Source organism: Campylobacter sp. BCW_4338 (assembly GCF_001763255.1).
Classification (GTDB): domain Bacteria; phylum Campylobacterota; class Campylobacteria; order Campylobacterales; family Campylobacteraceae; genus Campylobacter_D; species Campylobacter_D jejuni.
On sequence record NZ_MJYJ01000061.1, the window covers coordinates 222,794 to 338,136 of the forward strand.

At 30.6% G+C, this 115,343-nt stretch carries 112 protein-coding genes, 2 tRNA genes and 3 pseudogenes; 47 read left to right on the forward strand and 70 right to left on the reverse strand.

The genetic code is table 11. The annotated features are described in order from the left end of the window. From AJN69_RS07405 to cetC, 14 genes and pseudogenes are all read right to left on the reverse strand, one after another. A pseudogene (locus tag AJN69_RS07405) lies at positions 1–913 on the reverse strand (highly acidic protein); the annotation flags it as partial. Positions 914–969: 56 nt separating this feature from the next. Beyond that, entirely contained in the window at positions 970–1,737 is a 768-nt protein-coding gene (fliR, locus tag AJN69_RS07410; protein ID WP_002855878.1) for a flagellar biosynthetic protein FliR, read from the reverse strand. Then, positions 1,724–2,359, reverse strand: coding sequence for an ABC transporter ATP-binding protein (locus AJN69_RS07415; protein WP_070210296.1), 636 nt, complete (start codon positions 2,357–2,359; stop codon positions 1,724–1,726). Before AJN69_RS07415 ends, fliR begins: the two co-directional genes overlap by 14 nt. Before the next feature lie 12 nt (positions 2,360–2,371). Then, entirely contained in the window at positions 2,372–3,445 is a 1,074-nt protein-coding gene (gene tsf / locus AJN69_RS07420; RefSeq protein ID WP_070210297.1) for a translation elongation factor Ts, read from the reverse strand. Continuing rightward, positions 3,445–4,236: a 30S ribosomal protein S2 gene (rpsB, locus tag AJN69_RS07425; protein WP_070210298.1), complete on the reverse strand. Its 792-nt coding sequence runs from the start codon at positions 4,234–4,236 to the stop codon at positions 3,445–3,447. Before rpsB ends, tsf begins: the two co-directional genes overlap by 1 nt. 115 nt (positions 4,237–4,351) lie before the next feature. After that, the gene (locus AJN69_RS07430; protein WP_002933865.1) at positions 4,352–5,515 is read right to left on the reverse strand and encodes a cyclopropane-fatty-acyl-phospholipid synthase family protein; all 1,164 of its coding nucleotides are present in this window, start codon (positions 5,513–5,515) and stop codon (positions 4,352–4,354) included. A gap of 125 nt (positions 5,516–5,640) precedes the next feature. Continuing rightward, the gene (locus tag AJN69_RS07435; protein WP_070210299.1) at positions 5,641–6,765 is read right to left on the reverse strand and encodes a cytochrome c1; all 1,125 of its coding nucleotides are present in this window, start codon (positions 6,763–6,765) and stop codon (positions 5,641–5,643) included. Beyond that, a complete protein-coding gene (locus AJN69_RS07440) occupies positions 6,762–8,012 on the reverse strand; it encodes a cytochrome bc complex cytochrome b subunit (protein ID WP_002852758.1) in 1,251 nt (416 codons plus the stop codon). The genes AJN69_RS07435 and AJN69_RS07440 overlap by 4 nt, the downstream gene beginning before the upstream one ends. A gap of 1 nt (position 8,013) precedes the next feature. Next, complete coding sequence (gene petA / locus AJN69_RS07445; protein ID WP_002852880.1) at positions 8,014–8,517, reverse strand: ubiquinol-cytochrome c reductase iron-sulfur subunit; 504 nt, start codon at positions 8,515–8,517, stop codon at positions 8,014–8,016. A gap of 89 nt (positions 8,518–8,606) precedes the next feature. Further along, the gene (locus tag AJN69_RS07450; protein ID WP_070210300.1) at positions 8,607–9,893 is read right to left on the reverse strand and encodes an arsenic transporter; all 1,287 of its coding nucleotides are present in this window, start codon (positions 9,891–9,893) and stop codon (positions 8,607–8,609) included. After that, positions 9,894–11,753, reverse strand: coding sequence for a tRNA uridine-5-carboxymethylaminomethyl(34) synthesis enzyme MnmG (gene mnmG, locus AJN69_RS07455; RefSeq protein ID WP_070210301.1), 1,860 nt, complete (start codon positions 11,751–11,753; stop codon positions 9,894–9,896). It abuts the gene before it with no gap. Between the two features lie 87 nt (positions 11,754–11,840). After that, positions 11,841–12,338 (reverse strand): bipartate energy taxis response protein CetB, encoded by a 498-nt coding sequence (gene cetB / locus AJN69_RS07460; RefSeq protein WP_002866200.1) that lies wholly within the window; start codon positions 12,336–12,338, stop codon positions 11,841–11,843. 17 nt (positions 12,339–12,355) lie between these two features. Next, on the reverse strand, positions 12,356–13,735 hold the full coding sequence (cetA, locus tag AJN69_RS07465) for a bipartate energy taxis response protein CetA (protein ID WP_070288308.1): 1,380 nt from the start codon (positions 13,733–13,735) through the stop codon (positions 12,356–12,358). Positions 13,736–13,854: 119 nt separating this feature from the next. Beyond that, positions 13,855–14,349, reverse strand: a complete 495-nt coding sequence (gene cetC / locus AJN69_RS07470; protein WP_052794861.1) for an energy taxis response protein CetC — start codon at positions 14,347–14,349, stop codon at positions 13,855–13,857. A gap of 261 nt (positions 14,350–14,610) precedes the next feature. Here cetC and AJN69_RS07475 point away from each other — a divergent pair, with 261 nt between their 5' ends. Beyond that, positions 14,611–15,987: a cation:dicarboxylate symporter family transporter gene (locus AJN69_RS07475; protein ID WP_044779083.1), complete on the forward strand. Its 1,377-nt coding sequence runs from the start codon at positions 14,611–14,613 to the stop codon at positions 15,985–15,987. Here AJN69_RS07475 and AJN69_RS07480 read toward each other — a convergent pair. Continuing rightward, positions 15,984–16,790, reverse strand: coding sequence for an inverse autotransporter beta domain-containing protein (locus AJN69_RS07480; RefSeq protein ID WP_052794862.1), 807 nt, complete (start codon positions 16,788–16,790; stop codon positions 15,984–15,986). The two genes, AJN69_RS07475 and AJN69_RS07480, sit on opposite strands and share 4 nt — an antisense overlap. A 141-nt stretch (positions 16,791–16,931) precedes the next feature. On the opposite strand from AJN69_RS07480, the gene AJN69_RS07485 reads away from it, so the two are divergent. Beyond that, positions 16,932–18,458: an inorganic phosphate transporter gene (locus AJN69_RS07485; protein WP_052794863.1), complete on the forward strand. Its 1,527-nt coding sequence runs from the start codon at positions 16,932–16,934 to the stop codon at positions 18,456–18,458. A gap of 7 nt (positions 18,459–18,465) precedes the next feature. Here the strand turns inward: AJN69_RS07485 and AJN69_RS07490 are convergent, their stop codons facing one another. From AJN69_RS07490 to gatB, 3 genes are read right to left on the reverse strand one after another with little or no spacing between them, the layout of a single operon-like run. After that, positions 18,466–19,644 carry a metal-dependent hydrolase gene (locus tag AJN69_RS07490; protein WP_002880573.1) on the reverse strand — a complete coding sequence of 393 codons (1,179 nt, stop codon included), beginning with the start codon at positions 19,642–19,644 and terminating at the stop codon, positions 18,466–18,468. A 9-nt stretch (positions 19,645–19,653) separates the two neighbouring features. Further along, the gene (locus AJN69_RS07495; RefSeq protein ID WP_079264396.1) at positions 19,654–20,550 is read right to left on the reverse strand and encodes an NAD(P)H-dependent glycerol-3-phosphate dehydrogenase; all 897 of its coding nucleotides are present in this window, start codon (positions 20,548–20,550) and stop codon (positions 19,654–19,656) included. Continuing rightward, a complete protein-coding gene (gatB, locus tag AJN69_RS07500) occupies positions 20,547–21,965 on the reverse strand; it encodes an Asp-tRNA(Asn)/Glu-tRNA(Gln) amidotransferase subunit GatB (protein WP_070288310.1) in 1,419 nt (472 codons plus the stop codon). Before gatB ends, AJN69_RS07495 begins: the two co-directional genes overlap by 4 nt. Before the next feature lie 114 nt (positions 21,966–22,079). Between gatB and luxS the strand changes: the two genes are divergently transcribed. The 5 genes from luxS (at position 22,080) to metF (ending at position 27,792) form a co-directional block, all read left to right on the forward strand. After that, on the forward strand, positions 22,080–22,574 hold the full coding sequence (gene luxS, locus AJN69_RS07505; RefSeq protein ID WP_002860433.1) for an S-ribosylhomocysteine lyase: 495 nt from the start codon (positions 22,080–22,082) through the stop codon (positions 22,572–22,574). A gap of 310 nt (positions 22,575–22,884) precedes the next feature. Continuing rightward, entirely contained in the window at positions 22,885–23,877 is a 993-nt protein-coding gene (locus AJN69_RS07510) for an isopenicillin N synthase family oxygenase (RefSeq protein WP_002867376.1), read from the forward strand. Between the two features lie 10 nt (positions 23,878–23,887). Then, on the forward strand, positions 23,888–24,658 hold the full coding sequence (locus AJN69_RS07515) for a MetQ/NlpA family ABC transporter substrate-binding protein (RefSeq protein ID WP_070288311.1): 771 nt from the start codon (positions 23,888–23,890) through the stop codon (positions 24,656–24,658). A gap of 11 nt (positions 24,659–24,669) precedes the next feature. Next, positions 24,670–26,934, forward strand: a complete 2,265-nt coding sequence (metE, locus tag AJN69_RS07520; protein WP_044277889.1) for a 5-methyltetrahydropteroyltriglutamate--homocysteine S-methyltransferase — start codon at positions 24,670–24,672, stop codon at positions 26,932–26,934. Positions 26,935–26,943: 9 nt separating this feature from the next. After that, positions 26,944–27,792: a methylenetetrahydrofolate reductase [NAD(P)H] gene (gene metF, locus AJN69_RS07525; RefSeq protein WP_002914251.1), complete on the forward strand. Its 849-nt coding sequence runs from the start codon at positions 26,944–26,946 to the stop codon at positions 27,790–27,792. Between the two features lie 21 nt (positions 27,793–27,813). On the opposite strand, the gene AJN69_RS07530 is transcribed toward metF, so the two are convergent. The 5 genes from AJN69_RS07530 to AJN69_RS07550 all read right to left on the reverse strand — a co-directional run bounded on the left by AJN69_RS07530 (position 27,814) and on the right by AJN69_RS07550 (position 31,514). Beyond that, entirely contained in the window at positions 27,814–28,005 is a 192-nt protein-coding gene (locus AJN69_RS07530; RefSeq protein WP_002914249.1) for a membrane protein, read from the reverse strand. Then, positions 28,002–28,682 (reverse strand): F0F1 ATP synthase subunit A, encoded by a 681-nt coding sequence (locus AJN69_RS07535; protein ID WP_002852750.1) that lies wholly within the window; start codon positions 28,680–28,682, stop codon positions 28,002–28,004. Before AJN69_RS07535 ends, AJN69_RS07530 begins: the two co-directional genes overlap by 4 nt. 68 nt (positions 28,683–28,750) lie before the next feature. Next, positions 28,751–30,091: a DNA repair protein RadA gene (radA, locus tag AJN69_RS07540; protein ID WP_070288313.1), complete on the reverse strand. Its 1,341-nt coding sequence runs from the start codon at positions 30,089–30,091 to the stop codon at positions 28,751–28,753. Beyond that, a complete protein-coding gene (gene ftsY, locus AJN69_RS07545) occupies positions 30,091–30,957 on the reverse strand; it encodes a signal recognition particle-docking protein FtsY (RefSeq protein ID WP_070288315.1) in 867 nt (288 codons plus the stop codon). The genes radA and ftsY overlap by 1 nt, the downstream gene beginning before the upstream one ends. After that, the gene (locus AJN69_RS07550) at positions 30,957–31,514 is read right to left on the reverse strand and encodes a TlpA disulfide reductase family protein (RefSeq protein ID WP_002852864.1); all 558 of its coding nucleotides are present in this window, start codon (positions 31,512–31,514) and stop codon (positions 30,957–30,959) included. Before AJN69_RS07550 ends, ftsY begins: the two co-directional genes overlap by 1 nt. Before the next feature lie 82 nt (positions 31,515–31,596). On the opposite strand from AJN69_RS07550, the gene AJN69_RS07555 reads away from it, so the two are divergent. The 4 genes from AJN69_RS07555 to AJN69_RS07570 are packed head-to-tail and all read left to right on the forward strand — an operon-like array spanning position 31,597 to position 35,522. Then, positions 31,597–32,223, forward strand: a complete 627-nt coding sequence (locus AJN69_RS07555; protein WP_002860439.1) for a 5-formyltetrahydrofolate cyclo-ligase — start codon at positions 31,597–31,599, stop codon at positions 32,221–32,223. After that, positions 32,144–33,697 (forward strand): ribonuclease Y, encoded by a 1,554-nt coding sequence (gene rny, locus AJN69_RS07560; protein ID WP_002852704.1) that lies wholly within the window; start codon positions 32,144–32,146, stop codon positions 33,695–33,697. Before AJN69_RS07555 ends, rny begins: the two co-directional genes overlap by 80 nt. An 8-nt stretch (positions 33,698–33,705) precedes the next feature. Continuing rightward, a complete protein-coding gene (locus AJN69_RS07565) occupies positions 33,706–34,263 on the forward strand; it encodes a DedA family protein (protein WP_002852823.1) in 558 nt (185 codons plus the stop codon). Continuing rightward, a complete protein-coding gene (locus AJN69_RS07570; RefSeq protein WP_002873165.1) occupies positions 34,263–35,522 on the forward strand; it encodes a ComEC/Rec2 family competence protein in 1,260 nt (419 codons plus the stop codon). Before AJN69_RS07565 ends, AJN69_RS07570 begins: the two co-directional genes overlap by 1 nt. Here the strand turns inward: AJN69_RS07570 and AJN69_RS07575 are convergent. Genes AJN69_RS07575 through AJN69_RS07585 form a run of 3 tightly spaced genes read right to left on the reverse strand, consistent with a single transcriptional unit; the run spans position 35,466 to position 38,386 of the window. Continuing rightward, positions 35,466–36,272 carry a YihY/virulence factor BrkB family protein gene (locus AJN69_RS07575; RefSeq protein ID WP_002852725.1) on the reverse strand — a complete coding sequence of 269 codons (807 nt, stop codon included), beginning with the start codon at positions 36,270–36,272 and terminating at the stop codon, positions 35,466–35,468. The genes AJN69_RS07570 and AJN69_RS07575 overlap by 57 nt on opposite strands. A gap of 3 nt (positions 36,273–36,275) precedes the next feature. Beyond that, a complete protein-coding gene (locus AJN69_RS07580) occupies positions 36,276–37,658 on the reverse strand; it encodes an FAD-linked oxidase C-terminal domain-containing protein (RefSeq protein WP_070288317.1) in 1,383 nt (460 codons plus the stop codon). 2 nt (positions 37,659–37,660) lie between these two features. After that, positions 37,661–38,386: a plasminogen-binding N-terminal domain-containing protein gene (locus AJN69_RS07585; protein ID WP_002880584.1), complete on the reverse strand. Its 726-nt coding sequence runs from the start codon at positions 38,384–38,386 to the stop codon at positions 37,661–37,663. Positions 38,387–38,507: 121 nt separating this feature from the next. Between AJN69_RS07585 and AJN69_RS07590 the strand changes: the two genes are divergently transcribed. Beyond that, on the forward strand, positions 38,508–39,668 hold the full coding sequence (locus AJN69_RS07590) for a M23 family metallopeptidase (RefSeq protein WP_002852845.1): 1,161 nt from the start codon (positions 38,508–38,510) through the stop codon (positions 39,666–39,668). Here the strand turns inward: AJN69_RS07590 and AJN69_RS07595 are convergent. The 4 genes from AJN69_RS07595 to AJN69_RS07610 are packed head-to-tail and all read right to left on the reverse strand — an operon-like array spanning position 39,665 to position 43,674. Further along, complete coding sequence (locus tag AJN69_RS07595) at positions 39,665–39,868, reverse strand: hypothetical protein (RefSeq protein ID WP_002853612.1); 204 nt, start codon at positions 39,866–39,868, stop codon at positions 39,665–39,667. The genes AJN69_RS07590 and AJN69_RS07595 overlap by 4 nt on opposite strands. A gap of 1 nt (position 39,869) precedes the next feature. After that, complete coding sequence (locus tag AJN69_RS07600; protein ID WP_002880585.1) at positions 39,870–40,550, reverse strand: polyphenol oxidase family protein; 681 nt, start codon at positions 40,548–40,550, stop codon at positions 39,870–39,872. After that, positions 40,514–41,125, reverse strand: coding sequence for a riboflavin synthase (locus AJN69_RS07605; RefSeq protein ID WP_002880586.1), 612 nt, complete (start codon positions 41,123–41,125; stop codon positions 40,514–40,516). The genes AJN69_RS07600 and AJN69_RS07605 overlap by 37 nt, the downstream gene beginning before the upstream one ends. Before the next feature lie 8 nt (positions 41,126–41,133). After that, entirely contained in the window at positions 41,134–43,674 is a 2,541-nt protein-coding gene (locus AJN69_RS07610; protein WP_070288319.1) for a hypothetical protein, read from the reverse strand. Between the two features lie 161 nt (positions 43,675–43,835). Here AJN69_RS07610 and groES point away from each other — a divergent pair, with 161 nt between their 5' ends. Both groES and groL read left to right on the forward strand, forming a co-directional pair. Continuing rightward, positions 43,836–44,096: a co-chaperone GroES gene (groES, locus tag AJN69_RS07615; RefSeq protein WP_002825273.1), complete on the forward strand. Its 261-nt coding sequence runs from the start codon at positions 43,836–43,838 to the stop codon at positions 44,094–44,096. A gap of 19 nt (positions 44,097–44,115) precedes the next feature. Beyond that, positions 44,116–45,753, forward strand: coding sequence for a chaperonin GroEL (gene groL / locus AJN69_RS07620; protein ID WP_002853460.1), 1,638 nt, complete (start codon positions 44,116–44,118; stop codon positions 45,751–45,753). A gap of 42 nt (positions 45,754–45,795) precedes the next feature. Here groL and dccS read toward each other — a convergent pair whose 3' ends face one another. Both dccS and dccR read right to left on the reverse strand, forming a co-directional pair. Next, positions 45,796–46,986, reverse strand: coding sequence for a two-component system sensor histidine kinase DccS (gene dccS / locus AJN69_RS07625; protein WP_002880589.1), 1,191 nt, complete (start codon positions 46,984–46,986; stop codon positions 45,796–45,798). After that, positions 46,979–47,644 carry a two-component system response regulator DccR gene (gene dccR / locus AJN69_RS07630; protein ID WP_002880590.1) on the reverse strand — a complete coding sequence of 222 codons (666 nt, stop codon included), beginning with the start codon at positions 47,642–47,644 and terminating at the stop codon, positions 46,979–46,981. The genes dccS and dccR overlap by 8 nt, the downstream gene beginning before the upstream one ends. 148 nt (positions 47,645–47,792) lie before the next feature. Between dccR and AJN69_RS07635 the strand changes: the two genes are divergently transcribed. After that, the gene (locus tag AJN69_RS07635) at positions 47,793–48,392 is read left to right on the forward strand and encodes a bacteriohemerythrin (protein WP_002861919.1); all 600 of its coding nucleotides are present in this window, start codon (positions 47,793–47,795) and stop codon (positions 48,390–48,392) included. Positions 48,393–48,402: 10 nt separating this feature from the next. Continuing rightward, positions 48,403–48,642 (forward strand): annotated as a pseudogene (locus AJN69_RS10410) (ribbon-helix-helix domain-containing protein); the annotation flags it as partial. A 219-nt stretch (positions 48,643–48,861) separates the two neighbouring features. Here the strand turns inward: AJN69_RS10410 and AJN69_RS07645 are convergent. The 4 genes from AJN69_RS07645 to htrA form a co-directional block, all read right to left on the reverse strand. Continuing rightward, a tRNA-Asn gene (locus tag AJN69_RS07645) sits at positions 48,862–48,936 on the reverse strand. Between the two features lie 91 nt (positions 48,937–49,027). Beyond that, on the reverse strand, positions 49,028–50,275 hold the full coding sequence (locus AJN69_RS07650; RefSeq protein WP_044779058.1) for an ArsS family sensor histidine kinase: 1,248 nt from the start codon (positions 50,273–50,275) through the stop codon (positions 49,028–49,030). Continuing rightward, positions 50,272–50,946: a response regulator transcription factor gene (locus AJN69_RS07655; RefSeq protein WP_002777451.1), complete on the reverse strand. Its 675-nt coding sequence runs from the start codon at positions 50,944–50,946 to the stop codon at positions 50,272–50,274. The genes AJN69_RS07650 and AJN69_RS07655 overlap by 4 nt, the downstream gene beginning before the upstream one ends. Before the next feature lie 75 nt (positions 50,947–51,021). Further along, positions 51,022–52,440: a serine protease HtrA gene (htrA, locus tag AJN69_RS07660; RefSeq protein ID WP_070275082.1), complete on the reverse strand. Its 1,419-nt coding sequence runs from the start codon at positions 52,438–52,440 to the stop codon at positions 51,022–51,024. A gap of 199 nt (positions 52,441–52,639) precedes the next feature. On the opposite strand from htrA, the gene AJN69_RS07665 reads away from it, so the two are divergent. The 8 genes from AJN69_RS07665 to AJN69_RS07700 are packed head-to-tail and all read left to right on the forward strand — an operon-like array spanning position 52,640 to position 60,329. Then, positions 52,640–53,533 (forward strand): DnaJ family protein, encoded by an 894-nt coding sequence (locus tag AJN69_RS07665; protein ID WP_002859296.1) that lies wholly within the window; start codon positions 52,640–52,642, stop codon positions 53,531–53,533. A 15-nt stretch (positions 53,534–53,548) separates the two neighbouring features. Beyond that, on the forward strand, positions 53,549–53,923 hold the full coding sequence (gene hspR / locus AJN69_RS07670) for a heat shock transcriptional regulator HspR (RefSeq protein WP_002861924.1): 375 nt from the start codon (positions 53,549–53,551) through the stop codon (positions 53,921–53,923). A 6-nt stretch (positions 53,924–53,929) separates the two neighbouring features. Beyond that, positions 53,930–55,555: a cation:proton antiporter gene (locus AJN69_RS07675; RefSeq protein WP_044780098.1), complete on the forward strand. Its 1,626-nt coding sequence runs from the start codon at positions 53,930–53,932 to the stop codon at positions 55,553–55,555. 9 nt (positions 55,556–55,564) lie between these two features. Next, a complete protein-coding gene (locus AJN69_RS07680; RefSeq protein WP_002853180.1) occupies positions 55,565–55,897 on the forward strand; it encodes a hypothetical protein in 333 nt (110 codons plus the stop codon). Beyond that, positions 55,894–56,514, forward strand: a complete 621-nt coding sequence (locus AJN69_RS07685; RefSeq protein ID WP_070288321.1) for an HAD family hydrolase — start codon at positions 55,894–55,896, stop codon at positions 56,512–56,514. The genes AJN69_RS07680 and AJN69_RS07685 overlap by 4 nt, the downstream gene beginning before the upstream one ends. Positions 56,515–56,569: 55 nt before the next feature. Then, positions 56,570–58,564 (forward strand): glycine--tRNA ligase subunit beta, encoded by a 1,995-nt coding sequence (gene glyS / locus AJN69_RS07690; protein WP_070288323.1) that lies wholly within the window; start codon positions 56,570–56,572, stop codon positions 58,562–58,564. After that, positions 58,561–59,382, forward strand: a complete 822-nt coding sequence (locus AJN69_RS07695; protein ID WP_070288324.1) for a M23 family metallopeptidase — start codon at positions 58,561–58,563, stop codon at positions 59,380–59,382. The genes glyS and AJN69_RS07695 overlap by 4 nt, the downstream gene beginning before the upstream one ends. Then, on the forward strand, positions 59,379–60,329 hold the full coding sequence (locus AJN69_RS07700) for an SAM-dependent methyltransferase (RefSeq protein ID WP_002870996.1): 951 nt from the start codon (positions 59,379–59,381) through the stop codon (positions 60,327–60,329). Before AJN69_RS07695 ends, AJN69_RS07700 begins: the two co-directional genes overlap by 4 nt. On the opposite strand, the gene AJN69_RS07705 is transcribed toward AJN69_RS07700, so the two are convergent. Continuing rightward, on the reverse strand, positions 60,326–61,300 hold the full coding sequence (locus AJN69_RS07705; RefSeq protein WP_002870997.1) for an exopolyphosphatase: 975 nt from the start codon (positions 61,298–61,300) through the stop codon (positions 60,326–60,328). The two genes, AJN69_RS07700 and AJN69_RS07705, sit on opposite strands and share 4 nt — an antisense overlap. A 55-nt stretch (positions 61,301–61,355) precedes the next feature. Between AJN69_RS07705 and AJN69_RS07710 the strand changes: the two genes are divergently transcribed. Further along, positions 61,356–62,129, forward strand: coding sequence for a pyridoxine 5'-phosphate synthase (locus tag AJN69_RS07710; protein ID WP_070288326.1), 774 nt, complete (start codon positions 61,356–61,358; stop codon positions 62,127–62,129). Then, positions 62,126–63,220, forward strand: coding sequence for a 4-hydroxythreonine-4-phosphate dehydrogenase (gene pdxA, locus AJN69_RS07715; protein ID WP_070288328.1), 1,095 nt, complete (start codon positions 62,126–62,128; stop codon positions 63,218–63,220). Before AJN69_RS07710 ends, pdxA begins: the two co-directional genes overlap by 4 nt. Here pdxA and AJN69_RS07720 read toward each other — a convergent pair. After that, a pseudogene (locus tag AJN69_RS07720) lies at positions 63,203–63,808 on the reverse strand (hypothetical protein). The gene pdxA and the pseudogene AJN69_RS07720 sit on opposite strands and share 18 nt — an antisense overlap. Before the next feature lie 63 nt (positions 63,809–63,871). Between AJN69_RS07720 and AJN69_RS07725 the strand changes: the two are divergent. From AJN69_RS07725 to AJN69_RS07745, 6 genes are all read left to right on the forward strand, one after another. Next, positions 63,872–65,071, forward strand: coding sequence for an MFS transporter (locus AJN69_RS07725; RefSeq protein WP_070288330.1), 1,200 nt, complete (start codon positions 63,872–63,874; stop codon positions 65,069–65,071). 56 nt (positions 65,072–65,127) lie between these two features. After that, positions 65,128–65,448 (forward strand): invasion antigen CiaC, encoded by a 321-nt coding sequence (gene ciaC, locus AJN69_RS07730; RefSeq protein ID WP_002871002.1) that lies wholly within the window; start codon positions 65,128–65,130, stop codon positions 65,446–65,448. Position 65,449: 1 nt separating this feature from the next. Beyond that, positions 65,450–65,662, forward strand: coding sequence for a hypothetical protein (locus tag AJN69_RS10115; RefSeq protein WP_186820376.1), 213 nt, complete (start codon positions 65,450–65,452; stop codon positions 65,660–65,662). Beyond that, positions 65,659–65,982, forward strand: coding sequence for a hypothetical protein (locus AJN69_RS10120; protein WP_186820377.1), 324 nt, complete (start codon positions 65,659–65,661; stop codon positions 65,980–65,982). The genes AJN69_RS10115 and AJN69_RS10120 overlap by 4 nt, the downstream gene beginning before the upstream one ends. A gap of 72 nt (positions 65,983–66,054) precedes the next feature. After that, on the forward strand, positions 66,055–67,077 hold the full coding sequence (gene hemE, locus AJN69_RS07740; protein WP_070288331.1) for a uroporphyrinogen decarboxylase: 1,023 nt from the start codon (positions 66,055–66,057) through the stop codon (positions 67,075–67,077). Next, positions 67,074–67,976: a radical SAM protein gene (locus tag AJN69_RS07745; protein WP_070288333.1), complete on the forward strand. Its 903-nt coding sequence runs from the start codon at positions 67,074–67,076 to the stop codon at positions 67,974–67,976. Before hemE ends, AJN69_RS07745 begins: the two co-directional genes overlap by 4 nt. Here the strand turns inward: AJN69_RS07745 and AJN69_RS07750 are convergent. From AJN69_RS07750 to AJN69_RS07760, 3 genes are read right to left on the reverse strand one after another with little or no spacing between them, the layout of a single operon-like run. Further along, on the reverse strand, positions 67,973–69,169 hold the full coding sequence (locus AJN69_RS07750) for a hypothetical protein (RefSeq protein ID WP_070288335.1): 1,197 nt from the start codon (positions 69,167–69,169) through the stop codon (positions 67,973–67,975). The two genes, AJN69_RS07745 and AJN69_RS07750, sit on opposite strands and share 4 nt — an antisense overlap. Position 69,170: 1 nt before the next feature. Further along, positions 69,171–70,973, reverse strand: a complete 1,803-nt coding sequence (uvrC, locus tag AJN69_RS07755; RefSeq protein WP_070288337.1) for an excinuclease ABC subunit UvrC — start codon at positions 70,971–70,973, stop codon at positions 69,171–69,173. After that, a complete protein-coding gene (locus AJN69_RS07760; protein ID WP_070210320.1) occupies positions 70,966–71,460 on the reverse strand; it encodes a hypothetical protein in 495 nt (164 codons plus the stop codon). Before AJN69_RS07760 ends, uvrC begins: the two co-directional genes overlap by 8 nt. 138 nt (positions 71,461–71,598) lie before the next feature. Between AJN69_RS07760 and guaA the strand changes: the two genes are divergently transcribed. The 7 genes from guaA to AJN69_RS07795 all read left to right on the forward strand — a co-directional run bounded on the left by guaA (position 71,599) and on the right by AJN69_RS07795 (position 81,365). Further along, on the forward strand, positions 71,599–73,134 hold the full coding sequence (guaA, locus tag AJN69_RS07765; RefSeq protein WP_070286643.1) for a glutamine-hydrolyzing GMP synthase: 1,536 nt from the start codon (positions 71,599–71,601) through the stop codon (positions 73,132–73,134). Positions 73,135–73,219: 85 nt separating this feature from the next. Further along, the gene (locus AJN69_RS07770; protein WP_044779040.1) at positions 73,220–74,680 is read left to right on the forward strand and encodes a hypothetical protein; all 1,461 of its coding nucleotides are present in this window, start codon (positions 73,220–73,222) and stop codon (positions 74,678–74,680) included. Between the two features lie 239 nt (positions 74,681–74,919). Beyond that, positions 74,920–76,170 carry a phosphoribosylamine--glycine ligase gene (purD, locus tag AJN69_RS07775; RefSeq protein WP_052857438.1) on the forward strand — a complete coding sequence of 417 codons (1,251 nt, stop codon included), beginning with the start codon at positions 74,920–74,922 and terminating at the stop codon, positions 76,168–76,170. Further along, positions 76,167–76,619 carry an RDD family protein gene (locus AJN69_RS07780; RefSeq protein WP_002871012.1) on the forward strand — a complete coding sequence of 151 codons (453 nt, stop codon included), beginning with the start codon at positions 76,167–76,169 and terminating at the stop codon, positions 76,617–76,619. The genes purD and AJN69_RS07780 overlap by 4 nt, the downstream gene beginning before the upstream one ends. Then, positions 76,609–78,657, forward strand: a complete 2,049-nt coding sequence (locus AJN69_RS07785) for an LPS-assembly protein LptD (protein WP_044780114.1) — start codon at positions 76,609–76,611, stop codon at positions 78,655–78,657. The genes AJN69_RS07780 and AJN69_RS07785 overlap by 11 nt, the downstream gene beginning before the upstream one ends. A 69-nt stretch (positions 78,658–78,726) precedes the next feature. Further along, complete coding sequence (locus AJN69_RS07790) at positions 78,727–80,886, forward strand: polyribonucleotide nucleotidyltransferase (RefSeq protein WP_070288350.1); 2,160 nt, start codon at positions 78,727–78,729, stop codon at positions 80,884–80,886. Continuing rightward, positions 80,883–81,365 (forward strand): DNA-deoxyinosine glycosylase, encoded by a 483-nt coding sequence (locus AJN69_RS07795; protein ID WP_053872627.1) that lies wholly within the window; start codon positions 80,883–80,885, stop codon positions 81,363–81,365. Before AJN69_RS07790 ends, AJN69_RS07795 begins: the two co-directional genes overlap by 4 nt. A gap of 37 nt (positions 81,366–81,402) precedes the next feature. Here AJN69_RS07795 and AJN69_RS07800 read toward each other — a convergent pair whose 3' ends face one another. Further along, positions 81,403–82,065: a DUF4230 domain-containing protein gene (locus AJN69_RS07800; protein ID WP_002853958.1), complete on the reverse strand. Its 663-nt coding sequence runs from the start codon at positions 82,063–82,065 to the stop codon at positions 81,403–81,405. A gap of 17 nt (positions 82,066–82,082) precedes the next feature. Further along, complete coding sequence (locus tag AJN69_RS07805) at positions 82,083–83,267, reverse strand: MFS transporter (protein WP_044779037.1); 1,185 nt, start codon at positions 83,265–83,267, stop codon at positions 82,083–82,085. A gap of 53 nt (positions 83,268–83,320) precedes the next feature. On the opposite strand from AJN69_RS07805, the gene AJN69_RS07810 reads away from it, so the two are divergent. Further along, entirely contained in the window at positions 83,321–83,776 is a 456-nt protein-coding gene (locus AJN69_RS07810; RefSeq protein WP_002861952.1) for a low molecular weight protein-tyrosine-phosphatase, read from the forward strand. Positions 83,777–84,027: 251 nt separating this feature from the next. Next, entirely contained in the window at positions 84,028–85,329 is a 1,302-nt protein-coding gene (locus AJN69_RS07815; RefSeq protein ID WP_070233573.1) for a major outer membrane protein, read from the forward strand. Positions 85,330–85,447: 118 nt separating this feature from the next. Here the strand turns inward: AJN69_RS07815 and dnaJ are convergent, their stop codons facing one another. Next, positions 85,448–86,572, reverse strand: a complete 1,125-nt coding sequence (gene dnaJ / locus AJN69_RS07820; protein WP_070233574.1) for a molecular chaperone DnaJ — start codon at positions 86,570–86,572, stop codon at positions 85,448–85,450. 154 nt (positions 86,573–86,726) lie between these two features. Between dnaJ and AJN69_RS07825 the strand changes: the two genes are divergently transcribed. The 3 genes from AJN69_RS07825 to recR are packed head-to-tail and all read left to right on the forward strand — an operon-like array spanning position 86,727 to position 89,202. After that, positions 86,727–87,398: a response regulator transcription factor gene (locus AJN69_RS07825; protein WP_002861955.1), complete on the forward strand. Its 672-nt coding sequence runs from the start codon at positions 86,727–86,729 to the stop codon at positions 87,396–87,398. Further along, positions 87,395–88,630 (forward strand): ArsS family sensor histidine kinase, encoded by a 1,236-nt coding sequence (locus tag AJN69_RS07830; RefSeq protein ID WP_002861956.1) that lies wholly within the window; start codon positions 87,395–87,397, stop codon positions 88,628–88,630. Before AJN69_RS07825 ends, AJN69_RS07830 begins: the two co-directional genes overlap by 4 nt. Beyond that, positions 88,630–89,202 (forward strand): recombination mediator RecR, encoded by a 573-nt coding sequence (recR, locus tag AJN69_RS07835; RefSeq protein WP_070233575.1) that lies wholly within the window; start codon positions 88,630–88,632, stop codon positions 89,200–89,202. The genes AJN69_RS07830 and recR overlap by 1 nt, the downstream gene beginning before the upstream one ends. Here recR and AJN69_RS07840 read toward each other — a convergent pair. The 17 genes from AJN69_RS07840 to AJN69_RS07920 all read right to left on the reverse strand — a co-directional run bounded on the left by AJN69_RS07840 (position 89,199) and on the right by AJN69_RS07920 (position 108,763). Further along, positions 89,199–89,735, reverse strand: a complete 537-nt coding sequence (locus AJN69_RS07840; protein ID WP_070233576.1) for a HyaD/HybD family hydrogenase maturation endopeptidase — start codon at positions 89,733–89,735, stop codon at positions 89,199–89,201. The genes recR and AJN69_RS07840 overlap by 4 nt on opposite strands. Then, positions 89,732–90,424, reverse strand: a complete 693-nt coding sequence (gene cybH, locus AJN69_RS07845) for a Ni/Fe-hydrogenase, b-type cytochrome subunit (RefSeq protein ID WP_002855770.1) — start codon at positions 90,422–90,424, stop codon at positions 89,732–89,734. Before cybH ends, AJN69_RS07840 begins: the two co-directional genes overlap by 4 nt. Positions 90,425–90,434: 10 nt before the next feature. Then, positions 90,435–92,150 (reverse strand): nickel-dependent hydrogenase large subunit, encoded by a 1,716-nt coding sequence (locus AJN69_RS07850; RefSeq protein WP_070233577.1) that lies wholly within the window; start codon positions 92,148–92,150, stop codon positions 90,435–90,437. A gap of 2 nt (positions 92,151–92,152) precedes the next feature. Then, positions 92,153–93,292 (reverse strand): hydrogenase small subunit, encoded by a 1,140-nt coding sequence (locus AJN69_RS07855; protein WP_052794884.1) that lies wholly within the window; start codon positions 93,290–93,292, stop codon positions 92,153–92,155. A 119-nt stretch (positions 93,293–93,411) separates the two neighbouring features. Next, the gene (gene mnmC, locus AJN69_RS07860; RefSeq protein ID WP_002861962.1) at positions 93,412–95,253 is read right to left on the reverse strand and encodes a bifunctional tRNA (5-methylaminomethyl-2-thiouridine)(34)-methyltransferase MnmD/FAD-dependent 5-carboxymethylaminomethyl-2-thiouridine(34) oxidoreductase MnmC; all 1,842 of its coding nucleotides are present in this window, start codon (positions 95,251–95,253) and stop codon (positions 93,412–93,414) included. After that, positions 95,250–97,229, reverse strand: a complete 1,980-nt coding sequence (locus AJN69_RS07865) for an N-acetylmuramoyl-L-alanine amidase (protein ID WP_070281167.1) — start codon at positions 97,227–97,229, stop codon at positions 95,250–95,252. Before AJN69_RS07865 ends, mnmC begins: the two co-directional genes overlap by 4 nt. Continuing rightward, positions 97,229–98,320, reverse strand: coding sequence for a nitronate monooxygenase (locus AJN69_RS07870; protein WP_070210332.1), 1,092 nt, complete (start codon positions 98,318–98,320; stop codon positions 97,229–97,231). Before AJN69_RS07870 ends, AJN69_RS07865 begins: the two co-directional genes overlap by 1 nt. Beyond that, on the reverse strand, positions 98,317–99,522 hold the full coding sequence (gene tyrS / locus AJN69_RS07875; RefSeq protein ID WP_053872701.1) for a tyrosine--tRNA ligase: 1,206 nt from the start codon (positions 99,520–99,522) through the stop codon (positions 98,317–98,319). The genes AJN69_RS07870 and tyrS overlap by 4 nt, the downstream gene beginning before the upstream one ends. 11 nt (positions 99,523–99,533) lie before the next feature. Further along, the gene (locus AJN69_RS07880) at positions 99,534–101,729 is read right to left on the reverse strand and encodes a bifunctional (p)ppGpp synthetase/guanosine-3',5'-bis(diphosphate) 3'-pyrophosphohydrolase (protein WP_070210333.1); all 2,196 of its coding nucleotides are present in this window, start codon (positions 101,727–101,729) and stop codon (positions 99,534–99,536) included. Then, on the reverse strand, positions 101,713–101,937 hold the full coding sequence (locus AJN69_RS07885) for a DNA-directed RNA polymerase subunit omega (RefSeq protein WP_002853464.1): 225 nt from the start codon (positions 101,935–101,937) through the stop codon (positions 101,713–101,715). The genes AJN69_RS07880 and AJN69_RS07885 overlap by 17 nt, the downstream gene beginning before the upstream one ends. 10 nt (positions 101,938–101,947) lie before the next feature. Next, positions 101,948–102,667 (reverse strand): UMP kinase, encoded by a 720-nt coding sequence (gene pyrH, locus AJN69_RS07890; protein ID WP_002871033.1) that lies wholly within the window; start codon positions 102,665–102,667, stop codon positions 101,948–101,950. A gap of 51 nt (positions 102,668–102,718) precedes the next feature. Beyond that, positions 102,719–103,912, reverse strand: a complete 1,194-nt coding sequence (locus AJN69_RS07895; RefSeq protein WP_070210334.1) for a murein hydrolase activator EnvC — start codon at positions 103,910–103,912, stop codon at positions 102,719–102,721. Then, entirely contained in the window at positions 103,909–104,715 is an 807-nt protein-coding gene (locus tag AJN69_RS07900; RefSeq protein ID WP_070210335.1) for an FtsX-like permease family protein, read from the reverse strand. Before AJN69_RS07900 ends, AJN69_RS07895 begins: the two co-directional genes overlap by 4 nt. Further along, positions 104,702–105,367 (reverse strand): cell division ATP-binding protein FtsE, encoded by a 666-nt coding sequence (locus AJN69_RS07905; protein WP_002856386.1) that lies wholly within the window; start codon positions 105,365–105,367, stop codon positions 104,702–104,704. Before AJN69_RS07905 ends, AJN69_RS07900 begins: the two co-directional genes overlap by 14 nt. Before the next feature lie 69 nt (positions 105,368–105,436). Then, the gene (trmB, locus tag AJN69_RS07910) at positions 105,437–106,615 is read right to left on the reverse strand and encodes a tRNA (guanosine(46)-N7)-methyltransferase TrmB (protein ID WP_070210336.1); all 1,179 of its coding nucleotides are present in this window, start codon (positions 106,613–106,615) and stop codon (positions 105,437–105,439) included. Then, positions 106,615–107,850: a fibronectin type III domain-containing protein gene (locus AJN69_RS07915; RefSeq protein ID WP_079860350.1), complete on the reverse strand. Its 1,236-nt coding sequence runs from the start codon at positions 107,848–107,850 to the stop codon at positions 106,615–106,617. Before AJN69_RS07915 ends, trmB begins: the two co-directional genes overlap by 1 nt. Further along, positions 107,795–108,763, reverse strand: a complete 969-nt coding sequence (locus AJN69_RS07920) for an RluA family pseudouridine synthase (RefSeq protein WP_070210338.1) — start codon at positions 108,761–108,763, stop codon at positions 107,795–107,797. Before AJN69_RS07920 ends, AJN69_RS07915 begins: the two co-directional genes overlap by 56 nt. A gap of 77 nt (positions 108,764–108,840) precedes the next feature. Between AJN69_RS07920 and AJN69_RS07925 the strand changes: the two genes are divergently transcribed. The 3 genes from AJN69_RS07925 to AJN69_RS07935 all read left to right on the forward strand — a co-directional run bounded on the left by AJN69_RS07925 (position 108,841) and on the right by AJN69_RS07935 (position 111,454). Beyond that, positions 108,841–109,941 carry an FtsW/RodA/SpoVE family cell cycle protein gene (locus AJN69_RS07925; RefSeq protein ID WP_044780131.1) on the forward strand — a complete coding sequence of 367 codons (1,101 nt, stop codon included), beginning with the start codon at positions 108,841–108,843 and terminating at the stop codon, positions 109,939–109,941. A 53-nt stretch (positions 109,942–109,994) separates the two neighbouring features. Beyond that, positions 109,995–110,071, forward strand: a tRNA-Ile gene (locus tag AJN69_RS07930). A gap of 207 nt (positions 110,072–110,278) precedes the next feature. Then, complete coding sequence (locus tag AJN69_RS07935) at positions 110,279–111,454, forward strand: site-specific integrase (protein ID WP_070210779.1); 1,176 nt, start codon at positions 110,279–110,281, stop codon at positions 111,452–111,454. Here the strand turns inward: AJN69_RS07935 and AJN69_RS07940 are convergent. The 9 genes from AJN69_RS07940 to AJN69_RS07980 form a co-directional block, all read right to left on the reverse strand. Then, positions 111,451–111,657 (reverse strand): AlpA family transcriptional regulator, encoded by a 207-nt coding sequence (locus AJN69_RS07940; RefSeq protein WP_002787309.1) that lies wholly within the window; start codon positions 111,655–111,657, stop codon positions 111,451–111,453. The two genes, AJN69_RS07935 and AJN69_RS07940, sit on opposite strands and share 4 nt — an antisense overlap. Position 111,658: 1 nt before the next feature. Beyond that, positions 111,659–112,012, reverse strand: coding sequence for a hypothetical protein (locus AJN69_RS07945; protein ID WP_002787307.1), 354 nt, complete (start codon positions 112,010–112,012; stop codon positions 111,659–111,661). Then, positions 111,981–112,367, reverse strand: coding sequence for a hypothetical protein (locus AJN69_RS07950; RefSeq protein WP_070288341.1), 387 nt, complete (start codon positions 112,365–112,367; stop codon positions 111,981–111,983). The genes AJN69_RS07945 and AJN69_RS07950 overlap by 32 nt, the downstream gene beginning before the upstream one ends. Beyond that, positions 112,368–112,592 (reverse strand): hypothetical protein, encoded by a 225-nt coding sequence (locus tag AJN69_RS07955; RefSeq protein WP_002787300.1) that lies wholly within the window; start codon positions 112,590–112,592, stop codon positions 112,368–112,370. It lies immediately after the preceding gene. 8 nt (positions 112,593–112,600) lie between these two features. Beyond that, positions 112,601–113,362: a hypothetical protein gene (locus AJN69_RS07960; RefSeq protein WP_044261579.1), complete on the reverse strand. Its 762-nt coding sequence runs from the start codon at positions 113,360–113,362 to the stop codon at positions 112,601–112,603. Beyond that, positions 113,299–113,613, reverse strand: coding sequence for a hypothetical protein (locus tag AJN69_RS07965; protein ID WP_052949219.1), 315 nt, complete (start codon positions 113,611–113,613; stop codon positions 113,299–113,301). The genes AJN69_RS07960 and AJN69_RS07965 overlap by 64 nt, the downstream gene beginning before the upstream one ends. An 82-nt stretch (positions 113,614–113,695) precedes the next feature. After that, positions 113,696–113,998: a hypothetical protein gene (locus tag AJN69_RS07970; RefSeq protein ID WP_070288343.1), complete on the reverse strand. Its 303-nt coding sequence runs from the start codon at positions 113,996–113,998 to the stop codon at positions 113,696–113,698. Between the two features lie 147 nt (positions 113,999–114,145). Further along, positions 114,146–114,385 (reverse strand): helix-turn-helix transcriptional regulator, encoded by a 240-nt coding sequence (locus AJN69_RS07975; protein WP_052776566.1) that lies wholly within the window; start codon positions 114,383–114,385, stop codon positions 114,146–114,148. A gap of 462 nt (positions 114,386–114,847) precedes the next feature. Continuing rightward, complete coding sequence (locus tag AJN69_RS07980) at positions 114,848–115,072, reverse strand: hypothetical protein (RefSeq protein WP_044261582.1); 225 nt, start codon at positions 115,070–115,072, stop codon at positions 114,848–114,850. Positions 115,073–115,343: the final 271 nt, after the last annotated feature.

Consider the following 115,343-nt stretch of genomic DNA (forward strand, 5'->3'; position numbering starts at 1 on the left):
TGCCATCTTCTAAAGTTAAATCTAAATCAGTTTGAGTGTCTTCTTGAATCTGTTCTTTAGTTGTTTCTTGTTCTAAATTTTCATCTTCTAAATTTTGAACTTCTAAAGCTTTGTTTGCATTATCATCTTGAGATTCACTAAGCTCTTCTTGCATTTCTAATGCATTTGTTTTAGAATCGTCTAATAATTCTTGCTTTTCTATTTCTTCATTTTTATCATCTTCTTTGATTTCTAAATCTTCATCATTTTTATCATCTAGCTCATCTAAACTAGGCTCAGTATCCAAAGCTGTATGTTCTTGGCTTAAGTCTTCTTTTTCGTTTTTGCCATCTTCTAAAGTTAAATCTAAATCAGTTTGAGTGTCTTCTTGAATCTGTTCTTTAGTTGCTTCTTGTTCTAAATTTTCATCTTCTAAATTTTGAGTTTCTAAAGTTTCGTTTGCATTATCATCTTGCGCATTATCATCAAAACTCAAATCTTCCATTCCATCTGAATTTATATCTAAAGAATTTTCATCAGGCAAATCATCTAAATTTAAATTATCTAAATCCAAGCTTATATCGGCATAAGGATTTTCATCATTACTTAATATTGGCAAATCAATAGATGTATGTTTGTTTGTATCTTTATTATTAAGTAAATTTAAAAAATCTGTAGGTAAAAAAGGTTTTTGTAAAATTTGTGCATCTATATCTACATTTTGATTTCGCGGGGCTAAAAAAATCAATCTATCGCATTTTTCTTTAAGAATTTTTAAAGGTGCTGGAGTATCACTATCTACAACAATCACATCATAATTACCCAAATTTTCACTATAAGCATTAAGTTCTTCAAAATCATAAGACATTTTTTTAGCACTAAGGCTTACAAGTCTTGAAACTACAGGGTTTTCATTTAAAAGTAAAATTTTCATCACTTTAATCCTTGAAAAATAATCACTATTTTACGATAATTTCATTTATCCTTTCCTTAGGAGAAAAAAAGAGTTTGCATATGAGTAAAAAGTTCTAAAATTAAATTTTTAAAATATTGCATCATAACTAGTAAAATAGCAATCAAAACTACAAAGCCTAAAGCTATCTTTATAGGATATCCAATAACTAAAAGATTAAATTGTGGCATTGTTTTCATCAAAAGTCCAAAAATAACATCGGCTAAAAGTGAAATTCCAAGTATGGGAAAGCTCATAGTAAAACCTATGATGAAAATATTAAACATACCCATATTTAGATAATGCATTAAATTCTCATGCGGATAAAATCCACCTAAACTAATATAACCCAAAGAATGACTTAAAAACAAAAGCATTAAATGATGGCCATCAAAAGCAAGAAAAAACATCAAAGCAAGCAAATTTAAAATTTGAGATGTGATAGGCATACTCGTTCCAGAACTTGGATCTAATATACTTGCCATAGTAAATCCCATAGTAAAAGCAATCTGCTCGCCTGCCATCATAATAATAGCAAAAATAATTTGAAGCATTAATCCTGCTATCATTCCAAAAATCACTTCACTAATAAGCTGTAAAACAAAAAAACTATCTAAATGCAAAGATTCTAATCTAGCCAAAGGATATAAATACATAGTCAAAAATAAAACTATAGTACTTTTTATCACCATAGGAATAGAATTATGTGAAAAAAAAGGAAAAAAAACTATAAGACCACTCATTCTAGCAAGAAGCAACATAAAAGTTACAACATTTTTATCACCTAAATAATTAACAAATTCCATTGGCGTTTATAGTATAAGTTTTATCACAAAAACTTGCAAGCTTGCTATCGTGAGTTACAAAAAATAAAGCTGCATCATTTTCTTTAACATAGGATATTAAAAGCTCGATAACATTTTTAGCATTATCAAAATCCAAATTTCCAGTTGCTTCATCAGCAAAAATAATCTTTGGTTTTTTACAAAGCACACGTGCGATACTCACACGCTGTTGTTGTCCGCCGCTAAGCTTTCCTATTTTTTGATACAAAAGCGTATCAATACCTAACCTTTTTAAAATTTTCTCATCTAAATCTTGACCTGATAAAACACTAGCAAGTTCGATATTTTCTAAAGCTGAAAAACCTTTAAAAAGATAATGTGTCTGAAAAATAATACCAAAATCATAACGGCGAATGTTTAATCTTTCGTTTTCATCTATCTGATAAAGACTAGAACTTTTAAAAAAAACTTCACCTTTTTTTGGAATCAATAAAGAAGAAAGTATATGCAAAAGAGTAGATTTACCACAACCACTGCTCCCTTGAATAGCAATGCAATCTTTAGTATTTAAAGTAAGATTTAAACCCTCAAAAAGCGGATAATCAAAACTATGGCTTAAATTTTCCGCTCTTAAGAGTTCCATTTTTAACCGTTTTTAAAGTTGTGCAGCAACTTCAGCCGCAAAATCTTCAGTTTTCTTTTCTAAACCTTCGCCAACTTCAAAGCAAATAAATTCAACAATTTTAATTTTTCCGCCAAATTCTTTTTCTTTTTCAGCGATCACTTGTTCTACAGTTTTTTTATCATCCATTACATAAAACTGACCCATTAAAGTAAGTTTGCTATCGAGTTGAGAATTATCAGCTATAAAGCTATTCATTTTACCTGGGATAATATTGTCCCAAATTTTTTCAGGTTTACCTTGAGCTTTAAGCTCTTCTTTGATTTTTTCTTCAGCTTCTTTTAAAATTGCATCACTTAATTGTTTGCGACTTGCAAATTGAGGAATTTTATGTTCAGGTTTATTTGGATCTTTAAGTCTGCGTCTTTCTTCATTTTCTTTTTCAAGTTCAGCAACCAAAGCTTTGTATTCATTTTCAACAAAAGTCATATCCAAATCTTCATAACTTAAATAACTTGGTCTCATTGCTGCAATATGCATACAAATTTGTCTTAACAAATCTCTTGATTTTGAAGCCACTTCAGCGCTATTACAAGCTGCAGCGATCACAACACCAACACGGCCATTTGTATGGATATAACCATTTACAACGCCGTTAGCACCTGCTTTTAAAGTTGCAAATCTTCTTACAACTAAGTTTTCTCCTATAGTTGCAATTTGACTTTTTAAATATTCTTCAAATTTTATGCCATTGATTGTGCTTGAATGAAGTTCTTCCACACTTTGTAAGCTATTACTTTGAATATGAGCTGTAGTATCTTTTGTTAAGGCGATAAACTGATCATTTTTTGCCACAAAATCTGTTTCGGAATTAATCTCACTTACAGTTGCGCTTGTAAAATCATCGCTTACTTTTACACTTACTAAACCTTCTGCAGCAAGTCTATCTGCTTTTTTAGCAGCCTTGCCTAAACCTTTTTCTCTTAAAAGTTGCACTGCTTTATCAAAATCTCCATTAGTTTCACTCAAAGCATTTTTACAATCCATCATCCCCGCACCTGTACTTTCGCGGAGTTCTTTTACCATTGCAGCAGTGATTTCAGCCATTATTCTTGCTCCTCACCGAAGTCTTCTTCGCTCATCGCTTCATCTAAAACTTCTTTTTTCTCTTCATCAGTGATTTCTTTTTCTTTATTTGGTAAAGCTTCACCATCTTGTTCTCTTAAAGCTTTTCCCTCATTAATCGCTTCAGCCATTTCTTGACAGAAAAGTTGCACTGAACGAATTGCATCATCATTTCCTGGAATAGGATAAGTTACCAAATCAGGATCGCAGTTTGTATCTAGTGGAGCTACAACAGGAATTCTTAATCTATTTGCTTCTTGAACAGCAATTTTTTCTTTTACTGTGTCAACAACAAAAATCATATCAGGTTGAGTTTTCATATAACGAATTCCACCTAAATAAGCTAATAATTTTTCTTTTTTTCTTGTAAGCATTAAAGCTTCTTTTTTAGTTAAAAGCTTAATACTTCCATCTTCTTCCATTTTTTCAATTACTTCTAATTTTCTAATTGATTGGCGAATAGTACCAAAATTTGTCATCATACCGCCAAGCCATCTATGATTTACATAAGGCATACCGCATTTTTCAGCGTATTCTTTAATCGCTCCACCTGCTTGTTTTTTTGTTCCAACAAAAAGTATAGTTTTTCCTTCAGCGGCAGCATCACGAACGATATTATAGGTATATCTAAAATATCTTAAAGTTTTTTGTAAATCAATTACATAAATACCTTTTCTCTCGCCAAAAATGAATTTTTTCATCTTTGGATTCCAGCGTCTTGTTTGATGTCCAAAATGCACACCACATTCTAATAAATCTCTCATACTAACCATGAGTTTCTCCTTATAAATTTAGCTTTATTCCTCCACATCCCTTAATTTACACAAGCTAAAAAGGATTGATGTGTGTGAAATGAAGCTAGGATTCTATCAAATTTAAGTTTAGTTTTTACTTATATATGTATTCTTTAGTGAGACTTAAATTATTATTAATTTCCTTTGTGATTAAAAATTGGAACAAATCCACGCTTCCAACACGAAAAGCAGAGGCGCAAGAACGAAGGTATAAATCCCACATTCTTATAAATTCTTCATCATATTTTTCCCTTACCTTGTCCAATACTTTATTAAAATTTTCATCCCATAAATCTAAAGTTTTTGCATAGTGCATTCTTAAACTTTCTGCTAGAAGAAGATGAAAATCCCATTCACTCATAGCACTTACAACCTCTCTTAAAGAAGGCAAATATCCTCCTGGAAAAATATATTTATCTATCCAAGCATTTGTTTTTCCTTCAAACATGGCTAAAATAGAATGTAAAAGCATAGAACCTCCAGGTTTTAAAACTTGTTTTACTTTCATAAAATAAAGTCCTAAATTCTCTTTGCCTACATGTTCAAACATACCCACAGAAACAACTTTATCAAAATAATTTTCAAATTCTAAATCTTGATAATTTTGAAGTCTTATTTCTATTTTATCTTCAAGATCAAGTTCTTTTACTCTTTCCTTGGCTTTTTTACACTGCTCCTCTGAAATAGTAATTCCAACAACTCTAACTCCATACTTTTGAGCCGCCATAATAGAAAGCCAACCCCAGCCACAACCTATATCTAAAAGCTTTTCTCCTTCTTTTAAATCAAGTTTTTTAAGAGTATGTTCTATTTTGTTAATTTGAGCTTCATAAAGAGTATTATTAGGCTCTTTAAAATAAGCGCAAGAATAGCTCATAGTATCATCAAGCCAAAGCTTATAAAAATCATTACCTATATCATAATGACTTTTAATATTTTTACTTTCCTGTTTTTGGGCTATTTTACTCAAGATATCCTCTGTATTTTTTAAAAAACGCTTATTTGAAAAATAATACAAAACTTTAGCTATTTCATCATAATCACCTTCTATTTCTAGTTTAGACTCCATATAATGTTTTGCAAAAACTAAACTCGTATCACTAAATAATTTTAAAAAAGGTATTTTTTCTTTGAAAATTAAAGAAAATTTAGCAGACTGATTACCCACATGAAATTCTTCTTGATCCCAAAATACAATTCTAAAATTTCCATAATTCCATTTTGAAAGAATAAATTTAATCATTTGTTTTTCAAGCATGACATACTCCAATTAATAAGAATTATTATTTGATAGTATCTCTTAATTAGGTTTAAAAATTAATAAAAATGAAGAAAAAATAAGATTTTTGCCATTATCATTAAATAATGGCAAAAAATGTAATATTAATGTAATTTAGACCAAACAGAGCGCTTCCAACCTATAGCAAAAATACTTAAAATTACAAAGAATATCATTACATAAATTCCTGTAGTTTTTCTTTCTTCTTTCTTGCTATCACCTACTTGATCAATATAAGATACAACCTTAGCCTGTGCAGCTTCTGTTAAACCTACTCTTGGCATAGCGGTTCCTGGAAGAAGTTTTTGAGTGTTATTAATAAAATCATGTAAATATTGCTCACCACGAGATCTTATCATCATAGAAAGATCAGGCGGAACAGAACCTAAATAAGTTTTTAAATCATTTTGATTTGATGGAGTAAAAAAGCTATCGTATTTCATATCATGACAACGTCCGCAAGCCTCAATAAAAGTTGCTTTATCTTTAGCAAATTTTATATCTTTTTCCATTAAAGCCACTTTTTGAGCACTATTTTCCATTTTAGCATATTTTGCCTCAACATCTTTCTTAATAGTAGCATCTTCATTGGCTTCAAATTTAACACTCACATCTTTAAGATAAGCAATTACATTGGCTATATTTGCATTTGTAGCTTCTTCACTTTCTCCTGAATTATCTTTATTGTAAGCTGTCATAATAAAAGCATCACCAAATTTATGATCTACTTTTAAAGCAAGCGCAGGATGCATAATCAAAGCTGCTAAAAATTTTTCATCAAAAATAGCACCAGCTGCACTAAGATCAGGTGGTATTACTCCCATAGAAGAATCAGTAATATTAGCTGTTATTCCATCTTCTTTTAGACCATGACATGCAAAACAGTTATTTTCAAAAAATTCTTTACCTTTTTTTGCATCACCCTTAGCAAAATCGATCTTTGCAACATCTGCCCAAAGTGTTTCAACTTTACTTAATTCTTCTTTTGCTTTTTCAAGTTCTTTGTTTGCACTCTCTATTCTTTTAGCATCTCCTGAAGCTTGTGCATCTTTTAGAGCTAATTCTTTAGCTTCAACTATACCTTTTGCAAAAGTAGTATCTTCAACAGCAAAATCAAAATTTGCAGGAGCAACATGAGGTTTCATCACTGAATGAGCATAAGGCTCTACCCCCCAATATACAAGCGCAGTAAAAACTACTACAACTAAAAATATTTTTATTTCTCTCATTGTTTAGCTCCTTTTCTCTCCATAATAGTAATAACCGGTAAAACTACAATAAGTAAAAGTAAAAATACTATAGAAGCGTAAAATCCTACCCAAGCATTTACACCTGTTGGAGGTAATTTTCCATAAACTGTTAAAACAATTAAATCAATAAGCAATATCCAAAACCAAATGAAAAATAAAGGTCTTTCATGAGCTGGTTTTACAACATCACTTCTATCAAGCCAAGGAAGCAAGAAGAAAATCACTTGAGCAATACCAAATGCAGCCAAACCTATATCAAAAGCTTTAATACCTGCAATATCAAAGAAAAATCCTCTTAAAACTTCATAACTCCATAAGAAATACCACTCAGGATAAATATGAGCTGGTGTTTTAAGCGCATTAGCTGGATCAAAATTAATTGGATCCATTGCAAATTCAAATTTAAAACAGACCAAATAAAAGAAGAAAATCATAAAAAAGCTTATATACATAAAATCTTTTGATAAAAATCCTGGCCAAAAAGGAATCACTTTAGAACCCTTTGTGTCACCTGCCATGTATTTTTCAGCCTCTAAATCAAAGTCAAGTTCTTCAGAAATTTCATTATTAACATGAGGAATTCTTAAAGAATAGAAATGAAATGCTATAATAGCAATGATAACTATAGGAAGCAAGCACACATGAAGCATAAAAAATCTTGTTAAAGTTGGATCAGAAACCGCATAATCTCCACGAATCCAAATCACAAGCTCAGGGCCAATAAATGGTATCCCTCCAAAAAGATTAGTGATTACTTGAGCTGCCCAATAACTCATTTGTCCCCAAGGAAGCATATAGCCACTAAAAGCTTCAGCAGAAAATACAACAAACAAAAGCATACCGCTAACCCAAATCATCTCACGACCTTTTTTATAAGAACCGTAATAAATTCCTGTTAGCATATGTATGTATATAATCAAAAATACAACAGAAGCGGCAACACCATGCATGTGACGCCAAAGCCATCCATAATCCACCTCTTGCATAATAGTCTTATTCACACTATCAAAAGCAAGTGCAGTATCTGGTTTATAATACATCACAAGTAAAAGTCCTGTAACAAAAAGCACTGCAAAAAGAGTGGTTAAAATAACCCCCATTGCCCAAAGAAAGTTAATTTGCTTTGGTATCCAATACTTTACCATTAAAACATCAAGCAGTTTATGTACTGCAAGTCTTTGATCAAGCCAATCTACAAGGCCATTAGCTTTTCTAATTTGTGCCATCTTAAGCCTCCGCTATCATTTTTTTATATTCAGGACCCTCTTCACCTAAAACAAGTTTGGTTCCATCAATCTTAAAAGGAGGAATTTCAAGAGGCTTTGGAGGAGGTCCAAAGACATTTTTTCCACTTGTGTCAAATTCTCCACCATGACAGGCACATTTAAACAATTGCTCACTTGGTTGGTAAGCAGGTATACAACCCAAATGCGTACAAAGTCCTATAACCACAGTATAAGCTGCGTTATCTACCACAACATCACGTTTTTCATCTTTTGGCATACTCGCATCTTTTTTTAATATAAAAATAGGCTTTTTACGCCATTCTATAGTTCTAAGCTCTCCATCTTGCATTCCTGATAAATCTACTGTAGTAAAACCTGCAGCTTTGACACTTGGAAGCGGATCCCAAGTTTTTTTCATCGCAACAAGCGAGAAAACACCGCCTACAGCAGCTACGCTTCCAAATGCAAAGCCCATAAAGCTTCGTCTACTCTCAGATGTAGCCATAACTTGTCCTTTCGATTTTATTTTTTAACCAAGTTAAAAGTTTATCGAAATTAAAATAAATTTTTTCTTTGTTTAACAAGTTTTGATATTTAGACAATAAGAGCAAAAAGAGAAAAAACAAGCACAGGTAAAGTTATCAAAAAGCCAAATTTACAATATTGCCAAAAAGAAATATTAATGCCTTTTCTAGCCAAAACTCCAAGCCAAAGCAAAGTTGCCAAAGAACCTATTGGTGTAAGTTTTGGGCCTATATTTACTCCTAAAAGATGCGCATAAATCATCAAAGAATCAAAAGAAAAATTCTCAAAATATTCTTTTAATGCCAAATCTCCGATTAAAACCATAGGCAAATTATTAAATACAGAAGATCCAAAAGCTGAAATCAAAGCCACACCAAAAATTCCACTCTTATCTTGCATCAAAAAAGTATAACTTTTAACCAAAATTTCACTCACACCTATTTTATGTAAAGCAAAAACTACCATATAAAGCCCAAAACTAAAAAGCAAAACTCCATAAGGTGCTTCAAAAAGAATTTGAATACTTTTTTTACCTTGAATTTTTAAAACAATAAGCCAAAAAATTCCCGCCCAAAGCAAAGCAAAAAAACTTATTTTAATATCAAAAATTTCACCTATAAAAAAACTGATCACAAAAAGAAATAAAAATACTATGCAAAGAAAAAACAACTTCGATGAAATTTGCTCTTTTTTGACTAATTTAAATTCAAGCCTTTTAGGCAAAACTCTCACATAAAGCACAAAAACCATAACTATAGTAGAAAGCAAAACAAAAAAATTTGGCAAAAACATATTTTTAGCAAATTCTAAAAATTCTATCTTAAAATAATTTGCTGTGATGATATTGGTTAAATTTGAAATAACCAAAGCGTTTGAACTTGCATCACATAAAAAAGAAAGACTAAGCAAAAAAGAACTTAAAATAAAAGCATGATTTTTACAATCTTTAAGAGTTGAAAATAAAGCTATAATAATAGGTGTAATGATTAAAATCGCTCCATCGTTAGCAAAAAATGCAGAAAGAAAAAAGACAAAAATCAACAAAAATAACATCAATTTTTTTGTGCTGATATAAATTTTTTCTTGATTTTTCTCTCTAGAAAAATGCAAAATTTTACTCGCAATAAAATCAAAAAATCCCAAAGCTTCCAAGCTAAAAGAAAGGATAATCAACCCAACCAAAGTTAAAGAACTATCCCAAACCAAAGAAAAAACAAAATAAGCATCTTTAAAATCTACCAATTGAAAAATAAAAACAAAAAAAGCTCCCAAGCTAGAAAATACCCAAATAGGTAAATTCCATGGACGCCAAAAAAGTAAAACTAAAGTAGATAAAAAAATAAAAAAAGCAAGCATTTAAGCTTTTTTCTTTTGCATTTTGATATAAATTTGTAAAATATCTAACGCTGCAGGAGTAATTCCACTGATTTGACTTGCAGCAAAAATGGTTGGAGGTTTATGATGATTAAGTTTTTCTACAACCTCATTACTCAAACCACTTACACTTTTAAAATCAAAATTTTCAGGAATTTTAAGCTCGCTAAGATTTTTCATTTTTTCTACTTGAGCTTTTTGCATGCTGATATAATGATAATACTTTGCCCCATTTAAAATTTCTCTTAAAGAGTAATGATCCATAGTTTCAAATATAGGGTCAAGTTTTTTTAATTTTTCTATATCAAAACTTGCTCTTGCAACAATTTTTTGAAGATTGACTATAGAAGAAATTTTATCTTCTCCTAAACTCTCTAAAAAAGCATTATTTTGGTTATTAGGCGTAAATTCTTTAGAAAGTAAAAATTCAAGTCCTTTTTGAAGATTGTTTGCAATATTTTGTATATAAGTAAAATCTTGCTCACTTAAAAGCCCCAAATCATAGCCATATTTTCCGAGTCTAAGTATAGCATTTTCTTCCCTTAAAAGCAGTCTAAATTCCGCTCTTGAAGTAAACATTCTATAAGGTTCTTTTGTACCTTTTACTACCAAATCATCGATTAAAACTCCTATATAAGCTTGATCACGCCTTAAAATCAAAGGCTCTTTCATATCTATGCTTAAACTTGCATTGATTCCTGCCATAAAGCCTTGTGCTGCAGCCTCTTCATAACCTGTAGTTCCATTAATCTGTCCTGCACAATAAAGATTTTTAATCTTTTTAAGTTCTAAAGTATGCTTAAGTTCAGTTGGCTCTATATAGTCATATTCTATAGCATAACCAAAACGGGTTATTTTAGCATTTTCAAAACCCTTTACAGAACGCAGCATTTGAGTTTGTACTTCATAAGGTAAAGAAGTAGAAAAACCATTGATATAATACTCCGTCGCATCGATAGTTTGAGGCTCTATAAAAAGATGATGGCTTTCTTTGTCGCTAAAACGATTGATCTTATCTTCTATAGAAGGACAATACCTTGGCCCCACACCTTCAATCTGTCCTGTAAAAAGTGGAGCACGATAAAAATTATTCTTAATAATCTCATGTGTAGTTGTATTAGTGCGTGCAATATAACAAGGAAGTTGAGTAGGATTGAAATTTCTTGAACGAAAACTAAAAGCTTTAGGATTTTTATCCCCATCTTGAATTTCAAGCACGCTAAAATCAATGCTTTTTGCATCCACTCTTGGGCAAGTTCCTGTTTTTAAACGCCCCATTTTCAAACCCAAAGTCTGCAAATAGTTTCCTAAATTTACTGAAGCAAGCTCCCCTACCCTCCCTGCTTGAAGTTTATTTTCGCCTATATGAATAAGTCCATTTAAAAAAGTCCCTGTTGTAAGTATCACTTTTTTGGCAAAATATGTGTTTTCTAAATTTGTTTTTACGCCTTTAACTTCATCATTTTCTACGATTAAAGCATTCGCTTGTTCTTGAGAAATTTCTAAATTTGGAAGTTTTAAAAGTTTATTACGTGCAATGATACGGTATTTATCCATATCAATTTGTGCCCTACTTCCTTGAACGGCTACACCCTTACTTTCATTTAAAATGCGAAATTGTATTCCCGCTTCATCAGTGATTTCACCCATAAGACCACCCATGGCATCAAGTTCTTTTACCAAATGCCCTTTAGCAAGCCCACCTATAGCTGGATTACAGCTTGCTGCTCCTATTTGCTCAATCAATGTAGTTAAAAGTAAGGTTTTTTTACCCATTCTAGCAGCAGCAGCACTTGCTTCAACACCCGCATGTCCACCACCTATAACAATGACATCAAACATATTTTGCCTTGAAAAATGTGAATTTTTAAAAGAAAGATTATATAATATTTAGACTTAAAACAAACTCGTTTTAAGTCTAACAAAAATTTATTTAGCTTCTTGGAGAGAGAAAATTAACTCATTGTAAGTTTTATCTGCATCTTTGCAGAAATTTTTAAGCATCTCAACACCCTTATTTAAACCTTGTTGCTGTTCCACTCTTAAAAGATCACTATAAAGGCTTTCTATTGTAGAAATAGCGCTTTTATTTGGCATACGACGAACGGAATAATAGCCTATGATATTATTATTAATGTCTATTGATGGAGTTACATTTGCAAAAACCCAGTAGTAATTGTTATCTTTAGTTTTGTTTTTTACGTAAGCAAAAATTTCTTTGCCTTCTTTCATATAATCCCATAAATATTTAAAAACAGTTTTTGGCATCTCTTCATGTCTTACTATGTTATGAGGTTTATTTAAAACTTCACCCATGGTATAACCTGCATACTTTAAAAAATCATCATTTGCATAAACTATTTTACCTTTTAAATCTGTTTTAGAAGTAATTAAACTATCTTCTTGTAAAAAAATTTCTCTTGACATTTTCCCACCCTCTTAATTTATATTTTTAATTTTGCTAAGATTTCAGCACTTCTTTGCTCTAGTGATTTAATATCATTTACAATCGCATCATAAGCTTTTTGATCGATATAATCTTGACTTGATTCTTCTATTGCTTTTTTAGCATTATCTTTTATAAATTCTTTAGCTAAATTTAACTCAGTTTCAGAACTAAGTTCATTAATAACACCTTGAGCTCTCTCATCTTGGCAAAGATTAGAAATTGGATCTACACTTTCAAGATTGAAATTTTGAGCCCCATTTAAATTTAAATATATATTTGATTTATAAAGAATATGATCGATTTTAACCACAGACAAAATCAATCTCTTTGCAAAGGATCCAAAATTAACGCCAAGAGCACTACTATTTTCTTCTAGACGTTTAAAAACTTGAGAAAATTTATTAATTCTTTCTTCAGATTCGCTAACAATGTTAAAAACTTGATCGCTGCCACTTTGGATATTTACAAAATCCTGTTGCATAGTCTGAATTGCAATGGAAATTTCACTTGTAGATCTTTGAGTTCTTTCTGCTAACTTTCTAACTTCATCAGCTACAACCGCAAAGCCCCTACCATGCTCTCCTGCACGTGCAGCTTCAATAGCAGCATTTAAAGCTAGAAGATTGGTTTGATCAGCTATATCGCGTATTACTTCAACCACTGAAGTAATATTTTGGGAATTAGCCACAAAAGTTTGTACTGTTTCCTTGCTCGAATTTACAACATCCATTAAAGAACCCATGGCACTTTGCAAAGAATCCACCTCTGAGCCATTTTCTGTAGCTGTATGAGTAATGGCATCAACTGTATCATATACATTTTTCATCATGCTAATATCTTGATTTAATGAGCTAGAAATTTGAGACATATCTTTATTTTGATTTCCAAGGCTTAAATCCATTAAAGTTCTTGATAAAGCATTTTTAAAAGTGGATCTTGCTGTCACTTCTATGTTTGCTAAAGCTTTATTTATAAATTCAATATTATGAGCAAAAATTCCTTTTAAACCTTCAGGCAAAGCTTTGCGATAAAATTCACCTTTTTGAGAACAAGAAATAGAAGTATTAATTTCCCTTAAGTAAGCTTCTAGTCCATCAATAGTATTGTTAAGATTATCTGCTATTTCGGCTAATTTTTTGCTTTTTGTTTTTACATATATCATTCTATTATCAAAATTTCCTTCTTTTAACTCTCTACAAAGAACCAAAAGTTTATCTATCATCATTTGCTCATCTTTGTGTTGTCTAAGCAAATAAATCATTAAAACAGCGATTAAAATAAAAATTATCGCTCCAATATAAATATGAATAAAAATGGCACCCAAAACACCGATAACACTTAGAAAAATAGTTAATAATAATCCATTTTTCACCATAAATTTACCCCTTTTACTAAAAATTTTTTGAAGTCATAAATTAAAGTAATACTTTAATAATATATTACTTTAATTTTTAGGGAAAGATTATATAATAAAAAAGATTAAATATATCTTATTTAGTTATCTTCTTGTAAGTTAAAAACAAGTTCATTATAAGTCATTTTATAAGAACTTACAATATCCATTAAAGCTGAAACTCCAGCATTAATGCCTGATTTTTGCTCTTTTTCAAGTAAAATTTTATAAACTTCTTCAATTATAGGAAGAGATTTTCTATTAGGCGCACGACGAACAGAATAGTAGTTGATGATATTTCCATTGGCATCAAATGAAGCACTTACATTTGCAAACACCCAGTAAAAACTACCATCCTTGGCTTTATTTTTTACAAATGCAAAAATTTCTTCTCCTTTTTGAATATAATCCCAAAGACATTTAAATACAGTACGTGGCATATCTTCATGTCTTACTATATTATGAGGTTTATACAAAAGCTCATCGACTTTATAACCTGCGTATTTTAAAAAGTCATTATTGGCATAAATGATATTCCCCTTAAGATCTGTTTTAGAAGTAATTAAAGCATTTTCAGACAAAACTATTTCTTTCATAATTAAAACATCCCAATAAAACAAATAAATCAAAAATAGAATTATTACTAACAATAAACAATAAAAAGTATACTAAATTATAAAATTTTCAAAAAATATTTTAAATTTTATAATGCAAATAATGAGAAATTTTGTAACATTTATATAAAAAATTATCATATCATATAAAAGAAAGTATTTCTAGATTTGTTTTTTTGTTAAAATTTATAATACGCATTGTTAAAATTATATTTCACAAAAGATCAAAAGGAGTGAATAAACTTGGAAACTTTAAGTCAAACTTTAGCTGAAAGAAAACCGCCTTTATATAAACGTATTATAAAAAGTCTTGGATTTTGGGTGATTATAGGCATTATTACAGGTATTATACTTGGTTATACAGATAAAGAATTAGCCATTGCTAGCAAACCAGGAGTTGATTATTTTATAGGTGCTTTAAAGGTTCTTATAGGTCCTATTATTTTTGTTACTTTGGTTTTGGGCATCATTAGTCTTGAAAGTTTAAAAAAAGTAGGTAGTATTGGCGCTAAAGCGGTTATCTACTTTGAAGTTGTAAGTACTTTAGCACTTGCTATAGGTATTTTTATGGCAAATGTTATGCAACCAGGCCATGGAATGAATCTTGATCCAAGTCAACTTGATACAAAAAGCGTTCAAAAATATATTTCTCAAACCACAGAAGTAAGCGCGAGCTCTGAGATTATGCATATTTTAAAAGATGCTATGCCTACTGATATTATCACGCCTTTTACAGAAGGAAAAACCATACAAGTTTTAGTTATTGCTATAATTACTGCTTTGATTATTTCTTTAATGAGAATAGAAGATAAACAGGCAATTCAAAGAGTTTTTGAAGTGGTACAAAATTTTGTTTTTAAAATTCTACAAATCATTATGTATTTTAGTCCTATTGCCGCCTTTTCAGCAATGGCTGTACTCATAGCTCAATACGGAATTGGCTCTTTGATCAACTTAGCATATTTACTTTTAGTAATGCTGATTTCATGTCTTGTTTTTATATTTGGAATCTTAGGTCTGATTTGTTATTTTGCAAAAGTAAATATCTTCAAATTTATGAGATTTATCTCAAGAGAAGTATTGATCGTTTTTGCAACCAGTTCAAGCGAGTCTGCACTTGCTCCTTTAATGAGAAAACTAGAAAAAGCAGGACTTTCTAAAGCAACAGTCGGACTTGTTTTACCAACGGGATATAGTTTTAATCTTGATTGTACAAATATTTATCTAGCTATGAGCTTAATCTTTCTAGCACAAGCTTTCAATGTAAATTTAAGTTTAGCACACGAAATCAGTATTTTAATAGTATTAATGATAGCCTCAAAAGGTGCAGTAGGTGTAACTGGATCAGGTTTTATAGTGCTTGGAAGTACGCTTGCGGCTCTAGGAAATATGGAAATTTCAGAAGCAAATGCAACCTTAGCGCAAGTTCTACCAGTAGCTGCCATAGGTGTTCTTTTAGGTGTTGATAAATTTATGTCTGAAATGAGGGCTGTTGGAAATCTTTGTGGAAATTCAGTAGCAGCCTTAATCGTTGCGATCTGGGATAAACAAATTGATCGGGAAAAATTCAACTATGCTATGGATAATCCAGAAAAATTCCATAATGCTGGAATGAACTAATGGGTTCTTTGGAGGAAATCATATCGATTAACCTCCTCTAAAGTATTATCTTTTTTCCTAAATTGTTTTAAAAAACTTTCATTGAAATTAAAACTAAATCCAACTTGAACAACGGTATCATCAACAGTCTCTCTTGCGCTATAATCACGACGCAATAAATTTAAACTAAATACACTATAAGGAGAGTAAGATACTTGATAATTAGTTTTATCATTATCCTTGCTTATATCAAAAGCAAAAGCGGTGTAAGTTGGAATTACAAAACTCATTCCAAGCTGTAATTTTTTTTCTGCTTCATTGGGTATGTAATAATTACTATAAGCCTTTATAAATTTACTATAACCAAACTCTGCACCAAAGCTTTTAGTATCTTTTTGTTCCTTTTGTTTGTCAATAAAACCATTAACTCCAAATAAAAAATCATCTTTTTCATAACGATTGATTAAGCCCCCTGAGTAATTATAATTATCTTGAGCCACGAAAAGTTCTTTTTGAAAAAGCAAAGAATTATTCTCTCCCTCATAAAGAGAACTTAAATTTTTAACCTGCGCGTTTTCGTTTTGAAAATCTAAATTCCCATCTGTTTTATCTATACCATTATTATTTTCTAAAGTTTTTGAAAGCAAGCTATCAAAAGTGCTTTTAAAATCCACATTCTCTTCTTGAATTTTTGGAGCTTCTTTGGTGTTTTTATAATCAAAGTGCTCCCAAGAATTTTGATTATTATTCTTTACCAAAGCCTCAGTAAGTTCATCAGCATTAAGTAAAGAAAACAATGCTATTATATAAAAAATACCCCTCATTATTCTTATATTCCTTATTATTTCTTGTTTGAGTATTTATTATAAAAAAATAATATAAATAAAAATTCCACAAAGACTAAAAACTAAAATTAGCAAATTTAAAGTAAATAAGTGTATAATTAAAATAAAAAAGGGTTATTAATGCAAAAAGACAACCTCATAGCTTTTGTTATTTTTATTATCAGCACTATCGCATTTGTTATTTGGGGATTTGGTTATATTTCGCAACATCAACTCATTCTTTTTATTCTTGCTTCTATATTTGGCATTTTTATGGCATTTAATATAGGTGGAAATGATGTAGCCAATTCTTTTGGAACAAGCGTTGGTGCAAAAACAGTAACCATTAAACAAGCTTTAATTATAGCAGCTGTTTTTGAGCTAAGCGGAGCAATCTTCGCAGGCGCAGAAGTTACTAAGACTATACGCAGCGGTATTGTTATTTTTCCAAATTCTTTAGATCCTATGCTTTTTGTTATCATTATGCTTGCTGCACTTTTAAGCTCTGGGGTTTGGATTTTTATTGCAACCAAGAAAGGCTTACCTGTATCAACCACACACAGTATAGTTGGTGGGATTGTAGGTGCTAGCATTATGATGGGGCTTTTAAAATTTGATGGGATCCAAACACTCTCTATGGTTAAATGGAGTGAAATTTTAAGAATAGCTATTTCTTGGGTAGCTTCGCCTCTTTTAGGGGGTATTGTAGCTTATATTATTTATTCATATATTGATAAAAAAATTTTAAAACCATCAGAAAAACTAAATGATGATTTGAAAAATATCAAAAAAGAAAGAAAAAAATTCAAAGAAGAATATTTTTTAAATTTAAAAACAAAATCCCAAGAAGAACAAATCAAAGAACTTTCCGCTATAGCTTTAGATGAGGAAGAACAGGCAAATAATTTCTATAGAAATAAAATGAAGGAATTTAAGGATCAAGAAAAAGATATAGATATTTACTCTATTTTAAAAACTCATATGCCAATCATTGCTTGTATTGCTGCTGCTATCATTTCGGCAATGTTTTTATTTAAAGGTTTAAATAATGTTAGCACTTTGGATATTTTACAAAACTTTTGGATTATCGGAATTATAGGAACTATAAGTTATGTTGTAACATTTGCTATAGTCAAAATCGTTAAAAAAACAGAACTTAATAAAACTACTGATAGAATTTTCTCATGGTTTCAAATATTTACAGCCTCTAGTTTTGCATTTTCACACGGAGCCAATGATATAGCCAATGCTATAGGTCCTTTTGCAGCGATTTTAGATGTCTTAAAAAACGGCACAATTAACGCGACTTCTCCTGTACCTTTTGCCGCTTTAGCTATGTTTGGAGTTGCTCTAGTTGTAGGGCTTTGGTTTTTAGGTAAAGAAGTGATTACTACAGTGGGTTCAAAACTTGCAACCATACGCTCTACTACTGGATTTTCTGCAGAACTTGGTGCAAGTATAGTTATACTCTTAGCTACACAATTTGGAATTCCTGTTAGCTCCACCCATATACTCATAGGTGCTATATTGGGTATAGGAGTGTATAATAAAAACGCAAATTGGATTATGATGAAGCCTATAGGATTGGCTTGGATTATCACTTTACCAGCCGCTGGTATTATGGCAGCACTTGTATTTTTAGGATTTAAACTATCTTTAGGAATTTAAGTAAAGCTTATTTTTCTAAAATATTTTTTCCTTTAATTATATGCATTTTAATCTTTCCAAAAAGTTTATCCTCAGAATAAAGAGAACTTTTTGGAGCAAAAATTTCTTCATTCTCATCGAAAAGAACTAGATTAGCTTCTTTGCCAACTTCTATAACTCCACTATTTAAACCTAAAAATTCACTAGGGTTTTTACTTGTAAATTGACAAAGCTCTTGCCAATTTAAAAATCCTTCTTTGATTAAAAAAGTATAGCAAAGACTTATAAATTCGCATACGCTATGGATTCCAAAGGCCGCTTCATCAAAAGCTAAATCTTTTAAAGAAATTGATTTTGCACTATGCAAGGAAGTCAAAAAGCTAATCTTTCCTTCTTTTAAAGCCTCTCCTAAAGCCAAAACATCTTCTTTGCTTCTTAAAGGTGGCATAAGTTTCGCAGCCGTATTAAAATCTTCACAAGCACTATCATCTTTGATAAGATGATGAATGCTTACAAGTTTTAAATCCTTTTCATCTAATAATACTAAAGAATCTCTCAAACTTAAAAGATCAAAAACAACCTTATTTTTATAAAATTTAGCCAATTCTTTCATTTTAGCTATCTGGCTAGTTTCAGCAATTTTACTCATGCCTATAAGCCCTAGCTCAAAACTCATTTCACAATCATTCATCACTCCATTATCATCAAAATCCTTATCATAACAACGCACAAAAATTGGAGAGTCTTTCATAAAAGCATATTGCGAGCTTACTTTTAAAGTATTTGCATCCAAAGAACTATCAAGCTCTAAAGCACAAGCACCTTTATTTAAGAGAGTGGCTAAATTTTTAAGCTTTCCGTTTGCATCCTTAACCCGCACACTTGAAAAAATTTGCATCTTTCTTTGAGCTAAATTTTGTAAAAATAAAGCAAAACTTTCTTCATCAAAATCCATGCAATCACGCAAAACTATACTAGAAATTCCTCCTTTTAGACACTCATTTTCTAAAAGCTCTAAATTAGCTAAAGAAAATTTATCGTTTTTTAAACTCACACACAAATCCACAAAAGATGGAAGTAAAGTCATACCTTTAGCATCTAAAATTTCTTCACCTTGTAAATTAGAACCAATATTGGTAATTTTTCCTTCTTTAATCTCTATATCTTGTAAAGAATTTCCATAAATTTTTGCATTTTTAATTATCATGATTTTTCCTTAATCATTTTGCTTTAGTAAATTCTGCGTTGCTTCTTGCACACTTTTACCCTTAAAAATTGCCACTACTTCATTTACAATAGGTGTATAAATTCCTTTCATTTTTGCTAATCTTTCTATAGCATAAGCAGTTTTTACACCTTCTGCTACTTCATTAAGTTCAGCTAAAATACTATCTAATTTTTGATTTTGCGCCAGTTTTAAACCCACTCTATAATTTCTTGATAAAACACTAGTTGCAGTTAAAAACAAATCCCCTGCTCCACTTAACCCTAAAAAAGTTTCTTCTTTAGCGCCAAAAAATTTACCAAAACGATGCATTTCTATAAGCCCTCTTGAAATCAGTGCTGCTCTTGCATTATTACCAAGTTTTAACCCATCACTAATCCCACTTGCAATCGCTAAAACATTCTTATAAGCACCACAAATTTCAGCACCACGAACATCATTATCAATATAAGTTTTAATAAAATCAGGGAAAAAACTTGCAAATTTTTTACAAAGCTCTTGATTTATCCCACTAATCATCAAAGCAGTAGGAAGTTTTTGCATCACTTCAGCAGCAAAAGAAGGACCGCTTAAAACACAAAAATTTTCTTTTGGTACAAAATCTAAAAAAATTTCATCTAAAAATTGACAACTTTGATCTTCTATGCCTTTTGAAGCAATTAAAATTTTTTGCTCCTTGTTGATGAAATTTTCTTTAAGCCAAGCACGCATCCCTTGAGAACTTAAAGCAAAAACAAGATATTCACATTCTAAAGCTTCTTTTATGCTAACAAAATCTTCTAAATCACGCTGATGCAAAGAACTGATAAAACAATTGTGATTTTCTTTTAAGGCTAAATGTAAAGCACTGCCCCATTTTCCCGCACCAATAACCGCTATACGCATCAACCAAGCTTTGTTTTTAAAATTTCATTTACTTTTGCAGGATTAAAAGCTCCTTTGCCTTCTTTCATTGTTTGACCCACAAAAAATCCAAAAAGCTTGTCTTTACCACTTTTATACTCTGCAACCTTATCGGCATTTGCATTTAAGATTTGTTCAATCACTGCTTCTATGGCTGAATCATCACTTACTTGTTTAAGTCCTAGCTTTTCTATAGCTTCATCAATTTCCACGCTAGTATTTTCAAATACAAAAGCTAAGACATCTTTAGCCGCTTTTGCACTGATAGTGCCATCTTCTATGCGTTTAATTAAAACTCCAAGCTTTTGAGCATCTACAGGAGAATTTTCTATAGTCAATTCTCCTTTTAAAAGTCCCATAAGTTCAGTATTTAACCAATTTACACAAAGCTTAGGATTTAAATTTTGAGAAATAAGACTTTCAAAAAAACGACTCATTTCTAAAGAACTGATTAAAACCTCAGCATCACTTTCTTTTATACCAAGCTCGTCTATAAAGCGTGCTTTCTTCTCATCAGGAAGTTCAGGAATTTTAATATCCAAAAACTCATCTTTTAATAAAACAGGCAATAAATCAGGATCTGGAAAATAGCGATATTCTGCCGCTTCTTCTTTACCACGCATACTTCTTGTAATTAAATTCGTTGTATCAAAAAGTCTGGTTTCTTGAACTACTTCTTGTTCGTAAGTTCCATCTTCCCAAGCCTCACTTTGTCTTTTTACCTCATATTCTATAGCTTTTTGGATAAAACGAAAAGAATTAAGATTTTTAATCTCTACCCTAGTATAAAGTTTTGTATCGCCCTTAGGCCTTATACTAACATTTGCATCGCATCTAAAACTTCCTTCTTGCATATTTGCATCTGAAATATCTAAAAAGCGTATAATAGAATGAAGTTTTTTAAGATAAGCCACCGCCTCATCGCTACTTCTAAGCTCAGGCTCACTGACAATCTCAAGCAAAGGAGTTCCTGCACGATTTAAATCCACTTTAGAAAAATTATTTTCATGGATATTTTTACCTGCATCTTCTTCTAAGTGTGCTCTTGTAATACCTATGCGTTTATTTTCACCCTTTACATTGATAAAAAGCTCACCCTTTTCTACTATAGGGATATCAAATTGTGAAATTTGATAGGCTTTAGGTAAATCTGGATAAAAATAATTCTTACGATTAAAAACACTTTTTTTATTAATTGTTGCATTGACAGCTTTTCCAAAAGCTATAGCTTTTTTTACAGCCTCTTCATTTAAAACAGGCAAAGCTCCTGGTAAGGCCAAACAAGTGGGACAAACATTGGTATTTGGAGCTTCTCCAAAAGAAGTTGCACATGAGCAAAAGATTTTTGTTTTAGTATTTAACTGAGTATGAACTTCAAGACCTATAACTACTTCAAACATAAAATTTCCTTGAATTTTTAAATGTTTTATTTTATCTTTTTTTCTTTTAGAAAGGCTTTAAATATTAACTTTAAATGCTATAATTCTTAGACAATTTATATTTAAGGAGTTAAAATGCCATTATTAGACAGCTTTAAAGTTGACCATACTAAAATGCCAGCTCCTGCTGTGCGTTTAGCTAAAGTTATGAAAACACCTAAGGGTGATGATATTAGCGTGTTTGATTTGCGTTTTTGCATACCAAATAAAGACATTATGAGCGAAAAAGGTACTCATACCTTAGAACATTTATTTGCAGGATTTATGAGAGATCATCTTAATTCAAATTCAGTTGAAATTATTGATATTTCACCTATGGGTTGTCGCACGGGTTTTTATATGAGTTTAATTGGAACACCAGATGAAAAAAGTGTTGCAAAAGCTTGGGAAGAAGCTATGAAAGATGTTTTAAGCGTAAGCGATCAAAGCAAAATTCCTGAACTTAATATCTATCAATGCGGAACTTGCGCAATGCATTCTTTAGATGAAGCCAAACAAATTGCCCAAAAGGTTTTAAATCTAGGTATTAGCATAATGAATAACAAAGAATTAAAACTCGAGAATGCTTAAAAAGAATCTTTATTTTTTAAACGATTAAGCTTTAATTAATATATTTTTATATATGATTTTGAAATTTTATTATTTTAAAAGGAGAAAAAATGAAACTGATGTGCGAGATGTGTAGTATCTAGTGCGTCCTTTGGCTTAACATTATGTTTCCAAAGGTCCAAAAAGTGGATAAGGAGATATAATGTGTAAGAAAGTCAAAAAAGTTTATTTTTTCAAAATACTCATTTAAAATCTTAACTTACAAAAATTTCTCTAATAAAATTTAATTCAAAATATCTTCTTATCCTTAATTTTAATTTAAGGAGCAAAAATGAATTTACCTATACTTGATTTACAAGCTTATGAAAAAGATAAAAGCACTTTTCTTAAAAATTTAAGAGAAATTGCTTCTAAAATAGGTTTTTTTTATCTTATCAATACCAGTATAGATAAAAATTTAAACGAGAAATTATTCAAACTTGGCAAAGAATTTTTTAATCTTTCTAGAAGTTCGAAAGAGCTTATTTCTATGGTACATTCTCCTCAATTTAGAGGTTATACTAGCGAAGGTTTTGAATACACAGCAGGAACTAAGGATTATAGAGAACAACTGGATATAGGCACAGAAAGAGATGCTTTAAACTGGAATTTAAACTCACCCTTATGGCAAAGACTAGAAGGTCCTAATCTTTGGCCTAGTGAAATTCCAGAACTTAAAAAAACTTTCTTAACTTGGCACAAACAAACCAAAAAAGCTTGTTTAAAGCTTTTAAAAACCTTTGCTCAAGCTCTTGATCTACCTAGCAATGCTTTTGATAAACTTTATGGAGAAAATTCTTACGAACATTGTAAAATCATACATTATCCAAAAAGCTCAAAAAATATCACTCAAGGCGTAGGTTCACATAAAGATGGTGGGCTTATCACTTTTGTTTTTCAAGAAAAACAAAGTGGACTTGAAGCTTTTATAGATGGTAAATGGCTTAGTATACCCCCACTTGAAAATAGCGTTGTAGTTAATATAGGAGAATTTTTAGAACTAGCTACCAATGGCTATTTAAAAGCTACTATTCACCGCGTGAATTTAAGCCCAAAAGAACGCTTTAGCATAGCTTATTTTCTTGGAGTGCAACTTGATAAGGATATACCTATTTTTAAGTTAAATCCAGAGCTTGCCAAAGAAAGCAAAGGTGTGGATACTGATCCTAAAAATCCACTTTTAAGAAATGTTGCAAGTAATTATTTTAAAAGAATGATACGCTCTCATCCTGATGTAGCAAGTATTTATCATAGTGATTTGATAGAAAAATTTAGTTTTGCATAAAGGAGAAAAAATGACTTTATTTACTAAAGCTTTTTGCGTCGCTACTCTTTTTACCGGTTTTGCATGGGCAAATGAAGAACTTAAAGTTGGCTCTTCTATAACACCTCATGCAGATATTTTAAGATTTATAAAATCAGCACTTCAAAAACAAGGTTATGATTTAAAAATTTATGAATTTAATGATGGGGTAATCCCTAATGTAATGGTTGAAAATGGTGAGTTAGATGCTAATTATTTTCAGCATGAACCTTATTTAAAAGAATTCAATCAAAGGCAAGGCACCCATCTTGTAAAAGTTGCCAGTATCCATATAGAACCTATGGCAGTGTATTCAAAAAAATATAAAGAATTTAACCCAGAGGAAGGACAAAGCATTTCTATACCCAATAATCCTACAAATGAAAACCGTGCTTTACGCATTGTAGCAAGCAAAGGACTTATAGAAGTTAAGGATAATGAGCTCATCACTCCTTTAGATATCACTAAAAATCCTAAGAAGCTTAAATTTGTAGAGTTAAAAGACGCTCAACTTACAAGGAGTTTAAATGATGTAGATTATTCTCTTATTAATAGCAATTTTGCTATTTTAGCAGGTTTAAACCCTGTAAAAGATGGGCTTTATACAGAAAGTAAATATAGTGAATATGGCAATATCATCGCCGTTAAAGAAGGTAATGAAAACCTTCCTAAAATCAAAGCCCTAGTAAAGGCCTTGCAAAGCGATGAAGTTAAAAAATTTATAGAAGAAAAATATCAGGGTGCTTTAATCCCTACATTTTAAGGAGAACAAATATGAAAAATTCAATCATTTCTTACCCAAGAATAGGTGCAAATAGAGAATTAAAATTTGCTATTGAAAAATACTTTAAAAACCAAAGTTCAAAAGAGGAGCTTTTAAAAAGTGCTAAGGATTTAAGGATTAGACACTGGCAAGAAATTCAAAAAGCTGGCATTGATTTTATCCCTAGTAATGATTTTTCACTTTATGATAATGTCTTAGATGCAGCTGTGCTTTTTAATATTGTTCATACAAAGTATAAAAATTTAAATTTAGATGCTTTAGATGAATACTTTGCTCAAAGTCGAGGTTATCAAGGAGAAAATGGAGATGTTACAGCCTTAGCAATGAAAAAATGGTTCAATACAAATTATCATTATTTGGTGCCTGAGTGCGATAATGCTGATATTATAGCTTTAACAGGGGATAAAATTTTTAAAGAATATCTCGAAGCTAAAGAGCTTGGCATAGAAAGCAAGCCTGTTTTAATAGGCATTTTCACACTTTTTAAACTCATTGCCTTTAAAGATGAAAAAACTCAAAAACTCGCTAAAGAAAAGCTTTTAAACGCTTACATAGAGCTTTTTGATAAACTAAATGAACTTAAAGTGACATGGCTTGAACTTGATGAGCCTTATTTGGTTTATGATTTAAGCAAGGAAGATATCGCTTTGTTTGAAGAATTTTACCAAGAACTTTTAAATCACAAAAAAGATCTTAAAATTTTACTTCAAAGCTATTTTGGAGACTTAAGAGATATTTATCCTAAACTTTTAGAAAGCAAATTTGATGCTTTGGGTCTTGATTTTATCGAAGGTAAACAAAGCTTAGCCTTGGTTCAAAAATACGGCTTTGCTAAAGATAAAATCCTTTTTGCAGGTCTTATTAACGGCAAAAATATCTATGCTAATGATTATGCTAAAAGTCTAAAGCTTGTTAAAGAGCTTCAAAAATATACACAAAATATCGTCTTAAACACCTCTTGTTCGCTTTTGCATGTGCCTTATAGCACTGAATTTGAAAGCAAATTAGATTCAAACTATCTTAAACTTTTTGCCTTTGCTAAAGAAAAACTTCAAGAACTTAAAGATTTAAAAGAAATCTTAAATTCTAGCGAAGAAAATCCGCTCTTTAGAGCCAATCAAGAGCTTTTTAAAAATATCCCGGAGCGTTTAGATGAAAAAGTCAAAGCAAGGCTTAAGGCTTTAAAAAAAGAAGATTTTACCAGAACGCCTAGTTTTAAAGAACGCGCCTTAATCCAAAAAGAATTTTTAAAACTCCCTCTTTTACCAACCACAACCATAGGTTCCTTTCCTCAAAGTGCCGATGTAAGATCTAATCGCCTTGCCTTTAAGCAAGAAAAAATTTCAGCTCAAAACTACACTGAATTTAACCAACAAAAAATCAAAGAATGCATACAAATTCAAGAAGAAATAGGACTTGATGTTTTAGTGCATGGAGAATTTGAAAGAAATGATATGGTGGAGTATTTTGGAGAGAATCTAAAGGGCTTTTTATTTACTCAAAATGGTTGGGTGCAAAGCTATGGCACAAGGTGCGTTAAACCTCCTGTGATTTGGGGTGATGTATCACGCACAAAGCCTATCACCTTAGCTTGGTCTAAATTTGCACAAAGTTTAAGTCAAAAAATCGTAAAAGGTATGCTAACTGGACCTGTAACCATACTTAATTGGTCCTTTCCAAGAGAAGACATTAGTCTAAAAGAAAGCACTGAGCAAATTGCCTTAGCTATAAGAGATGAAGTATTAGATCTTGAAAATGCAGGTATAAAAATCATACAAATTGATGAAGCGGCTTTGCGTGAAAAACTGCCTTTAAGAAAAAGTGATTGGCATAGTGAGTATTTAAATTGGGCTATTCCTGCTTTTAATCTTGTGCATAGCGGGGTAAAAGCTAAAACTCAAATTCACACTCATATGTGTTATAGTGAATTTAGTGATATCTTAAAAGAAATTGACGCTATGGATGCTGATGTGATTTCTTTTGAAGCTTCAAGATCAAACTTAAGTCTTTTAGATACTCTAAAAGCTGTTCATTTTAAAACTGAAGTAGGGCCAGGAGTTTATGATATACATAGCCCTAGAGTTCCAAGCGTAGAAGAACTAAGTTTAACTATAGAAAAAATTTTAAACAAATTACCTAAAGAACAAATTTGGATCAATCCAGACTGTGGGCTTAAAACAAGAGCCTATGAAGAAGTCATAGGCTCTCTTAAAAATTTAGTTACGGCTACGCAAAAAATACGAAAACAATTATAAGGAGTTTTTATGTGCAATTTTTCTTTTGAAGTTTTTCCACCAAGAAAGGATGAAAATATCAAAAATCTTCATGCTATCTTAGATGATTTAGGGCAATTAAGCCCTAATTTTATCAGCGTAACCTTTGGCGCAGCAGGCTCTATTAACTCACAAAATACTTTAGAAGTTGCAAGCTTAATCCAGGAAGAATATCAAATTCCTAGCATAGTACATTTACCTTGCATCCATTCTAGTAAAGAAAAAATCACTCAGATACTTCAAAAATGCAAAGAAAAAAATCTTAATCAAATTCTTGCCCTAAGAGGCGATATATGTGAAAATTTAGAAAAAAGCAAAGATTTTTCTTATGCTAGTGATTTAATTTCTTTTATAAAAAAACAAGAATACTTTGAAATTTATGCCGCATGCTATCCTGAAAAACATAATGAATCTAAAAATTTCATCGAGGATATACACCATCTTAAAACTAAGGTAAATGCAGGAACAGATAAGCTCATTACTCAACTTTTTTACGATAATGAAGATTTTTATACTTTTAAACAAAATTGTGCTTTAGCAGGTATTGACATACCTATTTACGCAGGTATTATGCCTATTACTAACAAAAGACAGGTTTTAAAAATTTCTCAACTTTGCGGAGCTAAAATCCCTCCTAAATTTGTTAAAATTTTAGAAAAATATGAAAATAATGCTTTGGCTTTAGAAGATGCAGGTATCGCGTATGCTTGCGATCAAATTGTCGATTTAATCACAAGTGGTGTAGATGGAATTCATCTTTATACTATGAATAAATCCAAAGCGGCTATTAAAATTTATGAAGCTGTAAAGCATTTGCTTAAAGAAGAGCTTCATGCTTAGAAAATAAACTATTTTTTGCTTTTATCTTAACTTATCTTCATTTTTTAGCTTATGGTTTTCTATAAGTAAAACAAAAATTAAAGATAAAAGCAAACCTGGTATAATACCCAAGCAAAGATAGAAAAAAGAATTATATTTAAAAAAGAAGAAAAGTGCACCAAAAAGCATTAAAGCTAAAGATGCACCTTTAAAAAATTCTAAAATATAGATCAATGACCTTCCTCAACAACAGTTGCACCCGCTAAATATACATAAGTTAAAATCATAAAAATAAAAGCTTGTAAAAATGCCATAAAAGTTAAAAGCACATAAGCAGGAAGCGGAGCTATATAAGGAACTAAAGCTAAAATTACCATCAAAAATAAATCGTCACCTTTAATATTTCCAAACAAACGGAAGGACAAAGAAACCACACGAGAAAGATGAGAGACTATCTCTATAGGAAACATCAAAGGAGCTAAAAGTTTAATAGGTCCCATGAAATGAGCAAAATACTTTACAAAACCTTGTGCCCTAATACCCTCAAAATGATAATATACAAAAACTATAATAGCCAAGGACAAAGTCAAATTTAAACTTGCAGTTGGAGAGTGAAAACCAGGTATTATGCCTATAATATTACTAAAAAACACTATAATCCCCAAAGTTGCAACCAAAGGAAGATATTTTCTTGCACCTTTTTCACTTCCCATGGTATCTCTACCCATAGATAAAACTCCCTCTAAAAAAGCCTCACCTAAATTTTGCATACCGCGGGGAACAAGTTGCATAGAACGAGTAGCCATCATAGCCACTATAACAGCAATTAAAGCTACCAAACCTATGTGAAAAAAATAAGAAAAAGTATGACTTGCATCAAGCAAAGAGCTAAATAAAAATAAATCTTTCATGGTTTCCTCAAAAATTTTATTCTAAACTCGGAATTTTAGCAAAATCTTACTTATATTTTAATGAAAATTTACATCCATTCTAAAACTTGTGAAAGTTCTTTAGCAACAAAACACTTAAGCCCTATATCTTCCAAAGGCTTAGAAGGAACAATAGCATTTTTAAATTTTTGCATTTTAGCTTCTTTTAAACGCGTATCAAGGCTAAAAACCTCTCTAATTTCTCCATTTAAACTAAGTTCTCCTATAAAAATACTATCTTTACTCAAAGGGCGATTTTTAAAACTTGAAATAATAGCTGCAACCACAGCTAAATCCGCAGCAGTTTCACTTACTTTTACTCCGCCGCTAATATTTACAAATACATCATAATGCCCTAAAGGAATTTCAAGTTTTCTTTCAAGCAAAGCCAAAAGCATATCTAAGCGATTTTTTTCATACCCTGTAGCGCTGCGTTTTGGATAAGAACTTTCACACACTAAAGCTTGAACTTCTAAAACCAAAGCACGAGATCCTTCCATCACAACACCTAAAGCACTTCCTGAAATAGCCTTTCCACGAGTAAAAAAACGATTTGCCAAATCTTTTGCACTGATCAAACCCTTAGTAGTCATCTCAAAAATACCTACTTCATTCGTTCCACCAAAACGATTTTTAAAGCCTCTTAAAAGTCTAATTTCTTTAGTGGCATCTCCTTCAAAATAAAGCACCACATCCACCATATGTTCAAGAACCCTAGGTCCTGCTATAGCACCTTCTTTAGTAATGTGCCCTATGATAAAAGTACTGATATTATAAGCCTTGCTAACACGCATAAGTTCAAAAGTAATCTCACGCACCTGAGTGATGCTTCCTGCTGCTGAAGTGACTTTATTTGAATATAGAGTTTGTATAGAATCAATGATAAGAATACTATAATCCTTTTTGTGTAATTCTTCTAAAATATTTTCAAGGCAAAGTTCAGTAAGTAAAAATAAATTCGGAGTATTAGCCTCAAGGCGATCAGCTCTTAATTTAATCTGAGCTTTACTTTCTTCGCCACTGACATAAAGCACTTTTTTACCCTGTTTGGCTAAATTTGAAGCAATTTTTAACAAAAGCGTAGATTTTCCCACACCTGGACTTCCGCCTATAAGCACTAAAGAACCTTCAACAAGCCCTCCGCCTAAAACCAAATCAAGCTCATTATCATCTGTGCTGTATCTTGTAAAATGTTCTAATTCCACATCTTCAATACAAACAGCTTCACTTGTTTTCATACTAACTTGCGCAAGCTCTTTTAAAACTTTAATTTGCTCAGCTTTTAATTCTACAAAACTATCCCAAGCTCCACAATCAGGACATTTTCCAAGCCATTTGCTTTGTTGATTTCCACAAGCTTGGCATTCAAAAAGTACTTTATTTTTTGCCATTATTCAAAAATAGGATCTAATAAAGTATCTAAGTAAGCATTTGCATTAAATTCTTGTAAATCCGTCATTTGCTCACCCACGCCTACATAAAAAATAGGAAGCTCAAGCTCTCTTGCTATACTAAAAAGTGCACCCCCTTTAGCTGTCCCATCAAGCTTTGTGATAATCACACCATCAAGTTTTACAAGCTCATTAAAAGCTTTAGCTTGTAAAATTCCAGCATTTCCCTGTGTTCCATCTAAAACTAAAATTTTTCTATGGGGTGCACCTTCTAAAGCTTTGTTTGAAATTCTCACAATTTTTTCAAGCTCATGGGCTAAATTTTTTTGATTTTGCAAACGCCCTGCTGTATCGATAATAACTCTATCAAAATCTTTTGCTTTTGCTTTAGAAATGGTATCAAAAGCAACCGCTGAAGGATCATGCCCTTGTGCAGTTAAAACTATATCTACATCCACTTTTTGCGCCCAAAGTTTTAATTGTTCAATCGCACCTGCTCTAAAAGTATCACACGCTCCTAAAATCACTTTTTGATTTTGGTTTTTATATAAATAAGCAAGTTTGGCAATACTTGTTGTTTTTCCTGCTCCATTTACTCCTAAAATAAGCTCTACAAAAGGTTTTTCTTGATTGGTTTCTTTTTTTTCATAAAGAAAATAAGAACCCATAACACGCTTTAAATCTTCTTTTTTTACTTCATTTTGAGGTGGTAAATAATAAATTATCTCTTCAACTATTTCATAACTTACATCTGCTTCAAGCAAAATTTCTTCAAGCAAATCTTTGGTTATCTTTTTATTCTCTCCTTTAATCCCAACAATATTTTCAAGAGTTTTTGCAAGTCCTTTTTTAAAAAAATTAAACATTAAAGTATAGCCTTTTGTATATCAATTTCTAGCATTTCTTCAGGAATAAGCCCTAAATACTGATTAATCAATTTAGAATGCTTGTTGTAAAGAAACATGGTAGGAATTCCATTTACCCCACCTAAAGCTTTAGCTAAAAGATAGTTATTTTCACCATTAGCGACTTTATAAGATATTTTATGCTGTTCTATAAATTTTTGAATCTCATCGTTAGATTTATCTTCTAATAAAACCCCAACTATATTAAAATCATTATTATACTTTTCTTGTAATTTATTAAGATGAGGGATTTCAGCAATGCAAGGGGTACACCAAGTGGTAAAAAATACAAACAAAGTTGCCTTATCTTCATCGTTGAAATTTAAAACGGCATTTTCTTTTTTAATTGAAATTGATCCTCCATCAATCAAATTAAGTTTAAAATTCATATCATCACTTTGATTTATACTTGCCTCGGTGCTTAAATTTACATCATTTTGCTGCTTTTCTTTATCATTGCTACAAGCAACAAACAAACAAGATATTGCCACTAGTAAAAGTATTTTTTTAATTTTCATTATTTATCAATCCTTTATTCTTCTTTATAAAAATGCTAAAATTATAACATACATAAGATAATATTTTTTTAAAGGCATATTAATGGAAAAAACAGATTTTAGGGCATTGCAAAAAATACGCCTTTTCAAACATTCAAAACTAAATTTCAAACAAGATTATAAAATATTTAAAGAATGTCTTAAAATAATAAAACTATTTAAAGCTAAAAATATTTTAATTTTTATTCCTTTGCATTATGAACCAAACTTAATAAAATTTCGCCATATTCTTAATAAAAATTACAAACTTTTTGTTCCATTTATGCAAGATAAAAGTTTAAAAATTGTAAAATTAAGATTGCCTTTTATTAAAAAAAGGTTTGGGGTTTTAGAGCCTATAGATTCTTTTTTTAAAGCAAAAATTGATTTAGCTATTGTGCCTGTAATTGGCGTCGATAAAAATTTAAAAAGAATAGGACATGGGCAAGGTTTTTATGATAGATTTTTTGAAAATTTAAATTACAAACCTCATATAATATTTGTCCAAAGTATAGATGCTTTAAGTCAAAATAATCTAACACAAAAGCATGATATTTCAGGAAAATTATACATAAACCCTTATAAAAAATATTACAAGAAAGAAAGAAAAAATGATAGAATCACTTATCGCACTTATAGCCGCTATAGTCGGACTCGGTATAGGATATTTAGTTGCAAAAAAAATCAATGATGCCAAATATGAAATTTTCGTAGAACAAGCCAAAGCTAAAGCCAAAGCTATAGAATACGAAGCGGAGCTTATTTTAAAAGATGCAAAAAATTCAATTCTTAATGCAGAATTAGAAGTTAAAAAAAAATACGAAGAAAAAACTCACAAAATTCAAAAAGATTTTAATCAAAAATTTGATGATCTTTCTAAAAAAGAACAAAAACTTCAGCAAGAAGAAGAAAAACTAAAAGAAGATAAAGAATACCTTTGCAAGTCACAAAGACACATTCAAAACTTACAATCTGATGTTGATAAATTAAAAAATAAATATCAAGAAAAACTTGACGATGTTTTAAAAATTTTAGAACATTCGACAGGACTTACACAAAATGAAGCCAAAGAAATCATTCTTAAAAAAGTAGAAGAAAATTCTCGCGAGCAAATTGCACATATAGTAAGAAAATATGAAGAAGAAGCAAAAAATGAAGCTAAAAGAAAAGCTAATTTCATCATTGCTCAAGCTACTTCTCGTTTTGCAGGTGAATTTGCAGCTGAAAGACTTATCAATGTTATTAACATTAAAAACGATGAACTTAAAGGACGTATCATTGGTAAAGAAGGGCGCAATGTTAAAACCTTGGAAATGGTTTTAGGTGTTGATATTATCATCGATGATACACCAGGTGCTATTATAGTAAGTTGTTTTAATCTTTATCGCCGTGCTATTGCTACAAAAGTTATAGAACTTTTAGTTGAAGATGGCAGAATTCAACCCGCGCGCATAGAAGAAATTCACGAAAAAGTGTGTAAAGAATTTGATAGTGCCATTCTAGAAGAAGGCGAAACCATAGTTATGGATCTAGGTTTAAATAAAATACACCCTGAAATTGTAAAACTCATAGGAAAACTCAAATACCGAGCAAGCTATGGACAAAACGCTTTAGCACATTCTTTGGAAGTGGCTCACCTTGCAGGAATCATTGCTGCTGAGTGTGGTGGAGATGAGAATTTAGCACGTCGTGCGGGAATTTTACATGATATAGGAAAAGCATTAACCCATGATTTTGAAGGATCTCATGTGGATTTAGGTGCAGAACTTTGCAAACGCTACAAAGAGCATCCTGTAGTAATCAATGCTATTTACGCACATCATGGACACGAAGAAGCTACAAGCATAGAATCAGCAGCTGTTTGTGCAGCAGATACTTTAAGTGCTGCACGACCTGGAGCTAGAAGAGAAGTGTTAGAAGCTTTCTTAAAAAGAGTCAGTGAGCTAGAAGATATCGCTAAAAGTAAAGAAGGAATTAAAAATGCCTATGCAATCAATGCCGGAAGAGAAATTCGCGTCATAGCCAATGCTCAGCTTGTTAATGATGATGAAAGTGTACTTTTAGCTAAGGAAATAGCAGCTGAAATTCAAGAAAAAATGCAATATCCTGGTGAAATTAAAGTCAATGTTATACGTGAACTTAGAGCTGTAGAATACGCTAAATAAGGTTTATTATGCAAGATATGATTGATACTTTAATAAAATATGGTTATATTGTTTTATTCTTTTACTCTTTAGGGGGCGGGATGGTTGGAATTTTAGCTGCAGGAGTTTTAAGTTCTCAAGGAAAAATGGATCTTAGTTTTTGCATTGCTCTTGCTTTTATTGCTAATACCATAGGTTCAACTTTGCTTTTTATACTTGGAAAATATTACAAAAAAGACATTATGCCTTATTTTAAAAAACACCGACGCAAGATAGCCCTTGCTATGATAAAAACAAAACAACATGGAATTATTTTACTTGTAACTCAAAAATTTATTTATGGTTTAAAAACTTTCATTCCCATAGCTGCAGGTATGGCAAAATATAATTTTATTAAATTTTTTATTATCAATACTCTAGCTAGTTTGGCATGGGCTATTGTTCTAGGTTTTGCTGCTTATACTTTTGGGTATGTTATTGAAGCAATTTTTGATAAACTGAGTTTATATCCTTATGCTGCTCCTTTATTTTTATTATTTTTAGCCGGAATAATTTGGCTTTATTTAAGTAAATTTTCTAAAAAATAATGTCTCTATGGAATTCTTTTTCTTACTCTTTTAAAGAATTTCATTATTTATTTTTCTCTGTTGTTGTTATTTTTATTTTTAATATCCTTTTAGAATATAATAATTTTTTAAACTTTAAAAACCAAAAACATTACCTTATAGACAACGCTCTATTAACGCACCAATATATAAAATATAATAAAAAAAATAAAAAATACTGGGTTTTAAAGTTACAAACTGAAAACTTCACTTTTTATACTACAAGTTTTAAGGATTTAAATTTAAGCAAGAATCAATTTTTAAGCCTTAGAATTATCACCCATAATATTAACTTTAAAGACTATCTGAGTAAAAGTTTTTACGCACCTTCTTATGATTTTGAAAAATTAAAAGAAAAAGAATACAATCCCATTATATCTTACTTCTTAAATCAACATACAAATGAAAAGATTAAAGAATTTTATGGTGCTTTATTTTTTGCACTGCCCATATCTTTAGAGCTTAGAAACGATGTAAATTACTACGGTATAGCACACCTTATAGCAATTAGCGGTTATCACATAGGCTTACTTTTTAGTTTAATTTTCTTTATTTTAGCTCCAATTTATAGTTTTTTCCAAAAAAGATATTTTCCTTATAGAAATTTACGTTTAGATTTAAGTATTTTAATTTTTGCACTACTTTTAGCTTATGCTTGTTTAATAGGATTTGTCCCTTCTTTTGTGCGCTCCTTGATTATGGCTTTTTGGGTTTTTTATCTATTGTGTAAAAATATAAAAATTATTAATTTCGTTACGCTTTTTTGTAGTATTTTATTGTGCATTTCTCTTTACCCTAGACTTTTATTTAGTATTGGATTTTTATTTTCTATTTTAGGTGTTTTTTATATTTTTTTATATATGCATCATTTTGCAAATAAATTTAATAATCTTATAAATATTATTTTGCTTAATATTTGGACTTTTTTTGCTATGGTTTTACCTGTGCTTTATTTTTTTCCACTTATAAGCTACCAACAAATTTTAGGTATTATTTTGAGTGGAATTTTTGTAATATTTTATCCTTTAGTATTATTTTTGCATCTTATAAACTATGGAGATTTGCTCAATTTTATCTTAGATGAATTTTTTAAATTTAAAATTTATGGAACTAATATCCATATCCCATTTTGGATTTTTATAAGTTATCTTATTGCTTCTTTAATCTCTGTGCGATTTAAATATCTAGCTTTTCTTTGTATTTTTGCGAATTTTATTCCCTTCATTATGATTGTGATTTAGAAAATAATAGAGTTTAAGCCCAAAAAGATAAATAATCCAAGAAATATAAATCCAAATAAAAAAGAATAAAATAGTAGAAAAAGATCCATAAACGCTAGCGTATGTTTTATTATATACCACGTAATATACAAATAAATTTTTTCCTATATACCAAATAGTACCCGCTCCAAAAGATACTAAAGCTAAACTTTTAAGAGTTCCCTTATGAACAGAACTTGAATAAGATATAAAAAATAAACCCCAAATAATTACAAAGGGTAAAATTTCAAAAAAATTAAACCCTATTTTATAATCATCTAAAGTTTGTTGGATAAAACCTGAAATATAAAAACTAAGCCCAAGCCCCAAAGGAACAAGAGTTAAAAGAGTCCAATAAGAACTAATACTTTGCCAAAGTCCTTTAGGTTCATTTTTAGTAATGCGATTGATTACAAAATCATAGCCTGAAAAAAAAGCTAAAGAAGTAAATGCCATAGCAATAAGACCTACAATACCCAAATTTACACTATTTTTTAAAAAAGTATCGATGTAGGTAGCAACAACATCTTGTTGCGTTGGTATTAAAAAAGCAAAAATTACTTGCTTTGCTTTTTCATAATAAGCTTTAAAACTGGAAATTTGCGTAAAAACAGAAAAACATACAAATAAAATAGGTATTAAAGATAATACAGTATAAAAACTAAGCGCTGCTGCATAATTTAAAATTTCCTTATCACGCAAATTTAGTAAAATAGTAAAAAAATTTTTCACCTTCTAAAGTCCCATTTTAAAAGGATTTAGTATATTATTTGGATCAAAAGCTTTTTTAATATTTCTCATTAAATTCATTTCGGCTTCAGAAAAAGCTAAATTCATAAAAGGTGCCTTAGAGAGTCCGATACCATGCTCTCCGCTTAAAGTTCCTCCAAGTTTCACTGTTAATTTAAAAATCTCTTCCACAGCTTCATAGCCTTTTTTCACCTGCTCTTTATCATTTTTATCAGGAACCATAACATTAGTATGCACATTTCCATCCCCTGTATGTCCAAAACAAGGAATTTTAAAACCATATTTTTTAGAAATCTCATCTATACCTTCAAGCAAAGTAGGTAGTTTAGAACGCGGAACTGTAATATCTTCATTAAGTTTTAAAGTTCCATACATGGCAATGCTTTGAGAACAATTTCTTCTAGCAAACCAAATATCTGCGGTTTCTTGTTCATCTTTTGCTATTTTAAATTTGCTAGCGCCAGCTTCTAAAAAATAATATTCTAAATTTCTTAAATCCTCATCAATAGCCTCTTTAACATTACCATCCACATCAGCAATCAAAATAGCTCCAGCTTCTATAGGCAAACCTTTATTAAATTTGCTCTCAACCGCTCTAATGCTAAGATTGTCTAAAAATTCCATAGATACAGGACTTACACCGCTAGCAAGACTTTTGTAAACCGCATTCATAGCACTTTTTACACTTGGAAAAATAGCAAAAGCAGTTTTTTTAAATTTAGGCAAAGGTATTAATTTTAAAGTAAGCTCACTTAAAACTGCCAAAGAACCTTCACTAGCGATTAAAATTCCTGCCAAATTATAACCTGCTACATCTTTAATAGTGCGTTTCCCTGCACGAATGATTTCTCCGCTAGGCAAAACAGCCCTTAAAGCCATCACATAATCTTTTGTAATGCCATATTTTGCAGCTCTCATTCCCCCAGCATTTTCGCTTACATTACCCCCTAAGCTTGAATACTCCATGCTAGCAGGGTCAGGTGGGTAAAAAAGTCCATATTTAGCCACTTCTTTTTGTAAATGTATATTAATAACCCCAGGTTGCACAACAGCCACTAAATTTTCAAGATCAATTTCTAAAATTTTATTCATATGCTTTTCAAAAGCAAGCACCACACCGCCATTAACAGCTAAAGCTCCTCCTGTAAAACCAGATCCTGAGCCTCGTGGTATGACTATGATATTATTTTCATTGCAAAATTTTAAAATTTGAGCAATATCTTCTTCATTTCTTGGAAAAAGAACCCCATCAGGTAAATAATGTTTTTTTGTCGCATCATAGCTATAAGCTCTTTTGTGAATTTCATCAAAATAAGCGTTTTCTTCTCCTAAAAATCGTTTAAAATATTGTTCAAATTCTTTTTTCATGTTTATTGCACCTTAGGAAGATTAATCAAAGCATCATAATACCTATAATAATTTCCTATTTCTTGAGAGTTAAAATCAAAAAAATTACTTTTATATCCACCTATACGAGAATAAAAAGGAACCTGAACGCTAGTTGGCTTGCTTATAGGCACTTCATAAAGCTTATTAAAATCTTGACAATCTACAACTTCTGCTTGATTTTCCAAAGCCACAACCAAAATGCCAACCGCATTATCATCACAAAATTGCCTAAAATCTGAACGCTTAGGAGAAAGAGTGGCCGTTCTAATTAATTGTGCTCCAAAAATGTCAATATGGGTAAAATATATCTGCGGAAATTCTCTAACAAGTTCATTATAAGTTTGTTCATCAGGAGCAATTACCAATCCTCTATCATAAAGAAAATTTAAAACAACCTCATCACCTACTTCAGGCAAAACATTTGGCAAAGGCAAAGCATCTTGCTTAAGAGCTGAAAAAACACTAAATTCTAATTTCGCTAAACCATCTTTTTTATCTATGACACTTGCCCTAGCTATGATACTTTGCGAATTTTTAAAGCGCTGTATTACCACACCACTTGAATAAAGCTTTATATCATCACTGTCTTTAATATAACCATAAATATCATCAACTTTTACAAGTTCACTTTTTATAGGTTTTAAATCAAATCCAACCGCAAAGAGGCTAAGGTTTAAAGCTAAAAAACACACTATAGTTTTAAACAAATTTGCTCCTTAAATAAAAATTTATAGAATTATAATCCTTTTTTGTTAAGCAATTGTAAGAAAAATAAAGTAAAATATAGCTTTTAAATTTCAAAATTCTTTTAAAAATTAAGGTTATCTCATGAAAAAATTATTACTTTTATTTATTTTTGTTGTTCAAAGTTTTGCAGCTTTAAGTGTTGAAGAGCTAACTTGGGATAATGGAGATACCTTGCTTAAATTCTTACAAAGAAATTCCATACCTATGTCGCTTTATTATGGACTTGATAGAGAAGATCAAGAACTTGCTTCTGATATAGCCTATAAAATAAAATATCAAGTTTTAAAAGATGAAAACAACAACATAGAACAAGTTTTAATTCCAATTAGTGATGATTTACAAATTCATATCTATAAAGATAAAGATGGACAATACACTCTTGCTTTTACTCCTGTATCTTATCAAAAAGAAGATAGAATTTTACATTTAACCATTAAAAGCTCTGCTTATCAAGATGTCTATGAAGAAAGCGGTAGCAGTACTTTAGCTCGTGCTATGGTTCGTGCTTTTCGAGGAAGTATAAATTTTCGCAATATCCAAAAAGGTGATGAAGTAACCCTATATTATGAACAAAAAAGACGCATGGGTAAACTTTGGGGTGATATAAATATAAAAATGGCAATGGTAGAAATCAATAAAAGCGCTAGAGAAGTCTTTTCTTATAATGATATATTCTATGATCGCGATGGCAAAGAATTAGAATCTTTTTTACTTACAAAACCTGTGAACTACACTAGAATTTCCTCTCCTTTTACAACAGCAAGATATCATCCTATATTAAAACGCTATCGCGCCCATCTTGGTATAGACTATGCTGCACCTACTGGAACTCCTGTAAAAAGTGCTGGCAAAGGAGTAGTAACCTTTATAGGCACAAAAGGTGGTTATGGAAATGTAATTCAAATCAAGCATGACTCAGGTTATATGACTTTATATGCTCATCTTAGTCGTTTTGCAAAAATTAAAAACGGACAAAAGGTAAATCAAGGACAAGTAATTGCATATGTTGGTTCAACAGGTATGAGCACAGGTCCTCATTTGCATTTTGGAGTATATTTAAATAATAAAGCCATAAATCCTGCATCTGTTGTAAAAATCGCCAAATCAGAACTTAGTGGAAAAGCGAAAGAGAATTTTAAACATATCATAGCTGGATACGAGCAGGTTGTTAAAGAAGCCCTAGCCTCGAATCAACCTAATCCTCCAAAAGAAGAAGATTTTGAAAACTATATAGAATTTTAATTACTCAACAACGCTTTATCTTTTGCATTGATTAAAGAATTTAGAAGAGTTGCAAGCTCTTCTTTTTCTTTTTCATTAATTTCACAAAAATCCGCATCAATCAATTGTTTCACCAAAGCTTCATTTAGCAAATCCCCATCGCCAAATTCTCTAGCTTTTTGAATGATTTTTAACACTCTTAAATCTTTTCTTTCGTACATTTTAATCCTTTAAATAAACCACACTCACAAAACGCTTAGTCGTTTTATCTCGACGATAAGAAAAAAAACTCTCATCATCAAAGCTACAAATTCCACAATCTTTAATATTTTCAATGCCTAAATTTTGCGCTTGAAATTTTACTAAAGCTTTTAAATCAAGTTTATCGTCTTGAACAAATTCTTTAAATTCTTTTTTAGCAAATTCTAAAATTTCTCCATCTATTTCATAATTTTTAGCACAAATTCCAGGCAGGATAAAAAGATGAAATTTATTTTTATCTAAATGTGAATTTTGCATAGCAATTTGATCAACGCATTCTTTTAGGATATTTTCAAAGCTTCCTTTTCTACCTGAATGCAAAGCTGCTATAATGCCACTTTCATGATATAAAATTAAAGGCAAACAATCCGCACTTAAAACACAAAGAGCAGTATTTTTTTCCTTACTTATAAGCCCATCACAACTGAGATTTTTTAAATTTTTATCATAAATAATAACTTTATGAGAGTGAATTTGATCCATAAAAACACATTTTTCAATGTCTTTAAAACCTAAATGAGAAAATAAATTCTCATTATGAATTTTAGCCCTAAAAACATTATAATCCTTATCAAAAGCACAAAAAATACCGACTTTATCATTTTCTAATAAAGATAAGAAATTCTTTCCACTTCTTCCCATGATAATCCTTTGTTTTTGCCTTGTAATTGTGCATAAATATAACGAGCAAGCAAATCACTTTCTATGTTGATTTTTCTACCTACTTGATAGTCTTTAAAAAGCGTTTCTTTAAAGGTAATAGGAATAATAGTAAGCCTAATACCATTTTTTAAAATTTCATTGATAGTAAGACTTACTCCATCAACACCTATACTTCCTTTTTCTGCCATAAATTTCATAGCTTCTTTAGGTAAAGATATATGAAAATCTACTCCATTTTCATCTTTTTGAATTTTTTCAAGTGTGCCAATAAAATCAATATGTCCTTGCATAAGATGTCCATCAATTCTATCACCGTATCTTAAAGCAGATTCTATATGAACTTTATCTTTTAAATTTTCTATAGCTATATGAGTGCGACTTTCACGAGAAAGCTCCACTTCAAAACCTCCCTTATAAAGTTTTGTCACACTCAAACAAGCTCCATTCACAGCTATACTATCGCCAAGATTTGGGCGATATTTTGCTTTTAAACTTAAAGTATTGTTTTGATAAGATTGAACTTTAGCAATTTCTCTTATGAGTCCATTAAACATTTTTTACCTTAAAAAATCTTATTTAATAATTTATTTACCGCTTTATCTACTTTATCGCCTGTACTTTTAGCACCATCACTCACACCACCACCTACTACATTTTTAATAGAATTTAACACACTTCCTGCATTTAAATTTACTTTAGGGTTTTCCGTAGTTCCTGTAATGCTTCCTTTAAAATTGGCTCTATCGAGTTTAATATCAAAAGGCAAATTTAAAGCCCCGCTTTTAGAATTTAAAGCTCCTGATTGTACTAAAATATAAGAACGATCTGCTTGCATATTAAGATCAAGTTTGATATTTTCTTTTTTAATCAAAGCTTTAGCATTAACAGTGCGATAAACATCATTTGTAATATCTTTTAGCGTTAAAATTTTTAAAGCATTGGTAATAAGATTTGGTTTTAATTTACCCTCTTTCATGTCCAAATTAACCTCGCCTTCTTCGCTTAAAAGATTGTAATTTGCCTTCACATCTGCCTTGCCTTGATAAACATCCATAAAGTCCAAACTTTGAGCTAGACTACTTAAATCCACTCCATTTAAATCAGCAAGCAAAAGGTTATTTTTAAGTGTGCTTTGAAGCTTCCCTTCAAATAAATTTGGACTATTTACAACAAAATTTAAACTCTTATCAAAACCTACCTTTCCATTAAATTCTGCCTTACCTTTAAGTTTTCTATCCAACAAAAAGCCTAGTTTTGAAAAATCATTTATCTTTAGACTAAAATCCGAATTTAAAAGCATTTTGCCTATATCAAAACTTCCTTGTAGTTTTGTAAGATCAGCTAAAGATGAATTTAAAACGGAATCAAATTGAGCGATATTGTTTTTAAAATTAATTTTGGTATTTAAATCATAACTTGTATTGTTTGGAAAATTTTTATTTAAAATTTTACTTAAAGTTGCAGCATTTAATATACCTTTAGCTTCTAAATTTGCTTTACCATTAAGGTTGTTAAAATCGATATTATCTAAATTAACTTTTGCATTAACAATCCCACTGGCATAATTTGGCATACCTGCTATAACAAAAAGTTTAGATAAATCAAGTTTATCAATGTTTAAATCAAGTTTTTTACCATTTGAATCAACCTTGATTACACCATCTGCCAAATTTGCATTTGCATTTAAATTTTGTATTTGAGTGCCTATAATATGAGCTTTTGCAGTAAGATCTGCCTTACCTTGTAATTTTTGTCCTGCTATAGCACTAAACTGAGACAAGTCATCAATAAAAGCATTTAAATCTGTATTTAACTCACTATTTTTTAAATTATAAGTTCCTTGAAGTTTTTTAATATTAAGCAAATTTGAAGCAAGTAAAGCATTGTAAGAAATATTGCTATTTTTTGCATTTGCTTTAGTATCAAGACTAAAAATTGTATTTGGAAGTTCTATTTTGGCTATTTTTTTAAGCTCATTGGTGTTAATCTTTGCATTGTTTATTTTTGCTTCAAGATCGAAATTAGAAAAATCTAAATCCGCATTTAGAAGTTTAGCATTTAAATTTCCAGAAACCAAAGCTCCATATCCTGCAAGAGCTAATAATTTTTCCAAACTTACTTCATTAATATCTGCAAAAATTTTATTATTTTTCAAACTTGCCTTTACCTCTCCACCAAGTCCGATAACTTGAGCATTTAAACTTGATAAGGCATTATTTACAACACTTGTTTGACCTATCACACCCAAACTACCATTTAGTCTAGTTTTTGTAAGTTTTTCAAGCTTTGCAAGAGAAGGAATACTTAAATTAAAATCAGTACTTAAAGCATTCTTGCTAATATCATAAAGAGTTTTTTGAGTTTGTAAGTTAAGATAATCATTGTAAATTTTACTTACAGCATAAATCTTATCTTCTTTAACATTGGCCAAAATTTCTGCTTTAGGATTAGAATTTAAAGGCAAGTCTAAAGAAAAATCTTTTTTTATCGCCTCATAGTTTATATAACTTGTATCAAGTTTTATGATAATATTTCCATCAGGTTTTAAATTCTGTGCTGAAATTTTTGCTTGAGCATTTAAAAAACCTTTAGCGTAACTAGGGTAAGATAAAAGATGAAGTATTTCTTCTACCTTAAGATTTTGCGCATCTAAATTTAAAGCAATAGGATTGTAATTATACATTCTTGCATTTAAAAGTACATTTGAACCTAATAAATAACCTTTTCCATCTAAAGTAAAATCACTTGCTTTACCTTGAATCTTACCGCCAAAAGAAAGGTTTTGATTTAAATTTAAACCTAAATTTTTAGCATAATTTTGATTTAAAGAAATAAGATAGTCAAAATCAAATCCAAGCTTAAAAGGACTCAAAGCTCCCTTGAGATTGAAATCTGCCATATTTGCGATATTTGCTTGCAGTTTAAGACTTGAAAAACGCAAATTAAAATGCGTAATATTTACGTCTAATCCCGCACTTTCTTTGATCTTTTTTTGCGCTATATTTACCACTATATTATTACCAAAACTTGTGAAAAGTATGGTATAAATAGCAATTAAAAGCACAACAACAAAAGCTATAACTCCATAAAAAATCTTTTTCATTTTTATCCTTTAGTTTATTTTATAAAATAACTTTAGTCTATAAAACTAAACTTTTATAAATATTTTAATTTAAAGTATTGACAAAATTCATTTTTTATAGTATGATTTTATCACTCTAAATAAAAGAGTGCTAAAATCAATATTTTTAAGGATGGACAAAAATGAATTTTCAACCTTTAGGAAAGCGTGTTCTAGTTAAACGCGTTGAAGAAACCAAAACAACAGCCTCAGGCATAATTATACCAGATAATGCTAAAGAAAAGCCTTTAATGGGTGAAGTAGTGGCAGTAAGTAAAGAAATCACTGATATTGCAAATGGTGATAAAATCGTGTTTGCTAAATACGGTGGAACAGAAATTAAACTTGATAATAATGAATATTTAGTTTTAAATTTAGATGATATCTTAGGAATTTTAAAATAATTTATAAAAAGGATAAAAAATGGCAAAAGAAATTATTTTTTCAGATGAAGCAAGAAATAAACTTTATGAGGGCGTTAAAAAACTTAATGACGCGGTAAAAGTAACTATGGGGCCAAGAGGACGCAATGTTTTAATCCAAAAAAGCTTTGGTGCTCCAAGCATTACTAAAGATGGCGTAAGTGTTGCTAAAGAAGTAGAACTTAAAGACAGTCTTGAAAATATGGGTGCTTCACTTGTAAGAGAAGTAGCAAGCAAAACAGCTGATCAAGCAGGGGATGGAACAACTACTGCAACGGTTTTAGCTCATGCAATTTTCAAAGAAGGTTTAAGAAATATCACAGCAGGTGCAAATCCTATTGAAGTAAAACGCGGTATGGATAAGGCTTGCGAAGCTATAGTAGGCGAACTTAAAAAACTTTCTCGCGAAGTAAAAGATAAAAAAGAAATTGCACAAGTTGCTACAATCTCAGCCAACTCTGATGAAAAAATCGGAAATTTAATCGCTGATGCTATGGAAAAAGTGGGCAAAGATGGTGTTATCACTGTTGAAGAGGCAAAATCAATCAATGATGAATTAAATGTAGTTGAAGGTATGCAATTTGACAGAGGTTATTTAAGCCCTTATTTTATCACTAATGCAGAAAAAATGACAGTAGAGCTTTCAAGCCCTTATATCCTGCTTTTTGATAAAAAAATTGCAAATTTAAAAGATTTGTTACCGGTTTTAGAACAAATTCAAAAAACAGGCAAGCCACTTTTAATTATCGCTGAAGATATTGAAGGTGAAGCGCTTGCAACTTTGGTTGTAAATAAACTTCGTGGTGTTCTTAATATTTCAGCCGTAAAAGCTCCAGGTTTTGGCGATAGAAGAAAAGCTATGCTTGAAGATATAGCAATTTTAACAGGCGGAGAAGTGATTTCTGAAGAACTTGGAAGAACTCTTGAAAGTGCGACCATACAAGATCTTGGACAAGCTTCTAGCGTAATCATCGATAAAGACAATACAACCATAGTAAATGGCGCAGGTGAAAAAGCAAATATCGATGCAAGAGTAAATCAAATCAAAGCACAAATTGCTGAAACAACTTCAGATTATGACAGAGAAAAACTACAAGAAAGACTTGCAAAATTAAGCGGTGGTGTTGCAGTGATTAAAGTAGGTGCAGCAACTGAAACTGAAATGAAAGAGAAAAAAGATCGTGTTGATGATGCTTTAAGTGCTACTAAAGCAGCAGTTGAAGAAGGTATAGTAATTGGTGGTGGTGCAGCACTTATCAAAGCAAAAGCTAAAATCAAACTTGATCTACAAGGTGATGAAGCAATTGGCGCAGCTATCGTTGAAAGAGCTTTAAGAGCACCTTTAAGACAAATTGCTGAAAATGCAGGCTTTGATGCAGGTGTGGTTGTAAATAGCGTAGAAAATGCTAAAGATGAAAACACAGGATTTGATGCTGCAAAAGGTGAATATGTTAATATGCTTGAAAGTGGAATTATCGACCCTGTTAAAGTAGAAAGAGTAGCTTTACTCAATGCAGTTTCTGTAGCTAGTATGCTTTTAACCACAGAAGCAACAATTAGTGAAATTAAAGAAGATAAACCTGCTATGCCGGATATGAGCGGTATGGGCGGAATGGGTGGTATGGGCGGAATGATGTAATATCTGCTCTAACCTCTTATCAGCAAGAAAAATTCTTGCTGATTACCAATTTAATTTAAAAACACTCCCTTGATTTTCTACAGATTCGCAAATAATCTTAATATCATTATCATCACAAACTTTTTTTACTAAAGAAAGCCCTATACCAAATCCTCCTTGATCGGTATTAAATCTTGTATATCTATCAAAAATTTGATTTAAATTTGACTTTGAAATTCCACAACCTGTATCCGCAATACTTAAAAAATTGGCTTTCAAAATTATAGAAATTACTCCACCTTTTTTATTGTATTTAATAGCATTGCTTATAAGATTATCAATCAATTTAGAAATTTGATTTTTAGGGGCAAAAATATTTGCTTGATTTAAATCAAGCTTTAGTGTAATTTTTTTTTGCTCAAAAAATACTTTAAAATATTCCAATCTTTCTTCAAGTAGCATTCTTAAATCAAATTTTTGTTTTTCTGTTTCTAAGGTATTAGGAAAATTATAAAAAACAAGATCAGAATACACTTGAGATAAACTTTTTGCAGCAAGCTTAATCCTTGCAAATTTAGCATTATCTCCTAAATTTTGATGATCAAGTTGTTCTATACTCATCAAAATAATACTTAATGGGGTATTGAGTTCATGAGTTGAATCTTTAATAAAACGATTTAGTGTGCTGATTTTATCCTCTAAAGGCTTTAGAGCAATTTTTACTAGAATATAAGATATTAAGCCCAATATGAAAAAAGCCATAATAGCAAAACCAAAAACTTTCGTTCTAATCCAAAAAAGATCTTTACCAACATCTTCACCCTGTATTAAAATTTGCAAACCATCGTTAGTATTTACTTCTTCATTGCTAGAATGTCTTAAAAAATAATGATCTGCACTCATAGGAGCAAGAAAAAAAACCTTATTATCACAAATACCTCTACCTTTAAGCTCTATCTTTGCCTTTCTTAAATCAAAATCTATATTACTAAAAACAATCTTTTTAGCATCAAATATAGCAAATTTTAATGCTGTGCTTTGAGCAATATTTTTTGCACTTATATCTATAGGGGTAAAACGAGAATTTAAGATGCTTATAACAATATTTCTATGATTTTCTCTCAAAGTGGCACCCTTTAAAACAACCAATTCTTCATATAATTTTTGATACCATAATGCAAAAAAAATAGTTAAAAAAATACCTGTAGTTGTTAGGTAGATTAATAAAATTTGCCTAATGACTTTTTTAGCCATAGCAATATCCCCTGCCTCTTTGATTTATAATTTTTTCTTTTCCTAAAATTTTACGTAAATTTTTCACATAAGCCCTTAAACTTAGCTCACTAGGCTCTTCATCATAATCCCAGAGTTCTTCAAAAATTCTCTCTGTGCTTAAAAAGTTGTTTTTATTTTTAAGTAATAAAGACAAAAGCTTAATTTCTTTACTCGGTAAAGTCAAGGCTTTATTATTATAGTAAAGAATTTGTGTAGTAAATTCAAATCTAAATCCATCCCCTAAATCTTCAAAATCTTCATTTTTATGTGAAAAAGCTCTTTTAAGCAAAGCTTTAACCCTAATAGATAACTCGGTAAGTTCAAAAGGTTTTTTTATATAATCATCACAACCTGCATCAAAGCCTTGTTTTAAATCGTTTGTTGTGTTTAAAGAAGTCATGAAAATTGCTGGGGTTTGCTTTCCGCTTTTTCTTAATTCTTTAAGCAATGAAAATCCATCTCCTAAAGGAACTTTTACATCTAAAATCCAAAGATCAAAATATCTTTCATAAGCTATATCTAAAGCTTCTTGCGCATTATTGCATAAAAATACTTCATATCCTTCATCATTTAAAAACTCTTCAATGATCTCACTCAAACTCAAATCATCTTCTAAAAGTAAAATTTTAGCAGCCATAATTTAAATCTTTCTAATTTCAAATCTCTTAAAATATATATCATTGTATCAAAATTCCTATCAATTATTTAATAAAATTTCATTTTTATTTAATTTATTTTTATCTATAATCCTTTTATATAAATAAATTTTTCCTTAAGGAGTTAAAATGCTTCCAAAATGGGATAATAGCTATAGTGTGCACAATGCTAAAATTGACGAGCAACATAAAAAGCTTTTTGAACTTGCTGCAAAAGTTGAAGTTGTATCAGATAGATCTGTAAGTAAAAATGAAGTCAAAGAACTTTTGGCTGAATTTTTTAATTATATGAAAGATCACTTTAATGATGAAGAAAAATACATGCAGCTAATAGGCTATCCAAATTTAGAAGAACATCGAAAAATACATAAAGAAATCATCCAAACCATGATTAATTTAATCAAAGATATCAAATCAACCAATGATCTTAAAGAAAAACTTTATATAGTGGCTAAAAAGTGGCTTTTAGAACACATACTATACGAAGACATGAAAGTTGAAAAATGGAGAAGTTCTTCTTTATCTACAGATGATGGCAGTGATATTAGCTTTGAAGCAGCAGAAGATGAAGATAATGAGCATCCACAATTTTATCTTTATATCTGTAATTGTCCTGGTAAAATTCACGATGTTCCTTATAACATTCATCAAAAAATAGAACTACAAGGTCACAAATTTACCTGCAAAACTTGTAAGCAAATTATAAAATTTTACAAAAAACATTCTTAAGGAGGATAAAATGAAACACAATGTAAAAACTTATTCTTTTAGAATGCCTTTAGAGCTTAAGGAGCGTTTGGATAATTTAAGTAAAAATCTTTCTAAGCCAAAATCAGCTATAATAAAAGAAGCTATAGAAGCTTATCTTAATGAAGTTGAAGATTTTTCTTTTGCTGTTAATGCCCTAGAAGAACTTAAAGATGGGGATTATCAAAAGGCAAGTAAAAAAATAGATAAAATTGTCAAAAATCTTCAAGAAAATTCTAATGATAACGAACTTGGTGATTTTGATTTTGCTATTGAAGCTTTAGAAGAACTTAAAGATGGGGATTATCAAAAGGCAAGTAAAAAAATAGATAAAATTGTCAAAAATCTTAAACAAACAAAATAAAAACTTTATCACAATTTTTTGTGATAAAGACTTATTAATTTTTTATGTTAAAATACATTTACGAATATTAAAAATGGAGTTAAAAAGTGGCTCCGGATGTAGGATTCGAACCTACGACCAATCGGTTAACAGCCGACTACTCTACCGCTGAGCTAATCCGGAATATTTAAAAGTAAAATGTAATTATAGTGAAATTAAAAAACTTTGTCAAGGGTTTTTACACAAAAATGCATTTTTTATGCAAAAAACTAATTTACTCCTTAACAATAACACTTTTTAAATTTCTAAAATAAAACAAATTTACCCCATCTTCATATAAATAATCAAGCTTCATTCCATGTGTTTCTAAAATAGTATTTACAATATAAAGCCCTAATCCAAAACTTGATTTTTGTTTTGATCCTTGAGTAAAAGCTTGAGTATAATATTCTAAAGTATTGTTAAGCTCAGGACCACGATTTTTAAAACAAATATAATCATCTATAATATCAATTTGCACAAACCCATCTTCAGAATGTTTAATACCATTATCTATCATATTTTTAATCGCTGTAGTAAAAAGTTTAAAATCCACATTTACAAAAAAACTTTCTTCCATAAAAATACGTATATTGCTATCATCTCGCATTGCAATTTCTTTGGCTTCATCTAAAACATCTAAAATATTGTATTTTTTTCTATTTATAAAAGCAGCCCCTGAAGTAATTTGCTCAATAGCAGCAAATTCATTAATTAAAATTTCAAGTCTAGTAAAAACCCCATTTAAGCGCTCTTTATATTTATTATCTTCTATCATTTCTAACGTTAAGAGCCCTTTAGTAATAGGAGTTTTGAGTTCATGCATAATATTTCTTAAAAAAAACTGACGAGATTGGTTTAGCTTTCGAATTTGAACAATGGCTTGATAAAAAGCTTCACTTACTTGTGAAATTTCATCCACCCCAGTGCTTACATCTTCTATATCACTAAGCTTTCCTTGGGCAAATTTATCAATTTGTTTTTTAAGTCTTTTGAGTGGTTTTAATTTTTTAAATATATAAATATAAAGCAATACAAGAATACAAATCATAGCTACAGCTATAGCTTTGATAATAAAATACCTATAGGTTTGATAATCTTGATCCTTATAAAGATAAACCTTTCCATCATAAATAATATTTAAATACACCTGTCTATTATAAGAAATAATCTCGATTAAGCCATTATTAACCTCAACCCTAGCTAAAACATCACCTCTAAAAAGAATTTTACGGATCTGCTTTGCTTCTGTTATCTCATCCATTTTATTATAATTTTTTGTCTGCTCTTCAAATTCTTTTTCGCTGATAACTCCTGCAAAATTTAAGAGCCTTGCATTAGCTATTAAAGAATATTTTGTATTTAATTCTCTAGTATAATTTTGCTGATCGTATTCTATAAGCCACAAAAAGCCTAGTATAACACTAACCCCAGCAAAAATAAAAATAAAAGTTATAGTATAAAAAATCGAAGATTTATTCATTGAGTAAGCTTATAACCTATTCCACGTATAGAGTGAATATATTTTGGAGTTTTTGGATCATCTCCCATCTTTTGACGAATTCTACTAATAATAACGTCTATACTTTTATTGCTAGAATCCTCACTAATAGAAGAACAATTATAAACAAGCTCTTCACGACTTACCACTCCACCCTCTTTTTTAATCAAATAGCTTAGAATATCAAATTCAGCATTAGTTAAAGTAAGCTCTTGTCCTTTCATGGTAATAATATGCTTATATTGATCATAAACAAGATCTTTTACACTTTTTGCTATGGCGCTTTTTGTATTTGAAATACGTCTTAAATGACTTTTAATACGTGCTTGTAATTCTTTTGGATTATAAGGTTTTGGTAGATAATCATCTGCTCCAAGCTCTAAAGCATTAACCTTATCTGTAATATCATGTCTTGCACTTGAAATAATAATAGGTGTATCATACTTTTTACGAATCTCTTCACACACTTCGAGCCCATCAAGCCCTGGCAAAGAAAGGTCTAAAATGATAAGCTGATATTCTTTTAATGCAAGCTTAGAAAGACCTATATAAGGCTCATGAGCTATATCAACTTTCATATCAAATTTTTCCAAATATTCAGCTGTAATTTCTGCTAATTCTAAATCGTCTTCTATCATAAGAATATTTGTCATAGTTTTCCTTTATTTTAAACTTAATTTTAATTTTAAACTAAAATTTATAACGAAAGGAAAATCCTTCCGTTATTTTTATTTAAGCACAAGCAAAGTCGCAAAACCATTGCGATATACCCAAACTTTAGTAAATTCTTTTTTATTAACTTGTTTTAAAGCTTGTTCTAAATCTTTTAAATTTCTAATTTCACTTTGTCCAACACCTATGATAATATCACCCTCTTGGAAACCAGAATTTTTTCCTTTGCTCTTTTCTTTAACACTATCCACCAAAACACCATTAACATCTTTTGGAATTTGCAAACGATCCTTAAGTCTTGGATCTAAATTTCTCAAACTCAAACCATCAATCAAATCGCTTTGTACGCCTTTAGGATTTTCTTTTTCACCTTTAAGAGTAAAATTTGCTTGCTTATTTTCTCCATCTCTTTCGTAACTTAATGAAATTTTTTGACCAATCTCTAAAGTTCCTATATAATTTTTAAGATCAATAGGACTTTTTATAACCTTATCATTAACTTTAGTAACTAAATCTCCACGCTTAAGCCCTGCTTCATCAGCACTTGAACCTTTTTGAACATCAGTAATTAAAGCTCCTTCTTGATTTTTGTAAGCTTTTTTAGTATCACCTTGCAAAGCTGAAATAGTCACACCTAAAAATCCTCTATCAATCTTGCCTTTTTCAATAAGTTTTTTAGCTATATCTTTAACCATATTTGAAGGTATAGCAAAACCTATGCCATTATTTCCACCGCCACGAGAAAGAATAGCTGAATTAATACCTACTAAATATCCACGACTATCCACCAAAGCTCCACCTGAATTTCCCGGATTAATAGAAGCATCTGTTTGTATAAAATTTTCATATTGATTTAAACCTATATTGTCTTTATTTAAAGCAGATATTATCCCACTTGTAACACTAAAACCGACTCCAAAAGGATTTCCAAGTGCAAAAACAACATCTCCTTCCATTAAATCATCAGAATTTGTAAAAGTAATAGCTGAAAGATTATTAGCCTCTATTTTTATAACAGCCAAATCTGTTTTTGGATCTTTACCTATAAGTTTTGCTTTATATTCTGTATCACTTCCTGGTAAATTTACTGTAATTGTATCAGCATCATCTACAACGTGATTATTTGTTACTATATAACCATCTTTTGAAATAATCACCCCTGATCCCAAAGAACTCACCACTTCTTTATCATTTTTTCCTTTTCTTTGAGGAAAATCAAAATCAAAAAATTGTTTAAAATAAGGATCATTAAAAAAATCATCCAAAGGGCTTGGACGATTCGCTCTTGTAATAGTTTTTGAGGTAGAAATATTAACCACTGATTTTTTTGCATCTTTAATAGAATCATGATAAGAAAGCACTGCATTTCCAGCAGCAGGGTTTACACGATTAGCCGTTGTAGTTGATTCGTTAAAATTAATACTTGCAGCAAATAAAGCACTCGCTAAACTTAATGATAAAAAAATCTTTTTCATTTCATTTCCTTTTATTCTTAAAGATAAATTATCTCGTAAAATATTTTACTGTCTTCATAGTATAAAACCGAAAATTTACAAAATTGTAAATAAAACCTTGAGTGATAAAAATTTATAAAACTTGATTGACTTAGGCTAAAGTTTATGTTATAATTTAATCCTTTATATAATCAAGTAAAAATTTTTAAGGAAATATAACATGAATAGTTTATACGAAACTCTTGGAGTTAGCAAAAACGCTAGTGCAGATGAAATAAAAAAAGCTTACCGTCGCCTAGCTAGAAAATACCATCCTGATATCAACAAAGAAAAAGGTGCAGAAGAAAAATTTAAAGAAATTAATGCTGCTTATGAAATTTTAAGTGACGAAAAAAAACGAGCTCAGTATGACCAATACGGCGATTCTATGTTTGGTGGACAAAGTTTTCATGATTTTTCAAGAAATACTGGTGGGGTAAATTTAGACGATATTTTAAAAGATCTCTTTGGAGGAGGCTTTGGTGGACGCTCAAGAGGGGGTTTTAACGGCTTTTCTTCAAAAGGCTTTAGCAGTGGTTTTGGAGGATTTGGAGGTTTTGAAGAAGAAAATTTAGACAGCAATCTAGAGCTTCACATTCCTTTTGAAAAAGCTGTTAAAGGCGGGGAACATAGTTTTAATTTTCAAGGCGAAACCATTAAATTTAAAATTCCACACGGTATAAAAGAAGGCGAGAAACTAAGAATTCGCTCTAAAGGAAAACAAAGCAGAAATGGAGCTAGAGGCGATTTAATCATTATTGTAAAAATAGAAGAAAGTCCTATTTACACAAGAGAAGATGATGATTTATATCAAAAGGTTGATATTTCTTTAAAAACTGCACTTTTTGGTGGAAAAATAAATATAAAAACACTCAAAGAAGGCAAGGAAGAAGCGACAATTAACATAACACCTAATTCAAAAAATAACCAAAAAATTCGTTTAAAAGGTTATGGGGTGCAAAATAGAAAAAGTGATATTTATGGGGATATGTATTTGATTTTAAATGTTGTTTTGCCAAATTTAGATACTCTTGATGAAAAATTTATAGAACTCTTAAAAGAAAAATTACCTTAAAGAAAGGAATAAAATATGGAACACCATTATGATGAACCTGTATATTTAATCAGTGTTGTGGCTAAAGTTTTAAGCATACATCCACAAACCTTAAGGCAATACGAAAGAGAAGGATTGATAGAGCCAAGTAGAACCGATGGCAAAATAAGACTTTATTCTCAAAGGGATATTGACCGTATTAAACTTATATTGCGTTTAACAAGAGACATGGGAATCAATCTTGCTGGAGTAGATGTTATCTTAAAATTGAAAAACCAACTTCACGAATTTGAAAATTTAATTGATGAACTACGCTTAGAATTAAGCAAACAACAAGATAAAGAAGCGGCTAGTAAAGCCGTTGTCAAGCATAAAAATAGCTTTGATTTGATTTTTTATGAGAAAAAATAAAAAATAATGGATAATTTTTTAGAAATTTTTTTAATCACCGTTGCTATAGCTATAGTTTTAAATGTCATATTTAAAAAATTTGAAATTCCAACTATCATTGGATATATAGCTGCTGGAGAAATCATTTCTGAAATTTATCATTTAAGTGGCAAAGGCGAAATCACCCATATAGCCGAATTTGGTATAGTGTTTTTAATGTTTACCATAGGGCTTGAATTTTCTTTTAAGCATTTAATGGCAATGAAACAAGAAGTTTTTTTAAACGGCTCTTTGCAGATGCTTACTTGTGGCTTTGTTTTTATGCTACTTGCTATAGGAATTTTAGGACTTGGAGATAAAAGCGCTACCATAGTAGGCTTTGCACTAGCACTTTCTTCAACCGCAGTGGTGCTTAAAATTTTAAATGATAATGGCGATATAAATGAGCAATATGGCAGAAAAGCATTGGGAATTTTGCTTTTTCAAGATATAGCCGTTATTCCTTTGCTTTTACTTGTAGATATTTTTTCATCCAACAATCAAAACATAGAAAAACTCCTTTTTACCACTTTAATTTCAGCACTTATTTTAATCACTTTATTATTTTTCATAGGTAAATATCTAGTGGATAGAATTTTTAGACTCATTATTCACACTTCTTCTCAAGAAATTTTTATTAGTACTGTTTTATTTATGGTTATTGGAGCAAGTTTTTTAGCAAATTATTTTGGATTTTCTTATTCTTTGGGTGCTTTTATAGCAGGTGCTTTGATAGCAGAAACAAAATATAAACACAAAATAGAAGCGGACTTGATCCCATTTAGAGATTTGCTTTTAGGGCTTTTTTTCATAACTGTAGGCATGCAAATTCAACTTGATGTAGTGGCGCAAAATTGGTTTTTAATCATAGTTTTAACCCTTCTTGTAATGGCTTTAAAATTTGGCATAGTTTTTGGCTTTTTATTTCTTTACACCAAAAAAAGAGTAGCGCTTAAAACAGCTTTTGCCATAGCGCAAATTGGCGAATTTGCCCTAGCAATTTTTTCTCTTTTGCAAGCAAAAAACATGCTTGATATCAAAACTTCACAAATTTTAATTGTTGTTTCTATTTTAACCATGATTATCACGCCTTTTATTTTAAACAATATAAGAAAAATTACCAATGTTGTAGAAGATATAGCGCTTAATACCAACGCTGTGCAAAATATTGACAGCAATATCAAGCTTAAAAATCATCTTGTTGTTTTTGGCTACGGACGTTTAGGTCAAGAAGTCGTTCAAAAAATCAAAAACTCAGGTGTGCCTTACCTAGTTTTAGAAAGTGATTTAAATTTAGTAGAACTTGGAGTTAGTCGAGGCGAAAATGTCGTTTTTGCTAATGCTGCTCAAGAAGAAACCTTAAAAATTGCCAATATAGAAGAATGTGCCGTAGCTATTATCACAGTTACAAATGAAGCTAAACTTGAAATTTTATGTCAAGTACTAGCTAATTATCCAAAACCTATAGACACCATCATTCATGTAAATGGAACTTTGAAAAAGATGCTTTTTTCAAGCATAGATGAAAATATACGCATCATTCGCTCTGAAAAAGTAATCGCTAGAAATTTAGTTCAAGAAGCGCTAGAATGTCGCATTCATAAAAATACCTAAGGAAGAATTTTGACAAAAAATGAAGAAAAAGCCTTACGTGTAAAATACCTAAGAAATCTTGAAAAATTTTTCAATGGCGCCATATCTGCGCTTAAAAAAGAAGATTTTGATAAAACTAAATTTGAAGAAAGAATGTTAAAAAATGCTAAATTTTTTGAAAAAAATCCCGCAGTAAATCTTAACTCAACCTATGCAAAAAATCTTGAATTTTTTGTCAATGCTTGTTTAGATTTTTCCAAAGAAAAAAGCGAACTTTTAAATCTTGCCAATGCTTTAGATAAGCAAAAAAAACAAGGTGAGAAAAAAGAAAAACATAAAAATTATTTAAAGGATTATGAATGATTAATGTATTTTTTGATATGGATGGAACTTTAATCGATAGTGCAAATGCCATTTCTTGTGCAGTTAATGAAATAAGGCAGGATTTAAACCTAGCCCCACTTTCAAGAGAAATCATTATGCAAACCATCAATACTCCCAATATTGACTGGGCAAAAGAACTTTATAATATAGAAAATTTCCATCATTCTAGTTTTAAAGAAGGCTATGAAAAATATTTTGTCAAACACTATGAACAAAGCGTGGTGCTTTTTGAAGGAGTGAAAGAACTTTTAGAATTTTTAAAAAGCAAAAATTGTTTTTTAGCTATTGCTACTAACGCCCCTCAAAGCTCACTTTCAAGTATACTTAAAAAACACGATATCATTCCTTATTTTGATAAAATTTTAGGCATAAGTTTAGGCATAGAACCCAAACCTCATCCTATGATGCTAGAGCTTTTAAAAAGCGAGGCTCCACATAAAACAAGCGTTTTTATAGGAGATAGTCAAAAAGATAAAGAATGTGCTAAAAATGCCAATTTGCCTTATTTTCATGCCAAATGGTATCAAAAAGATTTAAAAGAAAATGAATTTAGCAACTCTAGTGAACTTAAAGGCTTTTTGCAAAAGTATTTATAAGTTTTTTAATGAAATTTTAGTTAAAATTAGAAATAAATTTTAAAAAGAGTAAATTATGAGTGAATTATTAATAGAAATTGGTACAGAAGAATTACCTGCTATTCCTTTGCTAAAAGAATTAGCTAATATAGAAAAAAAATGGAACAATGTTTTAGAAGAATACCGCTTGGTAAGTGATTTTAAATTTTATTATACTCCGCGTCGTTTAGTTTTTTTTCATGAAAATTTTGCAGACAAACAAGAAGATAGCTTTGCTGAATTTATAGGAGCACCTAAAAATGTTGCTTATAAAGATGGAGTTTTAACTCCTGCGGGACAAAGCTTCCTGCAAAAAGCAAGGATCAGTGAAAATGAACTCTCTTTTAAAGAAATCAAAGGCAAGGAAGTTTTGTACCATCAAAAAGCTATTAAAGGTTTGCAAAGTCAAGAAATTTTAGGAGAAATGGTAGAAAAATTTCTAAAAAGTCTTAGTTTTGGCAAAAGTATGCGCTGGGGTGCAAATTCTTTTGAATTCATCCGTGCGATCCGTTCTATAGCTTGCATTTTAAATGATGAACTTGTTGATTTTCAAAGTTATGGAGTAAAAAGTACTAAAAAAACTTTCATTCACAGAAGCGTAAGTTATGATTTGCAAGATTTTAACAATGCAAAAGAATATTTTGAACTACTAGAAAAAAACTATATCATCCTTGATCCAATCAAAAGAAAAGAAAAAATACTTGAACAATTTAAACTCATAGAAAGTCAAAAAAATATACAAATTGGAGAAGATGAGGAGCTTTTAGCTGAAGTAGTTGCTATCACAGAATATCCTAATGCACTTTTAGGAAGCTTTGAAGAAGAATTTTTAGAAATTCCTAGCGAAGTCATCATCACTTCAATGAGAGAAAATCAACGCTATTTTGCGGTTTTTAACGACAAAGGCTTAAGTAATCATTTTATAGTAGTAAGCAATGCAGTATGTAAGGATTATTCAAAAATCATACATGGAAATGAAAGAGTTTTGCGTGCAAGACTTAGCGATGCAATGTTTTTTTATCAAAATGATTTACAAAATGGTTTGCAACCTGAAAAACTTGCCAAAATGACTTATCTTGAAGGTTTAGGCACAATGCAAGATAAAAGTTTAAGAGAGATTAAAATTGCTGAAATTTTATGTCAAATGCTTCATAATGATAAAATCGAAAATATCAGCACAGCACTAAAATACGCCAAAGCAGACTTAGCCACACAAATGGTTTATGAATTTACTGATTTGCAAGGCATTATGGGAAGTTATTATGCGCAAAAAATGGGCTTAGATTATCAAATTTGCTTAGCCATCAAAGAACAATATCTTCCTAATTCTGAACAAGCTCCACTTCCAAGTACAGAATTTTCAAGCATAGTAGCCCTTGCAAACAAGCTTGATACCCTTATAGGACTTTTTAGCATAGGAAAAATTCCAAGCGGAACAAAGGATCCTTATGCCTTAAGAAGAGCTGCCAATGGGATCATTAAAATTGCTTTAAATTTAAATAAAGAATTTGATATCCAAATTTTATTAGAAAAACTTTCAAATCATTATAAAAGCTTTGATATGCAAATTTTAAAAGATTTTATTTTTGAAAGACTTTATACTTTTTATACAGTCAATGCTTCTTTTGTAAAAGCGGTTTTAAGCTCACAAAATACAGATCTTATCCATATCAATCAAAGCGTAAATGCTCTTATAAAACTTAGCAAAAAAGATAATTTTAATGAAAATTTTGCAACCTTTAAAAGACTAGCCAATATCGCCACTAAAAATCCTCATAAAGTTGATGAAAGTCTTTTTGTTCAAGAAGCAGAAAGTAAACTTTACAAAGCTTTTCAAGAAAAAACTAAAGCCAACTCTTTACAAGAAAAACTTGAAAATCTTTTTGCACTTAAGCCTTTTATTGATGAGTTTTTTAATCAAGTGATGATTAATGCTGAAGATGAAAAACTTAAAAATAATCGCCAAGCTTTGGTTTATGAAATTTATGCGGAGTTTTTAAAAATCGCCGATCTTAAAGAGTTAAGCCTATGAAAGCCTTATGGCTTTTTTTAAGCCTTACTCTTTGGCTTTTTGGAGCTCAAAATTTAGAACTCATCAAAGGTCAAGCTTTATTTTTGGAGCTAGATAAGAAAGATTTTTTATCTTTAAAAAATAATGGTAAAAATATTCCCACTTTTACACATCCTAAAAATCAAGAAAAAGTTCTAGCTATTTTTTCCTTACCTTACAAAAATCCCCCGAAAAATACAAAACTTATCGCATTTTATAAAAATAAAAAAGAAGAAATTTTCATAAAAACTTTAGAAGGTAATTATAAAAGTGAAAAATTGCAAGTTGAAAACAAAAAGATTTTTCCGCCAAAAACCGTACAAGAACGCATCGCTAAAGAATTAAAAGAAGCCAATGCGATTTATAGCTCTTATACTCCAAAAGCTTTATTTAACGGTGCTTTTAATATACCTTTAAAATCTTTTATCACAAGTGATTTTGGTAAAGCAAGAACTTTTAATGAAAAAGTAGCAAGTTATCACAGTGGAACAGACTTTAGAGCTGCCACAGGAACGCCTATTTATGCAGCCAATTCAGGCATAGTAAAAATTGCAAAAGATCGTTATTTTGCAGGAAATTCAGTAGTCATTGATCATGGTTTTGGAATTTATTCACAATACTATCATCTTTCTAAAATCGATGTTAAAGTAGGACAAAAGATAAAAAAAGGTGAGCTTATAGGACTTAGCGGGGCTACAGGTAGGGTAAGTGGGCCGCATTTGCATTTTGGAATTTTAGCTGGAGGCAAACAAGTCGATCCTTTGGATTTTGTCTCCAAATTTAATGCTATTTTTCAATGAAATTTAGTGACTTTTTCCATGCTTGGCTCCATGAGAGCTATTATAAAAATGCTGTAAGTATAGGAAAAAACGGAGATTTTTTTACTGCTGTGAGCGTAGGAAATCTTTTTGGCACACTTTTAGCCAAGCATTTTTTAAATTTAATAGATAAAAAAATTTTACAACTCCCTTTAGAACTTGTAGAAATAGGCGCTAATGAAGGCTATTTAAGTCGTGATTTTTTATCCGCTTTGCTTGAATTAAGACCTGAAATTTTTTCTCAAATTTCTTTTTTCGTCATAGAACCGCATGAAAAATTAAGAGCTTTACAAAAAAACACTTTAGAAGGAGTGGAATTTACTCACAAAAATAACCTTAAAGAATGCCATTTTAAGAACGCTTTTTTCTTTTGCAATGAACTTTTTGATAGTTTTACTTGCGAACTTATAAATCATGATAAAATGGCATTTGTAGAAAATTTTAAACTTATTTTTAAAAATATGGATGAAAATTTAATCACAAAATGCAAAGCTTTAAATTTTACAAAAGGCGAACTCAGCTTAGAACTTGAAAATTTTTTTAAAGATTTAGATCAAGCTTGCGATAGATTTGTATTTGCAGGATTTGACTATGGAACTTTTAATGTACAAAATTTTAGCTTAAGAATCTATCAAAAGCACGAAGTTTTTAGCCCTTTTGAAGTATCTTTAAAAGATTTTTTCGGCAAAAGCGATCTAACTTATAATGTTAATTTTACCCATCTTCAAAAACTCATCAAAGCATATGATTTTAAACCTTTAAATTTTAAAAAACAAAGTCTTGCTTTAATGGATTTTGGTTTTGAAGATTTATTAGAGTACACAAAAAATAAAAACATTAAAACTTACGAAAGTTTTTTATCTCAAGCTAAAATTTTATTTTTTAATTTTGATGAAAAATTTCATTTTTTCGAATTCCAAAAAAATTAAAATTTGATATTTTTCATACTCGCCAAACAAACTCCCTCCCTTAAACCCTCATCAATGACTAGAAGTTTATGTTTATCAAACAAAGCATAAAACAGCAAACAACCTGCACTCAAATAATTTTTTCTCATCATGCCTACTTCTTTTATGGCCTTTTTTTCTTCCATATGAAAAAGTTTAATAGCATAATTTAAAAAATCCTTATGGCAAAGTTTTTTACCATTTACTCTACTTGCTTCATACTTTTCATAGCTTATATTTTGTTTTAATGCACCAAGTGTAGTAGGAACTCCGGAATTTAAAACCACCGTTTTAACCCCTAAAGAACGAAGTTCCTTTTTAATCATAACCACCTCATCAAAAGCCCTAAAAGCTAGATGCTTTAAATAGGGATTTGCAATTAAAAAATGAATTTTAAGTTTTTTATCTTTAATATTGATGATAAATTTAGGATATTTTTTTATCAATTTTTTATAAGAAATACAAGATTTACAATAAGAATAGCGATTTTTTTCATAAAAACTAATAATACCAAAATCAAAACTTTTAAAACTTTTTCTAAAAGAAAGCTCACAAGAAGCCCCTCCTAAATCACAATACGCAAACTCTCCCCAAATTTTAAGCCTTCTTAAACCTGATTGCATGCCTAAAACACTGATCTTAGCTTCACTTTTAGCATCTATAAGCTTAAAATCAATCCCAAATTCTTCTTTTAAATGGGCAAAAATTTCATTTGTATTGCTTGCTTTTCTAAAAGCTGCAGTCGCCACAGCTCTTGCTTTGCTTAAATCTTGCTCTTTAGCTAAAATACTCAAAGCATTTTTTAATCTTTGTATGGCTTCTTTAGAAATTTCTCCACTTTGATTTAAATTTTTCGCTGCTCCAATAACAAATTCATATTCTTTTAATTTATTTAATTTTTCATCCATTTGCACTGCTCTTAAAGTATTTGAACCAAGATCTATACCTAACATGACTTTCCTTGTTTGATTTTATAGTATAATAGCAAAAAAGTTCTAAAGGAAAAATATGCTTTTAGGTGTAAATATCGATCATATCGCAGTGTTAAGACAAGCTAGAATGGTAAATGATCCTGATCTTTTAGAGGCTGCTTTTATAGCAGCTAAACACGGAGATCAAATCACTTTGCATGTAAGAGAAGATCGCCGTCATGCTCAGGATTTTGACTTGGAAAATATCATAAAATTTTGCAAAAGCCCTATCAATTTAGAATGTGCTTTAAATGATGAAATTTTAAATTTAGCTCTTAAACTCAAACCCCACCGCGTTACTTTAGTACCTGAAAAAAGAGAAGAGCTTACTACAGAAGGGGGGCTTTGTTTAAATCATGCTAAATTAAAACAAAGCATAGAAAAACTTCAAAATGCAAACATTGAAGTTTCACTTTTTATTAATCCTAGTTTAGAAGATATAGAAAAATCAAAAATTTTAAAAGCCCAATTTATAGAGCTTCATACAGGACATTATGCGAATTTACACAACGCACTTTTTAGCAATATCTCTCATACTGCTTTTGCCTTAAAAGAACTTGATCAAGATAAAAAAAACCTACAAGCTCAATTTGAAAAAGAATTGCAAAATTTAAAACTCTGTGCTAAAAAGGGCGTAGAGCTTGGCTTAAAAGTGGCTGCAGGACATGGTTTAAATTACAAAAATGTAAAACTCATAGTAAAAATTAAAGAAATTTGCGAGCTAAATATAGGACAAAGCATTGTAGCAAGATCTGTATTTACAGGACTTCAAAACGCTATTTTAGAAATGAAAGAACTTATTAAAAGATGAAAAAACTAGCCATTAGTATAGGCGATATAAACGGCATAGGACTTGAAATTTTAGTGCGTTCTCATGAAGAACTAAGCAAAATCTGCACACCTTTTTATTTTATCCACGAAAGCTTGCTTGATAAAGCTTTAAAACTTTTAAATTTAAAACCTTTTAATGTAAAAATCGTAGCTTTTAAAGATGACAAAGACTATGAGTTTAATTTTATAAAAAAAGAAAATTCTCTTGAAATTTACTCTTTTTGCCTTCCTTTAGGCTTTAAAGTAGATGAAAATTTTAAAATCCAAGCCGGAGAAATAGATGCAAAAAGTGGACTTTATAGTTTTTTAAGCTTTAAGGCGGCAAGTTATTTTGTCTATGAAAAACACGCCCATGCCTTGCTTACTCTACCTATACACAAAAAAGCTTGGGAAGACGCAGGACTTAAATACAAAGGACATACCGATGCTTTAAGGGATTTTTTTAAAAAAAATGCCATTATGATGCTAGGTTGTAAAGAGCTGTTTGTAGGACTTTTTAGCGAACATGTACCTTTAGCTAAGGTGAGTAAAAAAATCACTTTTAAAAATTTAAGCATCTTTTTAAAAGATTTTTACAAAGAAACGCATTTTAAAAAAATAGGGCTTTTAGGTTTTAATCCTCACGCTGGAGATTATGGAGTCATAGGCGGAGAAGAAGAAAAAATCATGGAAAAAGCTATAACCTTTGTTAATGCCTTTTTACACTCTAAAAAAGATGAAAAATTTTTCAAAAAAGCTTTAAAAGATGAAAATTTACAAAAAGAATTGCTTTTAAGTTTTAAAGACAAGGGTGTTTATCTACCCTATCCTTTAGTAGCTGATACGGCTTTTACTAAGGCTGGTTTAAAAAACTGCAATCGTTTAGTGGCTATGTATCACGATCTTGCCCTTGCTCCTTTAAAGGCCTTGTATTTTGATAAAAGCATCAATGTGAGTTTAAATTTACCTATCATACGCGTCAGCGTTGATCATGGTACGGCCTTTGATAAGGCCTATAAAAATGCTAAAATCAACACTAAAAGTTATTTTGAAGCGGCTAAATTTGCAATTAATTTAAATCCTAAGGCTTAATTTAACCCTAGAATCAATCAAATCTTCTTTAGCTAAGCTGTCTATAAAATCTTGCAAATCTTTATTGGTATTTAAACTTTGAGTGAGTAAATTTTCATATTTATCAACTTTATTTTTAAAAATTTGCTTAAAACTTCTTTGATCTTTTTATCTTTATTTGCTCTTTGCATAAGCTCTAATAAAGCCTTAATATAAGCTTCTTGCATCCAATTACTTGCATTAAGTAAAAGTAAAATAGGATTTTCCCCTGCTTTTGTATTTTGCATATTTTTATACAAATTTTTATTTCTTTAAGCATCTTTTTTGAAATAGCTTTAAAATCTTTTTTCATCTTTTTATCTGCTTTTTTGAAATATTTTGATACAAACTACTATAGATGTTATCTACTAAAGCAAGTTTTTTATTCTCAAATTCATTACGCACACCAATTTCATTACATATCATAAGCTCATCATCACTTTTACCATCATCTTTGATTTTAGAGCAATCAAAACTAGGTTTTACTTCATCTTTATAAATAAGCTCATCAAAACTCAAAGCCCCTAAACTCACCAAACTTAAACCAAGCAATAAAATAATTTTTTTCATTATTTACCTTTAAAAATTTTTATTTTATTATAATGCGTTTTTATTTTTTATAAGGAACTTAAAATGCAAAATTACAAAAAAGCTCTTTTTGCACTAGCTCTTAGTGCTTTTTGTATGGGTGTAACCGAATTTGTTATGGCAGGAGTTTTGGTTGATGTTGAAGCGTATTTTAGCGTAGATGCAAAAACTGCGGGCTATCTTACAACCTTATATGCTATAGGTGTTGTTATAGGCGCTCCTCTTATTACTATACCTTTAAGTCGTTTTCACAGACATACACAACTTTTAATCAATCTTGGAATTTTTGCTCTAGCAAATTTCATTATCTTTTTTAGCCAAAATTTCCATCTTACAGCATTTGCACGTTTTATAGCAGGAACACAACATGGAGTATTTTTTGTCATTGCTACCTTAGCTGTAAGTGCTATAACTCCAGATGATAAAAAATCAAGCGCTCTGGCTATAATGGTCACAGGACTTACTGTAGCCTTGGTTACTGGAGTGCCGCTTGGAACTTTCATAGGGCATTATTTTGGCTTTAAATTTATCTTTTTACTTATTTTTATCATTACAAGCTTAGCATTTTTTGGAGTATGGCATATGATGCCCAAAAATTTACATCCTAGCCCAACAAGTCTTAAAAATTTAATCCCTGCTTTTTCACATCAAAATTTGTTAAAAACTTATACTATAACCATTTGTAGTTGTGGGGCTCAATTTGTTCTTTATACTTATTTGCAAAAATTACTTGTAGAAATAAGCGGTTTTAGAGTCCAAGATACAGCTTACATCTTGCTTTTATATGGAATTTGTGCAATTTGTGGGAATTTATGGGGCGGAAAAATAGTAGATAAAAAAGGTGCTATTTTTTCTTTACGTCTTATTTTAAGCATACAAGTTCTAGTATTTTTAAGCGTATTTCTCACCATGCATTCTAAAATTTTAATCATTTTTAGCGTAGCCTTGATAGGATTTTTTGCCTTTTCAACCATACCTGCGTTAAAAATGCTTAGCATTGCTAAAGCTAAACGCCATACTTATAAAGTCATAGATAGCACAGTAAGTGTAAATGAAGCAGCTTTTAATGTAGGCATAGCCTTAGCAAGTTTTTTAGGTGGGATTGTTTTAGCAGGATTGGGTATAGAATTTAATGCTTTATTTTCGGCACTTTTTGTAAGCCCTGCTTTGATTTTTGCCTTGCTTTTTGCCAAAGATAAATTAAATTATAAAAAATTTCAAAGAAAAAGTTTAAAAAATGTATAAAACTGGAATAGAAATTGCTTGTTTGTTTAATGTAAAGTTAAATAAAGGAGGAGAAAATGGTAGTAGATATCACTCAAAAAACATCAAATGCTATCTTTAGCACCACAACTAAAGTTAAAGAGAAAAATACTTCGGCAGATGAATTTCAAGCCACATTAAATGAAGTAAAAAACAAAGAAGAAAAGGAAGAGAAAAAAACAAACTCAAGCAAATTTACTAATGAAGACATTGATCTTGGTGCTGTTAGAGAAGATTTTAGATCTTATGCTTGGCAAAAAATGAGAGAAGATCAATACAAAAAAAATGAGGAGACTTTGCTAAATAAGCTTTTTGCTACAATTGACGCAGGAAATGCTGCAAACAATACAAAGGCTTAATATGCAAATCAATCAAAACTCAAACTACATAAACGAGAATTCTAATAATTCTCGTAAATTTTCTAATAACTTCAAGCAAGATGAAAATTCTTTATGGAATACCCCTTTTAAAGTTTTACTTAAAGAAGTAGAAGAATTTGTCGGCTCCAAAATTAAAAAATTTAAGGAAGAACTTGTATTAAACAAAAAAACAGGAGAATACGAAAAAAAATGATTCCTGATGAAGAAGCTTATAGGGAACACATAAGATTGAAGCTAGAAGAACAAACCAAAGAAAAAATCAGCACTCAAGTTAATGAAAAAATTAACGGGAAACTTAATCTCGATCTTGAAAAACAAGATATAAAAAACAACAAGCAAGAATTTAATTCCGGAAAGTCAAATACACAAGAGGGAATAAGCTATATGCAAATGCAAGCCGAAGCTAAATATCACACTAAAAATAGTCCAATCTTTGGCAATAGCAAAAAACAAGAAGAAAATAATAAAGATTTTTTTAATGTTTTTTCAGCGCCTGTTGGCTCTTCTGTGTAAAGCAAATATCGAGAAATTGATAATTTAATTTATCAATTTCTGTTATAATTTTGCTAAAAACAAAGGAAAATAATGATTTTTATTGATGCTTGCTTTAAAAAACCTACACCCTACACCCCTATTTGGATGATGCGTCAAGCAGGAAGGTATTTGCCAGAATATATGGAAGTAAGAAAACAAGCGGGTGATTTTCTCTCTTTATGCAAAGACTATAAAAAAGCTTCTGAAGTTTCTTTACAGCCTATTGATATTTTAGATGTAGATGCAGCAATCATTTTTTCAGATATCTTAGTTGTTCCTCTTGAAATGGGTATGAATTTACGTTTTGAAAAAGGAGAAGGGCCTGTTTTTGATAATCCTATTTCAACCCTAGAAGATTTAGAAAAACTTGACGATCAAAATGCACATAAAAAATTAAATTATGTCTATGATGCCTTAAAGCTTACAAGAGAAAAATTATCTCAAAGCAAGGCTTTAATAGGATTTTGCGGAAGCCCTTGGACTATAGCTACCTATATGATAGAAGGAAGTGGAAGTAAAAATTATGCAAAGTGTAAAAAAATGCTTTATCAAAACCCAGAACTTTTACATAAAATTCTAAACAAACTAACTCAAGTTTTAAAACTTTATTTAGAAGAGCAAATTAAAGCAGGTGCTAATGCTATACAAATTTTTGATAGCTGGGCAAGTGCTTTAGAATATGATAAGTTTTTTGAATTCTCTTTTAATTATATGCTTGAAATTTCAAATTTTATTAAAAGCAAATACCCAAATATACCTGTAATTTTATTCCCTAAAGGCATTAGCGGTTATTTGGATAGAATCGATGGTAATTTTGATGTTTTTGGAGTTGATTGGAGCACTCCGCTTGATTTAGCACGTGATAAACTATCGCACAAATACACTCTTCAAGGCAACATGGAGCCTTGCAGACTTTATGATAAAAATGCCATCAAAGAAGGAGTGGAAAAAATACTAAAAACCATGCAAAATAAAGCTCATATTTTCAACTTAGGACATGGGATCTTGCCTGATATTCCTGTTGAAAATGCAAAATATTTTATCAAGCTTGTACAAGAAAGTTCAGCTAAATGAAAATACTCTTTGGTCCTGTTAACTCAAGGCGTTTTGGAAGATCTTTGGGTATAGATTTAAGCCCTAGTAAAAAACAATGCAATTTTGATTGTGTTTATTGCGAGCTTGTTCAAAAAAAAGCCCAAGAAAAACAGGATGAAATTATCAGCATAGATAAAATTATCTCCGAAGTTAAAGCTATGCTTGAAAAAAATGTTGAATTTGATTTTCTTACCCTTACTGCCAACGGAGAGCCTAGTCTTTATCCTTATTTAAATGAGCTTATTTTATCTTTACGCAGCATTGCTAAAGATAAAAAATTGCTTATTTTAAGCAATGGCACAGCTGTATTAGATGAAGGCAAATTTAATGCTTTGCTAAAACTAGATGTGGTCAAATTTAGCCTAGATAGTGCAGTTGCTAAAACTTTTTATCGTATTGATAGAGCTTTAAAAAACATTGACTTAGAAAAAATGATAGAAAAAATGGCAGATTTTAGAGCTAGGTTTAATGGAGATTTGATTATGGAAATTCTAGTTGTTAAAGATCTTAATGACAACGAAGAAGAATTTAAAGCACTTAATCAAGCTTTAAAAAAAATCATGCCTTTAAGGGTTGATCTAAGCACCATAGATAGACCTCCTGCTTATGCCGTTAAAAAAGTAAGCGAAGAAAAACTTTTAGAACTTTCTAAACTTATAGATTCTACTCCTGTACTCTTAGCCAAAAGGCATTATGAAGCTGAAAAACTAAGCTTCAATGAAGAAGAATTATTAAAAATGCTTCATTTACGCTCACAAAGCGAAATAGACATTGAAGTGAAATTTGATGAACAATCCAAAACTCTCTTAAATCAACTTATCAAAGAAAAAAAGGTAAAAATTCTCGATTTAGCTGGAGTTAAATTTTATAAAGTTTAGACCTTTGGTAAATACTTTCTAAGTAAAGTTATAAGATCATTTCTACTTACATCACTTAAAACTTCACTCACACAATCAAAATCCCTAACTTTTTCCTTTGAAAAAAAGATGATATGGCTTTGTGGATGCTGTTTTTTATAAGCACTTAGCAAATTTCTCATTTGCTCAAGATCAAATTTAATTAATTCATAATCAAGCAAAATCAAACGATAAGTCTCCTTGCTTAATTCTTGTTTTAATTGACTAAAAGAATTTATACATATATTTTTATCGCATTGTTTTTCTATTATATTGAAAAATAAGGTTGCATCAAAATCATTTTGTTTAAAAAGCAATACATTATTTTGATAAGGGGTTTTAAATTTTAAAGTGCAAACCTTATCAAGCTTGTTTTGCAAAATATTTTCAAGATCTTTTTTTTCAAAAGGTAAAGTTAAAAAATACTCATAATGTGTATTTTTATGCCGACCCATCACTATAAAATCATAGTTTTTCTTTACATTTTCATTTAAAATTTTATCCTTGATAAAAATCAAATGAAAGTCATTAACATCAAAACTTAAATTTTTAAAACAAGTACTTTCTATGCCAAAATACGAAAGTAAATTTGCAAGTAAAAAATTTTCAAGCTCATCATTATTAACTATAGCCACACTTGCTTCAAACTGCAAAACCTTTCCATGAGATGTCCCTATAATGCTTTTATGATGCTCTAAAGCCTCATTTAATTCTAATCTAATTTGATCTTTTTGAGAATTTAAGGCATTTAAAATCAAAGAATTAATTTCTTTATTATACCCTTCATTTAAGCAACGCATTGCATTGGATATATTTCCAAGCTGATATAAATTTTCTTCTAATAAATGCAAATATCTGTCTTTTTCATGGGATATTTTAGTTAAATTTTGTCCCGTAGTTTCAAATTTTTCCTTTAACAAATCAAGCGCACTATCAACATCAATCTTTTTTTGAAAATTTAAAAAATCATTTTGCATGCAAAAAATTTTTTGATATATTTTGTTTATATTTCTATTTTGTCTAAAAGCAAAAATAAAAAGTGTTAAAGATAAAACAAAAATGCTAGAAAACATACCTATTTTCAGTTGTTCAGCAACACTATCAAGCTTTGAGATATCAATACTTAAATACGTTAAAATTAGATTAAAAATAAAAATTATCCCTGCTAATATCAAATCAATTTTCCTTTATTTTTTGCGCCGCTTTCTTGCCTACAAGCATTGCAAGATCTTTAAAATCAGCCTTATATATAGATTCAAAATTTCCATAATACGCTAAAAGTTTTTGTATAACCCCTGAACTAAGTCCTAAATTTGCAAGCTTAGAACTTTTCAAGTCCTGTTTTTTCTTAGTATTTTGATGAAAGCTGATAGCAAAACGGTGCGCTTCATCTCTTAATTTCTGTAAGAATTGTAGTTTTTTATCGTTAATACTTAAGCTAAATTCTCCTTTTAAGGAATGAATTTTATCCTTAGCACCTCCTTTAGCCCTATGTGCTTTTGCATCGATCTTTTCTTTTGAAATAGCTAAAATATCGACATTTTCCCCACTACTTACAATAATTTCTTTAGCCAAATCAAGCAAAACCTTTCCTCCATCTATAAGCCATAAATCAGGAGGGGGTATTTTATCAAAGTCCAAAGCCCTACGCGTTAAGACTTCACGCATTTGATCATAATCATTTTTATGTTTTAAATGAAATTTTCGATATTTTGACTTATCCCAAGAATTTATTCTATAAGTTACCATAGCTCCAACATTTGCCACGCCTTGCAAATGAGAATTATCAAAAATTTCTATATTATTTGGTAAATTTTCAAGCTCAAAATAAGACTTTAATTCTTTTTGTATAGTAAAATCATGATTTTTTTGCTCTTTTTCTATATTTAAAAGGGCATTTTGAAAAGCCAAATCACAAATTTTTCTTTTTTCTCCTATTTTAGGGATTTTAATACTGATTTTTTTATCAAACCTTTGACTTAAAATTTTTTCTAAAAGTATTCTATCTTCAAATTCTTCATAAACATAAATAACATTTGCAAGTAAAGGAATATCCATGCTAAAATTTTCTAAAATCAGTTGCTTATAAATTTCATTTTTATCCCATTGTATATCATTTTTTATAGGAGTAATCTTAGAATTTGCACTGATAATTTTTCCATTTTGCACCACAAAACGTAAGGTTGAAAGCATGGAATTTTCAAAGGCTAAAGCAAATACTTCAAAATCTTCTAATTTTGCAATATCTATTTCAACCTTAACTTCCAAATCTTTAATCGTTGCAATCTGATCCCTTACTTTAGCTGCTTCTTCGTAATTTTCATTTTGCGCTAAAACAAGCATTTGTTTTTCTAAGTTTTTAAGCAAAACACTAGGATTTAAAAGTGCGTGCATAGCCTCATCTAAAATTTCAAGGTATTTTTCCCTGCTGATGCGTTTATCGCAAGGCGCAAGACAACGAGAAATTTGATAAAAAATACAAGGGGATTTACAACTTGCTTTTTGCTTTAAAGGATAGTATAAATAAAGCGCATCTAAAAGCTCTCTAGCACCTTTAAAAAAAGGGCCAAAATATTTAATTTGGCTTTTTTTTACCAATTTTCTAGTGATCTCAAAGCGTGGAAATTCTTCTTCAAAATCCACATAAATATAAGGATAAGTTTTATCATCTCTTAGTAAAATATTATATTTTGGATGCAGTTGTTTGATAAAAGAATTTTCTAAAATCAAAGCATCGGCTTCTGAATTAGTAGTGATAAATTCCAAATGTATTGTTTCTTCAATCATTTTTTGAATTCTTAAAGAATTTCTTGGGTTTGCATGTAAATTTGGAGTAAAAGCAAAATAAGATTTGACACGATTTTTAAGATTTTTAGCCTTACCCACATATAAAAGCTTTCCTTCTTGATTGAAGTATTGATAAACTCCAGCACTATTGGGAAGAGTTTTTAGCTCATTTTCTAAATTCTCTTTAGTCAAGATTAGAACCTTTTTTTATAAGTTCTCTTAAATCTTCAAATTTCTTAAATAATTTTTCATCTTTAAAGCAATTTTTAAATTCACCCTTAGAAAGCTCCAAATAAGAATTTTTAGAGAATTTTTCATCATTTTTGTTTTTATTTACTGCATAAGTGTATTTTTGGGAAAAAATTTTTATATCTTTTATATCAACAAATCCGCTTAAAGGATATTTTTGTCCATATGCTTTTATGAGAAATTTAATATAAATTTTGCTATCATCATGATTTAATTCTTGATAAGCTGCTGGATGTAAGGTTATTATATTTAAAATATGATTTTTTACATAAATTTTAGCAATCAAACGTTGCTTAGCAAGCGGAAAAGAACTTAAAAAATCTTTGCAAAAAAATAAGGTTTTTAAAGGCTTATAATGAGGTTTATCCATCAATTCATTAATAACAGCACTAGCGTTTTTAGTCATCTTAATATTATTTCTTTTTCTCATAAGATGATTTTAGCATTTCTTTTCTTAATTTTCTTCTGTGCTTGCGGATATAAAGGCAACCCTCAATACACAAGCTATGAACAAAATGGTTCGGTAAAAACCATTAAAAAATACGAACAATTACATAGGTGGTAAATAATGAAAAAAGCAGATATTTTAGTTTTAGACTTTGGCTCTCAATACACTCAGCTTATAGCAAGACGCCTAAGGGAACAAGGAGTTTATGCAGAAATTTTACCTTTTAATGTAAGTTTAGCTGATATTAAGGCAAAAGAACCAAAAGGTATTATTTTAAGCGGAGGTCCAGCAAGCGTATATGCAACTGATGCGTATTTTTGCGATAAAGGCATATTTGACTTGGGTTTACCTGTTCTTGGAATTTGTTATGGTATGCAGCTTATGGCACATCATTACAAAGCTACAGTTGCACCTGCAGGACATAAAGAATACGGTAAAGCAAACATAGAAGTTAAAAAAGATAGTGCTTTATTTAAAAATCTTCCAAAAAAACAAACCGTTTGGATGAGTCATTCTGATAAAGTAGAAAATTTACCTCAAGGTTTTGAAGTTTTAGCCACAAGTGAAAATAGTCCTTTTTGTGTTTTTGGCAACGAAGATAAGAAATTTTTTGCTCTGCAATTTCACCCAGAAGTACAACACAGTGAATTTGGCAAAAATATCTTAAAAAATTTTGCTAAATACGCTTGTAATTGTGAAAGCGTTTGGAATATGGGTTCTTTTGCAAAAACTCAAGCGGAAAAAATCCGTGAAGAAGTAGGCAGTGATAAAGTGCTTTGTGCTGTAAGTGGCGGAGTAGATAGTAGTGTAGTTGCTGCACTTTTAGCCAGTGCTATAAAAGAGCAAGTTATAGTAGTTTTTGTAGACAATGGACTTTTAAGAAGCGGAGAAAAAGAACAAGTTGAATTTATGTTTAAAAATACCTTAGGTATCGATCTTATCAGCATTGATGCAAGTGAAATTTTCTTAAGTCGCTTGGCTAATGTTAGAGATCCTGAGCAAAAAAGAAAAATCATAGGAAATACCTTTATAGAAGTTTTTGAAGAAGAAGCAAAAAAACATAAAGATGTAAAATATCTCGCTCAAGGCACACTTTATACTGATATCATAGAAAGTTCTGTTGTAGGTGCAAGCAAAACCATTAAAAGCCATCATAATGTAGGGGGCTTACCTGAAAAAATGAATCTTAAACTCATAGAGCCTTTAAAAGAAATTTTTAAAGATGAAGTGCGTGCTTTAGGGCTTGAGCTTGGACTTAGTAAAGAAGTGGTTTATCGCCATCCTTTCCCTGGGCCAGGGCTTGCTATACGCATTATGGGAGAAGTAAATCGCCCTAGCTTAGAACTATTGCGCAAGGCTGATGTAATTTTGCTCGAAGAACTTAAAAGTACAGGTTGGTATGATAAAACTTGGCAAGCATTTTGCGTGCTTTTAAATGTTAAAAGCGTTGGGGTTATGGGGGATAACCGCACTTATGATAATGCAGTTTGCATACGCGTTGTAGATGCAAGCGATGGTATGACAGCTACCTTTTCACATTTACCTTACGAAGTTTTAGAAAACATAAGTCGCCGTATCATCAATGAAGTAGAAGGTATAAACCGCGTTGTTTATGATATCTCAAGCAAACCACCTGCAACCATAGAATGGGAATGATCCATTTTTTCTAGCTCTTATTTTTATTATAAAATTTTTATAAAAATAAGGCTAGAATTTATTCAAGAAATTTCAAGGAAGAAATATGCATGGAAAAATAGCTATTTATATGGATTCTACAGGACGTGGAACCGTTACAAACTCAGCAAATACCTTTTTTGACTTCAATCGCCAAATTTGGAATGATAAAAAAAGTATGCCAAGTGTTGGCATGCTTGTGGAATTTAGAACTCTTTCTAGCGAAAAAAAAGCAGAAGACGGCAAGCCCGTTCAAACAAGCAAAACCATAACGGGTATAAAACCTTCAAAATTTCAAGAATTTAAAGAAGGGGATTTTATCACTGAGCATGATTTTTGGAAAACTGATAATGATGATGAATTAGAAGACTTGCAAAACTCAAGAAGAAGTGCTTATATAACAGAACTCTATAGAACAACAGACTTTGACAGTATAGAAAAAATTCCTCTTTCTTTTACTATACCTCAAGCTATACAAAAATATTTTGCCCATGAAATTTTATCCGTAGAAACGCTTCAAGCCAATCTACAAGATGAAAAGGAAATTCCTTGCATACTTGATTATCTTATACTTAAAAGATTTTTATTTAAAGCTTATGATACTTTAATTTTTATGGATAATAGCATAGACCAAACCCAATTTAGCGCGTTAAAAAGTATCATGATGCATTTAGAGAATTCATATAAGCAAATGATAGCTGATCAAAAACCAAATATCACTAAAATTTTTAACGAAACTTTTTTATCTTTGCAGTGTCATTACCAAGCTTTAGTAGCCACCATAGATACAAGAAAAAATCGTCTAGCCTCACTTGAAGCACAAATGAAAACTTTACAATCTGAAATAAATCTTAAAAGCAATGCGGCCAATACAGACCCTGAAAAACTTAAAGCAAGACAAGAAAGATTGGCTAAACTACAAAAAGAAGCAGAATACTACAGAACAACACTAAAAAGACTTGATGCTATAAGGGAAGATTTTTATAAGAAAAATTACAATATTTTCGAAAATGCTTTTAAACTTTCACGAGAAAAGCTCTTTAAAAAAATTGTCACAGGTTTAAATCTATGCGCAACCATAATGGATGTTAAAATTTGGCACTTATCTTTAAAATCATCAGGGGTTAAAAATTCTTATTTTACCATGAGCAATATAGAAAATTCTTTCTGTTCTCTTTCTTTTGCAGAACATTACTTAAGTCGCTTAAATAAATCCGCTCTAAATCCTTTTGACCAAAAACTTTTAGTGTATATTCAAAAAATTACAAAAGAACAAAGAAAAAAATTTTTAGTTGTCACATCGGATTTAGATTTATTATGCAAATTAAAAATTGAAAACTTTTCACAAAATCCATATTATTTAGTAAAATACGCACCTAAAAAAGTGAATTATCAGTCTTTAATGCGTGATAACACCTTTGATATAGTCTATATTGATGAAAAACATGTTTGGGAAAATGTTGCCGATATTATTTTACAAGGAAAGCATTTTGACAAATCAGGAAAAACCAAATTTAAACTGATTTAAGACATAGAAATTTAAGCTAAATTAAGTTATAATTTCCTTGCCTAAACAGTTTGTGGTATTTAAAGTGATCCAACACATTTTTATTAACTGCGATTGTGTGATTTACCGTGTTCTGTGGCATCGTTTGAGCTTTGAAAAAAGCGAGAAGTTGCAGCCTTTAAAAATTACCTAGCGGTTTTCTTTGACTTTTTGGGGTCAATCTTTGTTAAACGGCTGTTTGGGTTTAAAAGGAGATATAAATGAAAATAATGATTTTGGGTAGTGGTGCAAGAGAATATTCTATTGCTTTAGCCTTAAGAAGAGTAGACAAAAATTTAGAGTTTTATTTTGCTCCTGGAAATGGCGCTACCGAAAGTCTTGGAACAAATTTAAACCTAAAAGATCCAGTAGTTTTAGCAACCTATGCGAAAGAAAAAGGTTTTGATCTTTGTATAGTAGGAAGTGAAAGTTTTTTAGCTGAAGGTGTTGTAGATATTTTTAAACAACAAGGACTTGCTATTTTTGGGCCAAGTAAAGCTGCTGCAATGCTTGAAACCTCAAAATCTTTTATGAAAAGCTTTCTTAAAAAATACCGTATCAAAACAGCCAAATTTTTAAACACAAATGATATTGAAAAAGCAAAAAATTTTATACATAGTTTAACCCCTCCTATAGTAGTAAAAGCCGATGGACTTTGTGCAGGAAAAGGTGTTATCATAGCTAAGACTCATGAAGAAGCTATAGAAGAAACAGCTAAAATGCTGAGCGGAGAAAGCTTTGGAGATGCTGGAAAACTCGTTGTAATTGAAGAATTTTTAGATGGTTATGAATTAAGCATTTTTGCAGTATGTGATGGCAATGATTTTGTTTTACTTCCTGCAGCACAAGATCACAAAAAATTACTCGATAATGATCAAGGGCCAAATACTGGCGGAATGGGTGCTTACGCTCCTAGCTCTTTAGCGAATGAAAGCTTGCTTAGAAAAGTTCAAAAAGATATTATTTTACCGACTTTAGCAGGCATGAAAAAAGAAGGAGCGGAATTTTGTGGTGTTTTATTTATAGGTGCTATGATCGTTGGAAATAAACCTTATGTATTAGAATTTAATGTTCGCTTTGGCGATCCTGAATGTGAAGTTTTAATGCCTTTAATCGAAAATCCTTTGGAGCTTATTTTAGCTGCTACTCAAAGACGCTTAAGACACACAAAAATCAAAATCAAAAAAGAATTTGCAGTAGGGGTTGTATGCGCGAGTGAAAACTATCCTTACAAAAGTTCACCAAAAAGTGAAATTACTGTAAATAACATTCCTGAAAACTCTCATATCTCTTATGCTGGAGTAAGCCTAGAAGATGGCAAATTAATGGCTGATGGTGGAAGAGTTTTGGTTTGCGTTGGCACAGGAAAAAGTATAGAAGAAGCGCAAAAAAATGCTTATAAACTTTGTGATAATGTAAATTTCAAAGGAAAGCAATACAGAAAAGACATCGCTCATCAGGTTCTTAAATGAAAGAAAATTTACAAGACCGCTTAGAGCGTGAAAATCTAAAAATAGCAAGTTTTGGAAAAAGAGTTCTAGCTTTTTTAATCGATGATATGATTATTTCTTTGATTGTGTTTATCATTTTTTATGATCGTCTAATCCAAGCAAAAGATTTATTTGAAACAACTCAAATTATAGGAAATTTTTATCTTGGCTTCATCTTGCTTCATTTTAGTTATCAAGCAATTTTTACTTATCTTTATGGGGCAAGTTTGGGAAAAATATTATGCAAAATTATCATCTTGGATGAAAATCTTCTTGACAAACCCAATCTCATCCAAAGTTGCATCAGATCTGCCATAAGACAGGTTAGTGCTATGGCATTTATGCTTGGATTTGCTTGGGCTTTAAGCAATGATTTACGCAAAGCTTGGGAGGATTATCTAGCAAGGACAATAGTAGTCGATGTGGCGTAAATTTTCCTTATTGCTAGGAACTAGCATAGCTTTAAGTGCAGCACAAGTTGATATTTACGCTCTTGATGCAAAAAAAGAAGGTGATATTCTTACTGCAAACAATGATGTTATTATTTTTTCTGATTTTTATTTCATCACTGCCAATAAAGCAATTTACAATGAAAAAACCGGAGATGTTGAGCTTTTTGGCGATGTTAACATCCTAAGGGGACAAAACGAAAGATCACATTCTGATTATGCTAAAATCAACCTAAATTCCAATCAAGCCGATTTTAGTAATTTTTTCTTTTCCAATAACAATCTTGAAGTATGGTTTCAAAGCAAAACAAGCCATCTAAATGATAAAGTCTTTGAAAGTAAAATTTCAGCAGTTTCAAGCTGCAATGTTGAAGATCCTGATTGGGAAATTCGTTTTTCAAAAGGCTGGCTTAACCGGGAAACCAATTTTGTTCATCTTTACAATGCAAGATTATATGTTAAAAATACCCCGGTTTTTTATCTACCTTATTTTGGATTTAGTGCTGATACTCATAGACAAAGCGGACTTTTAATCCCAAAAATCGTTTTAAAAAGTAGCGAAGGCTTATACTATGAACAACCTATTTATATTGCCACTCAAGAAAATTGGGATTTAGAACTTGATCCACAAATTCGAACAAACCGTGGTTTTGGACTTTATTCTACTTTAAGATTTCTTGATTCTCCATATTCAACAGGAGAATTAAATTTTGGTGCTTTTAGAGAAAATAGCTCCTATTTTCACGATGAAAATTTGAAAAACCAAACCCACTATGGAATAGAACTAAAATACTCAAGAGATGATTTAATCAAATCTTTGCTCAGTGATAATTTTCAAGAAGGTCTATGGATAGATGCAACCTATCTCAACGATGTGGATTATTTAAATTTAGGAAGTAGAGATTATCGAGATCTTAACTCGCTTGTAACCTCCAAAATCAATTATTTTTTAGCTGATGAAAACAATTTTTATGGAGCTTATGCAAGATATTATATCGACACATCTAAACTTAGCAACAATACAACCTTGCAAGAATATCCAAGCTTTCAATATCATAGATTTTTAAATAACCTTTTTGATGAACGCTTACGTTATTCATTTGATGCTTCATTTCATAATTTTTACCGACCTGCTGGTTCTTATGCAAATGAGTTAAATTTAGACTTGCCTATCTCGTATCACAATGCTTTTTTTGGAAACTTTTTACACTTTACTTTTACAGAAAGATTTTATGCTTCTTTTGTAAATTATAGCAACGATCCCGAAAGAAACCATGAGCATTATTTTAGAAACACTCATGATTTTAATCTCTACACCGATCTTTCAAAAGCTTATGAAAATTTCTTTCATACTTTAAATTTAGGAGTGAATTACATTTTACCAGGAGCAAAATCAGGTAAAATCACGCAAGATTATCTTGAAGAATACGACAAAGAAAACGAACATACAAGTCTTTATGCTGTACAATATTTCTATAACAACGAAGGACAAAAAAAACTCAAACACAGATTTTCACTTGACTATCTCAATAAACAAAATAAATTCTATGAACTTGAAAATCTTTTAACTTATTATTTTAATGAAAACATCAATCTCAACAGCGAAGTGCTTTACTCTTATGAGCAAAGTCGCTTTACCAATGTCATCAGCCAAATAGAAGTCAATACAAATTCAAAATTTAATTGGATGTTTTCTCATGCTTATCAAAACGATGAGTATGGAAAATATAGCTTTATTGGCACAAGAGCAAATTATATTGCCACACCTAATTACAATTTATTTGGTGGAATTTGGTTTGATACTCAAAGAGCTCATGCAAACATGTGGGAACTTGGCTATACCTATCAAAGAAAATGTTGGAACTATTCTTTAATGTATAGAGAAAGAATCGATCCACAACTCACAAGTGGTGGTATCACAGCTAAAAATCAAAGCGGAGTTTATTTTATTTTCAACTTCTATCCTTTAGGAGGAGTAAAATACGATTTCTCTTTAGCAGAAAGTGAAAACAAAATTTAAAAAGGATGAAATTTGCTAAATATTTTAAAAAATTTTACGAATTTATTATCTGGTAAAAAAGGAAAAATAATGCAATACAGCATAGAAATTAACAAAAATACAGAAATATTTGATATAGATAAAGTCGCCAAACAAGCTGCTGGTGCTGTTTTAATGAGACAAGGCAAAAGCGTTGTTCTAGCTACAGTTGCAAGAGAAGAAAAACAAGTTGAAGAAGATTTTTTACCTCTAACCGTCCAATACATCGAAAAAGCTTATGCCTCGGGCAAAATCCCTGGTGGTTATGTCAAAAGAGAAACCAAGCCAAGTGATGCAGAAACCTTAACAGCACGTATTATCGATAGAAGCTTACGCCCTCTTTTTCCAAAAGGCTATGCTTATCCAACTCAAATCGTTGTGATGGTTCTCTCAGCCGATCCTAAAGTAGATTTGCAAGTAATGAGTTTAAATGCCGCAAGCGTGGCACTTTATCTTAGTGATATACCTATGAAAGCTCCAGTATGTGGTGTTCGCATAGGAAAGATAGATGGAAATTTCATACTCAATCCAAACAATAAAGAGCTTCAAAATAGCACTCTAGATCTCTATGTAGCAGGTGTAAAAGATGAGCTTTTGATGATAGAAATGAGAGCCTTACCTGATCAAAAAGAAAATGAAATTTTTATCGAAGCTCCTTATGCTGATGTTTTAACTCAAACCACTTCACAAAATATGAATGAACTTAGCGAAGATGAAATTTTAGAAGCTCTAAATTTAGCTCAAAAAGCTATATTAAATGGCTCAAATGCCTATGAAGAAGCCTTTAGCAAACACAAAAAAAATTCTCAAATCGAACTAAAAAATGAGATTGAACATCCTGAAATTTTAGCTTTTATAGAAAATAATTTCCAAAAACAAATCAAAGAAGCCATCAACCAAATGGCAAAAAGCGAAAGAGCAAGCGAACTAAATAAAATTGCTAAAGAAATTTTAAATCTTGAAATCGCTAAAGACTGGAGCGAAGAAAGTATCTTAAATACCTTAGCTAAAGTCAAACGCAAACTTATTCGTGAGCAAATTTTAAATGAAGGCAAAAGAGCTGATGGTAGAAGTTTAAACGAGGTGCGTCCTATCAGTATAGAAACCAATCTCTTGCCAAACGCTCATGGCTCTTGTCTTTTCACTCGTGGACAAACTCAAGCTCTAGTGGTTGCAACCTTAGGCGGAGAAAACGATGCTCAAATGATAGACTTGCTTACAGAAAAAAATCCTATAAGCGAACGCTTTATGGTAAATTATAATTTTCCAGGTTTTTCAGTAGGCGAAGCAAGTCCTATCAAAGCTCCAGGAAGAAGAGAGCTAGGACATGGAAATTTAGCCAAAAGAGCACTTTATCCAAGCATAGATGAAAACTATCCTTATGTAATCCGCTTAGTCAGTGAAATTTTAGAAAGCAATGGCTCAAGTTCTATGGCAACGGTTTGTGGCGGATCTTTAGCCCTAAAAGCAGCAGGAGTGCCAAGCTTAAAACTTGTTGCAGGAGTAGCCATGGGGCTTATCTTTGAAGATAACAAATTTGCTGTTTTAACAGATATCATGGGACTTGAAGATCATGATGGGGATATGGACTTTAAAGTAGCAGGAAGCAAAGACGGCGTTACTGCTCTTCAAATGGATATAAAACTGGGCGGAATCGATCAAGAAACACTAAAACAAGCTTTATACCAAGCCAAAGAAGGAAGAATTCACATCCTAAATATCATGGAAGAAGCCGCCAAAGAAATCGTAGTCAATGAAGAAGTTTTACCTAAACTTGAGCTTTTTAGCGTTGATCCTTCAAAAATCGTTGATATCATAGGGCAAGCTGGAAAAACCATCAAAGAAATCATAGAAAAATTTGGCGTTTCTATAGACTTAGATCGCGAAAAAGGTGAAGTAAAAATAGCAGGTAATCAAAACGAGCAAATCAAAGCCGCAAAAGACTACATCATAAATATCACAAGCTCTCAAAAAGGAACTAAAAAAGGCTCTAAAGACAAAGATATATCAGACTTTGAACTTGGGCAAGAATTTCAAGGTATTATTAAAAAAATCGCTCCTTTTGGAGCCTTTGTGGAACTTAAAAATGGTGTTGATGGTTTATTGCATAGTTCAAAAAGCAAGCATCTTAATTTAAGCGAAAACCAAAGCTTAAAAGTTAAAATCAGCGAAATTAAAAATGGAAAAATTTCTGTGGATTTGTGCGAGTGAGTGAATTTCTAACTCACCCTTTTGAGCCTTTTTTTGACAAGGATTCTAGAATCTTAATTTTGGGCTCTTTTCCTTCTATCAAATCAAGACAAGACGGCTTTTATTATCAACACCCAAGAAATCGTTTTTGGCCTATACTAGAAACACTTTTTGATGTAAAATTAGAAAATATCACAGAACAACAAGCCTTTTTAAGAAAAAAACATATCGCTCTTTGGGATGTACTTCAAAGTTGCAAGATAAAAAATTCAGATGATAAAACCATAAGCTATGCAAAAGCCAATGATTTAAACCTAATCCTTTCTCAAGCTAAAATCCAAGCCATTTTTACCACCGGACAAAGTGCTTATAAATTTTTTACTAAATTTCACTCTCATTTAAAAGCCGTAGCCCTACCCTCAACTTCTCCTGCAAATTTAAATTTTTCTTTTGAACAGCTTTTACAAAACTATGAAATAATCAAAAAATTTACAAAATAGCAAACTAAGCATTACCCAAGCAAGAAAAGAAAAAAAGCTAGTTTACATCTAACTTTTGTGTGTTATCTTTAAATTCAAATTCCACTCTCTTAGCCCCAAAACCTTTAGCAATAGCTTCTAAAGTATCCTTAGCGCTTTTATGAATTTTGCTTTCTAAATTTTGGATAAGATTTAAAGACAAGTCTTTAACCTCATCTTTGGCTTCTTTTATGAGTTTGTTTTTATCACTTTCGCTAAAACTAATCCCCGTACTATTGATAGAATCAGGTAGTAAAAAAGGTAAAAATTTAGCATTTTTTTCATCATAAAATTTCATATCTATGATGCTGTGTTTATATCTACACTCTGGCATGATGATCTTATAAGCATCGTCCCCTAAAGGCAAAATATCAAAGTTTTTATCCCTTAAATCATACAAGAAAGTGATCTCAAATTCAAAAATCAAAGCAATCTGTCTTTCACTCAAAGACCATCCTAAAAGATTTTTCCAAATTCCATTAAAAGCGCTATCTTTTTTAGTGACAATCTCTTTACTAAAAACTTGAAAAACACTTAATTCTCCTATGGATTTAAGCTGCATGATATCGCTAAAACTTTGCGTGCTTTTTTCTTCTATTTTAGGGCTTTTATACTGCCTAAAAAGCACTACAAACAAAAGTACAAGTAAAATCATCACTAAAACAAATAAAATCATTTCCATTTTAAACCTTTCTAAATTTATAAACCTTGATTTGAAAAGATATATTTTTTCTCAAACGCTAAGAAAATAAAAGCATTAATGATAAAAATCAAACACACAAAAGTAAAAACAAATTCCACGCTAAAATGAGAAGCCATAAGCCCTCCACCAAAAGCACCGCAAAAATTTCCCAAAAATTGACAAGTTTGATTAAAACCAAAAATCACACTTAAATTTTTAGCACTCACGCTTTTTTTAAGCAAGGCATTCACACAAGGCAAAAGCCCTCCAAGTCCTACACCTATAAGTAAACGCACGAAAATAAGCATATAAACATTACTTGCTACAGCCTGCAAGTAAAAGCAAATTCCACAAAATATCAAAGCTATCAAAATAATCTTACTAGGCCCTATCTTATCAGCGATTTTTCCAAGTTTTGGTGCAAAAAAAAGATTACTAATCCCACTTGCAGCCACTACTATACCTGCCCAAAGAGCCAAATTTCCACCTTGATGAATTTGCTCAACATAGATACTTAAAATTGGCATCACTCCAAAAGTACCAAATTGTATCACAAAAGTAGTGATAAAAAGAACGATGATAAGGGTTTTGTTTTCTTTTACTTTTTGAGTATTTTTCTTCGCCTCTTTTTGAATTTTTCTCTCATGGATAAAAAAATAAATCGTCACAAAAGAACAAGCGATCAAAAAAGCCACCACATCAAAAACCGCACTAATGCTAAAAAATTCAGCCACAAAGCCACCAAACAAAGGCCCAAGCAAACTTCCACTTATAGAAGCCGTAGAAAGAGTTCCTAAAGCATAAGCCACTTTTTCTTTAGGCGCTATCACAGCGATAAACACAACAGCAGCAGAAGTAAAACCTGAAATTATCCCTGTTAAACCCCGCACAAAAACCACTTCTAAAGCACTATGAGCAAAGCTAAGCCATAAGGTTAAAACCGACATTCCAAAACTTGCACGAAGAAGCATATTTTTATAACCATACTTTGCACCCAAAAAAGCCCATAAAGGTGAAAAAACAGCCATAAAAAGCGGAGTGATCCCAAAAGCAAGTCCTGAGTAAAACGCTATTTCACTCGTATCAACATGTCCTAGTTCTTTGATATAAAAAGGCAAAATCGGAGCGATTTGACTAAGCCCCATGCTTGTGGTAAAAACACCAAACCAACACACAAGCAAAGTTCTATTGAAATTTTCCATGGATTTATTGTATGATATTTTTTATAATTTTTAATTAAAACTCAAGGATAAAAATGAAAAAAATACTCTTTATATGCTTAGGCAATATATGCCGTTCGCCTATGGCAGAATTTATCATGAAAGATCTTGTCAAAAAAGCAAATTTAGAAAAAGAATTTTTTATAAGCAGTGCTGGAACTTCAGGAGAACACGATGGAGAAGGTATGCACTATGGTACCAAAAACAAACTTGCCCAACTTAACATAGAACACAAAAATTTCATAAGCAAAAAACTCACTCAAAAGCTTTGCGATGAAAGCGATTTTTTAATCACCATGGACAATTCTAACTTCAAAAATGTTTTAAAAAACTTCACCAACACCCAAAACAAAGTTTTAAAAATCACTGATTTTAGTCCTAGTCTAAACTATAATGAAGTCCCTGATCCTTGGTATAGTGGGAATTTTGATGAAACTTATAAAATTTTATCCCTAGCTTGTAAAAATTTACTTGTTTTTTTATCAAAATAATTTAAAACAACTATATATTACTTCTCGTTTACTTTTTAGACTTATACTTCTAAACGAACCGAAAAACATTCATAAGAAAAACTCCTTAAAATTACACGCCTAGCTTAAATCCCTTTAGCTAGGCTTTTCTTTAGATGTTTTTATCCTTCAGATTTAAAATTTTTACTATTTTAAGTGCTTCTTAAGAAAAAACTCCAAATTTATGTGCTACAATTACGATGTTTTATTAATTTTTGACAAGGAGAATTCTCATGAAACTAGTTAAACTTAGTTTAGTTGCAGCTCTTGCTGCAGGTGCTTTTTCAGCAGCTAACGCTACTCCACTTGAAGAAGCGATCAAAGATATCGATGTATCTGGAGTATTAAGATACAGATATGAAAGTAGCAATCCATGGAGCAATGATAATTTTGGTTCTGGTATTTCTGGTAAACAAGATCATAAATACAGAGCACAAGTTAACTTTAATGCCGCTATAGCTGATAACTTCAAAGCTTTTGTTCAATTTGACTATAATTCGAAAGATGGTGGTTATGGTGAAAATAGCATCAGCAACACAAGTGATACCTTAAGTGTTCGCCAATTATATTTAACTTATACAAATGAAGATGTTGCAACAAGCGTAATCGCTGGTAAACAACAACTAAACACTATCTGGACTGATAATGGAGTTGATGGTTTAGTTGGAACAGGTATTAAAGTAGTAAACAACAGCATCGATGGTTTAACTCTAGCTGCTTTTGCAGTAGATAGTTTCAACGAAGCTTCAGACTCTACTGTAATAATCACTCAAAATCCTGGTAATAAAATTACAGGAGTTCAATTTAATCGTGGAAATCCTCAAGGTGATAGCGATACAAGCGGTGCTTTAAACTGGGATAAAAATCTTTATGGTGCTGCTGCCATAGGTTCTTATGAATTCTTAGGTGGACAATTTAATCCTCAATTATGGTTAGCTTATATGAGTGATAATGCATTCTTATATGCTGTAGATGCAGCTTATAGCACAACTATCTTTGATGGAATCAACTGGACTCTTGAAGGAGCTTACCTAGGAAATTCCTTGGATAGCAAACTTAAAAATGCACTTTCAAATCATGCAGCTAACGGTAATTTCTTCGCTTTAAGAGGTAGTGTTGAATTAAATGGTTGGGATGCTAGCCTTGGTGGTTTATACTATGGTAAAAAAGATAAAGTTACTTTAACCACAATTGAAGATCAAGGTAATCTTGGCTCTTTGCTTGCAGGTGAAGAAATTTTCTATACTAATGGTTCTAATTTAAATGGCGATATTGGTAGAAATATCTTTGGTTATGTAACTGCTGGATATACTTTTAATGAAACAGTTCGCGTTGGTGCTGACTTTGTATACGGTGGAACAAAAACAGGGGAAATTGGCAATGGTGGTAAGAAACTTGAAGCTGTTGCAAGAGTAGATTACAAATACTCTCCAAAACTTAACTTCTCAGCATTCTACTCTTATGTAAATGTTAATACAGATCCTGAAAGCACTCATCACGATGCTGTAAGACTTCAAGCTCTTTACAAATTCTAAGGGGTTTTCAAGTTTAACTTTAAGGCGGGATTTTACCCCGCCTTTTTTTATGCCTGATTTTTAAAACTTAAATTTATATAAAAAAAAGATTTTCCCAAGCTAAAAAGCTTTAGGAAAATTAGGACTTAAACCAATTAGCGATTTTTTCAAAAAGCCCTTTTTGCTCTTGATGCATACCATCTTTGATACCAAAACTTTCACTTAGTTTTTCTAAAAGTTCTTTTTGTTCATCGTTTAAAGAAGTTGGGAATTTGATAGAAATTTGAACGATTTGATTTCCTATGCGAGAACTATGAACATCTTTTACTCCTTCTTTTTCAAGAACAAATCTTTGCCCATCTTTAGCACCCTTTGGTAAATTTAAACTTGCTTCACCGCGTATGGTAGGTACTTTTATACTCTCTCCTAAGATAGCTTGAGTAAAAAACACTGGAAATTCTATATATATATCATCATCATCTCTTATAAAAGTATCATCTTCAGCAGCGATGATCTTAACATACATATCCCCTCTAGTGCCATTTTTTAAGATATTGCCTTTAGCATTGACACGAAGTTTCATACCTGTATCTACACCTTCTGGGATATTAAGCTCGACACTATCTTTGCTTTCATTATAACCTAAACCTTTACAATCGCTACATTTTTCACTAGCTTTTTCTCCACTTCCTTGACAATCAGGACAAGTTTGTGCAAAAGTAATAAAACCTTGAGAAATTCCAACCTGTCCCCTACCTTGACACTTTGGACAAGTTTGAAGTTTTCCATCTTTAGCCCCTGTTCCATTACAAGTTTTACAAGAGCATTTATAAGTAAAGTCTATATTTTTCTTACAACCAAAAACCGCTTCTTTAAAACTTAATTTTAAATTAACGATAAAATCTGAAGGGATTTTCTCATCATTTGAACTTTTTCTACGACGCGATGATGAGCCAAAGCCTTCTCCAAAAAAACTAGAAAATATATCTCCTAAATCTTCAAAACCACCAAAACCTGAGCTACTAGAACCAAATCCACCGCCTTTTAAAGCATCTTTTCCATATCTATCATAAATAGCTCGCTTTTCATCATTACTTAAAACCTCATAGGCTTCATTAACAAGCTTGAATTTATCTTCTGCTTCTTTATCGCCTTGATTTCTATCGGGATGGTATTTTAAAGCCATTTTTCTATAGGCTTTTTTTATGGTTTCTTTATCAGCACTTTGCGTGATTTCAAGAATTTCATAATAACTTATTTCCACATTATTCCTTTAAAAAATTTAAAATTTTGCTAGAATTTTAATCTTAAAAATTCAAAAATCTAATTTTAGCAAAAATAAAATCAATAATTTATCAAATTTTAAATAAAATTATGCAAATATTATAAATCTTAGATAAAATTTAAAGGATACTAAAATGATTAATGTGTTGATGATAGAAGATGATCCTGATTTTGCGCAATTATTATCTGAGTATTTAGCGCAGTTTAATATTAAAATCACAAATTTTGAAAATCCTAAAAGCGCCTTAAATGTAGGCGTTCAAGGCTATGATTGCCTAATCTTGGATTTAACTTTACCAGGAATTGATGGTCTTGAAGTTTGTAGAGAAATCAGACAAAAAAGCAATATTCCCATTATTATCTCATCAGCTAGAGGCGACTTAAGCGATAAGGTTGTAGGGCTTCAAATTGGTGCTGATGATTACCTACCAAAGCCTTACGATCCAAAAGAAATGTATGCAAGGATTATGAGTCTTATTCGTCGCACAAAAAGAGTTGAACACGCAAATAATGAAAATATTAATTCTGCTTTCAAAATCGATGAGAGAAGGCATGAGATCACCTATGAAGATAAGGTTTTAACACTTACTCCTGCTGAGTTTGAAATTTTAGAATACCTTATCCAACAGCACGGATATAGCGTTTCAAGAGAACAGCTTGTAAGTCGCTGTAAAAATCTAAAAGATAAAGATTCTAAAAGTCTTGATGTTATCATTGGTCGATTAAGAGTAAAAATAGGAGATAGTTCAAAATCCCCAAAACATATTTTTTCTGTTAGAGGTATAGGATATAAACTAATAGGATGACAAAAAATTATTCTATTTATACCAAGCTAATTATTTTATTTGTTGTTACTTTTTTCTTAGTTTGTGTGCTTTTTATCGTTCTTTTGAAAATAGAAGGAAGTGCTTACAACGAAGAAGAAAGTTTAAAACAAGAAAATCTTATAAAAAATTTACTCATCTCCTATGAAAACACTTCAGGTGCTAAAATAGGATCCTATCTTGAAAATAGCGGTTTTAATACTATACAAAATCCCTATCTTGTAAAAAGCATAAGAAATAATGGACAATCACTTTTTAAAGCAAATGGAGAATTTTGCACCCTTTCTTCTTTAAAATATCATAGCAATCTTTATTTTGATGTTCAATGTAAAGATTTTGATGGCTTATATGAAGAAAATACTAGCGATAGAGTTTATAATCTTTTATTAATAGGATTTTTTTCTTTTTCTTTGTTGGTTGTTTTTATGTATTTTTCGGTATTAAAATCTTTAGAACCTTTAAAAAAATTAAGAAGGCAAGTTGCTAAAGTTGCAAATGGGGAGCAACCTGATTTTTTAGATTATCAAGAAGATGAAGTAGGAAAAATCGCCTTTGAATTTCAAAAAGCTTTTAAAAAAAATCAAGAATTAATCCAATCAAGACAACTTTTCCTAAGAACAATCATGCATGAGTTAAAAACCCCTATAGGAAAAGGGAGAATTATTTCTGAAATGATCAAAGAAGACAGACAAAAAGAAAGACTTATCGCTATATTTTTACGTATGGATTCTTTGATCAATGAATTTGCCAAAATCGAAAATTTATTTTCAAAAAACTACAACTTACACTTTAAACCTAGTCGTTTTAGCACTATACTTGAGGAAGCTAAAGAACACCTTATGAGAGATGATTTTAATAAAGTTGTAAAAGTCGATATCAGAGATGATGCTTTAATCAATGTTGATATGGAAATTTTCTCTGTAATTTTAAAAAATCTTATCGATAATGCCTTAAAATACTCAAACAATGGCACTTGTGAGCTTTTTTGTTGTAAAGAATGTTTTACCATTAAAAATCCAGGCAAGCCTTTAGCAGAGCCTATAGAACATTATCTTGAAGCTTTCGCAAGAGAAAAACATAATCAGGTCAAAGGTATGGGGCTAGGACTTTATATAGTTTCAGAGGTATGCAAACTGCATAATTTTGATTTGATTTATTTTTATGATGATGGAAAGCATTGCTTTAAAATTTTCTTTGGAGATAAAGAAAAATAATGGCAAAAGGCCTAGAAAAATTCAACGAACTTGTTGAAAGTTTTGCAAATTTACCTACCATAGGGAAAAAAACCGCCATAAGGCTTGCTTATCACCTTTGTATAAATAATCAAATCAATGGTATGAAACTCGCACACAATATAGAAAATGCTATCCGCTTTATAAAACCTTGTGAGCAATGCGGTGCTTTAAGTGAAAATGAGCTTTGCGAAATTTGCAGTGATGAAGAAAGAAATAAAAACATTTTATGTATAGTTGAAAGTCCAAAAGATATACTAACGCTCGAAGAGAGTCAAAGTTACAATGGGCTATATTTTGTTTTAGATGAGTTAAATGAAGAAAAACTTGAAAAACTAAAGCAAATCATACTTAAGCTAAATATCTCTGAGCTCATTTTTGCATTGACACATAGCATTAATTCTGATGCAACTATCTTTTTTATAGAAGATAAATTTAAAGGCTTAAACCTAACTTTTAGTAAAATCGCTCAAGGAATTCCAAGTGGTGTAAATTTAGAAAATGTGGATTTAATCTCTTTAAATAAAGCTATGAATTTTAGAACAAAAATTTAGAAATTTTTATAAGAAATATCAGCTAATTCTTGCAAAGAAAAATCCGCAATCTTTTCATAAATAAAACCTTCCTTGCTTAAAAAATCAAGTAAAGTTTTTTCCATGATTTTAGCCCCTTGTATAAGCTCATCTGAGAGCTTAAAACTCATCGCTTCAATACGCTTTGGCACACAAGCTAAGATGTGTGTTTTAGGCAAATCTCCTGCAAGTTCCATGTATTGCAAGGTTTGAAGCATTTCTATTTCATGAGCACTTCCACTCCAGCTAATTTTATTAGGCATAGCATCATAAGGAAAGAAAAATACATCTCCTATACTCGCATCTTGTGCTTCTATGCAGTCTAAAACGATAAGTCTATCGTACCTAGCGATGATATAGCTAAGTTGCAAAGCCAAAGTTCCACCATCAACAAAATCTAAAGTAAATTCAGGATGAGTGAATTTGTAGTTTTTTTCAAGTTGTTTGCAAAGATGAACGCCTAAGCCTTCATCTGCAAACATGATATTGCCTATTCCAAGGACTAAGAATTTCAATGCTTTTCTTCTTTTACAAATTTATATCCGCTAATAATAGCATCCATAGCACCATCTTTACCTTTTACTGCGTTAAAAATCGCCATGTAAATATGTACTGGTACAAAAATCATAATCACCCACATCAAAATTCTATGATAAGTTCTTACATCAGCCAAACCGCCCATTGCAGCTTCAAGTGGTCTTAAAATATGATATAAAAGCCCACCTAAGCCCTCATGGTAAGTATGAGTATAAAGAATAAGCCCTGTAAGAATGATACCTAACATCACAAGATAAAAGAAAAAATAAGTTACAAATTGCAAAGGATTATAAACCCCTTTTAAATGCGGATGTTTTCCTAAGAAAATGTAAAATTTTACTTGTTCTATCCATAATTTGATATTAAAAATATCCCATACACTTCTGCGTTCTTTTGCACTCACCTTGTCACAAAAAAACAAATATACTTTAAAAATAATACAAGCGATTAAAACAAAACCCACCGCTTGATGTACTAAACGGTATTTTGCTTGCATAAAATTTACGGGTTCGCCGTTACTAATAGGACTTTGAAACACATAAGAAAGATAATATCCTGTGCCAATAAGAATCACTATAGCAATAGCTCTTACCCAGTGCGTTAAACGCAAACCTATGCTAAATTCATATTCAGCTTTTCTTTGCAATTTTTCTTCTTTGTTTTGCATGAAAGCCTCCTTATAAATTGACATTCACTTTATATTCGCTTAGATTATTGCCCTTAGTATCCATTACATGCACCGCACAAGCAATACAAGGATCATAAGAGTGAATTTTTCTAATGATTTCAAGCGGTTGTTTTACATCAGCGATTTTAAGTCCTATCAAACATTGCTCATAACTTCCACCTACGCCATTTGCGTCTTTTGGACTTGCATTCCAAGTAGAAGGCACCACAGCTTGCCAGTTTTCAATGACGCCATTTTTAATTCTACACCAATGACTTAATGTTCCGCGTGGCACATGCCCCATATAGCGTCCTTTGTATTCTTTAGAATTATCGATCACATAAGGCGCGCAAGTACTCTGATCTACTTTTAAATTTTCAACTAAATTATTAAACGCTTTTAAAGCATTATTTGCAACGATTTTTGCTTCAATACAACGCGCAGCTGTTCTTCCAAGTGTGCTAAATACAGCATTTAAAGGAAGTCCTGTTTCTTTTAAGAACTCATCTACCACAGGAACAACATTTTGATTACCTTTGGCATAATTTACAACGATATTTGCTAAAGGTCCTACTTGCATAGGGTTTCCTTCATAGCGTGGAGCTTTAATCCAACTATATTTACCCTTAGTATCAAACACTTTAGAATGAACATTATTTCCATGATGATCTACGCTTTCCCCATCTACAAGTCCTGTATAATTTGGATTTGTTTTGCCATCATAAGGATGTAAAGGTTCATTGTCTGCATACCAAGAATGAGTTGCCTCTTCAGTAATCTTATCTTCTTCTACTTCATAAACCTTGCTTAAATCTCCATTTTTGATAATACCACTTTCAAAAAGCCATTCATCTCTTCCGAGTTGGAATTCTTTAAAGGTGTAAAGATTATTTACCCCTATATCATTTAAAACACTTGCTTCATGTGCATAAGCTTTTCCTGCCATCACAAGATCAGGATAATACGCACGATTAACAAAGTCTTGTACTTCTTGGAATTTAACCATATATTCACTCATTCTTGCAGGATCAAGTAAATCCATAACGCAAGTTACACCACCAACAGTTAAGCTTTGTGGATGTGGATTTTTAGCTCCAAAAATCGCCATACATTGAGCAATGATTCTTTGGATTCTTAAACATTCTAAATAGTGAGAAAGAACGATTAAATTTTGCTCAGGACTTAAACGATAAGTTGGGTGACCATAGTACGCATTGGCAAAAGGTCCTAAATTTCCTTTATCTACGAAAGTTTTAAGTCTTTGTTGCACTTCAAGAAGTTTATCTGCACCTGTTGCATAAGGATTTGGAGTGTATTTAAAAGCTTCATCGCTTGCTTTTTTAACATCAGCACTTAAAGCACTTACCACATCAGCCCAATCAAGCCCATGAAGTTGATAAAAATGTACAATATGATCGTGTAAGAATAAAGCCGCATTCATTAAAGTTCTTGTTAAAAGGGCATTTAAAGGCGGAGTAATACCTAAAGCATTTTCAACAGCAACTATACCTGCTTTATAATGTGAAAAAGTACAAACTCCACAAATTCTTTGTGTCATAAAACCCGCATCTCTTGGATCACGCCCTTTTACTATGGTTTCAATACCACGCCACAAAGTAGAGCCAGCATAAGCTTCTTTTACCACATTGTTATCATCAACAACAACTTCAACTCTTAAATGCCCTTCAATTCTTGTAATAGGATCTACGATTATTTTTTGACTCATTTTTATTCCTTATCTTTTTGCATGGAAGATATAACTGCGTGCGCTGCTATAGCAACACCTGTGAGCGTAAGCACGCCTATGCCGATTTTATCTGAAACACTATCCGCGCCCAAACCAAAAACAGTATCAAATTTACGACTAGCCATAGGCTCTTCAAAAGGTCCCATAGTATCCCAAAAATCGGGCTCAGAACAACCTATACAACCATGCCCTGCTTGAATAGGCCAAGAAGTGTGCTGGTTAAATCTCTCTCTTGAACAGTTATTGAAAGTATAAGGCCCTTTACAGCCTACTTTATAAAGACAAAAACCTTGTTTTGCTCCTTCATCTCCAAAGGCATGCACAAATTCACCCGCATCAAAATGTCCGCGTCTTTCACAAAGATCATGAATTCTTAAGCCATAAGCCCATTTTGGTCTGTTATATACATCAAGTGCTGGTAACTCACCAAATAATAAATAATGAAGCACATTACCCACTATATTTTTTTCACTTGGAGGACAGCCGGGAACATTGATCACGGTTTTGCTTGTTACTTTGCTTAAAGGCTGTGCATTACTAGGATTTGGTCTTGCGGCTTGAATTCCTCCAAAGCTAGAACAGGTTCCTATAGCAAAAATAGCCAAAGCATTTTCACTTGCCATTTTTGAAAGTTCATAGCCTGTTTTTCCATGTGCGCCTATGGTTAAAAAATGCTCTGTATCACCCATAGGGATACCACCTTCAACCATTAAAATGTATTTATTTTTATGTTTTTGAATGGCACTTTCTAAATTTTCTTCAGCTTGCCAACCTGCTGCAGCCATCACTGTTTCGTGATATTCTAAAGAAATATAATCAAAAATCAAACTATCAATCGTTGGAGTATCACTTCTTAACAAACTCTCACTACAGCCTGTACACTCAGCCATATGAAGCCACACAACAGGAAGTCTATCAGCAAGCTCAGCAGCTTTTGCTACCATAGGAGTAAAACTCGCTGGTAAAGCCAAAAATGCCGTCATAGCACCTGCCCATTTCATAAAATCCCTTCTAGAAAAACCTGACTTTTCTAATGCTTTTGCAATGCTATCATTGTCTTTTAAAGAAGGAAGCTTTTCAAGAGCCGATAAACGCAACTCTATTTGATGATAATCAATCATTATATTTCCTTTATAACATGAAATTTATTCTCTATAATAATAAAATAAAGGAAGTTAAAATAAAATTAAAAACTTACTCTCATAAGCAAATATTAGTATCAATCTTAATTAAAGTTTAATCATAAGCCTTTTTTGAGTTTGCGAATCAAAAATCTTGCAGGGTGAATAGCGTGGATGTATTTTTTTTCTAAACACAAGGGTTCATTATTTATCAATGCACACAAATACCTTGCCGCTAAAACACTTGTGCTAAAACCCCTTGATCCATGAGCAAAATTAAAATACAAATTACAAGACATTTTAGCTGGTTTTTGCTCCTTGTTTTTTGTCCATAATAAAGCTTTATATTCTTCTTTATAAAACACTTCATCATAAGCATTTCCAACTATCATAAAGCGATCACTCGAATAAGATCTAAAACCTACCTTAGAACCTATGATTTCTAATTTTGTATTTTTATCTATAAATTCGGCTATATTTTCTATATTTTGTTTATCATCTTCTTCTTTTGATTCTAAACTTGTATCAAGTCTATCATAACTTGCTCCAATCACTTGCAAATCATCTTTTATAGGACAAATATAAGCCTTAGAAGATAAAGGAAATGGAGAGTCTAAAAAAGGTTTTAGATGTGTAACTTGACCTCTTACTTTGCTTAATTTCATCTCATCATAAAAAACAAAATCTTTTGTATCTGCACCCATAGCATAAATCAAAACCGCATAATCACTTTTAACAATATCATTTTTAAATTTTAAAGTAAAACACTCATTTTCAAATTTATAAGCTTGAAATTCATGATTAAAATATATACAAGCTTTACTTTTTTCAAAAAGATTTTTAACCAAATTTTTTGGAAAAATCACTCCACCCTCTTCTAAAAAAGCTTGATTTTTTGAAATTTTAAACAAAACATTTTCTCTTTGTGTGTCAAATCTTTCTTGCATCAAATCATTATGTGCAAACTCCACCACACCCTTAAATTCTAAATCTAAAATTTGTCTATAAAAACGACTTGCTTCTATAAAAGAAAGCTCTGAAAACTCTCCTAAATTTACCTTAGGTTTTAAGATTAAAGAGCTTAAAATTCCACTTTCATTTCCACTTGCACCCTTGCCTAGTTCTAAATGTTTTTCAAAAACATCTATTTCAAAACCCCTTAAACTAAGCTCATAAGCTAGAACAGCACTTGATATACCCGCACCAATAATAGCTACTTTTTTATTTTTTAAAGATGAAAATGTTCTTGAAAAATACGCTTCTTTATCTTTAAACTCAAGCTCATTTTCCAAATAAGCTTTAATCATTTCTCTTTTTCTAAAACCTTTGGTTTTTTCTACTCTAAAGCCATATTTTTTTAAATTTTTTTGCAAAAAACTTGCCGAAGAAAAGGTGCAAATTTGTGTATTTTTTTTAGAAAGTCTTGCCACTTCAAAAATTAAATTTTCATCAAACATTTGCGAGTTTTTATTTGGAGAAAATCCATCTAAATACCAAATATCAGCTTTAAAATCCAATTCTTTTAAAATAGCAATATCTTCAAAAACAAGGTCTAAAAAACAATCTTCAAAATAAAAACGATAAATCCCTTCTTTAGCCTTAGGATAAAATTTTAAAAATTGCTCTAAAAGCTCTTTAAACTCTTCATAAAATCCTAGTTTTTGGTAAATTTCTCTTAATTGTTCTTTTTCGATATAAAAAGCTTCTATACTGATATAAAAAAGTTTTTTGGGACGCTTAAAAGGAGTGGTTTCTAAAAAGCGTTTCAAAGTAAGAAAAAAATTTAAACCTATACCAAAACCACTCTCTGCGATAATAAAATTTTCTTGATTTTTCCATTCAAAAGAATGAGTATAAACAAATTTGCTTTCATTTAAGCCATCTTTGGAATTAAAATAAAAATCATCAAAATCCAAAGAAAAAGGAGTATTATCCTTAAAAATTAGCTTAGCTTTTTTCATCGGTTGTTATAAAAATAACTCTCAACTCCATCAGCAATACCCTTAACCAATAAATCTTGAAAAGCTTTATTGGCGATTCTTTTACCTTCATTTGGATGTGTAATATAGCCAATTTCAATCAAAATTGCAGGCATTTGCGCACCCACTAAAACCCAAAAAGGTGCTTCTCTTACACCGCCGTCTACAATTTTATACTTTTTGCGTGTTTGAATGAGTATATTTTTTTGTACATCAATGGCTAGTTTATTTGAAGCAACGATTTTTTCACGATTTAAGAAATTTAAAATACTTTGTTTTGAGAAATAATTAATCTCTTCAAAATCTCCTTGATTTTCTTTTTCTGCTGCTTTTTTACTTCTTTCGCTTCTTGCAGGACTTAAAAAGAAAGTTTCCACGCCTTCGCTACTTTTGGCCTTGACAGCATTGGGTGCTGCATTAGCATGTATAGAAATAAACAAATCCGCTCTTTTATCATTAGCATATTTAGTTCTATCGCGAAGATTGATAAATTTATCCGAACTTCTAGTGTAAAGCACTTTATAACCGCGTTTTTTAAGTTCATTTCCAAGTTTTAAAGCCGCGCTTAAAACTATATCTTTTTCTTTTAAACTTCCTTTTTTATCACTTAGAGCACCGCTATCTTTTCCACCATGCCCCGCATCGATAACTATAAGTTTTCCTGATTTGTATCTCGTACTTAAGGTTTTATTAAAGCTTTGAGTTGCTTTTTTATCTACACTTTGACTTGAAGTTTGCGCATGAAAACCTAAAGTGAGATTTTTATTATCCAACTTTTTTAAAAGTTTAAATTCTTTAGGAGTACTCAAAACCACACGAACAATTTTTGGATTATATTGCGTAACGACAATTGTATTTTGTCCAAAGGTAAAGCTTTTTCTATTACCTTCTAACACACCTTTAAAACTTACAACATATCGGAATTTTTGATCTTTGGTTTCAAATATTGCTATTTCTTTTTCATCCAAATCATCGCTCAAATTTAACACCACAGCGTTAGAAATTTTATCCACATCTAAAACATATAAAGGTCCTTGATCTTCTTTTTCGTTATTGGTTTTTTTATCTTGTTTTTTTATTTCTAAAACTTTGGTTTTAATTTCTGTTTTTTGATCTTGCTTTTTCTCTGAAATTTTACCAACTTGCTCAGTCTTTTTTTGGCTAGTAATTTCTTTTGAAAAAATTATTTTTTCTTCTTTAAAAGATATATCAATAGGAATTTTTTCTTTAGCATAAACCACTATGCGTATGGTTTTGGGATTAAATTGTGAAATCACTAAACGATAGTCATCAAATTTAAACTCTTTTTTACCTCCTTCTAAAACCCCATCAAAATCACTAATAAAACGATAGTTTCCTTTTTCATCTAAAGCAAAACTTTTTAATTGATTCTTATCTAAATTTGCATTTAATTCAAGCTCTACACTTTGGCTTGTTTTACTTGACCTTAAAACGTAAATTTTATCATCACTTTTTGTTTTAGAAACGATACTACTCTTTGGCTCTTGTGAAGTTTTAGAATCTATTTTTTCTATATTTTTTATTTGTTCATTAGGTGATTTTTTTTCACTTTTTTGAACTGTTTTTACAGGTTTAAAAGTTGACTTTTCAGTATCTTGAGAAATATTTTGAACCTTAATATCTTTAATAACAGCCTTTCTTAAAGCATTGATACTTGCTTCACTTATACCACTTTCTTTTAACTCATTAGCATATGACTTGTCGTCTAAATTTAAAGTATTTGAACTGATGATCAATCTTTTTAAGATTTCAATTTTAGTTTTTTCATCTTCATTGATAACACTTTGTATATAAAGGCTTTTTAGCTGATGATGAAATTTTACTTGCACTTCACTTTTAGAACTGATAAAATTTTTATCGAAATTTGCAAGTTCATTTTCATAAGCTCCAAAAAGAGTTGTGAAAATAAATACTAAAAATACAGAAATTTTAGCCATTATTCACCATTAACCAATTTTTCCATAAGTTCTTTAACACTGATAAGTTTATCTAAACGATATCCATTTGCACCTGTAAAGAAAAGCCCCGTTTCTTTTTTACCTGACCACGCATCAAAAAGCCTATCTGCTATACAATACCCTACTTTAGTCGCCTCTTTTCCGCGTCCACAAGGTGCTACACAATTGCTTATACAATTGATCTTTGGACCCATTTTTTTATCTACCAAATTTAAAAGATTGGTTCTAACTCCACGAGCAGGATAGCCCACAGGAGATTTAATAAGCTCTATATCTTCTTCTTTAGAAGCTAGCAAAACGCTTTTAAACTCTTCACTTGCATCACATTCAAAAGTTCCTATGAAACGCGTTCCCATTTGAACACCACTAGCTCCTAAAGAAATAGCGTTTTCTATATCTTTTTTATCCCAAATTCCACCTGCGGCAATCACAGGAAAAGATCCCCAATTTTTAGCCTCTTCTACCACAGGAGCGATTAATTTTTCTAGCTGATAATTTGGATCTAAGCATTGCTCATAAGTAAAACCTTGATGACCTCCACTTTTTGGCCCTTCTAAAACCACTGCATCAGGTAGGCGGTTGTAACGGCTTTGCCATCTTTTGCAAATAATTTTTAAAGCCTTTGCAGATGAAATAATAGGCACTAAAGCCACATCAGGAAAATCTACAGTAAATTCAGGCAAATTTGTAGGAAGTCCAGCGCCAGAAACAATCACATTAAAACCAACCTCACAAGCATCGCGTGCTATTCTTGCATAATCATTACTTGCACATAAGATATTACACCCCAAAGGTGCATCGCCGCAAACTTTTCTTGCATTATTAATTAAAGCTTGCAAACCCTTGCGTGAGTAAAAATTTTCACTTCCGTAAGGCTTAGCGTTTAATTCTTTACTCGCATACTTTCTTTCTTCATAATATCCTGTTCCCACAGAAGAAATGATCCCAAGTCCACCATTTAAAGAAACTGCAGAAGCTAATCTATCCCAGCTTATGCCTAGTCCCATTCCCCCTTGAAAAATGGGATATTTTATAGTATGTTTTCCTATTTGTAAGGGTTGTAAATTCATTCTTTTACCTTTAATTTTGCAAATTTTCTTTTACCTATTTGTAAGATGTATTCTCCTTGTTCTAAATGCATTTGCTCGTCGCTAACTTTTTGAGAATTTACACTTACTGCATTAGCACTGATGCTTCTTCTTGCCGCAGAAGTAGAGCTTTCCAAACCACATTCAACCAAAGCCTTAGCAAGCCAAATTTTTCCTTGTATTTCAAACTCAGCCATATCACTTGGTAAAGCATTTTGAGAATGAATTCTATCAAATTCAGATTTAGCATTATTAGCCTCTTCTTTGGAGTGAAAACGCTCCGTAATCTCTAAAGCTAAATTTTCTTTAGCTTTTTTAGGATGTAAATTGCCTTGTTCTATATCTTTTTTTATTTGCGCGATTTCTTCTAGGCTTTTTTGACTTAAAAGTTCATAATATCTAAACATCAATTCATCGCTAATACTTAAAATTTTAGCATACATATCATTAGCTTTTTCTGTAACACCAATGTAATTATTTAAACTCTTACTCATTTTGTTTACACCATCTAAACCTTCGAGTAAAGGCATCATAATCACAGCTTGTTCTTTCCCTAAATTATAAACTCTTTGAAGCTGTCTTCCCATTAAAAGATTAAATTTTTGATCCGTTCCGCCCATTTCAATATCGCTTTTTAAAGCCACGCTATCATATCCTTGAAGCAAAGGATATAAAAACTCGCAAATCGAAATAGGGCTTTGTTCTTTAAATCTCTTGGTAAAATCGTCACGCTCAAGCATTCTAGCTACACTAAAAGTTGAAGTAAGCTCTACTATACCCGCGGCTCCAAGTTCATTAAGCCAAGTAGAATTAAACTTAATCTGTGTTTTTTCTTTATCCAAAACCTTAAAAACCTGTGTTTCATAAGTTTTAGCATTGATTAAAACTTGCTCTTTATCCAGCTTTTTACGCGTTGCACTTTTTCCACTTGGATCACCAATTTGTCCTGTAAAATCTCCAATCAAAAACTGCACAATAGCTCCATGTTTTTGCAAAAAAGCCATTTTTGTTAAAACCACGCTATGGCCTAAATGTAAATCAGGTGCTGTAGGATCAAATCCTGCCTTTATAAAGAAATTTTCACCCTTTTCATAATAATTTTTAATTAATTTTTCTATTCTTTCTTCATCAATAAGCTCTGCACAGCCACGCTTAACTTCTGCTAATATTTTTTTTATATCCATAATAAACCTTTTTAACCTTCTTTATAAGCATCATTTAAAGATGTAAAATCTAAAATCTTACAACGAGATTTTAACCTATCCTTGACACTATCTGGGTTGATATTATCAGGAATTTCCATTGTAATCTCAAAATAATCTACCGCCGAATTTAAATCACTTGATAAATTAATTGTTAATAAATTTATCTGCATTTTAGCTAAAAATGCCAAAAATTCCGCTAAAACACCTTTTTTATTTTCCAAAGAAAAAATCAATTTATAAGATTTAGGGATGTTAGAATCCCATTTTATAAATACCATATCTTGATTATTATCTATCATTTTATCAGCTCTATCGCAAAGCTTATGATGGACAATAGCGTTACCACCTTTAACAAAAGCTAAAACAGCATCACCTCTTTTTGGATGGCAACAAAAATCAAAATCCACATTAGCGATTTTATGGTTACAATATAGAGTAAAATTTCCTATTTTTTGCTCTTTAATCTCATATTTATCAAACCAATATGACTTCTTGGCGTATTTTTTAAGACCATTAACTATATCTTTCAAATAAGCACTATCTGTTGCTACTTGTCTAATACGTCTGGCTAAATTTTCTTTTTCTATCCAAGTTTCAATTCTGTTTTTATCAACTCCAAAAATAAAACTTAACATATTAATAGAACTTGCTAGATTAATCTCTCTGATTTTTTGCTTACAAAATTCCCTTATACTTGCTTTTGCTTTTCCTGTTTTAACACTATCTATCCAAGAACAGCGATAAAATTTATCATTGCTAGTAACCACTCGCACAATATCGCCATTTTTAAGCTCAGTTAACAAAGGTACTTTAATACGATTTACATAAGCACTTTTTGCATGAAGCCCTACTTTGGTATGCACTTCATAAGCAAAATCAAGAACCGTTGCACCACGAGGCAAAGTGAAAATTTCTCCCTTAGGAGAATAAACTGCAACATCTTCAACATAAAGACTATCTTTAGCATATTCATAAAGTTCAATAGCATTATAATCTTCTGCATTTTCAAGATTGTTTATACTTTGCATTGAAATATCTGTAAGCCAATCAAGACGAGGCGCAACCACGCTACCATCTTCTTTATATTTCCAATGCGCTGCTATACCAAATTCCGCAATTTTATGCATATCAAAAGTTCGAATTTGTGCTTCTATAATACTTTTAGCATCAAAAAGTGTGGTATGTATGGTTTGATAACCATTTTGTTTAGGCAAGGCTATATAATCCTTAAAACGCGAAACCAAGGGATTAAAATGTGTATGTAAAATTCCCAAAGCTAAATAACAATCGCTTACTTTTTCAACCAAAATTCTTACCCCAAGTAAATCAAGAACTTCTTCAATACCAATGCCTTTTCTTTGCATTTTAAGATAAATAGAATAGCTATGTTTAATGCGTTTTTGAATTTCAAAACTACCTTGTCTAAAGCCATTGCTCAAAAATAAAAGTTCGATTTTAGAAATAAATTCATTTAAACCTAATTGCATTTCTTGATTGTTGGAATTGATATAATTGTCAATAAGCTTGTACTCATCTGGCATAAGATATTTAAAACTAAGGTCTTCCAAATAATTTTTTATGCTTGAAATACCAAGTCTATGGGCTATTGGGGCATATACAACTAAAGTTTCTTCGCTGATTCTTTTTTGCTTATCTTCTCTTAAAATATCAAGAGTAAGCATATTATGCAGTCTATCGCATAACTTCACAATCAAAACCCCAACATCTTCAATACTTGCTAAAAGCATATTTCTGAAAGTCAAGGCTGATTTAGTTAAACTTTTTTTAGATTTTGATGAAATGAGATTATCTTCTCTAATTTCTATAATTTTAGTAAGCCCTAAAACAAGTTTTAAAACCTCAGAACCAAACTGCTCTCTAAGTTCTTCTTCGGTGCAGTTTGTATCTTCGATCACATCATGCAATAAAGCAGCTAAAATATTGCTTTTATTTTCACTTAAAAATCCAACCAGTGTTGCTACTAAAATAGGATGTACCGCATAAGGCTCTCCACTTTTTCTAAACTGCCCTTCATGGCAAAATATACAGTAATCTACTGCTTTTTCAAGAATGGCATCGTGGCCACAAATTTCGAAAAGTAAAACCTTAGCAGCTTCTAAATCTTTACAATTTTTTACATTATCGATTAATTGTTCAAGTAATAATTCTTCATCGATTGGTTTCAACTAAACCCTCTAAAGTGATTTTATTTTCTGCAATTTCATATAAAGCTATATCTGCAAGTTTATTTTTATTTTTATCAAAATCCACTAAAGGAGTCGCACCATTTGCTAATTGCTCTGCTCTTTTTGCCACCACTAAAGAAAGACGATATCTATCATTGCCCATTTTTTCCAAAGCTTTTGCCGCTACTTCTTCTATTCTTTTATCCATAATTTTCTCCTTAATTATTTTTAACGATTGAACAAAGGCTAGTATCACCTTGTATAATTTTAAGCAAATTACCCTCTTCAAACATATTACAAACCACTATAGGAAGTTTGTTGTCTTTAGCTAAAGCTATCGCTGTATCATCCATCACTTTAATATTATCTTGCATAGCCTCATCATAACTTAAAGTATTTAAAAATACTGCATCATCAAATTTTTTTGGATCTTTATCATAAACTCCATTAACTTTTGTAGCTTTTATTACCATATCTGCATCAATTTCTACAGCTCTTAAAATAGCTGTTGTATCTGTAGTAAAATAAGGATTTCCAGTGCCTGCAGCAAAAACCACAACACGACCCTTTTCTAAGTGTCTTTGTGCTCTTCTCATAATATAAGTTTCACAAAATGCTTCCATCTGAATAGCACTTTGAACCCTCACTTCAAGCCCAGAGCTTTCCAAGGCTTCTTGAATGGCAATAGCATTGATAACCGTAGCAAGCATTCCCATATGATCGCCACTTGTCCTTTTAATCAATCCGCCCTTAGCAGCACTTACTCCACGAATAATATTGCCACCACCTATAACTATGCCTACTTCTATTTGATTTTTTACAAGTTCTTTAATCTCTGAAGCTATGAATTTTAAAATAGAATTTTCTATGCCAAAGCCATTTTCACCTGCTAAAGCCTCTCCTGAAAATTTTACTAAAACTCTTTTTCTCTCTTGCATTATTTCTCCTTATTTAACTTGAAATTATATTTTAAATTCCATTAAATTTAGCTAATTTAAGCTAATGAGTTCCAAAGGATTGATATGAAAATTTTTTTGAGTTACTTCAAAAGTAAGATCATTTTTTATTCTACCCACTACGGCACCTTTTTTAATATTCTTACCAACTTTAATATTAGGAGCAATCTTATCTAAATGTGCGTATATTGTATGTATGCCATTATCATGTTCAACAATAACAACTCGAGCTAACATACTAGTATCTTTGGCAAAAACTATTTTTCCATCTAGCACATTTTTAACAACTGCATCGCTTTTATTGCTTCTTAAAACTACATTCTCGTTAAAAATTTTAAGATTGTAAACAGGATCAACATAATTTCCAAATTTTTGCTTCACAGTAAAAGAATCCAATGGAGCTATGGTTTTTTTTCCTGTGTAACGCTTGACTGAACCTCCTTGATAGCTTGAACCTAATTGCCTTATTTGTTGATTATTTTTTACTATTTTAGTATCATTTTTGCTTGAATTTACATTTTCTTTATCATTAATAATTTTTAATTGATTTAATGTTTTTCTAAGCTCTTCTTGCTGAGCTTGTAAGTCATCAAGTTTTTTTGCATATATAGTTCGATCTGTTTTTTGTTTGTTGATTTCGCTAATTTGTTTTTGTTTTAAACTTTGAAGTTTAGCTAATTGAGCGTTGTAATCCTTAAGACTATCATTGATTTTCTTAATCTGAGCTTGTTTATCATCAATAAGCCTATTTACTCCCTCATAATCTTTAGAAATTTTTAAAATTTCTTCATTTAAAACTTTGTTTAAACTTCCTAAAATTTCAAAAGCCATAAAACTTTCTTCACTTTCAATATAGCCTTGAGGGATAGGTAAATCATAAGCAAAATCTTTAGCCATTAAAGATATAAGCTTACTTTCCATATTTGATTTACTTTTAAGCAAATCTTCATTTTGGCTTGTAAGGGTGTTTAACTCTTGATTTTGAGCCTTAGCGCTTGCTTCAAGCTTAGAAGTTTGTGAATTTAAGCCTTCAATTTGTAAGCTTAAGTCTTTCAAACTTTTTTCACCATTTAAAATATCACTAGCCAAATCTTCAAGTTTTTTGTTTAGCTGTTCTTGTATACGTTTATTTTCTTCTAAACTTTTTGTTTTTTCATTTATAGCATTTGCTAAACTTATATCAACAAATAAAAAAAAACAAAAAAAGATAAGAATGTTTTTTCTCATCTTTTAACCTTAAACATAACCGTATTTACACACAACAAGCAAATAAACAAAGTAGCTAAAAAAATTAAAGTCAAATGTAAAATAAAATTAATAGGTGGAAAAATAATATCTACAGCCTTTAAGCTTTCTTGGATAATAGAAAGATCAAAAATTTGGGTAAAAAAGGCAAGCAAAATAATAAAAGCAATAAAACAATCAACCACAACTACCTTATAAAGCATAAAAGATCTAAACCAAAACGGAGCTCCAAATAAACACATAATTTCAATACGATCGGTATGTTCATAAAGCCAAATTCTCATCTGTTTTAAAAACAAAACAAAGGCAAGTAAAATAATGATAAATAAAAATAACCAAAAAACAAATTTCATCAAAATAAGTAAGGAATATATCTTATCATGGGTTTTGGAAAAAGTTTCAACCCTGCTAACACCTACAATATTTAAAAGTTGATTTTTAATTGAATTTAGTTCATTTTGATCAGGCAAAGAATTTAATTTTAAAGTATAAAATTTTGGCAGAGAATCTTTTAAAACTTTCAAATTCTTTTCAGAAACATCATTTTTCAAACGATCGATTAAATCCTTAGGATCTAAAGATTCAAGTCCAGCAAAAAATGGTACTTTTGTTTTTACCACATTCTGATCAAGTTCAGTTTTACTGACAACTATAATATTATAATCTTTATTAACAAGTTCTTCATAATGTTTTAAAGTTGCATTTGTAATCAAAATAAACTCAAAAGCAAACATCATAAACAATAAAGATAAAATTAAAGATAAATGTGTTTTAAAAAATTTCATTCATTTTTCCATTTTCTATATTAAAACGACGATAATCCACTCTTAAATTGCTAGGAATTCTATGTGTTACCACTATAACACAAGTTCCTAAAAGTTCTCTAGCAGACTTTAAAAGAGTCCATATAATATCAGAAGAATACTCGTCCAAATTTCCCGTTGGCTCATCGCAAAGCAAAAGCTTTGGATTATGAGCTAAAGCCCTAGCCATAGCGACGCGTTGTTGCTCACCACCACTAAGTTGATTAGGCAATTTATCTGCTTTAAAAGTTAAATTTACATGCTTTAAAAGCTTAGCAGCTTGATCATGGCATACTTTTTTACTATAACCTTTAATCATTAAAGGCAACATAACATTTTTTTCAACACTATATTCTTGTACAAGTTTATAATCTTGAAAAATAATCCCTATTCTTTGACGCAATTTTAAAAGTTCTAAATTTCCAATTTTATTCATCAAAGATCCACATACTTCAAGCTTGCCAGAAATAGGTTCTAAATCCCCATAAAAAGACTTTAAAAGCGTACTCTTGCCACTCCCACTTTTACCAGTAATAAAAACAAAATCATCATCCTTAAAAGCAAAACTCGCTTCTTTAATAACTAGTTCATCATAACCTAAAGTAAGTTTATTTGCTTGGATTAAATTAGGCATCCTTTTTCCTTAATTTCCCTTTTTAAATTTTTAAATTATGCTTTATTTTTGCTTAATTTTCAAGAAAAATTATATTTTAAACTGAACTTTTAAAATTTCTTTTAATTCATTTACCGCTTTAATGTTTTCTTGAATTTTAAATGGTTCTTTAAAAGCAAAATCAATCGTTTTATCAAGATGCAAATAACAATGTTCAGGCTTATTAAAAGCTCCAAAAGCAACCTTTAAAAGCAAATTCTCATCTTGTTTATAGATGCTTTCAAAATGCAAGAAAAAATCATCTTTTTTTATAGTAATATTTTTAAAGTTCTGCTCTATTTTTTTTAAATCCTCTCTAGAAAATTCAACCGATGAGAGATTAAATTCATTTAACTCATAATTTTTACAGTCTTGGTTAAAATTCCACACCCAAAGATCATATATATTTTTTTCTTGCTTTTTCCATCTATCTTCATATTTGCTTGAAATTTCTAAATTTTCATTTTTTCTAAGACTAAATTTTGGCGCAGGAAAAGTCAAAAATTGCTCTAAAGTAAAATTAAAATACTCAAAACTATCTGTTCTAAGCTCAAAACGACCATTTTGAACTAAAACCCTAGCACATTCTTTGCAAAAATCCTTCCCAATAACTCGCCTATGAGGCTTTTTGTCCCAAGGAACAGGAAAATGTAAAAAAATCTTTTCAACTGATTTTGATTTTAATACACTCAATAACAATCTCGCATCACTTTGGATTAGCAAAATATTATTTACATTTTGTGCCTTAGCAAGTTTAGCTACTTGAGTTAAAGCTGGATTGTAAATTTCCACCCCTAAAATTAAAACATTTGGATTTTCTTTTGCTTGATAAAGCAAATGTCTTCCTGATCCAAAGCCTATTTCTATATAAATTTTACCTTGAAGTCTAGATAAAAGTTCATCAAAGTTATCAACGATAAATGGTGTTTTTTCAATTAAAGCATTGTTTTTAAGTCCAAAAGCTTCATTGATAATATCCTCACAAAAACCTTCTTTAAAGATTTTTAAAGCCTTTTGTAGATAACCTATTTTAGAAGGTTTTGTATGTTTATCGCCTTTAATCACAAAACCATTTTGTGCTTTTTTAATCTGCAGAAAAAAACTCTCTTCTTGAACCTTTGTATAAATAAGACTAACATTATCATTCTTAGCAAGCCAAAGAAATTCAACATCATCCTTGCTATAAGGCAGATTCATTTCTTTGATCTTTTTGCTTCTAAAATTTGGCACTACTGAGCCGCCTTAACTTTGCTTGAAGGTTCTGAACGAAGCCCAGCCGAATCAATAGCAATAACTTCATAACTATATTCCACCCCTGGTAAAGCTTTTACATCTTTTAATCGCTTTTCTTTAATGCCTTTAAAAACTGCATTTTGCTCTCCACCATAGCGTCTTACTTCATATTCAACAGCTCTAGTATCATTATCACTCCATTCTAAATTTATCCCTTCGCTTGTGCTTTGAGCCAAAATAATACTAGGAGCCAAAGGATTATCTAAAGTTCTACCCTCTACACCATCTTTTGGCATAGGACTTTCAAGACCATCTTTATCCACTATTGTTACTTTATAATACTTGCTTTTACCTGCTCCTTCTACTATATCCTCATAAGAATTTTTATCAGTCTTTGCCAAAACACTAAAAGGAAGGAAGCTTGAGCTCGTAGAATAAACTTTATAATAAGAAAAATCTTCATACGTAGGAGCATCCCAAGTTAAAATGATTTTATTAGAACCATCTGTGCTAGCACTTAAATGCTCAACTTGAGGGGGTAAAGCCTTGCTTGTAGAACTTACAACTTGACTTGGCTCACTCTTTATCCCATTAAAACTCACAGCAATAATTCTATAACTTGAATTTTCATTAGGTTTTAAATCACTATCGATGTATTCAGCGTTTAAGCGATTTTTTACTTCTGCAATTTTTTTAAATTCTTTATCATCACCTTTAGTTCTTTCAATAATATAAGAATCAACCCTAAAATCAGGATGCGGACGCCAAATAAGTTTAATACGATTAGGCAAATTGGTCACAGCTTGAATAAAAGGAACAGCTTCAAGTCTTGGAGCTGTGCTCACTTCTATAACCTTGCCATCTTCTGAAATTTGTCCTTGCTCATTAAAGCTTTTCATCATATAACGATACTTAGTACCAGGCTCTAATTTAGTATCTACATAATGAGTTTGAAACTTATCTTTAATAGTGCCTACAAGTTTAAAATCAGGATTTTCATCACTAGAACGATACAAATAAAATCCTTTGATATTTTCATTATATAAAGGCTCCCATTCAAAAGCAATATTACTCATATCACCAAGACTTTTTAAACTTTCAACCTTTGGTAAGCTTTCATTTACGGCAGGCTCTTTACTTGAAGCTAGCGAATTCATTTGCGAAACACTACAAGCGCTAAGCAAAAGAGTTAAAAAACTCAAGTAAAAACTCAAGCGAAATCTTTTCATCATTCTCTCCTAAATTAATTTGTTCAAACATAATGTTTTTAAAATCTTCCATCAAAGGTGCTTTAACAAAAATTTGCTCTTTAGTTTTTGGATGGATAAAATACAAAAAATAGGCATGCAACATTATCCTACAATCATACTTACCCTTATAACCATACAAACTATCGCCCAAAATATGGCGATTTAAACTAGCCAAATGCGCTCTAATTTGATGAGTTCTTCCTGTAAAAAGCTTAGCAGCCATCAGAGTTAAATTTTCAGTTTTTACTACATTTATGAAAGCTGATTTTGCATTTTTACTGAATTTATTTTCCTTATCTATGGCTATTTTTTTAATAGCATTAGAAGGCGAACGCATTAAAAATTTTTCTACTATAATTTTATCTTCTTTTAGTGGCAAATCAATTAACGCAAGATAAATTCTTCCCATGCTTTTATCTGCAAGCTGTTCGCTTAATCTTTGGTGGGTGAAATTATTTTTCGCTATTAGTATAGCCCCACTTGTATCTTTATCTAATCTATGAACAAGACCAGCTCTTATCTCTCCTCCTAAATTTGATAAAGTATATTTTTTTTCTATCAACCAATCCACCAAAGTGGCATTTTTAACACTACTTGCTCCATGAACGACTAAATTTGAAGGTTTATTTAAAACAAGCAAATCTTCATCTTCGTATAACACATCAATATCAAAATCCACTTCAAACTGAGGTTTTATCTCATCGTAAAGCTTTAAACTTACAATAGAAATAATATCACCATTTTTAAGCTTAAATGAATTTTTATCTTGAATTTTATAATTAACCTGTACGCAATCTTTTTCTATAAGTAAAGCAACTTGATTGCGACTTTGGTTTAATTTTTTAGCCAAAAACACATCAAGCCTTGAATTTTCATCTACTAAAAAAGTTTGCATTTTTTCCTTGGAGGTTTTGATAAATTTAAAATTTTAGTTTATAATTATAGCTTTATATTACTAACTGAAGGCAAATTTTGTTTAGATTAGATAGAAGAATTTTAACTCATTTTGACTATATGCAACCCATTTTATTTTTACCCATAATTCTTATTTCATTTTTCTTGATCTTTGAAGCTAATCCTTTTTTAGCAGAAAAACAGTTTGTTTATGCCTGTGTGGGATTGTTTGCTTTTATGGTTTTTTTCTTCTTTCCCATAAGGAAATTTATTTGGATTATTCCAGTTGCTTATTGGATTAATATTTTTTTATTGCTAAGCGTAGATATTTTTGGGGTTGAAAAATTAGGTGCTAAAAGATGGCTTGAAATTCCTTTTACTCACTTTACTATACAACCTTCTGAAATTTTTAAACCTAGTTTTATTTTAATGCTTGCTTATCTTATTTATCAAAATCCTCCTCCAAAAAATGGATACAAACTTAAACAATTCATCAAACTTAGCTTTTACATCATCTTACCTTTTTTGCTAATTGCAAAAGAACCTGATTTAGGAAGTGCTATGGTTTTACTACTTGTTGGTTTTGGAGTGCTTTTTATCATGGGAGTTCATTATAAAATTTGGTTAAGTATTGTTATAGCTATAAGTGTTAGTTCTCCTATTATTTATACACATCTTTTAAAGCCCTACCAAAAGCAAAGAATTCATGATTTTATTTCAGAAAAACCAAGCTATCAAGTAGCCCAATCAATGATAGCTATTGGAAATGGTGGTTTAACTGGAAAATCTCAAGATGAAGCTACGCAAACTCATTTTAAATTTTTACCTATTTCAACTAGTGATTTTATTTTCGCTTATATGATAGAAAGATTTGGATTTATTGGGGGATTGACATTAATTATATTTTATATTTTACTTATTTTTCATCTACTTAGTTTAAATTATAAACTTAAAGATGATTATTTTACTAGAGTTGCTATTAATTGTGTTGCATTATTTATTTTTATTTATGCGGCAGTAAATATCTCAATGACTATAGGTTTTGCACCAGTAGTTGGGATCCCTTTGCCTTTTTTTAGTTATGGTGGAAGTTCTTTTACTATTTTTATGATTTTTTTTGGAATTTTACAGCATTTAATCACTTTTAGATATTTTTGGATGGATATAAAGGCTAAATAAAATATTTTTAAGCATTAATAAGATATAATTTTATCTTTTAATTCAACTTAGGCGGATTTATAGCTCAGTTGGTTAGAGCAACCGGCTCATAACCGGTTGGTCGCAGGTTCGAGTCCTGCTAAATCCACCATTGCTCTTTTTTATCAAATCCCTATTTTGCTTTAATATATTAATCAAATGCCTATAATAAAATGTTTTAAAGCTTGTTCTATATCGTTCTTTTATATTCCAAAATGTGCTATAATGTTCTTAAAAAAGTGGGTCACTTTTATAAAAATGGGTTACAAAATGGGCTACTTTTTACACCAAAATAGACACTAAAAAAGAGAGAAAATTAATGGCAAAAATTAACAAACTTACCGATAGTTTTTTAAAAAGCATTAAATGCGAAAGTGATAAAAAATTTATAAAATTTGCTGATCCGAGTTTAAAAGGCTTATATGTTTTTATTTATCCTAGTGGTAAAAAATTATTTAAAATAAGACAAGCAAATGATACTTATATAAAAATAGGAGAGTATCCTTTACTTTCCTTAGCAGAGCTTAGAGAAATCGCTTTAAATGCTTTTAAGCTAAAAGCAAAAGGACAAAACATAAAAAACGCTAAAAGACTTAAATTTGGCGATATATATGATGAAGTTTTAGAAAAATGTAAGGCTGATGGATTAAGCCTAAAAGAAATACAAAGAGGATTAAAATACAAAAATGGCGTTTTTAAGAATTTCAAAGATGTAGATATAGAAAGCATCAAGCGTTCACATGTCATCGAAACACTTAAAACCATAGAGCATCAAATCCCTACACTTATAAAAGCTAAAGGCTGGATTAACAAAATCTTTAAATATGCTTTGCAACTTGAAATCGTAGAAAATAACCCTGTGACAAGTATTGATAATTCCATAGTTTTTAAAAAAGCTTCAAAAGTAATTCATCAGCCAACTTTACTAGAAAACGATAAAATTAAAGAATATATATTAGCCTTAAAAAATTCAGATCTTAAAAAAACACATAAAAATCTAATGCTTTTTAATCTTTTGACTGCACAACGCCCCGGTAATGTTATAAAAGCAACTTGGAATGAAATTGATTTAAAAAATGCTATATGGACTATTAAAGCTGAAAAAATGAAAATGAGAAAAGAACATATTATCACTTTAAATTCTCAAGCGCTTAAAATTTTAAAAGAACAAAAGAAAATGAAAGTCAATGATTATATATTTGCTGGAAGTTCAAAAAATGGGTGTAATAGCGAGAATATCACCTGTAATATCAATAAACGACTAGGATATAAAGGTATTCAAAGTGCACATGGCTTTCGTGCTATGTTTAGAAGTTTAGCCAACGAACATCAATTAGATCATGGTGTGAGTATGGATATAGCCGAGCAGTGTTTAGCACACGAGCAAAAAAACGCCATTTTAAAAGCTTATAATCGTAGTGAAAATATAGAATTAAAAAGAAAGTTAATGCAGTGGTGGGGAGATTATATCGAAAAACTTGCAGGGGATTTTTAAATCACCTTGCAAGTTTGCAACCATTTATCAATTTCGGCTTTTTCGTATTTAAAAGTAGAACCTATTTTAATCCCTTTAGGAAAATTAAATTTATTTTGATTTACTCGCATTCTCATTTTGCGAATTTTTAGCGGAGTAAATCCCAGATACTCCGCTACTTCTTTTGTTGATAATAATTTTTCTATCTTACCAAATTTTGCCATTTCATACTCCTTTCTCTAAATCAAAGCCTAATTTTGCAATAATTGCTTTTTGCTCTTCATAGCTTAAAAAATTGCTGATTAAAATCAAAACATCACCAAAACAAAAGCGATTATAGCTCGTGCTTTGTTCTAGCACTTTAATTTCTAATGTATCACTTAAACTCTCAAGCGAAGCTGTTATTTTCCAATTTTTATTAATAGCTTTTAACATCTCATCGTTTGCATTTTGATTAAAAGCATTGTCGTTTCTTAAAAGCAACATTTCTTTTATCGTTTGCTTTAACATTTCTTGCGTATTTTCTAGCTCTTTTTCTAATGCTATTTTAGCTTTTATGTATTCTTTGAATTCTTTCATTTTTTATCCTTTTAATTATATTTTCAAGTTTTAAAAGTCCGCGTTCTAAAACTTCTTGTTCTTCTTTACTTCTTGCTTTTAGCTCATTTATTCCTTTTGCTGCGATAGAATAAAACACCAAATCAATTCGTTTGTAAAACTCTAATTTCTTTTTGTATTCTTCTCTTAGTCTTTGTAAAATGTTTTCTTTTTCTTTTTCAAATAAAGCTAAAACAAAAGAATCTGAAAAATAAAAACAAAGTCTTCTTTCTTTATTTTCCCCTACAATCTTTGCATCTTTAAAAAAGTATTTAAGATCATTATTTAAAACAAGTTTTGCTAAATCGTAAGCTTCTAATTCTCTTGTAATATTCATTTAACACCTCATTGTATAAGTTTTATTAAATTCTCTTGTGATCTTTTCTACTTTAAAGCTAGTTTTTAATTTATTATCACATTCAGGACAAAAGCCATCTAAACTCACGCTTTTTACATCGCCTATAATTTCATCAAGACCTTTAAAAAATTTAGAATTTGGCACAAATTCTAAGTTGCATTTTGAACATTTTATTGTCCCTTTAAAAATAAAATTTACTTTCATATTCTCTCCTAACTTGCCAAAGCGTAAGGCTTAAATATCTTAGCCCAACGCGGATTGTTTAAATACTTTGTTTGCTCAAGTATCACTCTCATATTAAAATGCCAAATTCCTACCATTCTTAAATAATCTTGCATAAGATCTAATGCATCATTGATATCATTTTCTATTCTATCTAAGAACTTATCCTTTATCTTCAATGTAAGCTCTAATCTTTTCCATCGCACAAATTCCCTTTTAATGTTTTCTTTGTGATAGTGTTTTTGTTTTTCGTATTTATCATAAAGTAAAATGCGTTCTAATTTATAGTATTTACTTTGAGGATTGTTGATATACATACTTGTTTTATAAGTATGAAAATCGCCAAAGATTTTAAGTTTGCTAAACCTTTCTTGGTGTTTAAATTCTCTTGGTTTAGATACTGCTAGATCATCATCAAAATCACAGGCAATATCCACACTATAAGCTTTAAACCTTTTTATCATTTTGCTTAAAATTTTCCACACTTCAGCTTCTATTTGTTTACTAGGCTGATAAAGCCCATTAAATTGCACCTCTATGTAGTAATCTTTTGCTTTTTTATTCTTTTTAGAAAGCTCAAAGCAAGCCTTAGAATTATCTAATATAATGATAGTATTTGAAAGGCTTTTATTTCTAGGTTTTATATTGATATAACGCATTTTAAAAGGATAAAATTTATCATTGGTTTTTATGCCTTTGAATTTGTCTTTTGCAAATTCATCAATGCTTTTATTTCTTGTTGTGCTTCGCATTTTTTCAAAAAGCCCCCATCTTTTAAGGTATTTGTAAAAGGTTTTTTTATTGATAACGAAACGGAAGCTGTCGTATCCTGTGCTATGATTTGTTTGCATAAAATATCCTTTTCAAAACCTTTTTTCATTAAAAAGCCATTGCTACTTATCTTTACAAGTGCATAGCCACGCATTGCTAAACTTTCTATTACCTTTGCTCTTTGTGCTTTTTTAAAAGCATCATTATCTTTTTGTATGGGTTTAAAACTCATTTTTTTTCCTTTTTTTAGACATTAAATGAGTGTTTAGGGTTTATTAAAATGTCCTAAACACTGCTATTTATGGGATTTGTTGTTAAATTTGTTTTCTTTTGTTAAGCCTAAATTCTAAAATTTCAAAGGCAAACTTTCCTAAATCTTCATTTGTTTGCTTGATTTTAGTTTGCAATTCTTTTATGATTGTTTCTAGCCATAGGTAAAGCTCTAAATCTTTAAAAACAAATAAATCGTATTTAGCAAATTCTGTTTTTAATCTCTCATAATTTTCTTCTGATATGTTTTTAAGATTAAAAAGCTTTGCCTTAGTCTTTTTGTGCTTTTGTTTTTCTATTAAAAGCTGATATTTCAAAGCTTTTATTTCGTTTTCTAGATGTTGCATTTAACTTCCTTTTTTGGTTTATAGATACTTGATAAGCTTCTCAAATATGTTTTAATAATAAATTATAACTTATTTAAGAAATAAAGTCAATATATTTTTATATATTTTATAAGTTTTTAGTAGAAAATTTATTTATTAAAGAAGTGATTATTTAGAAATATCCTTTATAATCTCTTTCAATAGATTAAATTGCTTAAGCTGTTTCTTAAGCTCTAAGGTCTCTAAATATAAATTAATGGCTACTTCTATTGTTTTGCTTATTTCACCAGTAGAAGCATTTTTATTTAAAGTGGCTTCGCTATATCCGATCTTTTCCCCAAGTTGTTTATAAGTTAATCCTAACTCCTTGCAGGTTTTTCTGATAAGATTTTCATCATTTTTTGCCATTAATCATCCTTTTTTTAAAAAACAAATTCTACTAAAAATCACTTAAAACTTTAATAACTATGTGATTATTCGTTTTCTAGGTATGGTTTGTTACTCATTTTTATTTCCTTTACTAATCATCAATGCTATATAAGCAAGTAAAACCACCTGCAAAACTTCTAAAATTTCACTCATTTTAAACTCCTTATGCTAAAATAAGAGTAGGCATAATGTTAAAGGTGGGGCAAAAGCCCCTTAGTTAAATCCAAGTTTGGATTATTTTTGAGATTAGATAAACAAGTATTGCGACTTTGATTAAAAAATCTAACCTTTGCATTATGCTTACTCCTTTCTTTATATATTTATAAATGCTAATTTTCTTAACATTTATAATTAAATTATACAAAGTATCTTATTAATTGATGCTTAAAATTGATAATTATTTTTGTGTTTTGGTAGAATTTTTGTTAAGTTATTTAACAATTAAATATTCTTGAAAATAGTTTTAATCGTTTCCCAATCTTTAAGTTGTTTTTTAAGTTCTATAGTTTCTTTTAATAAATTTATAGCAGCGGAAGTTTGCTCGCTAATCTTTCCACTTGCAATAGTAGCCCTTAAACTCGGCTCACTCCAGCCTAATTTTTGTGCTAAATCTTTATAAGTAAAATTATTTTCCTTGCAAAATTCCTTAATTTCCTGTGCTGTCATTTAAAACCTTTCTCAAAAAACAAATTCTACCAAAACATACTTAAGTTTTAACTATCATTTTAAAGCTTTTATTTCGTTTTCTAGGTATGGTTTGTTACTCATTTTTTAAGCTCCTTAAGTTCTTTTTCAAGCCTATAAACTTTTGCCGATAAAACACATAATAAAGTCGCTAATACTAAAACTATAATTTCTAAAATCATTTTTAACTCCTTTTTTGATATAATAGAAAAGGTAAAAGATGATAAGGGCTTTCGCCCTTTGCCTTAATGCT

Bases quoted from the DNA above. Each gene is read 5' to 3' on its own strand.
- fliR (WP_002855878.1), bottom strand. From the start codon at position 1,737: ATGGAATTTGTTAATTATTTAGGTGATAAAAATGTTGTAACTTTTATG.
- AJN69_RS07415 (WP_070210296.1), bottom strand. From the start codon at position 2,359: ATGGAACTCTTAAGAGCGGAAAATTTAAGCCATAGTTTTGATTATCCG.
- tsf (WP_070210297.1), bottom strand. From the start codon at position 3,445: ATGGCTGAAATCACTGCTGCAATGGTAAAAGAACTCCGCGAAAGTACA.
- rpsB (WP_070210298.1), bottom strand. From the start codon at position 4,236: ATGGTTAGTATGAGAGATTTATTAGAATGTGGTGTGCATTTTGGACAT.
- AJN69_RS07430 (WP_002933865.1), bottom strand. From the start codon at position 5,515: ATGCTTGAAAAACAAATGATTAAATTTATTCTTTCAAAATGGAATTAT.
- AJN69_RS07435 (WP_070210299.1), bottom strand. From the start codon at position 6,765: ATGAGAGAAATAAAAATATTTTTAGTTGTAGTAGTTTTTACTGCGCTT.
- AJN69_RS07440 (WP_002852758.1), bottom strand. From the start codon at position 8,012: ATGGCACAAATTAGAAAAGCTAATGGCCTTGTAGATTGGCTTGATCAA.
- petA (WP_002852880.1), bottom strand. From the start codon at position 8,517: ATGGCTACATCTGAGAGTAGACGAAGCTTTATGGGCTTTGCATTTGGA.
- AJN69_RS07450 (WP_070210300.1), bottom strand. From the start codon at position 9,893: ATGCTTGCTTTTTTTATTTTTTTATCTACTTTAGTTTTACTTTTTTGG.
- mnmG (WP_070210301.1), bottom strand. From the start codon at position 11,753: ATGTTTGATGTCATTGTTATAGGTGGTGGACATGCGGGTGTTGAAGCA.
- cetB (WP_002866200.1), bottom strand. From the start codon at position 12,338: ATGTCAAGAGAAATTTTTTTACAAGAAGATAGTTTAATTACTTCTAAA.
- cetA (WP_070288308.1), bottom strand. From the start codon at position 13,735: ATGGTGAAAAATGGATTATTATTAACTATTTTTCTAAGTGTTATCGGT.
- cetC (WP_052794861.1), bottom strand. From the start codon at position 14,349: ATGAAAGAAATAGTTTTGTCTGAAAATGCTTTAATTACTTCTAAAACA.
- AJN69_RS07480 (WP_052794862.1), bottom strand. From the start codon at position 16,790: ATGAGGGGTATTTTTTATATAATAGCATTGTTTTCTTTACTTAATGCT.
- AJN69_RS07485 (WP_052794863.1), top strand. From the start codon at position 16,932: ATGCAAAAAGACAACCTCATAGCTTTTGTTATTTTTATTATCAGCACT.
- AJN69_RS07490 (WP_002880573.1), bottom strand. From the start codon at position 19,644: ATGATAATTAAAAATGCAAAAATTTATGGAAATTCTTTACAAGATATA.
- gatB (WP_070288310.1), bottom strand. From the start codon at position 21,965: ATGTTTGAAGTAGTTATAGGTCTTGAAGTTCATACTCAGTTAAATACT.
- luxS (WP_002860433.1), top strand. From the start codon at position 22,080: ATGCCATTATTAGACAGCTTTAAAGTTGACCATACTAAAATGCCAGCT.
- AJN69_RS07510 (WP_002867376.1), top strand. From the start codon at position 22,885: ATGAATTTACCTATACTTGATTTACAAGCTTATGAAAAAGATAAAAGC.
- AJN69_RS07515 (WP_070288311.1), top strand. From the start codon at position 23,888: ATGACTTTATTTACTAAAGCTTTTTGCGTCGCTACTCTTTTTACCGGT.
- metE (WP_044277889.1), top strand. From the start codon at position 24,670: ATGAAAAATTCAATCATTTCTTACCCAAGAATAGGTGCAAATAGAGAA.
- metF (WP_002914251.1), top strand. From the start codon at position 26,944: ATGTGCAATTTTTCTTTTGAAGTTTTTCCACCAAGAAAGGATGAAAAT.
- AJN69_RS07535 (WP_002852750.1), bottom strand. From the start codon at position 28,682: ATGAAAGATTTATTTTTATTTAGCTCTTTGCTTGATGCAAGTCATACT.
- radA (WP_070288313.1), bottom strand. From the start codon at position 30,091: ATGGCAAAAAATAAAGTACTTTTTGAATGCCAAGCTTGTGGAAATCAA.
- ftsY (WP_070288315.1), bottom strand. From the start codon at position 30,957: ATGTTTAATTTTTTTAAAAAAGGACTTGCAAAAACTCTTGAAAATATT.
- AJN69_RS07550 (WP_002852864.1), bottom strand. From the start codon at position 31,514: ATGAAAATTAAAAAAATACTTTTACTAGTGGCAATATCTTGTTTGTTT.
- AJN69_RS07555 (WP_002860439.1), top strand. From the start codon at position 31,597: ATGGAAAAAACAGATTTTAGGGCATTGCAAAAAATACGCCTTTTCAAA.
- rny (WP_002852704.1), top strand. From the start codon at position 32,144: ATGATAGAATCACTTATCGCACTTATAGCCGCTATAGTCGGACTCGGT.
- AJN69_RS07565 (WP_002852823.1), top strand. From the start codon at position 33,706: ATGCAAGATATGATTGATACTTTAATAAAATATGGTTATATTGTTTTA.
- AJN69_RS07570 (WP_002873165.1), top strand. From the start codon at position 34,263: ATGTCTCTATGGAATTCTTTTTCTTACTCTTTTAAAGAATTTCATTAT.
- AJN69_RS07580 (WP_070288317.1), bottom strand. From the start codon at position 37,658: ATGAAAAAAGAATTTGAACAATATTTTAAACGATTTTTAGGAGAAGAA.
- AJN69_RS07590 (WP_002852845.1), top strand. From the start codon at position 38,508: ATGAAAAAATTATTACTTTTATTTATTTTTGTTGTTCAAAGTTTTGCA.
- AJN69_RS07595 (WP_002853612.1), bottom strand. From the start codon at position 39,868: ATGTACGAAAGAAAAGATTTAAGAGTGTTAAAAATCATTCAAAAAGCT.
- AJN69_RS07600 (WP_002880585.1), bottom strand. From the start codon at position 40,550: ATGGGAAGAAGTGGAAAGAATTTCTTATCTTTATTAGAAAATGATAAA.
- AJN69_RS07605 (WP_002880586.1), bottom strand. From the start codon at position 41,125: ATGTTTAATGGACTCATAAGAGAAATTGCTAAAGTTCAATCTTATCAA.
- AJN69_RS07610 (WP_070288319.1), bottom strand. From the start codon at position 43,674: ATGAAAAAGATTTTTTATGGAGTTATAGCTTTTGTTGTTGTGCTTTTA.
- groES (WP_002825273.1), top strand. From the start codon at position 43,836: ATGAATTTTCAACCTTTAGGAAAGCGTGTTCTAGTTAAACGCGTTGAA.
- groL (WP_002853460.1), top strand. From the start codon at position 44,116: ATGGCAAAAGAAATTATTTTTTCAGATGAAGCAAGAAATAAACTTTAT.
- dccS (WP_002880589.1), bottom strand. From the start codon at position 46,986: ATGGCTAAAAAAGTCATTAGGCAAATTTTATTAATCTACCTAACAACT.
- dccR (WP_002880590.1), bottom strand. From the start codon at position 47,644: ATGGCTGCTAAAATTTTACTTTTAGAAGATGATTTGAGTTTGAGTGAG.
- AJN69_RS07635 (WP_002861919.1), top strand. From the start codon at position 47,793: ATGCTTCCAAAATGGGATAATAGCTATAGTGTGCACAATGCTAAAATT.
- AJN69_RS07650 (WP_044779058.1), bottom strand. From the start codon at position 50,275: ATGAATAAATCTTCGATTTTTTATACTATAACTTTTATTTTTATTTTT.
- AJN69_RS07655 (WP_002777451.1), bottom strand. From the start codon at position 50,946: ATGACAAATATTCTTATGATAGAAGACGATTTAGAATTAGCAGAAATT.
- htrA (WP_070275082.1), bottom strand. From the start codon at position 52,440: ATGAAAAAGATTTTTTTATCATTAAGTTTAGCGAGTGCTTTATTTGCT.
- AJN69_RS07665 (WP_002859296.1), top strand. From the start codon at position 52,640: ATGAATAGTTTATACGAAACTCTTGGAGTTAGCAAAAACGCTAGTGCA.
- hspR (WP_002861924.1), top strand. From the start codon at position 53,549: ATGGAACACCATTATGATGAACCTGTATATTTAATCAGTGTTGTGGCT.
- AJN69_RS07675 (WP_044780098.1), top strand. From the start codon at position 53,930: ATGGATAATTTTTTAGAAATTTTTTTAATCACCGTTGCTATAGCTATA.
- AJN69_RS07685 (WP_070288321.1), top strand. From the start codon at position 55,894: ATGATTAATGTATTTTTTGATATGGATGGAACTTTAATCGATAGTGCA.
- glyS (WP_070288323.1), top strand. From the start codon at position 56,570: ATGAGTGAATTATTAATAGAAATTGGTACAGAAGAATTACCTGCTATT.
- AJN69_RS07695 (WP_070288324.1), top strand. From the start codon at position 58,561: ATGAAAGCCTTATGGCTTTTTTTAAGCCTTACTCTTTGGCTTTTTGGA.
- AJN69_RS07700 (WP_002870996.1), top strand. From the start codon at position 59,379: ATGAAATTTAGTGACTTTTTCCATGCTTGGCTCCATGAGAGCTATTAT.
- AJN69_RS07705 (WP_002870997.1), bottom strand. From the start codon at position 61,300: ATGTTAGGTATAGATCTTGGTTCAAATACTTTAAGAGCAGTGCAAATG.
- AJN69_RS07710 (WP_070288326.1), top strand. From the start codon at position 61,356: ATGCTTTTAGGTGTAAATATCGATCATATCGCAGTGTTAAGACAAGCT.
- pdxA (WP_070288328.1), top strand. From the start codon at position 62,126: ATGAAAAAACTAGCCATTAGTATAGGCGATATAAACGGCATAGGACTT.
- AJN69_RS07725 (WP_070288330.1), top strand. From the start codon at position 63,872: ATGCAAAATTACAAAAAAGCTCTTTTTGCACTAGCTCTTAGTGCTTTT.
- ciaC (WP_002871002.1), top strand. From the start codon at position 65,128: ATGGTAGTAGATATCACTCAAAAAACATCAAATGCTATCTTTAGCACC.
- AJN69_RS10115 (WP_186820376.1), top strand. From the start codon at position 65,450: ATGCAAATCAATCAAAACTCAAACTACATAAACGAGAATTCTAATAAT.
- AJN69_RS10120 (WP_186820377.1), top strand. From the start codon at position 65,659: ATGATTCCTGATGAAGAAGCTTATAGGGAACACATAAGATTGAAGCTA.
- hemE (WP_070288331.1), top strand. From the start codon at position 66,055: ATGATTTTTATTGATGCTTGCTTTAAAAAACCTACACCCTACACCCCT.
- AJN69_RS07745 (WP_070288333.1), top strand. From the start codon at position 67,074: ATGAAAATACTCTTTGGTCCTGTTAACTCAAGGCGTTTTGGAAGATCT.
- AJN69_RS07760 (WP_070210320.1), bottom strand. From the start codon at position 71,460: ATGAGAAAAAGAAATAATATTAAGATGACTAAAAACGCTAGTGCTGTT.
- guaA (WP_070286643.1), top strand. From the start codon at position 71,599: ATGAAAAAAGCAGATATTTTAGTTTTAGACTTTGGCTCTCAATACACT.
- AJN69_RS07770 (WP_044779040.1), top strand. From the start codon at position 73,220: ATGCATGGAAAAATAGCTATTTATATGGATTCTACAGGACGTGGAACC.
- purD (WP_052857438.1), top strand. From the start codon at position 74,920: ATGAAAATAATGATTTTGGGTAGTGGTGCAAGAGAATATTCTATTGCT.
- AJN69_RS07780 (WP_002871012.1), top strand. From the start codon at position 76,167: ATGAAAGAAAATTTACAAGACCGCTTAGAGCGTGAAAATCTAAAAATA.
- AJN69_RS07785 (WP_044780114.1), top strand. From the start codon at position 76,609: ATGTGGCGTAAATTTTCCTTATTGCTAGGAACTAGCATAGCTTTAAGT.
- AJN69_RS07790 (WP_070288350.1), top strand. From the start codon at position 78,727: ATGCAATACAGCATAGAAATTAACAAAAATACAGAAATATTTGATATA.
- AJN69_RS07800 (WP_002853958.1), bottom strand. From the start codon at position 82,065: ATGGAAATGATTTTATTTGTTTTAGTGATGATTTTACTTGTACTTTTG.
- AJN69_RS07805 (WP_044779037.1), bottom strand. From the start codon at position 83,267: ATGGAAAATTTCAATAGAACTTTGCTTGTGTGTTGGTTTGGTGTTTTT.
- AJN69_RS07810 (WP_002861952.1), top strand. From the start codon at position 83,321: ATGAAAAAAATACTCTTTATATGCTTAGGCAATATATGCCGTTCGCCT.
- AJN69_RS07815 (WP_070233573.1), top strand. From the start codon at position 84,028: ATGAAACTAGTTAAACTTAGTTTAGTTGCAGCTCTTGCTGCAGGTGCT.
- AJN69_RS07825 (WP_002861955.1), top strand. From the start codon at position 86,727: ATGATTAATGTGTTGATGATAGAAGATGATCCTGATTTTGCGCAATTA.
- AJN69_RS07830 (WP_002861956.1), top strand. From the start codon at position 87,395: ATGACAAAAAATTATTCTATTTATACCAAGCTAATTATTTTATTTGTT.
- recR (WP_070233575.1), top strand. From the start codon at position 88,630: ATGGCAAAAGGCCTAGAAAAATTCAACGAACTTGTTGAAAGTTTTGCA.
- cybH (WP_002855770.1), bottom strand. From the start codon at position 90,424: ATGCAAAACAAAGAAGAAAAATTGCAAAGAAAAGCTGAATATGAATTT.
- AJN69_RS07850 (WP_070233577.1), bottom strand. From the start codon at position 92,150: ATGAGTCAAAAAATAATCGTAGATCCTATTACAAGAATTGAAGGGCAT.
- AJN69_RS07855 (WP_052794884.1), bottom strand. From the start codon at position 93,292: ATGATTGATTATCATCAAATAGAGTTGCGTTTATCGGCTCTTGAAAAG.
- mnmC (WP_002861962.1), bottom strand. From the start codon at position 95,253: ATGAAAAAAGCTAAGCTAATTTTTAAGGATAATACTCCTTTTTCTTTG.
- AJN69_RS07865 (WP_070281167.1), bottom strand. From the start codon at position 97,229: ATGGCTAAAATTTCTGTATTTTTAGTATTTATTTTCACAACTCTTTTT.
- AJN69_RS07870 (WP_070210332.1), bottom strand. From the start codon at position 98,320: ATGAATTTACAACCCTTACAAATAGGAAAACATACTATAAAATATCCC.
- tyrS (WP_053872701.1), bottom strand. From the start codon at position 99,522: ATGGATATAAAAAAAATATTAGCAGAAGTTAAGCGTGGCTGTGCAGAG.
- AJN69_RS07885 (WP_002853464.1), bottom strand. From the start codon at position 101,937: ATGGATAAAAGAATAGAAGAAGTAGCGGCAAAAGCTTTGGAAAAAATG.
- pyrH (WP_002871033.1), bottom strand. From the start codon at position 102,667: ATGCAAGAGAGAAAAAGAGTTTTAGTAAAATTTTCAGGAGAGGCTTTA.
- AJN69_RS07895 (WP_070210334.1), bottom strand. From the start codon at position 103,912: ATGAGAAAAAACATTCTTATCTTTTTTTGTTTTTTTTTATTTGTTGAT.
- AJN69_RS07900 (WP_070210335.1), bottom strand. From the start codon at position 104,715: ATGAAATTTTTTAAAACACATTTATCTTTAATTTTATCTTTATTGTTT.
- AJN69_RS07905 (WP_002856386.1), bottom strand. From the start codon at position 105,367: ATGCCTAATTTAATCCAAGCAAATAAACTTACTTTAGGTTATGATGAA.
- AJN69_RS07915 (WP_079860350.1), bottom strand. From the start codon at position 107,850: ATGATGAAAAGATTTCGCTTGAGTTTTTACTTGAGTTTTTTAACTCTT.
- AJN69_RS07920 (WP_070210338.1), bottom strand. From the start codon at position 108,763: ATGCAAACTTTTTTAGTAGATGAAAATTCAAGGCTTGATGTGTTTTTG.
- AJN69_RS07935 (WP_070210779.1), top strand. From the start codon at position 110,279: ATGGCAAAAATTAACAAACTTACCGATAGTTTTTTAAAAAGCATTAAA.
- AJN69_RS07940 (WP_002787309.1), bottom strand. From the start codon at position 111,657: ATGGCAAAATTTGGTAAGATAGAAAAATTATTATCAACAAAAGAAGTA.
- AJN69_RS07945 (WP_002787307.1), bottom strand. From the start codon at position 112,012: ATGAAAGAATTCAAAGAATACATAAAAGCTAAAATAGCATTAGAAAAA.
- AJN69_RS07950 (WP_070288341.1), bottom strand. From the start codon at position 112,367: ATGAATATTACAAGAGAATTAGAAGCTTACGATTTAGCAAAACTTGTT.
- AJN69_RS07955 (WP_002787300.1), bottom strand. From the start codon at position 112,592: ATGAAAGTAAATTTTATTTTTAAAGGGACAATAAAATGTTCAAAATGC.
- AJN69_RS07960 (WP_044261579.1), bottom strand. From the start codon at position 113,362: ATGCGAAGCACAACAAGAAATAAAAGCATTGATGAATTTGCAAAAGAC.
- AJN69_RS07965 (WP_052949219.1), bottom strand. From the start codon at position 113,613: ATGAGTTTTAAACCCATACAAAAAGATAATGATGCTTTTAAAAAAGCA.
- AJN69_RS07970 (WP_070288343.1), bottom strand. From the start codon at position 113,998: ATGCAACATCTAGAAAACGAAATAAAAGCTTTGAAATATCAGCTTTTA.
- AJN69_RS07975 (WP_052776566.1), bottom strand. From the start codon at position 114,385: ATGGCAAAAAATGATGAAAATCTTATCAGAAAAACCTGCAAGGAGTTA.
- AJN69_RS07980 (WP_044261582.1), bottom strand. From the start codon at position 115,072: ATGACAGCACAGGAAATTAAGGAATTTTGCAAGGAAAATAATTTTACT.